The sequence below is a fragment of the Flavobacterium sp. 5 genome (assembly GCF_002813295.1).
In the GTDB taxonomy this organism is placed as follows: domain Bacteria; phylum Bacteroidota; class Bacteroidia; order Flavobacteriales; family Flavobacteriaceae; genus Flavobacterium.
Window position 1 is genome coordinate 4,786,731 of record NZ_PHUE01000001.1, and the last position, 115,343, is coordinate 4,902,073.

77 protein-coding genes, 1 tRNA gene, 1 other RNA gene and 1 pseudogene (1 of these 80 only partly in view) are annotated in these 115,343 nt (G+C 32.1%); 41 read left to right on the forward strand and 39 right to left on the reverse strand.

The genetic code is table 11. The features are described 5' to 3' along the window. Positions 1-61 precede the first annotated feature (61 nt). The 4 genes and pseudogenes from CLU82_RS20075 to CLU82_RS20905 all read left to right on the forward strand — a co-directional run bounded on the left by CLU82_RS20075 (position 62) and on the right by CLU82_RS20905 (position 1,706). On the forward strand, positions 62-817 hold the full coding sequence (locus CLU82_RS20075) for a DUF4369 domain-containing protein (RefSeq protein WP_100844775.1): 756 nt from the start codon (positions 62-64) through the stop codon (positions 815-817). Positions 818-835: 18 nt separating this feature from the next. Continuing rightward, positions 836-1,222 (forward strand): annotated as a pseudogene (locus CLU82_RS20080) (TlpA family protein disulfide reductase); the annotation flags it as partial. A gap of 172 nt (positions 1,223-1,394) precedes the next feature. Next, positions 1,395-1,475, forward strand: a tRNA-Tyr gene (locus CLU82_RS20085). Between the two features lie 114 nt (positions 1,476-1,589). Beyond that, entirely contained in the window at positions 1,590-1,706 is a 117-nt protein-coding gene (locus CLU82_RS20905) for an amino acid permease C-terminal domain-containing protein (protein WP_255409725.1), read from the forward strand. Between the two features lie 79 nt (positions 1,707-1,785). On the opposite strand, the gene CLU82_RS20090 is transcribed toward CLU82_RS20905, so the two are convergent. Beyond that, entirely contained in the window at positions 1,786-2,478 is a 693-nt protein-coding gene (locus CLU82_RS20090) for an SIMPL domain-containing protein (protein WP_100844776.1), read from the reverse strand. A 24-nt stretch (positions 2,479-2,502) separates the two neighbouring features. Beyond that, the gene (locus CLU82_RS20095) at positions 2,503-3,141 is read right to left on the reverse strand and encodes a rhomboid family intramembrane serine protease (protein WP_100844777.1); all 639 of its coding nucleotides are present in this window, start codon (positions 3,139-3,141) and stop codon (positions 2,503-2,505) included. A 186-nt stretch (positions 3,142-3,327) separates the two neighbouring features. Here CLU82_RS20095 and CLU82_RS20100 point away from each other — a divergent pair, with 186 nt between their 5' ends. From CLU82_RS20100 to CLU82_RS20110, 3 genes are all read left to right on the forward strand, one after another. Further along, positions 3,328-4,197 carry a lysophospholipid acyltransferase family protein gene (locus CLU82_RS20100; protein ID WP_100844778.1) on the forward strand — a complete coding sequence of 290 codons (870 nt, stop codon included), beginning with the start codon at positions 3,328-3,330 and terminating at the stop codon, positions 4,195-4,197. Between the two features lie 102 nt (positions 4,198-4,299). Further along, positions 4,300-5,169: a lysophospholipid acyltransferase family protein gene (locus CLU82_RS20105; RefSeq protein WP_100844779.1), complete on the forward strand. Its 870-nt coding sequence runs from the start codon at positions 4,300-4,302 to the stop codon at positions 5,167-5,169. 100 nt (positions 5,170-5,269) lie between these two features. Next, on the forward strand, positions 5,270-6,139 hold the full coding sequence (locus tag CLU82_RS20110; RefSeq protein ID WP_100844780.1) for a lysophospholipid acyltransferase family protein: 870 nt from the start codon (positions 5,270-5,272) through the stop codon (positions 6,137-6,139). Positions 6,140-6,224: 85 nt separating this feature from the next. On the opposite strand, the gene CLU82_RS20115 is transcribed toward CLU82_RS20110, so the two are convergent. Next, entirely contained in the window at positions 6,225-7,712 is a 1,488-nt protein-coding gene (locus CLU82_RS20115; protein WP_100844781.1) for an aminotransferase class V-fold PLP-dependent enzyme, read from the reverse strand. Between the two features lie 331 nt (positions 7,713-8,043). After that, positions 8,044-9,432 carry a phosphoglucosamine mutase gene (gene glmM / locus CLU82_RS20120; protein ID WP_100844782.1) on the reverse strand — a complete coding sequence of 463 codons (1,389 nt, stop codon included), beginning with the start codon at positions 9,430-9,432 and terminating at the stop codon, positions 8,044-8,046. A gap of 153 nt (positions 9,433-9,585) precedes the next feature. Between glmM and CLU82_RS20125 the strand changes: the two genes are divergently transcribed. The 20 genes from CLU82_RS20125 (at position 9,586) to CLU82_RS20215 (ending at position 35,353) form a co-directional block, all read left to right on the forward strand. Then, on the forward strand, positions 9,586-10,170 hold the full coding sequence (locus CLU82_RS20125) for an ACP phosphodiesterase (protein WP_100844783.1): 585 nt from the start codon (positions 9,586-9,588) through the stop codon (positions 10,168-10,170). Between the two features lie 85 nt (positions 10,171-10,255). Then, the gene (ggt, locus tag CLU82_RS20130) at positions 10,256-11,941 is read left to right on the forward strand and encodes a gamma-glutamyltransferase (protein ID WP_100844784.1); all 1,686 of its coding nucleotides are present in this window, start codon (positions 10,256-10,258) and stop codon (positions 11,939-11,941) included. 136 nt (positions 11,942-12,077) lie between these two features. Next, positions 12,078-13,241 (forward strand): serine protease, encoded by a 1,164-nt coding sequence (locus CLU82_RS20135; RefSeq protein WP_100844785.1) that lies wholly within the window; start codon positions 12,078-12,080, stop codon positions 13,239-13,241. 59 nt (positions 13,242-13,300) lie between these two features. Further along, complete coding sequence (locus CLU82_RS20140; RefSeq protein WP_100844786.1) at positions 13,301-15,094, forward strand: chloride channel protein; 1,794 nt, start codon at positions 13,301-13,303, stop codon at positions 15,092-15,094. Positions 15,095-15,269: 175 nt separating this feature from the next. Continuing rightward, entirely contained in the window at positions 15,270-18,101 is a 2,832-nt protein-coding gene (gene uvrA, locus CLU82_RS20145; RefSeq protein ID WP_100844787.1) for an excinuclease ABC subunit UvrA, read from the forward strand. Positions 18,102-18,237: 136 nt separating this feature from the next. After that, positions 18,238-18,966 (forward strand): TIGR00730 family Rossman fold protein, encoded by a 729-nt coding sequence (locus tag CLU82_RS20150; RefSeq protein WP_100844788.1) that lies wholly within the window; start codon positions 18,238-18,240, stop codon positions 18,964-18,966. A gap of 138 nt (positions 18,967-19,104) precedes the next feature. Further along, the gene (locus tag CLU82_RS20155) at positions 19,105-21,927 is read left to right on the forward strand and encodes an aminopeptidase (protein WP_369829041.1); all 2,823 of its coding nucleotides are present in this window, start codon (positions 19,105-19,107) and stop codon (positions 21,925-21,927) included. Positions 21,928-22,113: 186 nt separating this feature from the next. After that, the gene (locus tag CLU82_RS20160) at positions 22,114-24,522 is read left to right on the forward strand and encodes a thiamine pyrophosphate-dependent enzyme (protein WP_100844789.1); all 2,409 of its coding nucleotides are present in this window, start codon (positions 22,114-22,116) and stop codon (positions 24,520-24,522) included. Positions 24,523-24,604: 82 nt separating this feature from the next. Next, complete coding sequence (locus CLU82_RS20165) at positions 24,605-25,282, forward strand: peptidoglycan DD-metalloendopeptidase family protein (protein WP_100844790.1); 678 nt, start codon at positions 24,605-24,607, stop codon at positions 25,280-25,282. Positions 25,283-25,564: 282 nt separating this feature from the next. After that, on the forward strand, positions 25,565-26,638 hold the full coding sequence (locus CLU82_RS21130; RefSeq protein ID WP_198520250.1) for an OmpA family protein: 1,074 nt from the start codon (positions 25,565-25,567) through the stop codon (positions 26,636-26,638). A gap of 362 nt (positions 26,639-27,000) precedes the next feature. After that, the gene (locus CLU82_RS20175; protein WP_100844792.1) at positions 27,001-27,468 is read left to right on the forward strand and encodes a hypothetical protein; all 468 of its coding nucleotides are present in this window, start codon (positions 27,001-27,003) and stop codon (positions 27,466-27,468) included. Positions 27,469-27,627: 159 nt separating this feature from the next. Then, complete coding sequence (locus CLU82_RS20180; protein ID WP_100844793.1) at positions 27,628-28,017, forward strand: hypothetical protein; 390 nt, start codon at positions 27,628-27,630, stop codon at positions 28,015-28,017. A 112-nt stretch (positions 28,018-28,129) separates the two neighbouring features. Beyond that, entirely contained in the window at positions 28,130-28,564 is a 435-nt protein-coding gene (locus CLU82_RS20185; protein ID WP_100844794.1) for a low affinity iron permease family protein, read from the forward strand. Between the two features lie 228 nt (positions 28,565-28,792). Continuing rightward, positions 28,793-29,257, forward strand: coding sequence for a hypothetical protein (locus CLU82_RS20190; protein WP_157813409.1), 465 nt, complete (start codon positions 28,793-28,795; stop codon positions 29,255-29,257). A gap of 66 nt (positions 29,258-29,323) precedes the next feature. Then, positions 29,324-29,476, forward strand: a complete 153-nt coding sequence (locus CLU82_RS20790; protein WP_157813410.1) for a lmo0937 family membrane protein — start codon at positions 29,324-29,326, stop codon at positions 29,474-29,476. 200 nt (positions 29,477-29,676) lie between these two features. Beyond that, entirely contained in the window at positions 29,677-30,150 is a 474-nt protein-coding gene (locus tag CLU82_RS20195; protein ID WP_100844796.1) for a nuclear transport factor 2 family protein, read from the forward strand. After that, a complete protein-coding gene (locus tag CLU82_RS20200; protein WP_100844797.1) occupies positions 30,150-30,596 on the forward strand; it encodes a DinB family protein in 447 nt (148 codons plus the stop codon). Before CLU82_RS20195 ends, CLU82_RS20200 begins: the two co-directional genes overlap by 1 nt. Before the next feature lie 398 nt (positions 30,597-30,994). Further along, the gene (gene pflB, locus CLU82_RS20205) at positions 30,995-33,229 is read left to right on the forward strand and encodes a formate C-acetyltransferase (RefSeq protein WP_100844798.1); all 2,235 of its coding nucleotides are present in this window, start codon (positions 30,995-30,997) and stop codon (positions 33,227-33,229) included. Positions 33,230-33,329: 100 nt separating this feature from the next. Then, complete coding sequence (gene pflA, locus CLU82_RS20210) at positions 33,330-34,112, forward strand: pyruvate formate-lyase-activating protein (protein WP_100844799.1); 783 nt, start codon at positions 33,330-33,332, stop codon at positions 34,110-34,112. A gap of 38 nt (positions 34,113-34,150) precedes the next feature. Continuing rightward, the gene (locus CLU82_RS20215) at positions 34,151-35,353 is read left to right on the forward strand and encodes an OFA family MFS transporter (protein ID WP_100844800.1); all 1,203 of its coding nucleotides are present in this window, start codon (positions 34,151-34,153) and stop codon (positions 35,351-35,353) included. 27 nt (positions 35,354-35,380) lie between these two features. On the opposite strand, the gene CLU82_RS20220 is transcribed toward CLU82_RS20215, so the two are convergent. The 7 genes from CLU82_RS20220 to CLU82_RS20250 all read right to left on the reverse strand — a co-directional run bounded on the left by CLU82_RS20220 (position 35,381) and on the right by CLU82_RS20250 (position 45,004). After that, the gene (locus tag CLU82_RS20220; protein ID WP_100844801.1) at positions 35,381-39,106 is read right to left on the reverse strand and encodes a starch-binding protein; all 3,726 of its coding nucleotides are present in this window, start codon (positions 39,104-39,106) and stop codon (positions 35,381-35,383) included. A gap of 296 nt (positions 39,107-39,402) precedes the next feature. Beyond that, on the reverse strand, positions 39,403-39,981 hold the full coding sequence (locus CLU82_RS20225; protein ID WP_100844802.1) for an NAD(P)H-dependent oxidoreductase: 579 nt from the start codon (positions 39,979-39,981) through the stop codon (positions 39,403-39,405). Between the two features lie 57 nt (positions 39,982-40,038). After that, a complete protein-coding gene (locus tag CLU82_RS20230) occupies positions 40,039-40,602 on the reverse strand; it encodes a Crp/Fnr family transcriptional regulator (RefSeq protein ID WP_100844803.1) in 564 nt (187 codons plus the stop codon). A 33-nt stretch (positions 40,603-40,635) separates the two neighbouring features. Continuing rightward, positions 40,636-41,526, reverse strand: a complete 891-nt coding sequence (locus CLU82_RS20235) for a Ppx/GppA phosphatase family protein (RefSeq protein WP_100844804.1) — start codon at positions 41,524-41,526, stop codon at positions 40,636-40,638. Between the two features lie 55 nt (positions 41,527-41,581). Beyond that, on the reverse strand, positions 41,582-43,669 hold the full coding sequence (ppk1, locus tag CLU82_RS20240) for a polyphosphate kinase 1 (RefSeq protein ID WP_100844805.1): 2,088 nt from the start codon (positions 43,667-43,669) through the stop codon (positions 41,582-41,584). A gap of 8 nt (positions 43,670-43,677) precedes the next feature. Beyond that, the gene (locus tag CLU82_RS20245; protein WP_100844806.1) at positions 43,678-44,163 is read right to left on the reverse strand and encodes a histidine phosphatase family protein; all 486 of its coding nucleotides are present in this window, start codon (positions 44,161-44,163) and stop codon (positions 43,678-43,680) included. Positions 44,164-44,527: 364 nt separating this feature from the next. Continuing rightward, a complete protein-coding gene (locus tag CLU82_RS20250) occupies positions 44,528-45,004 on the reverse strand; it encodes a CAP domain-containing protein (RefSeq protein WP_369829042.1) in 477 nt (158 codons plus the stop codon). A 1,650-nt stretch (positions 45,005-46,654) separates the two neighbouring features. On the opposite strand from CLU82_RS20250, the gene CLU82_RS20260 reads away from it, so the two are divergent. The 4 genes from CLU82_RS20260 to CLU82_RS20275 all read left to right on the forward strand — a co-directional run bounded on the left by CLU82_RS20260 (position 46,655) and on the right by CLU82_RS20275 (position 63,798). Continuing rightward, on the forward strand, positions 46,655-59,965 hold the full coding sequence (locus CLU82_RS20260; protein ID WP_100844809.1) for a gliding motility-associated C-terminal domain-containing protein: 13,311 nt from the start codon (positions 46,655-46,657) through the stop codon (positions 59,963-59,965). Between the two features lie 139 nt (positions 59,966-60,104). Next, positions 60,105-61,016, forward strand: coding sequence for a type IX secretion system membrane protein PorP/SprF (locus tag CLU82_RS20265; RefSeq protein ID WP_100844810.1), 912 nt, complete (start codon positions 60,105-60,107; stop codon positions 61,014-61,016). A 94-nt stretch (positions 61,017-61,110) separates the two neighbouring features. Next, on the forward strand, positions 61,111-61,797 hold the full coding sequence (locus CLU82_RS20270; RefSeq protein ID WP_100844811.1) for a hypothetical protein: 687 nt from the start codon (positions 61,111-61,113) through the stop codon (positions 61,795-61,797). A gap of 51 nt (positions 61,798-61,848) precedes the next feature. Further along, a complete protein-coding gene (locus CLU82_RS20275; protein ID WP_100844812.1) occupies positions 61,849-63,798 on the forward strand; it encodes an OmpA family protein in 1,950 nt (649 codons plus the stop codon). A gap of 91 nt (positions 63,799-63,889) precedes the next feature. Here CLU82_RS20275 and CLU82_RS20280 read toward each other — a convergent pair whose 3' ends face one another. From CLU82_RS20280 to CLU82_RS20340, 13 genes are all read right to left on the reverse strand, one after another. Then, complete coding sequence (locus CLU82_RS20280; RefSeq protein WP_100844813.1) at positions 63,890-64,396, reverse strand: CAP domain-containing protein; 507 nt, start codon at positions 64,394-64,396, stop codon at positions 63,890-63,892. Between the two features lie 156 nt (positions 64,397-64,552). Further along, a complete protein-coding gene (pdxH, locus tag CLU82_RS20285) occupies positions 64,553-65,197 on the reverse strand; it encodes a pyridoxamine 5'-phosphate oxidase (protein WP_100844814.1) in 645 nt (214 codons plus the stop codon). Between the two features lie 30 nt (positions 65,198-65,227). Next, a complete protein-coding gene (locus tag CLU82_RS20290; RefSeq protein ID WP_100844815.1) occupies positions 65,228-66,133 on the reverse strand; it encodes a ribonuclease Z in 906 nt (301 codons plus the stop codon). A 60-nt stretch (positions 66,134-66,193) separates the two neighbouring features. Continuing rightward, positions 66,194-66,526: a ribonuclease Z gene (locus tag CLU82_RS20295; RefSeq protein WP_100844816.1), complete on the reverse strand. Its 333-nt coding sequence runs from the start codon at positions 66,524-66,526 to the stop codon at positions 66,194-66,196. Between the two features lie 9 nt (positions 66,527-66,535). After that, the gene (locus CLU82_RS20300) at positions 66,536-67,462 is read right to left on the reverse strand and encodes an aspartate carbamoyltransferase catalytic subunit (protein WP_100844817.1); all 927 of its coding nucleotides are present in this window, start codon (positions 67,460-67,462) and stop codon (positions 66,536-66,538) included. 71 nt (positions 67,463-67,533) lie between these two features. Next, positions 67,534-68,073 carry a bifunctional pyr operon transcriptional regulator/uracil phosphoribosyltransferase PyrR gene (gene pyrR, locus CLU82_RS20305; protein WP_100844818.1) on the reverse strand — a complete coding sequence of 180 codons (540 nt, stop codon included), beginning with the start codon at positions 68,071-68,073 and terminating at the stop codon, positions 67,534-67,536. A gap of 463 nt (positions 68,074-68,536) precedes the next feature. Beyond that, on the reverse strand, positions 68,537-70,156 hold the full coding sequence (locus CLU82_RS20310) for an ABC-F family ATP-binding cassette domain-containing protein (protein ID WP_100844819.1): 1,620 nt from the start codon (positions 70,154-70,156) through the stop codon (positions 68,537-68,539). A gap of 110 nt (positions 70,157-70,266) precedes the next feature. Further along, the gene (locus CLU82_RS20315) at positions 70,267-71,355 is read right to left on the reverse strand and encodes a glycoside hydrolase family 18 protein (RefSeq protein WP_100844820.1); all 1,089 of its coding nucleotides are present in this window, start codon (positions 71,353-71,355) and stop codon (positions 70,267-70,269) included. Between the two features lie 245 nt (positions 71,356-71,600). Beyond that, on the reverse strand, positions 71,601-77,102 hold the full coding sequence (locus tag CLU82_RS20320) for a glycosyl hydrolase family 18 protein (RefSeq protein WP_232735283.1): 5,502 nt from the start codon (positions 77,100-77,102) through the stop codon (positions 71,601-71,603). A gap of 486 nt (positions 77,103-77,588) precedes the next feature. Continuing rightward, a complete protein-coding gene (locus CLU82_RS20325; protein WP_100844821.1) occupies positions 77,589-79,655 on the reverse strand; it encodes a beta-N-acetylhexosaminidase in 2,067 nt (688 codons plus the stop codon). A 116-nt stretch (positions 79,656-79,771) separates the two neighbouring features. Continuing rightward, positions 79,772-81,709, reverse strand: a complete 1,938-nt coding sequence (nagB, locus tag CLU82_RS20330) for a glucosamine-6-phosphate deaminase (protein WP_100844822.1) — start codon at positions 81,707-81,709, stop codon at positions 79,772-79,774. Between the two features lie 596 nt (positions 81,710-82,305). Continuing rightward, positions 82,306-83,886 carry a SusD/RagB family nutrient-binding outer membrane lipoprotein gene (locus CLU82_RS20335; RefSeq protein ID WP_100845100.1) on the reverse strand — a complete coding sequence of 527 codons (1,581 nt, stop codon included), beginning with the start codon at positions 83,884-83,886 and terminating at the stop codon, positions 82,306-82,308. 148 nt (positions 83,887-84,034) lie between these two features. Beyond that, positions 84,035-87,076 carry a SusC/RagA family TonB-linked outer membrane protein gene (locus tag CLU82_RS20340; RefSeq protein ID WP_100844823.1) on the reverse strand — a complete coding sequence of 1,014 codons (3,042 nt, stop codon included), beginning with the start codon at positions 87,074-87,076 and terminating at the stop codon, positions 84,035-84,037. Between the two features lie 469 nt (positions 87,077-87,545). On the opposite strand from CLU82_RS20340, the gene CLU82_RS20345 reads away from it, so the two are divergent. The 3 genes from CLU82_RS20345 (at position 87,546) to CLU82_RS20355 (ending at position 90,901) form a co-directional block, all read left to right on the forward strand. Further along, positions 87,546-88,400, forward strand: coding sequence for a sensor histidine kinase (locus CLU82_RS20345; protein WP_232735284.1), 855 nt, complete (start codon positions 87,546-87,548; stop codon positions 88,398-88,400). Next, positions 88,390-89,091: a LytTR family DNA-binding domain-containing protein gene (locus CLU82_RS20350; protein WP_100844825.1), complete on the forward strand. Its 702-nt coding sequence runs from the start codon at positions 88,390-88,392 to the stop codon at positions 89,089-89,091. The genes CLU82_RS20345 and CLU82_RS20350 overlap by 11 nt, the downstream gene beginning before the upstream one ends. Positions 89,092-89,425: 334 nt before the next feature. Next, positions 89,426-90,901 carry an MFS transporter gene (locus CLU82_RS20355; protein ID WP_100844826.1) on the forward strand — a complete coding sequence of 492 codons (1,476 nt, stop codon included), beginning with the start codon at positions 89,426-89,428 and terminating at the stop codon, positions 90,899-90,901. A gap of 213 nt (positions 90,902-91,114) precedes the next feature. Here the strand turns inward: CLU82_RS20355 and fsa are convergent, their stop codons facing one another. From fsa to ffs, 3 genes are all read right to left on the reverse strand, one after another. Next, the gene (fsa, locus tag CLU82_RS20360; RefSeq protein WP_100844827.1) at positions 91,115-91,771 is read right to left on the reverse strand and encodes a fructose-6-phosphate aldolase; all 657 of its coding nucleotides are present in this window, start codon (positions 91,769-91,771) and stop codon (positions 91,115-91,117) included. A 100-nt stretch (positions 91,772-91,871) separates the two neighbouring features. Further along, entirely contained in the window at positions 91,872-92,675 is an 804-nt protein-coding gene (locus CLU82_RS20365; RefSeq protein WP_100844828.1) for an SDR family oxidoreductase, read from the reverse strand. Between the two features lie 99 nt (positions 92,676-92,774). After that, positions 92,775-92,872, reverse strand: an RNA gene (gene ffs, locus CLU82_RS20370) — signal recognition particle sRNA small type. A gap of 87 nt (positions 92,873-92,959) precedes the next feature. Between ffs and CLU82_RS20375 the strand changes: the two genes are divergently transcribed. Further along, complete coding sequence (locus tag CLU82_RS20375) at positions 92,960-94,009, forward strand: glutaminyl-peptide cyclotransferase (RefSeq protein WP_100844829.1); 1,050 nt, start codon at positions 92,960-92,962, stop codon at positions 94,007-94,009. Between the two features lie 7 nt (positions 94,010-94,016). Then, entirely contained in the window at positions 94,017-95,255 is a 1,239-nt protein-coding gene (gene hutI, locus CLU82_RS20380) for an imidazolonepropionase (protein WP_100844830.1), read from the forward strand. A gap of 76 nt (positions 95,256-95,331) precedes the next feature. Here hutI and CLU82_RS20385 read toward each other — a convergent pair whose 3' ends face one another. After that, positions 95,332-96,207 (reverse strand): hypothetical protein, encoded by an 876-nt coding sequence (locus tag CLU82_RS20385; protein ID WP_100844831.1) that lies wholly within the window; start codon positions 96,205-96,207, stop codon positions 95,332-95,334. Between the two features lie 87 nt (positions 96,208-96,294). On the opposite strand from CLU82_RS20385, the gene CLU82_RS20390 reads away from it, so the two are divergent. Together CLU82_RS20390 and CLU82_RS20395 are read left to right on the forward strand one after the other, a co-directional pair. Further along, positions 96,295-97,335 (forward strand): formimidoylglutamase, encoded by a 1,041-nt coding sequence (locus CLU82_RS20390; RefSeq protein WP_100844832.1) that lies wholly within the window; start codon positions 96,295-96,297, stop codon positions 97,333-97,335. A gap of 110 nt (positions 97,336-97,445) precedes the next feature. Beyond that, entirely contained in the window at positions 97,446-98,696 is a 1,251-nt protein-coding gene (locus CLU82_RS20395; protein WP_100844833.1) for a DEAD/DEAH box helicase, read from the forward strand. Between the two features lie 79 nt (positions 98,697-98,775). Here the strand turns inward: CLU82_RS20395 and CLU82_RS20400 are convergent, their stop codons facing one another. The 3 genes from CLU82_RS20400 to aroC all read right to left on the reverse strand — a co-directional run bounded on the left by CLU82_RS20400 (position 98,776) and on the right by aroC (position 103,632). After that, a complete protein-coding gene (locus CLU82_RS20400; RefSeq protein WP_232735285.1) occupies positions 98,776-100,677 on the reverse strand; it encodes a response regulator in 1,902 nt (633 codons plus the stop codon). 501 nt (positions 100,678-101,178) lie between these two features. Continuing rightward, entirely contained in the window at positions 101,179-102,444 is a 1,266-nt protein-coding gene (locus CLU82_RS20405; protein ID WP_100844835.1) for a dicarboxylate/amino acid:cation symporter, read from the reverse strand. Positions 102,445-102,570: 126 nt separating this feature from the next. Beyond that, complete coding sequence (gene aroC / locus CLU82_RS20410) at positions 102,571-103,632, reverse strand: chorismate synthase (RefSeq protein WP_100844836.1); 1,062 nt, start codon at positions 103,630-103,632, stop codon at positions 102,571-102,573. A 304-nt stretch (positions 103,633-103,936) separates the two neighbouring features. Between aroC and CLU82_RS20415 the strand changes: the two genes are divergently transcribed. Next, on the forward strand, positions 103,937-104,437 hold the full coding sequence (locus tag CLU82_RS20415) for a hypothetical protein (RefSeq protein WP_100844837.1): 501 nt from the start codon (positions 103,937-103,939) through the stop codon (positions 104,435-104,437). 62 nt (positions 104,438-104,499) lie between these two features. Here the strand turns inward: CLU82_RS20415 and bshA are convergent, their stop codons facing one another. The 7 genes from bshA to CLU82_RS20450 form a co-directional block, all read right to left on the reverse strand. Further along, positions 104,500-105,633 (reverse strand): N-acetyl-alpha-D-glucosaminyl L-malate synthase BshA, encoded by a 1,134-nt coding sequence (bshA, locus tag CLU82_RS20420; protein ID WP_100844838.1) that lies wholly within the window; start codon positions 105,631-105,633, stop codon positions 104,500-104,502. Between the two features lie 741 nt (positions 105,634-106,374). Then, positions 106,375-106,989 carry a phosphatase PAP2 family protein gene (locus CLU82_RS20425; RefSeq protein WP_100844839.1) on the reverse strand — a complete coding sequence of 205 codons (615 nt, stop codon included), beginning with the start codon at positions 106,987-106,989 and terminating at the stop codon, positions 106,375-106,377. Between the two features lie 18 nt (positions 106,990-107,007). Then, positions 107,008-107,490, reverse strand: coding sequence for an ABC transporter ATPase (locus tag CLU82_RS20430; RefSeq protein WP_100844840.1), 483 nt, complete (start codon positions 107,488-107,490; stop codon positions 107,008-107,010). A gap of 52 nt (positions 107,491-107,542) precedes the next feature. After that, a complete protein-coding gene (locus tag CLU82_RS20435) occupies positions 107,543-108,334 on the reverse strand; it encodes a (Fe-S)-binding protein (RefSeq protein WP_100844841.1) in 792 nt (263 codons plus the stop codon). A 73-nt stretch (positions 108,335-108,407) separates the two neighbouring features. Further along, positions 108,408-109,742 (reverse strand): (Fe-S)-binding protein, encoded by a 1,335-nt coding sequence (locus CLU82_RS20440; protein WP_100844842.1) that lies wholly within the window; start codon positions 109,740-109,742, stop codon positions 108,408-108,410. Positions 109,743-109,746: 4 nt separating this feature from the next. After that, positions 109,747-110,706 (reverse strand): MlaD family protein, encoded by a 960-nt coding sequence (locus CLU82_RS20445; protein WP_100844843.1) that lies wholly within the window; start codon positions 110,704-110,706, stop codon positions 109,747-109,749. A gap of 49 nt (positions 110,707-110,755) precedes the next feature. After that, positions 110,756-111,913, reverse strand: coding sequence for an N-acetylmuramoyl-L-alanine amidase (locus tag CLU82_RS20450; RefSeq protein WP_100844844.1), 1,158 nt, complete (start codon positions 111,911-111,913; stop codon positions 110,756-110,758). A gap of 206 nt (positions 111,914-112,119) precedes the next feature. Here CLU82_RS20450 and CLU82_RS20455 point away from each other — a divergent pair, with 206 nt between their 5' ends. Then, the gene (locus CLU82_RS20455) at positions 112,120-114,717 is read left to right on the forward strand and encodes a putative LPS assembly protein LptD (RefSeq protein ID WP_232735286.1); all 2,598 of its coding nucleotides are present in this window, start codon (positions 112,120-112,122) and stop codon (positions 114,715-114,717) included. 51 nt (positions 114,718-114,768) lie between these two features. Further along, positions 114,769-115,149 carry a RidA family protein gene (locus tag CLU82_RS20460; protein ID WP_100845101.1) on the forward strand — a complete coding sequence of 127 codons (381 nt, stop codon included), beginning with the start codon at positions 114,769-114,771 and terminating at the stop codon, positions 115,147-115,149. Here the strand turns inward: CLU82_RS20460 and CLU82_RS20465 are convergent. After that, positions 115,130-115,343, reverse strand: partial view of a methylglyoxal synthase gene (locus tag CLU82_RS20465; RefSeq protein WP_100844846.1) — the 3' portion only. 161 nt of this gene lie beyond the right edge of the window; the window shows 214 of its 375 coding nt (coding positions 162-375); its start codon lies off the right edge, out of view — the gene reads right to left on this strand; its stop codon occupies positions 115,130-115,132. The genes CLU82_RS20460 and CLU82_RS20465 overlap by 20 nt on opposite strands.

Consider the following 115,343-nt stretch of genomic DNA (forward strand, 5'->3'; position numbering starts at 1 on the left):
GTTATTGTTAATTTATAATTTTAAATACTTTTGTAATCTTAAAAACAATTAACTAATAAAAATGAAAAAAATTATTTTATTTCTTACCGCTACAGCTTTACTTACTTCTTGTAGCAAAGACAAATACACTATCTCAGGAACTGCTACTGGATTTGAAAATGGAAAAACTGTTATCCTAGAGACTCAAGACGAGAAAGGAATGGGATTGATTGCTGTTGATACAGTAAAAATTGAAAACGGAAAATTTGAAATCAAAGGAAAAGTAACTGAACCATCTTTCCATACTTTACAAATCGAAGGAGCACAAGGTAAAATTCCATTTATCTTAGAAAATGGAGATATTACAGTTCTTGTAAATAAAGATACTATTCAAAAATCTAAAATTTCTGGTACTTATAATAATGATGAGTATGTGAAATTTAATGAAGAAATAACTAAAATACAAAAACCTTTAATGGCTTTTCAAACAGCTAATATGCAAAAAATGCAAATGGCTCAACAAGCTAAGGATACAGCAACTATTAATGGTTTGATGAAAGAATATACTAAAATTCAAACTGAAATTGGTGCAACTTCAAAAGCTAAATATGTTGATTATGCAAATACACATCCTAAAGCTTTTATTAGTGTACTAATTATTGAAGGAATGAGTAATGACCCTGCTGTAGATTCTAAAAAAATTGAAACTATGTACAATAGCTTAGATGAGTCATTGAAAAACTCTAAACACGGTAAAGCTGTAAAAACAAAAATTGCTTCATTAAAAACGCCTTCAGTTGGTGCTACAGCAGCTCCAGTTGCTCCAGCAGCTAAATGAAGAACAGATTTTTCTGCTCCTAATCCAGAAGGCAAGACAATTAGCCTTAAAGAAAGTTTAGGAAAAGTTACGATCGTTGATTTTTGGGCCTCTTGGTGTGGTCCATGCCGAAAAGAAAATCCAAATGTAGTTGCTATTTATAATGAATTACATTCAAAAGGTCTTAATATAATTGGTGTTTCTTTAGATGAAGATCCAGTAAAATGGAAAGATGCTATCGCAAAAGACAAATTAATTTGGACACAGGTTTCAAATCTTAAAGGTTGGGAAGAACCAATTGCCAAGCAATACAAAGTAGAATCTATTCCAGCAACTTTTATTCTTGATCAATCAGGAAATGTAGTTGCACAAGATTTAAGAGGCGATGAACTTAAAACAAAAATCATAGAATTATTAGGTAAATAAACCAATTTAGTAGTTCAAAATAAAAAATCTCCCTCGTGGAGATTTTTTATTTTATTCAATACCAATACATTAAAAATAATACTAAAATAAAGTGCTAAAAAAGTTTGTAGAACTAAAAAGTGTGTCTATATTTGCACCCGGATAACGAAATAAACGTTACCAAATAAGGTCTGGGGAGATACTCAAGCGGCCAACGAGGGCAGACTGTAAATCTGCTGTGTGAACTTCGCAGGTTCGAATCCTGCTCTCCCCACAAAAACGTTTCAAGCAATTGAAACGTTTTTTTTTGCTTTAAATTCAAAAAAAAAAAAAAAAAAAAATCATCTCTTTTGGATCAAATTTAAAAGTTACAGACTATGTAAATAATTTGATTAACCTAAAGAGGACTTGGTTACGACTTTTTATGTGGTTGGCAATTGGCTTTATAATCTATTTCATTTATGGTAAAAAAAGAAGCAAACTTAGAAATGAAATTAAATCATAAAAAAAAGCGCTTGAAATTCAAGCACTTTTTTGTAAAATTGGATTATTTCAATTTTTGATTGATTCAAAAATACTAAACTCTACTCTAGTTTAAAACTAACACTTACATTAGCTACTATCTCAATCTCTCCCACAGCCATTGTTTCTCTTGGCGCAGCACTATCAGATTTCATTGCCATAGTTCTCATTTCGCCATACACAGGTTGTGGATAATAGTTTTGTGAGTTATCTGTAACAACAGTTGCTAAGCCAACTTTTTGCCCTAAAACAGACACATAGTCTTCAGCTTTCATTTTTGCGTCCTTCATAGCTTGTTTTCGTGCTTCAGATTGGTATTGGGCTAATTTTGAAGATTGAAAAGTAACATTATCAATTCTATTGATTCCTTGATCTACTAATCCTTCCATTAATTCATCATACTTTGACAAATCTTTCAATAGAATTTCGATAGTTTGTGTTGCATTATAAGTATGCTTCTTTTTCTCAGGATCATACTGCGGATTCAAAGAGACTCTTTTTGTTTTGTAATCAGCAGGAGCTAAATTCATAGTTTTAATCAATTTTATAACAGCTTCCATTTGCTGGTCATTTTGTTTTTTTACATCTTTAGCATTTGTTCCTTTAGTTTCTACTGTAGCTAATATCATAACTTGATCGGGAACTACTTTAATCTTTCCCTCTCCAGAAACATTTATTTGAGGAACCAGTTTTACTTCTTGACTATAAGCAAGCACAGTAAATAAACAAACTAAGAATACAATTGATTTTTTCATACTTTTTAAAATTTAAATTATTATTTATAGTTTACCCATCTTTGCCATTCCAAAGAGAATAACAATAGGGATTGCTAACAAAACGGTCATTAAGGTGTGTTCTTGTATTAATTCAGGATTTCTTAATAGCGTAATCATATATCCGCCTATCGCTCCTCCAAAATGAGCTGTATGCCCAATATTATCATTTTTTGCTCTCATACCATAAATTGAATATAATAAATACAAAATACCAAATAAATAGGCAGGAATTGGAATTACAAAATACAATCCCAACATCATATCTGGATTCAATAAAATTGCAGAATATAATACTCCAGTTACTGCACCCGAAGCTCCAACTGCCCTATAGCCATAATCATCCTTATGAAAAGACATAGTCAATAAACTTCCAAAGATTAGGCTTCCAAAATAAACGAGAACGAATGAAAAGCTTCCCAAAAAACTAAATACGACTGGTGCAAAAAAATAAAGTGTTAACATATTAAAAAATAAATGCCCTATATCTGCATGTAGAAATCCAGACGATAGCATTCGAATTTGCTCTCCGGCACGAATACTTCCAACATGAAATTCATATTTTCTAAAAAAATAAAGATCATTAAAGCCTTTATAACTAATTAATACATTGGCCACAATAATTACAATCAAAATGATATTCATAAATAAGCAGGTTTTTAAAAATTTACTGTAAAGCTAACTAATATTTAATTTACAAATAGTACTACTACGACTGAATTCAAAGTAATTCTTTTTTTTCAAAAGTATTTAAAATTGATTATAATTAAATAAATCTTAAAGCACATTCAAAAACAGATTAATATCCTATATTTGGCGAAAAACAAAAAAATGAAATTCATTATTTATCTAATTGTTTACCCCTTTTTATGGTGTATTTCAATACTTCCCTTTCCGATATTATATTTATTTTCTGATTTTGTATATTTTATTCTTTATCGAATTATTGGTTATAGAAAAAAAACGGTACGAACAAATCTAAAGTTGACTCTACCCCATTTATCGGATAAGGAACGTTTGATTATTGAGAAAAAATTCTATCATCATCTTTGTGATTTGTTTCTTGAAATGATTAAAACAATGTCTATTTCCAAAGAAGAAATATGTAAAAGATATGTCTTTAAAAATTTCGAATTATATGCCGAACTAGAAAAGCAGGATAAAAGTATTGCTATTATGTGCGCACATTATGCCAGTTACGAATGGGTTGTATCTATGAACTATTACACAAAATTTAAAGGATATGGTATTTACAAAAAAATTAAAAACCCATATTTTGATAAATTAGTTCATTCTATTCGTTCCAAATATAACGCAACCTTAATTACCACTAAAGAAACAATCCCAATAATTGCAAATAACTACCGAAATAAAAACTTATCAACGTATGGATTTGCAAGCGACCAGTCTCCAAAAGAGAACCCTTCCAACTATTTTGCAAAGTTCATGGGTATTGAAGTACCAGTATATACTGGTGCTGAAATGTTATCAAAAAAATACGATATGAACGTAATTTTCTTAAGAACAAAAAAAATAAAACGTGGTTATTATGAAGGAACTATGGAGATTATAACTGAAAATGCAAAAGAATTACCTAATTATCAAATAACAGATCAGTTCTTAAAACTTGTTGAACAACAAATTTATGAAGCTCCAGAGTATTATTTATGGACTCATAAAAGATGGAAACATAAAAAATAGCATTTTAAAACAATCCTTATGTTCTAGTAGTGACAGATTTCTTAGTCTTGAAAGAACATAAAAAAAGCTATTATTTATTTAGATTTACAAAATTTTGATTACATGCAATATCTCATATATTTGCTTGCTTATCCTCTAATTTGGGGAATATCAATGCTTCCTTTTCGTTTATTATATTTGTTTTCTGATTTAGTCTATTTCGTTGCTTACCGAATAATTGGGTATCGTAAAAAAACGGTTCGAGAGAACTTAACCTTGGCACTTCCTAATTTATCAAATAAAGAGCGTTTAATTATTGAAAAAAAGTTTTATCAGCACTTGTGTGATATATTTCTTGAAATGGTTAAAACAATGAATATTTCAAAAAAAGAAATTTGTAAAAGATATGTCATTAAAAATTTTGAAATCTTTGCTGAGTTAGAAAAACAAGATAAAAGCATTGCTTTAATGTGTGCTCATTACGCTAGTTACGAATGGGCTATATCAATGAATTATTATATAAAATTTAAAGGTTTTGGAATTTATAAGCAAATTAAAAATCCATATTTTGATAAATTAATACATTCTATTCGATCAAAATTTAATGCACATTTAATAACTACAAAAGAAACAATCCCTACAATAGAAGTGAATTGCAAAAACAAAAACCTATCCGTTTATGGATTTGCAAGCGACCAATCACCAAGAGAAAGTTGTGCCTACCATTGGGCAAAATTCATGGGTATTGAAGTTCCTGTGCATACCGGAGCCGAAATGTTATCAAAAAAATATGATATGAATGTTGTTTTTCTAAAAACAAAAAAGATAAAACGTGGTTATTATGAAGCTACTATTGAAATTCTTTCTAAAAACGCCACTGAAGTGCCTAACTATGAGATTACAGACAATTTTCTAAAGCTTGTAGAACAACAAATCCATGAAGCTCCAGAATACTATTTATGGACTCATAAAAGATGGAAACATAGACGATAATACTTCACAATAATCATTTATCATAACAGGAATAGCATTTCTGAATTTTCAAAGAATAAAGAAAATAATTATTTTTTATCTTTGCATAAATTTAGAATTAATGCAATATCTTATATATCTACTTGCCTACCCTTTTATTTGGGTGATATCGATGCTTCCTTTTCGATTATTATACATAACCTCAGATTTGGTTTATTTCGTCAGTTACAGAATAATTGGTTATCGTAAAAAAACAGTTCGTGACAATTTAGCCTTGGCCCTTCCAAAATTATCTAACAAAGAACGATTGATTATAGAAAAAAAATTCTATCATCATATGTGTGATATGTTTCTTGAAATGATTAAAACAATGAACATTTCAAAAGAAGAAATCTGTAAAAGATTTGTTTTTAAAAACATAGAAGTATATAAAGAAATCGAAAAACAAGGAAAAAGTGTCGCGATTATATGTTCGCACTATGCTAGTTATGAATGGATTATTTCTATGAACTATTATTCTGATTTTGTTGCTTATGGTATTTATAAACAAATTAAAAATCCATATTTTGATAAATTAGTGCATAAAATACGTTCAAGATTCAATGCCAAATTAATAACAACAAAACAAACTGTGCCAACAATAATTAATAATAACAAAAATCATGTTTTGGCATTGTATGGTTTTGCAAGTGATCAAACTCCTAAAGCAAAAGCTGCAGTACATTGGTCTACATTTATGGGAATTGAAGTGCCAGTTCATGTGGGTGCCGAAATGCTTTCAAAGAGGTATAATATGAATTTGCTTTATCTTAATACTAAGAAAGTAAAAAGAGGTTATTATGAAGCAACTCTAGAACTGCTTTCTGACAATCCAAAAGATGTTCCAGATTTTGAACTAACAAACCAATATTTACATCTTTTAGAAAAACAGATTTACGAAGCTCCGGAATTTTATTTGTGGACACATAAAAGATGGAAATATAAGAGATAGTTTTGCTTATATATTTTATATAAAAAACACCTTTTCAGAAATTATATTTTGAAAAGGTGTTTTTTTTGAATTAGCAAATTTACTCTTATAATGAAAACCAATTTTTAACTAATGTATCTTCTAAAGCTTTAGCATTTTTATGAACAAACTCATTGGTTTCTTTATTATAATCATAATCTAATGACCAATTTTTGTGATTTTTAGCTAACGATTTTATACTCTCGCATACAAACTCAATTTCGGCTGTTGTTGTAGTCGGATGTATTGACATTCTAATCCATCCTGGCTTTCTAATTAGATCCCCTAAGCTAATTTCATCAATTAATTTATTGGAAGCTTCTTGATCTACATGCAATAAAAAATGACCATAAGTTCCGGCGCAACTGCATCCACCACGTGTTTGTATACCAAACTTATCGTTCAGTAATTTTACACCTAAATTAAAATGCAAATCTTCGATAAAAAAAGAAATTACCCCCAAACGATCGTGATGCTGACTGGCAAGGATTTTTATATTTGAATTAGAATTAAAGGAATCAAAAACATATTCGACAATTTCGTGTTCACGATTAAGAATATTATCTATTCCCATTTGCTCTTTCAACTGAATAGCCAAAGCTGTTTTTATAACTTGCAGAAAACCCGGGGTACCTCCATCTTCCCTATCTTCTATATTATCTAAATATTTATGTTCACCCCATGGATTTGTCCAGGAAACAGTTCCACCACCAGGACAATCAGGAATCATATTATGGTATAATTTTTTATTAAAAACCAAAACACCAGAAGTCCCTGGACCTCCCAAAAATTTATGAGGAGAAAAGAAAATGGCATCTAAATAAGATTCAGGATCTTCGGGATGCATATCAATTTTGACATAAGGACCAGAGCAGGCAAAATCTACAAAACATACCCCGTTGTGTTGATGCATCAATTTTGCCACTTCATGATATGGTGTTTTAATGCCAGTGACATTTGAACAAGAAGTTATTGAAGCAATTTTATATGCTCTATCCTTATATTTTTCTAATAAAGCAGTAAAATTGTCAAGACTAAAAAGACCTTCTTCACAGGACGGAATCACTTCAACATCTGCAATAGTTTCCAGCCAGGACGTTTGATTAGAATGATGTTCCATATGTGAAATAAAAACAATTGGTTTCTTTTCGGATGGAACATTGAAATATTCTTTTAGGTTCTCAGGAACTTTTAAGCCCAGAATACGTTGAAATTTATTTACAACACCTGTCATTCCGGTTCCATCAGTTATTAAAACATCATCGGAACTAGCATTAACATGATGCTTAATAATATGGCGAGCCTGATGATAGGATTTAGTCATAGCCGTTCCTGAAACAGTAGTCTCGGTATGGGTATTGGCTACAAAAGGGCCAAACTCATTCATCAATTTTTCTTCTATGGGGCGATACAAACGACCACTCGCTGTCCAGTCTGTATATATGATTTTTTGAAAGCCATAAGGCGACTCAAATTCTTGGTTAATTCCTATGATATTATTACGAAATTGTTCAAAATATTGCTCTAATGATGTGGGAACTTTTGTTGTAGACATAGCATTTAAATTTGACTTCAAATATATTGTTTTTTGATTAAATTAAATTGTCAGTCTTTGCGTTTTTATAAATTTAACCATTAAAAACAATAATTATCCTCAAATTAAGCCTTTTAATATTTATATTTCTGATAAAATACTCAACAAAAAGCAATTAATTCAATTCTCTATTTAACCCATTTAATCTATAGATTATAAATGAAAAATTTTAGATTCTCAAATTGTTTAAATGTTCGATTTTGGTCTTGTCTGCAGTAACACTAAAATTACAATACTTGTATTTCAAAAACACTAAACATAAAAAAAACCGACTCTCGTCGGTTTCTTTTTTTTAAATTCCTGCTACTGCTTTTATTTCATCAATGATTCGAAGAGCTAAATCATCTGCCAATTTTTGAGAAGAGGCTTCTGTATAAATTCTAATAATTGGCTCCGTATTTGATTTTCTTAAATGTACCCAATTTTCAGCAAAGTCAATTTTTACTCCATCAATTGTAGTGATATTTTCATTTTTATACTTTTCGGTCATAGCCACAAGAATCGCATCAACATCAATTTGTGGTGTCAATTCAATTTTATTTTTACTCATATAATATTCAGGATACGAAGCACGTAAAGCCGAAACTGAGATTTTTTTATTTGCCAAATGTGTCAAAAATAAAGCTATCCCTACCATACTATCACGACCATAATGTGATTCTGGGTAAATAATTCCGCCATTTCCTTCGCCACCAATGATCGCGTTATTCTTTTTCATCAATTCAACAACATTTACTTCACCTACAGCACTCGCTTCATAAGTTCCGTTATGGCTATTTGTTACATCACGCAGCGCACGAGATGATGACATATTGGACACTGTATTTCCAGAAGTTTTACTTAAAACATAGTCAGCGCAAGCCACCAAAGTATATTCTTCGCCAAACATTTCTCCATCTTCACTAATAAAAGCTAAACGATCTACGTCTGGATCAACTACAATTCCTAAATGTGCTTTTTCTTTAACAACTAACTCAGAAATATCAGTTAAATGTTCTTTTAAAGGTTCTGGATTATGAGGGAAATGACCGTTTGGTTCGCAGTATAATTTAACCACTTCAACGCCCATCAATTCTAATAATCTTGGAACAATAATTCCTCCCGATGAATTTACACCATCAACAACAACTTTAAATTTAGCTGCTTTTACTGCATCAACATCTACCAATGATAAGTTCAACACTTCATCAATATGGATATCCATATAAGCATCATTTTGAGTAATAGTACCCAAATTATCTACATCAGAAAAATCAAAAGCTTCGTCTTCGGCAATTTGAAGAATTTTTTCACCTTCAGCTCCATTTAAAAATTCCCCTTTTTCATTCAGCAATTTCAATGCATTCCATTGTTTTGGATTGTGAGAAGCAGTCAAAATGATTCCACCATCTGCTTTTTCCAAAGGAACAGCAACTTCAACAGTTGGAGTCGTTGACAGCCCTAAATCAATTACGTCAATTCCTAAACCGATAAGAGTATTGATAACTAAGTTATGAATCATAGGTCCTGAAATACGTGCATCACGACCCACTACTACAGTCAATTTATCTTTTTTTGAATAGTTTTTCAGCCAAGTTCCATACGCCGAAGCAAATTTTACTGCATCTACAGGAGTTAAATTATCTCCCACTTTACCTCCTATCGTTCCTCGGATTCCGGATATTGATTTTATTAAAGTCATTTTTTATTATTAAATGGTTATTTGTTACAAATATAAAAAAGTTGCTGAGTAACTAAGTGACTATGTAGCTAAGTTTTTGAATAAAGTTTCTTATTTTTACTAAATACAATGCCTTGGAAACTTATAAGCTTATTAACTTAGTTACTAAAAAAAATGAATTTTCTAGCCCATATTTATTTATCTGAAGACCATGAGTTGGTGAAAATTGGGAATTTTATGGCCGATGGAATTCGTGGTAAACAATTTGAAAATTATCACTCAGAAATCCAAAAAGGAATTATTTTACATCGATTCATAGATACTTATACAGATGCTCATACTATTTTTAGAAACAGCACCAAGCGTTTACATACCGAATATCATCATTATGCAGGAGTTATTGTTGATATTTTTTATGACCATTTTTTAGCCAAAAATTGGAATCAATATTCAGACGAAAAATTAGAACTTTATGTTGCTCGCTTTTATAATTCCTTAAAAGATAATTACGATTTACTTTCGGAAAGAGCCAGAGGGATGATGCCCTATATGATTGAACAAAATTGGTTAGTAAGCTATCAAACAATTGAAGGTATCCATCAAATTCTCACTCAGATGGATCGTCGCACCAAAAATGAATCAAAAATGCGATTTGCTTCCAATCAACTCAAAGAACATTACGCAGATTTTGAAGTAGAATTCACAACTTTTTTTGAAGAATTGAGGATGCAATCTCATCAAAAATTACTTTCAATATGAAATAAGTACTTCCGTAAATTGCTAGTAATAACAGATAACCTATACCAATTCCATGTCATGTTAAAAAAATAAACATTATCTACGTATGAAAAAAATAATATTCCTATTTATTGCAATATCTATAAACTGTTTTGCTCAAAATGAAACTAAATCTAGTACTGGACTCATTGTAAGCAAAGCAATGGTAGTTTCGGCACGTGAAGAAGCTTCTAAAGTTGGAGTGGAAATTATGCAAAAAGGTGGAAATGCATTTGATGCCATGGTTGCCACAGAATTAGCTTTGGCGGTTGCTTATCCATTTGCAGGAAATATTGGCGGAGGTGGATTCATGGTATTTCGCAAAGCAAATGGCGAAGTTGGATGTCTTGATTATAGAGAAAAAGCTCCTCTGGCTGCTTCCAAAAATATGTTTTTAGACAAAGATGGAAAAGTTATTAAAGGAAAAAGTACCGATACTCCACTTGCCATTGGTATACCAGGAACTATTGCTGGTATGTTTGCTGTTAATAAAAAATATGGTTCTATGCCTATGTCAGAGATTTTGAAACCTGTAATTGCATTAGCAGAGAAAGGAGTTATAGTTACCAAAAAACAAGAACGCACTCTCGCCAATTACAAAGATGCAATCATTAAAATCAACGGGGAAAATTCTAAATTTAACACTAATTATAAAGAAAACGATAGTGTTAAGTATCCAGTTTTGGCAGAGACTTTTAAACGCATTGCTAAAAATGGGAAAGATGAATTTTACAAAGGACAAACAGCTAAAAGTTTAGTAAAATATCTTCAAGAAAAAGGAGCTATTATCAGCATGAAAGATTTAGCCAAATATGAAGCAAAATGGAGAACTCCTCTTTCTTTTAATTATAAAGATTTAAAAGTAATTTCAATGTCACCTCCAAGCAGTGGCGGTATTTGCTTAGCACAAATTCTAAAAATGATTGCTCCTTATGATCTATCTAAAATGGGACATAACTCAGCAGAAGTAATACAGGTAATTGTAGAAGCTGAACGTAGAGCTTACGCCGATAGAAGTTATTTTTTGGGAGATCCAGATTTTGTAAAAATACCTTTAAAAGGACTTTTAGCAGACGATTATCTAACACAAAGAATGTCTAGTTTTAATTTAGATAAAGCCACATTATCATCTGAAATTAAAGAAGGTAAAGTTATTTATAATGAAAGTACTGAAACTACTCATTATTCCATAGTAGATCAATTTGGGAATGCGATAGCAGCGACAACAACTTTAAACGATGGCTATGGCTCAAAATATTATTGCGAAGAATTAGGCTTTTTCCTCAATAATGAAATGGACGATTTTAGCGTAAAACCTGGAGAACCCAATATGTTTGGTTTAGTAGGTAATGAAGCTAATAGTATCGCCCCACAAAAAAGAATGCTAAGTTCTATGACTCCTACAATAGTAGAAAAAAATGGAAAGCTTTTTATGGTTGTAGGATCTCCAGGGGGATCTACGATTATTACTTCTGTATTGCAAACAATACTGAATGTTTATGAATATAATTTAAGCATGCAAGAAGCTGTAAATGCCCCAAGATTTCACCATCAATGGCTACCTGATATAATTACATTTGAACCAGGTACTTTTGATACTCAGACATTCGATAAATTAAAATCTAAAGGCTACATTATCAATGAAAAAACGACTCCGGTTATTGGAAAAGTCGATGCGATATTGGCACTCCCTGATGGAAAATTAGAAGGTGGAGCTGATTTTAGAGGAGATGATAAGGCATCAGGGTTTTGATATTTATATTTTTAAATATTTAAACAACTACAAATCAGCTAATTATTTATTTATAATAAAAAAATTCAATTAAAATATAACTCTTTAAAATAAGTACGTTTTGTTTTACTAAATTTGCTTTCAAAATTTAGTAAAAATGACTGATAGCAACACTCCAGAAGAAAAAAATAACACAAACTCTTTAGCAGCCAATACGAAAGCCAGGAATAAAAAAATAGCATTGATAGTTGGAGTGGTAATTGTTTTAGGTGTAATTGTAGTTCCTCGTGTTTGGGCAAAATTTCATAAAAAAGAAACCATTTGCCTAAATAACCAAACTCAGATTTACGAAAAATACAAAGATGCTGTCGTACTTGTTAAACATACTTACGCTCTACAAATTTCAATTAAGGGTTCTGAACCTTTTCAAATAAAAGTTGACGATAGTTCATTTGATGAAAAAACTATTTCAGGAACTGGTTTTTTTGTTTCTGAAGATGGAAAAATTGTAACCAACCATCATGTTGCGGAGCCATGGAAATATATGGACCCAAAAACTGATGATTTCAGTGAGTTAAAAAGCCATATTGCAGCTATACTACCCGATTCAATTGATAAAAAAGAATATAAAACCTATCTTGAGTCACATTGGAATGATTATTATAGTGAAGGAGAAGAAGAAGGAGATTATTCTGAAGAAGAAGCTGCTACAGAAAACAAGGTAGCCGTCGCTAATGTTGATTCATCTATTGTAAACAGTGAAGTGAATGAATTAATATCCGACAATAAATCTGAAGAAACTGCAGTTACAAGCCAAATTATTTACACCAATTTAGATGATATTAATATTGTTCCCAATACAGTTGAAATTTGTGTAGCCTTACACGGTTCAAAAGATGATTGGTTGCAATGTAAAGTTTTTAAAATCGCAGATGGAGATGAAGTTGATGTAGCAATTTTGCAACTTAACAGTGAAAAATTACCAGCATCTGTAAATGATATAGTGGATTTGGACAATGCTGTAAAAGATGATTCTAGTTTAAAACCAGGGACTAATGCTATTTTAATTGGTTACCCTATGGGAATGCAGCTAGCAAATACTCGTAAAGGCATAAAAGTTCAAGTATATGAAGGACAAATAAATAAAGAATCTGATGGTGTAAGTGTTCAATATAATGTTACTTCTACACATGGTGCCAGTGGTTCACCAGTGTTTAATGAATGCGGTCAATTAATAGCAATTAATTATGCAGGATATGATCAGGCACAAGGTTATAATTTTGGAATTGTGGCTAAACATGCCATGTTATTAATGGAATAGTTTGCCATGTTTTTGAATTTAAAGTCATATTTTTGTCATAAATCAAGTAATAAGATATAATGTTGAAAGCTTTTTTTTCTAGACTCGAACAAATAATTGCTTTAGCACAATCGGCTTTAAGTCCAAAGAATTTTATTTTTTTATCAAGTGTATTAGTTGGAATTTCTTCTGCTTTAGCAGTAATTGTTCTAAAAACATTTGCTCACTGGGTTTTTAGGTTCGCAACTTATGTGACTGTTCATACCAATTTATTTAACGTAGGACTCATTAAGATAATGTTACCAGTTATTGGTATTATGCTTACTGTGTTTGTAATTAATCGATTTTTAGGAGGTTCCATAGAAAAAGGAACCTCACAAATTTTATATGCTGTTGCAAAAAAAGCAAGTATCATACCAAAAAAGCAAATGTATGCACAGATTGCTACCAGCTCGCTTACTGTAGGCTTAGGAGGTTCGGCTGGATTGGAAAGTCCAATCGTTATTACGGGAGCTGCATTTGGTTCCAACTATGCTCAAAAGTATAAATTACAATACAAAGACAGAACATTGCTTATTGGTTGTGGAGTTGCAGCAGGAATTGCCGCCGCTTTTAACGCTCCAATCGCAGGAGTTTTGTTTGCTGTCGAAGTTTTATTAGTAGATGTTAGTATTTCTGCATTTACACCTATAATGATTGCGGCAGCAACTGGAGCTTTGGTTTCTGCTGTCGCATTAGACGAAAGTATTTTATTGAATTTTCCAACAAGACAAACTTTCAATTTTCACAATATTCCCTACTATATACTTTTAGGAGTATGTACTGGTTTCATCGGAGTATATTATGCCCGTAATTTTCAAAAAGCGGAACATTATTTTGCTCATTTGCGCCTTTCTCCATATAAAAAAGCTTTTTTTGGAGCCTCCATTTTAGCACTTTTAATATTCGTTTTTCCAACTCTTTTTGGCGAAGGATATGAAAGTATCAGAACATTAGCAGAAAGCGATCCGGGTCAATTATTAGAAAACACTCTTTTTAAAGATTTTCGAGATAATAATTGGGCATTATTAGTTTTTGTAGGCTGCTCTTTTATGTTAAAAGCTTTTGCCACCGGAATAACTTTAGGAAGCGGTGGAAACGGTGGTAGCTTTGCTCCTGCCCTTTTCTTAGGTTCATATGTTGGTTTTTTCTTTTCAAAACTTTTGAATATGACAGGTCTGACTAATTTACCTGTTAGCAATTTTACAATGGTTGGAATGTCGGGAATCTTGAGTGGTTTATTCCATGCTCCCCTGACAGGGATATTCCTAATTGCAGAAATTACTGGAGGCTATGGCTTAATGATTCCTCTTATGATAGTTGCTTCTATCAGCTTTGCCATTTCTAAGCGTTTTGAAATTCATTCATTAGATGTTAAAAATCTAGCCAAAAAAGGTCATGCATTTACTAGTAATAAAGATTCGAATGTACTTTCTACTTTGGAAACAAATTCTATTATTCAGACCGATTATTTAACCGTTTCTCCAGATGAAAACCTTGAAAAATTAGTTGATTTAATCTCTCATTCCAATCAAGTAATTTTTGCTGTGGTTTCTAAAGAGAATAATCTATTAGGAATTGTGCATTTTAATGATATTCGAGAAATTATTTTCAATACGTACCGAGTAAAATACACACTAATCAAAGAAGTAATGGTTCAGCCGGTTGCTATTATTCATCCTAGCAATAGCATGGAAATTGTAATGAATAAATTTGAGTCAAGCCAAAAAACTTATCTTCCGGTAATCAGGGATGATAAATATTATGGTTTTATATCAAAATATGCAGCACTTGAAGCTTATAGAACCAAGTTAAAATCCATGATAATAGAATAATTGGTATCAATATTGAAGCTATGAACTAGCTTATTTATAAAAAATATCTTCAAGCAAGAAAGTGAAAACGCTAACTTCGGTTGGCGTTTTTTATTTCCCTTTTTAACACAATCTTCTAGACTGTTACAGTAAAAGAATCAATCAAAATGGTAACTTTGCTTTTTTCCAAAAAATTATGTTAGACACAGACAATACGATAGAAGTTCAAGGTGCGCGCGTACACAACCTAAAAAACATAGACGTTTCCATCCCTCGTGAAAAATTGGTGGTTATTACAGGGCTTTCGGGTTCTGGTAAATCCTCATTGGCTTTTGACACAATCTATGCCGAAGGTCAGCGCCGTTATGTAGAAACTTTTTCGGCTTATGCAAGACAATTTTTAGGTGGTTTAGAGCGTCCTGATGTTGATAAAATTGATGGGCTTTCGCCAGTAATTGCTATCGAACAAAAAACAACCAGCAAAAGCCCCCGTTCTACTGTGGGAACTATAACTGAGATTTATGATTTCCTGCGTTTGCTTTATGCTCGTGGTGCTGATGCATATAGTTATAACACTGGAGAAAAAATGGTTTCTTATTCGGATGACCAGATCAAGGAACTAATCATTCAGAATTTTACTGGAAAGAGAATTAACATTTTGGCTCCCGTAATTCGTGCTAGAAAAGGGCATTATGCAGAATTATTTCAACAAATAACTAAACAAGGTTTTTTGAAGGTTCGCGTAAATGGTGACATCTTAGATTTAGTTTCGGGAATGAAATTAGATCGCTATAAAACCCATGATATTGAAATTATTGTAGATCGAATGGTGATCGAAGATAATCCTGAGAATGATAAACGTTTATCCGAAAGTATAAACACAGCTATGCATCATGGTGAAAATGTTTTGATGGTTTTGGATCAAGATACGAATGAAGTACGTTATTTCAGTAGAAATTTAATGTGTCCTACAACTGGAATATCCTATCAAAATCCTGAGCCTAATTTATTCTCTTTCAACTCACCAAAAGGTGCTTGTGCGCATTGTAACGGATTGGGAACAGTTAATGAAATTAATGTTGGGAAAATCATTCCGAACTCTAAATTATCTATTAAAGCTGGAGGATTTGCTCCTTTAGGCGAATATAAATCATCTTGGATTTTCAAACAATTGGAAATCATCGGTGAAAAATATGGTTTTAAATTGACGGATGCTGTTGAAACCATTTCTGAAGAAGCAATGGAAATGATTCTGAATGGTGGAAAAGAAAAATTTTCAATCGAATCAAAAGTTTTGGGTATAACCAAAGAATATAAAATTGAGTTTGAGGGTATTTCACATTTCATTAAAAACCAACACGATGAAAGCGGTTCTACAACGATAAAACGTTGGGCAAAGGAATTCATGGACGAAATAAAATGTCCTGTTTGCGAAGGTTCCCGTTTGAAAAAAGAAGCTAATTATTTTAAAATATACGAGAAAAACATATCCGAGTTATGTGATATGGACATTTCGGATTTGACTACCTGGTTTTTGGATTTGGACAATCATTTATCAGATAAACAAAAACTAATTGCAACTGAAGTTATTAAGGAAATAAAAGACCGATTGGCTTTTTTGATGAATGTAGGTTTGAATTATTTGGCTCTAAGCCGAAGTTCCAAATCGCTGTCGGGAGGCGAAGCTCAACGTATTCGCTTGGCAACGCAAATTGGTTCACAGTTGGTCGGAGTTTTATATATTTTGGATGAGCCAAGTATTGGTTTACACCAAAGAGATAATGAAAAGCTGATTCATTCTTTGGAGCAGTTACGTGATATTGGAAACTCAGTTATTGTTGTAGAACACGACAAAGATATGATTGAACAAGCCGATTATGTTATTGATATTGGTCCAAAAGCCGGAAAATATGGTGGTAAAATTATTAGCATTGGAACTCCAGCAGAAACTTTAGCTTCAGATACTATCACAGCACAGTATTTGAATGGAAAAATGAAACTGAATATTCCTGAAAAGCGCAGAGAAGGAAATGGAAAATTCTTGAAGCTGACTGGTGCAACAGGTAATAATTTAAAAAATGTTACAATTGATTTGCCGTTAGGAAAAATGATTTGTGTTACAGGGGTTTCAGGGAGTGGAAAATCAACATTGATTAATGAAACCCTCTACCCTATTTTGAATGCATATTATTTTAATGGAGTTAAAATACCGAAGCCATATAAAAAAATAGAAGGTTTAGAACATATTGATAAAGTAATTGATATTGACCAAAGTCCAATTGGTAGAACACCACGTTCTAATCCTGCCACATATACCGAAGTTTTTACTGAAATTAGAAATTTATACACCATGACATCCGAAAGTATGATTCGTGGCTATAAAGCTGGACGTTTTAGTTTTAATGTCAAAGGTGGGCGCTGTGAAACATGCGAAGGTTCTGGTGTTCGTACTATTGAAATGAACTTTTTACCTGATGTTTATGTTGAATGTGAAACATGTCAGGGGAAACGTTTTAACAGAGAAACATTGGAGATTCGATACAAAGGAAAATCTATTTCGGATGTATTGAATATGACGGTTGATGAAGCGGTTCCTTTCTTTGAAAATATTCCTAAAATTTATCGAAAAATAAAAACGATTCAGGATGTTGGTTTGGGTTACATTACGCTCGGACAACAAAGTACCACACTTTCGGGTGGTGAAGCACAACGTATTAAACTGGCTGGTGAATTATCTAAAAAAGATACTGGAAATACCTTTTATATTCTGGACGAACCTACAACAGGATTGCATTTCGAAGACATTAGAGTATTAATGGATGTAATTAATAAATTGGTAGACAAAGGAAATACGATTTTGATTATCGAACATAATATGGATGTAATTAAACTAGCTGATTATATCATAGATATTGGCCCTGAAGGTGGAAAAGGTGGAGGAGAATTGGTAGCCAAAGGAACTCCAGAAGAAATTATAAAAAATAAGAAAAGCTATACAGCTCAATTTTTGAAAAAAGAATTATCTTAGTTTTAGAAATAACTCCTTTTGAAAACAGATGCCCTAGCCCCGATAGAAGTGAAAATCCTTTTATTTTGTTCCTTTAACAAAATAAAAGATTGTAACGAATAGCGGGAATAGCTTCTAAAAATTAACACTAAAACATATGAAACTAGAAGATTTTGATAATGACGAAGACAAAGTAATTCAAGATAGTTTTAAACAAAAAACTTGGAATGAGATTAGATCCAATGATAGTTGGGGAATTTTCAAAATCATGTCGGAGTTTGTAAATGGTTATGATACAATGGGTCGTATTGGTCCTTGTGTTACTATTTTTGGTTCGGCAAGAATAAAACCAGAAGATCATTACTATTTATTAGCTGAAAAAATTGCTTTTAAAATCAGTAAAGCTGGTTATGGCGTAATTACTGGTGGTGGCCCTGGTATTATGGAAGCTGGGAATAAAGGAGCACATTTAGGTGGCGGAACTTCGGTTGGACTGAATATTGAATTGCCTTTTGAACAACATTTTAATCCCTATATTGACAGAGATAAAAATTTGAATTTTGATTATTTCTTTGTTAGAAAAGTAATGTTTGTAAAATATTCGCAAGGATTTGTAGTGATGCCGGGCGGATTTGGAACTCTTGACGAATTATTTGAAGCTATTACTTTAATTCAGACCAAAAAGATTGGTAAATTTCCAATTATATTGGTTGGAACAAAATTTTGGGCCGGTTTAATTGATTGGATAAAAACGGTATTAGTTGAACAAGAACATACGATAAGTCCTGATGATTTGAATTTATTTAAGATTGTAGACACTGAAGATGAAGTAGTTGAAGTTTTGAATAAGTTCTATAAAAAATACGATTTGAGTCCTAATTTCTAATATAAAGAGCCGTTTTTAAAACGGCTCTTTTATTTCAACGTATTTAAATGCATTTTATAGCATTTAATACTGAACTTTTCTTAATATTTTGTAACTTGGATTAGCTTTATACGATTAGTAAACTAATACATCCCCAAATTGAAATCTATCGGTAAAATTATCCTGTTACTTATTGTTTTGTTGGTAACTCAAAAACAATATGCTCAGCATCAATCAAAGATGACTGCAGTTGTGAATATGGGTTCTAAAACGGTTGCTATTGATCAAGAAATTACTTTTTACAATCAATCCAATGACACTTTAACCTCGATTGTATTAAATGATTGGAATAATGCTTTTTCGGATAAAGAAAGTCCAATGGGAAAACGATTTTCTGATGAATTTTATAATAAGTTTCACATGGCATCTACAGAAGAGCTTGGTGGGACTATCAATTTAAAAATTGAAGATGCTCAAAAGTTTTTTACTTGGGAAAGAACTAAAAAAGATCCTGATTACATCACAATTACACTAAATAAAACGTTGCTTCCCAACCAAAAAGTAAAACTCCATCTCACATACACAGAAAAAATACCTAGCAATAAATTTACTGAATATGGTTATTTTGAAAAATATGGTATGCATCTTAAAAATTGGTTTCTAACGCCAGCGCGATATGAAAACAAAGAATTTATAAAATATAATAACGAGAATCTTGATGACATTGCAAATGCAATTTCTGATTTTTATATTGATTTAAAAATTACTGGCAAAAATGCAATTACTACCAACCTGACAATTGATCAATTAACACAAGCTGATCAAGAAACTAATGTCAATTTAATTGGAAAGAATAGAAATGATGTTGACCTTATTATAGAAAAGGAATCTAGCTATACCAGTTACAAAGTTAATAACTTAGAAATCTTTACAAATATTAGATCAGGGAGATTTAATGACTCTTTAAAAACTGAAATAATAAAAAGAGTTGTTGATTATAGTAAAAATCAAATTGGTGAATATCCATTTGAAAAAATAGTCATATCTGAGGCTGATTATGAAAAAAATCCTTTTTATGGTTTGAATCAATTACCTAAATTCATGCGCCCTTTCCATGAAGATTTTCTATTTGAAATAAAATTTTTAAAAACCTATTTGAATAATTATCTTAAAAGCAGCATGCAATTGGATTCCAGAAAAGATAATTGGATTTATGATGGAATTCAAATCTATACTATGATGGACTATATAGATGAATATCATCCGGGTAGTAAAATGCTGGGGTCTGCTTCAAAATTTTATCTACTTCGAAATTTTAAAATGGCTCAAACTGATTTCAATGAGCAGTATAGCTACTATTATATGCTGATGGCCAGAAAAAATTTAGATCAACCGCTAAATGCTCCTAAAAATGCATTGATAAAATACAACGTTCAAATTGCTAACAAATACAAAGCTGGATTGAGTTTACATTATCTTGATGATTATCTTGGAAATGAAATAGTTTTGGCTGGAATTAAGCAATTTTATGATCTAAACAAGCAAAAACAAACTAATCGAAGTGATTTTGAAGAGCTTTTGAAATTAAAAGCTCCTAAAAATATTGATTGGTTTTTTAATTATATTATTGATAGCCGGGAAACGATTGACTATAAATTTGATGCTGTTTCTAAAACAAAAGACAGCGTAACATTTATAGTGAAAAATAAAGGAGTCCCATTAGTTCCAATGCCTGTCTTTGGAATTAGAGAGAAACAAGTTGTTTTTAAAAAATGGCTAGAAACTAATGAAATTGATAAGGAACTTACATTTGAAAGAAAAAGTATAGACAAATTGACCTTAAATTATGCAAATGAAGTTCCAGAATTCAATTTAAGAAACAATTCAAAATCACTGCGCCCTTTTTCATTAAATCGTCCCTTAAAGATGACTTTTTTCGAAGATTTAGAAGACCCACATTATTCTCAATTATTTTATGTACCTACTCTATTTTTTAACAAATATGATGGTTTTTCACCTGGAATAAATTTTTATAATTACAGTTTTTTTAATAAACCATTCACGTTCTCTTTAAATCCAATGTATTCTATCAATACTAAATCAGTGGTAGGTAGTTACAACTTGGCATACAATCAGTTTTTAAGAGAAGGCAGATTATATAATATTAGATACGCATTAAATGGTTCTTATTACCATTATGCCCCGGATGCTGCCTATTTAAAATTATATCCTAGTGTATCTTTATCATTAAGAGAACCTAATTACAGAGATAATAGAAGACAATCTATAACTTTAAAATATAATATTATAAACAAAGAACCTTCGGCAATTGTTATTGATAGTACCGATAACTATTCTATCTTAAATCTTAAATATTTCAATATTAAAACTGAAGTAACAAGTCATGTCAAATTCTTGACAGATGTCCAATTTTCGGGTTATTTTGGTAAAGTATCAGCTGAAATGGAATACCGTAAGTTATTCAAAGATAACCGTTATTTTAACGCGAGAGTTTTTATAGGTACGTTTTTATATAATAGTAATAATACTCAAAACTATAATTTTGGAGTTTCTCGAGTGAATGATTATTTGTTTGATTATGCCGTTTATGCTCGATCAGATACTACAGGAATCTTAAGTCAGCAATATTTCTTTGCACAAGGAGGTTTTAAATCTTTTGTAAATCCTGAAGACTCAAATAGATGGTTAGCAACAACTAATTTAAGTTATTCTTTACTTTGGAATTGGTTCGATGCTTATGCAGATTTTGGTTTAGTTAAAAACAAAGGCTTTCAAAATTCGTTTATTTATGATAGTGGTTTACGGTTAAATTTAGTTCAAGATTACTTCGAATTGTACTTTCCTGTATATTCTTCAAATGGATTTGAGCCGTCAGAAAAAAATTATGGAGAAAAAATTCGTTTTATCTTCGTTTTTAGCCCAAAATCATTAATTAATCTTTTTACCCGAAAATGGTTTTAATTCAAAACAAAAACTTTAAAATATTGAGTTATTGTTATAAAAATTTAAACAAAATTATTTATTTGATAAAAATACATTCGTTTTACTAGAAATTATTTCATAAAAAATTATAAAAATACAGAATTGCATAATGTTATATAGATAGTTTTAATTAAATTTGCAGCATTAAAGCTATACTTTTAAATTATGATTAAAGAGAAAGTCAATACTGGTTTAACATTCGAAGATTTCAAAACTGAAGTTTTAAATGATTACAAAATCGCCATAATAAGCCGAGAATGTAGCTTATTAGGCCGTAAAGAAGTATTAACTGGAAAAGCCAAATTTGGTATTTTTGGAGATGGTAAAGAAGTTCCTCAGCTTGCCATGGCCAAATGCTTTAAAAACGGAGACTTTCGTTCAGGTTACTATCGCGATCAAACTTTTATGATGGCTATTGGTGAATTAACCATTCAACAATTTTTTGCAGGTTTGTATGGTCATACAGACATTGATTTAGAACCAATGTCAGCAGGAAGGCAAATGGGCGGTCATTTCGTAACTCATAGTCTGAATGAAGATGGATCATGGAAAAACCTGACACAACAAAAAAATTCTAGTGCAGATATTTCTCCAACTGCTGGTCAAATGCCAAGATTACTTGGATTAGCTCAAGCATCAAAAATATACAGAAACGTTACAGATATCCCAAATTCAGAACAATTTTCTATTGAGGGTAATGAAATTGCTTGGGGAACTATTGGTAATGCCAGTACCTCTGAAGGATTATTTTTTGAAACTATGAATGCTGCGGGAGTTTTACAAGTCCCGATGGTAATGAGTGTCTGGGATGATGAATATGGTATTTCTGTACATGCGAGACATCAAACAACCAAAGAAAACATTTCTGAAATATTAAAAGGATACCAAAGAGAAGAAGGCACTAATGGTTTTGAAATATTAAAAGTAAAAGGTTGGGATTATGTTGATTTGATTGCAACTTATGAAAAAGCTGCTGAAATAGCGCGTGAAAACCACACTCCTGTTTTAATTCATGTAAATCAATTAACACAACCTCAAGGGCATTCTAGTTCAGGTTCGCACGAAAGATATAAAAATGCAGCTCGATTAGCTTGGGAAAAAGAATTTGATTGTATTCGTCAAATGAAATTATGGATGATTGCTATCAATATTGCTTCTCCTGAAGAAATTGAAACAATAGATTTGGATGCCAAAAAAGAAGTTTTTGAAGGTAAAAAAGCGGCATGGAATGCTTTTATCAACCCTATCGTTGAGGAACAAAATGAATTAATTGCCATTTTAGAAAGAATTGCAGTTTCTAGTACTAAAAAAGAAGAAATTCTAAAAAATATTTCTAGTTTAAAAAGCATTAAATCTCCTTTGAAGAAGGAAATAATGGTAGTTGCTAGAAAATCACTTCGTTTAATTATAAATGAAATTGACAAAGTAGAATTATCTGCTTGGATTACTAATTATATTAAAAAAACGCAACCAAAGTTTAGCAGTAATTTATTTTCTGAATCAGATAAAAATGTATTTTCGGTTAAAGAGGTTTTGCCAGAATATCCAAGTAATGCTATAGCAGATACTGATGGGAGAATGATTCTGAGAGATAATTTTGACGCTATTTTTTCAAAATATCCTGAAACTTTAATATTTGGTGAAGATGCAGGTAATATTGGTGATGTAAACCAAGGTCTTGAAGGAATGCAGGAAAAATACGGAGAGTTGCGTGTTGCCGATGTAGGAATTCGTGAAGCTACCATATTAGGACAAGGAATTGGAATGGCATTAAGAGGATTACGTCCAATTGCTGAAATACAATATTTGGATTATCTATTGTATGCTATTCAAATCATGAGTGATGATTTAGCAACGTTGCAATATAGAACAGTTGGAAAACAAAAAGCTCCACTAATAATTCGTACTCGTGGACATCGTTTGGAAGGTATTTGGCATTCTGGTTCTCCAATGGGAATGATTATTAATGCCATTCGAGGAATTCATGTATTAGTTCCAAGAAACATGACACAAGCTGCTGGTTTCTATAATTCTCTATTAGAATGTGACGAACCAGCTTTAGTTATTGAGTGTCTGAATGGTTACCGATTAAAAGAAAAAATGCCTTTGAATTATGGCGAGTTCAAAACACCAATAGGTGTTGTTGAGACATTGAGAAAAGGAACTGATATAACACTTGTCTCTTATGGTTCAACCTTGAGATTAGTTGAACAAGCTGCCAAAGAATTATTTGAAATTGGCATTGATTGTGAAATTATTGATTTACAATCCTTACTTCCATTTGATATTCGCCAAGACATTGTAAAAAGTATTGAAAAAACCAATAGATTATTAGTAATTGATGAGGATCTTCCTGGTGGTGCTTCGGCTTATATTTTACAGCAAATTGTAGAACAACAAAATGCTTACATTCATCTGGACAGTAAACCACAAACTCTGTCTGCTAAAGCCCACAGACCTGCATACGGGACAGACGGTGATTATTTCTCAAAACCATCTGCAGAAGATATTTATGAAAAAATATACGAAATGATGCATGAGGTGAATCCATCAAAATTCCCTTCTTTGTATTAGTCAGATAAAACAATACCTAAAATCCCAATTTAAAAATTGGGATTTTTTTTATATTTATACCAACTCTTAATCTTGATTCTCAATGATATCCTTAGAAACTTTATTTTTAAACTTAAAAGACATCAAAGTTATTGACAATACTATCCCTTATTCACAATATACTCCTTTTGATTTATCTGTTGCTAATCTGGAATTAAGTCAACTAAACATTTCAAATGCTACTGAATTTGAAACTTATATTGAACAATTTTTAGCTAAGAATAAATCATCAGTGGCATATGGAGGTTATAATGAAGTTCGTAACTTATATAAAAGAAGTACTGTTTTTAATGATCTGAATACCGAAGAGCGTAATATTCATATTGGTTTGGACTTATGGATTAAATCTGGTACACCTGTTTTGGCTGCATTGGATGGAATAGTCCATAGTTTTCAATACAACAATAGCCTTGGTGATTATGGACCAACAATTATACTAAAACATCAATTAGAGAATCATACTTTTTATACTTTATACGGTCACTTATCGTTGCAGAGTATTACTACAATCAAAATAGGTGATTTTTTTTCCAAAGGGCAACAATTGGCTACATTAGGAAATGCAGCTGTAAATGGTGATTACTCTCCTCATTTACATTTTCAAATTATAAAAAATATAGAAAATAACTTTGGAGATTATCCAGGGGTATGTAGCAAAAATAAACTGCCCTATTATTTACAGAACTGCCCTGATCCAAATTTTTTATTAAAAATTTATTGATCAATCTTAAATTTTATTCTCACTAAGATTGAGATACAATAATCTTTTTTAAAAATCTTTACAATATCCATCTAGTATTAACTAATAACAAGTTCAATATCTTAAAAGAGACTGTGTAACTAATATTCTTAGGCACTCAGTCTCTTTTTTGTTTGATAATCCAAAATATAATTGATGTTCAAATTAAAAAGGTGTGAATAATGCAATTATGAGCAAAAGTTATGTAACAAATAAAATCAGCTTATGAATGAACTTTGTATAAACAAATTAAAAAAACATAAAATGAAAAAATTACTATTGTTATGTACGTGCTTAGCATTTGCATGTATAGTCACTGCAGCATCAAAAAACAGTGAAAGGAATATTAGAATGTATGAGGATAACTTAAACCATAGTGTAGATTTAAGAAATGAAGTTTACAAAACCGATGTGAAGATTTATCGAGTTGAAAATTTAATAGCTCCTTTCTTTGATAAAAAAGATTCGGATAATGATGGTGTTGCTGATAAAGATGATAAGTGCCCGGATACTCCAGTTGGTGTAGCTGTTAACAAAACGGGTTGCCCCCTTGATAAAGATATTGATGGTGTTGCCGACTATTTAGACAAATGCCCAGATTTAGCAGGGTTATCAGCTTTGAATGGTTGTCCTGATAGAGATATTGATGGTGTTTCAGATGCTGAAGACCGTTGTCCCGATGTAGCTGGCTTATTAATATTGAAAGGTTGTCCTGATGTGGATAAAGATGGCGTAGCAGATATCGATGATAAATGTGCAAATACAATCGTTGGCTACAAAGTAGATGCATCTGGATGTCCTTTGGATAACGATAAAGATGGTGTGGCCAACGAAGTTGATCTTTGCCCTGATGCAGCTGGCCCTTTAGCACTAAAAGGTTGTCCAGATACTGATGGAGATGGTGTCACTGATAATATTGACCGTTGTCCTACTGAAAAAGGTAATATTATTGACAAAGGTTGCCCTAAAATAGCTCCAGCAGATGTTAAAAAAATTGCGGATATAGGTGGTAAAATTTTCTTTGAAAATGCAAGTGCTGAACTAAAAGTATCTTCTTTTACACAACTTGATTATTTAGTTGAAATATTAAAACATTATAATGCTACAGATTTACAAATTGGTGGACATACAGATAATGTAGGTGGAGATAAATACAATATAGATTTATCTCAACAACGTGCGGAATCCGTAAAAATCTATTTAATAAGTAAAGGTATACCAGATACAAGACTGACTGCTTTAGGATTTGGAGATGGTAAACCTATTGCCAGTAACACTACATCTTCAGGAAGAGCAAAAAACCGAAGAGTTGAATTGATTACGTATTATAAGGAATAATTAATTGAATTTTTGAATTTTAAAAAACGAGATTGTTGCAAAACAGTCTCGTTTTTTTTGTTATCAACCGAACAATCATGTTACTAAATATATTATTGTTAATAGCTTTTTTTAATATCTCGTTTTTTTTAATTGTAGAATTTATTTTAACAGTTATTAAAATGCAGAAAGAGTAACAATTAACAAGACGCAATCAAATTATTTATAGAGATCAAAAAAACCGTGAATTATGAAATCTTTACAGTAAATAGTGTAATATAATAGAGCAGTTAACTTTTGATCTTTGTAATATAAAAGGTAGAGGATAATATATACTCCTTTTATTTTATAATAAAGAAAATTGAAACATTAAAACAAAAAAAATGAAAACAGTAAAACTAATTGCCGTCGCCCTATTCTTGTTTGCATCAACTGCAAATCACGCACAAGTTTCTATAAATGTGAATTTTGGAACACCTCCACAATGGGGACCTGTTGGCTATTCTCAGGTATCTTATTATTATTTACCAGATGTACAATCCTACTATGACATAAGTGCTCAACAGTTTATTTTTCTAAACAATGGAGTATGGATTAGATCTCGCAGTTTACCTAATCGCTATAGAAATTATGATTTATATGGCGGGTATAAAGTAGTACTAAATGATTACCATGGTTCAAGACCTTATACACATTATAACGAGCACAAAGTAAAATATTACAAAGGATATAACAAAGGTCATCAGCAAAATTATAAAATGGCAGCTAATCACGACAATGGACACCATGACAATGGGAATCATGATAATGGAAATCATGGAAATAAAGGCCATAAAAATGGTAAACATTAATATTCCTAATTAAATAAAAACTCTAAAAGAACTGAATGCACTAATCTTGAAGAATAACAATATTAATCTAAAAAAACATCAGAATTCCTTAAAATGAATTTTAGATAAATACATCCCAAATCATAAGGATTGACATTCTAAAAACTTAAAAGAAAGAAAATGAAAAATGAAAAAAAATTAGGTATTTGGATGGATCATTCAATAGCATATATCATAGAGTTTTCTGATCAATGGAATGAATTAAAAATAATAGAATCTAATTTCAAACATCTAGACAAAGTTATCAGTCTTGCAAAAATCAAATCTTTATTAAATAATAAAGAACAACAGATACAAGCTGAATTCTATAAAAAACTGGAAATTATTATTTTCAATTATGATACTGTATTACTCTTTGGTCCTACGAATGCAAAAAAAGAATTATTGAATAAAATGAAAATAAATCATCGATTTTCTGATATAAAATTAGAGGTAAAAGAGGCTGATAAAATGAATAAAATTGAAAAAATACATTTTCTTTTAAAGCATTTTGACGCAGTAAAAGTTTGAAATTCTTATTTAATAATCTAATCATAAGACAGCTTAATTGCTTGTTAAAATTTATAATAAGCTCTGCTATTAGATTGGCAGGGCTTTTATAATTGTTTCTAAATAAAATATCATGAATAAAATATATAACCATACCGAAAATCTTTTCGAAAAACTGGTCTCTATTGGAACCACAATTTTAGGTAATTCTATTTCATTTCTTATAGCATTATGTTTGGTACTATTTTGGTGGATCAACAGTTTATTCATAAACAATGACATACACCTTATTATTGGTGACATCATTTTTGGAATTACTTTCTTGAGTTTATTTATTATCCAAAAATCATTCAATCGATTCTCGGCTTCTTTACATCTAAAAATAAACGAATTGATTTCATCACATGAACATGCCAGCAATACTGTATTGAATGCTGAAATTAAAACAGAAAGAGAAATCACAGAGCTGTCCAAAGAGTATTCTGAACTGGCTGAACAAATTAAAGATTTAAATGAAGATGTAAAAGAAGAACTCACTAAAGAACTTAAAAAAACTTTGGCTGATTAAAAAAATCATATCGAAAAGTGATTTTATTTATATTCAAATATTTACTTTTTATAAGTCGTAAATAATGTAATTCTTTACTAAAATTTTATAACACCTTTTTGCACTATTACTCCCATCTTTGTATTGTTGTAGAAATAAATTTACAATTAATTTTAAAAATAAATGAACACAACAACAGAAATAAACGAAAACTTGGAAATCCAAAATATAACTTTAAATATAATCAATATGAAAAAATTAAATTTCGCCCTTGCAATAGTCACTATCATGACTGGATTGATGCTTACTAGTTGTAAGCCAAACACAGAAAAAGTGCAAGATGCTCAAGAAAATGTTGATAGTACAAAAACAGCCTTAACAAAAGCTGAAGACAATTTAAATCAAGCCAAAAGAGCTGCTACAACAGAAGAATGGCAACAATTTAAAGAGGATACTAACGCTAAAATTGAAGAGAACAATGCTAAAATAGCGGAGTTAAAATTGAAAATTAAAAATGCGGGTAAGGATATTGATAAAGCATATCAAAGAAATATTGATACAATAGAACAAAAAAACAAAGATCTTAAAATCAAAATTGACTCATATAAAAATGATGTCAATAGCGATTGGAATTCTTTTAAAAGAGAATTAAACCATGATGTAGATGAACTTGGAAAAAGCTTAAAAGACTTTACGGTCGATAACAAAAAATAAACACTCTATATTGTTGTAATAGTCAATGATTACAACAAATTATTAATTTTTAATAAAACAGAAATCATGAGCAATCTACTTTACACAGTCGCAGTAATACTTGTCCTTTTTTGGGCAATTGGATTCTTTGCCTACAGTGCTGGATCAATAATACATATACTACTTGTAATTGCATTAATTGCAGTAATTTTAAGAATAATACAAGGCAGAAAAATATAGTAATTAAATCAAATAAGAAGTTTTAGATGGAGTTACAACTGAGCTGTTTTAGGAATAGTATTATTATATCTAAGGCTTAACAATTTATAGATTTAAAATCTTGTAGTTATAAAGTAACACTGAATACTAAAAGATAGGCATTTTAATTGCCTATCTTTTTTTGTAAAAAAATCACTATTTTTACTTTCAAACTTTATAAAATGAATGAGAACGAACAATTAATACATAAATTCTACACTGCTTTCGCTAAAGCTGATGCAAAAACGATGTGCGAATGTTATCACAATGCGATTCAATTTCAAGATCCTGCCTTTGGAAAGCTCAATGGAAACGATGCTTGTCAGATGTGGAATATGTTGATGGAAAAAAGTAAAGGAAACATCAAAATTGAATTTTCTGACATCACAGCTGATAATTTTTCAGGTTCAGCCAAATGGATTGCTACATATAATTTTAGTAAAACTAATAGAAAAGTTATCAATGAAATTCATGCTCAATTTCAGTTTCGAGATGGTTTAATTGTAAATCATATTGATTATTTTGATATTTGGAAGTGGTCTAAACAAGCATTAGGTTTTAAAGGTTTGCTATTAGGATGGACTGGTTTTATGCAAAAGCAAATTCAGAAACAAGCTATGACTTCATTACAAAATTATATTAAAACTCACTCTTAATGTCTTTAGAAGTTTTAAAAGTCTTATTTAATAGAGATTTAAATAAGTTAAAATTAGAAATTGAATCCTACCACAATGAAAGTACGATTTGGTGCATAGAAAAATCAATAGTAAATTCAGCTGGAAATTTATGTTTACATTTAATAGGTAACCTAAACACCTATATAGGAGCACAAATTGGAAATACAAATTATATAAGAAATCGACAACTTGAGTTTTCGAATAAATTTGTTCCAAGAGCTCTACTTATTGCTGACATAGAAGCTACAATACTAATGATTAACAGTACTCTCGATCAACTTATAGATGAAGATTTAAAACAAGAACACTCCTATTTAGTTTTTGAGAGTAAAACTTCCTTAGAATATTTATTGATGCATCTCACAACACATTTGACTTATCATTTGGGTCAAATTAATTATCATAGGAGATTGTTAGATAATTAGCATTACTTAATCAATCTCATCTATAATCAGCAGATTTGCTTTTTATTATTTACAAATTGGATTGTGCAGCTTAATTAAATAGCCATATACTCTTCAACAAAGGATATTTTTTTGCTAGAAACACTACATATTACAATAAATTATTTTAAAATATAAATTTTTAACACAATTAAACTGATTAAAATAAATAACTATAAGTTTTACCTATAACGTAATAGATATAAAAAATAATCATCAAAACAAAGAAAAGATCAAATAAACAACTACTTAATTATAAATACTTTAATTATTATTTAAAAATAAATAGCAACATCAATCAAGCCTTTAAATTCCTTAAATTTACTAGTATAAATTAGTTTTTATTAAAGAAAACATGTTAACTAAATAATTTTATTAAAATGAAAAGTACGACAGAAATATTATATTTTAAAACAGGGAATTGGAATAATGCAATTGATGTTTATGATTTTGTATTGCAGAATATATCTCCTTATGAAGGTGATCAAAGTTTTTTAGCAGGTCCATCAGAGAAAACAAATAAACTATGGAATGTTTGCAAAGAAAATTTACTTGAAGAAAGAAAGAAAAATGGTTGCTTAGCAATAGATACGACTACCATATCAAATCTTACCTCATTTGGACCAGGCTATATTGATAGAGAAAATGAAGTTATTGTAGGTTTACAAACCGATATGCTCTTAAAAAGAGCGATGAAGCCATTCGGAGGTATCAAATTGGTAGAATCTGCTGTAGCAGAAAGAGGATTGAAAGTTTCGGATGAAGTAGTAAAAATATTTAATTACGCTAAAGATCACAATCAAGCCGTTTTTAGTGCTTATGATAGTGAGATTAGAGCCTATCGCTCTAAACATCTGCTAACTGGTTTACCAGACAATTATGCAAGAGGAAGAATCATAGGTGACTTTAGAAGAGTTGCACTTTATGGAATAGACAAACTTATAGAAGCAAAAAAAGAAGATTTTGCTTCTATTTCTGGTGAAATGACTGATCACAAAGTACGTCTTAGAGAAGAAATTTCAGAACAGATCAAAGCTTTACAGGATATGAAAATCATGGCCAATTCTTATGGCATTGATATTTCTGTTCCTGCAACCAATGCAAAAGAAGCTGTTCAGTTTACTTATTTAGCTTATTTAAGTGCCGTAAAAGAACAAGATGGAGCTGCAATGTCTCTAGGGAATGTTTCGTCATTTTTGGATATTTATATTGAAAATGATTTAAAATCAGGTTTAATAAACGAATCAGAAGCACAAGAATTTATTGATCAATTTGTTATGAAACTTCGTTTGGTACGTCATTTACGCCCAGGTGCTTATGATGAAATTTTTGGAGGAGACCCAACTTGGGTGACCGAAGCTATTGGAGGACAGCTTAACGACGGAAGAACTAAAGTGACTAAAACTTCATTTAGATTTTTACAGACATTATACAATTTAGGAGCTTCTCCGGAACCAAACTTGACTATTCTATGGTCACAAAGTTTGCCTCAAGGATTTAAAGATTTCTGTGCAAAAGTTTCTATTGATACTTCTTCGCTTCAGTATGAAAATGATGATTTAATGCGTATAAACAGAGGATCTGATGATTACGGAATCGCTTGCTGTGTTTCTTATCAAAAAATTGGTAAAACTATTCAGCACTTTGGAGCTCGTGCTAATTTGCCTAAAGCTTTATTGATGGCTTTAAATGGCGGTCGTGAAGAAGACAAAGGATCTGTTGTTATTAAAAACATTCCTCAGATGGCTGATGGTACTTTGGATTATGATTCAGTAATGAATATCTTCAAAACTACTTTAGCTGAAGTTGCAAGAGTGTATGCAAAATCAATGTATATTATTCATTACATGCATGACAAATACTATTATGAAAGAGCTCAAATGTCTCTGATTGATAGTGATCCAAATATTGATATTGCTTATGGTGCAGCAGGGATTTCAATTATTGCCGATTCATTATCAGCAATAAAATACGCAAAAGTTACACCAGTTAGAAATGACATTGGATTAACCGTAGATTTCAATATAGAAGGAGAATTTCCAAAATTCGGAAATGACGATGACAGAGTAGATAGTATCGCTCAGGAAATCACTACTATATTTATTGATGAGTTAAGAAAACACAAAGCATATAAAAATGCTACTCCTACTCTATCTTTATTAACCATTACTTCAAATGTAATGTACGGTTCTAACACAGGTTCAACACCTGATGGACGCAAAGGTGGTGAAGCTTTTGCACCTGGAGCAAATCCTATGCACGGCAGAGATACACATGGAGCTATTGCTTCTTTAAATTCTGTTAGTAAATTGAAATATGAAGATGCTCAGGATGGTATATCCTATACTTTTACGATGGTACCAAAATCGTTAGGATCTGATAAGGAAGAGCAAGTTTCAAATTTAATAACTATTTTGGATAGTTACTTTGGAAGAAATGCACACCACTTAAATGTGAATGTTTTGGATAAAGAAACACTATTAGATGCTTATAATCATCCTGAAAATTATCCTCAGTTAACGATAAGAGTTTCAGGATATGCTGTAAATTTTGTTCGATTGTCTAAAGCACATCAGCTTGAAGTTATCAACAGAACTTTCCATGAAAATTTGTAAACTAACACAACTAATAAATTTTGAATTAAACCACATTAACCTGTCTAGAAAAAACAAATCAAGTTTAATTTAGACAGGTTTTTTTAAATCTTTTTATTGAATGTATTTTCCACAGCAACACTATACAGATGATTCGATAGACTCTCACAACACTGATTTATTACGAATCCATTCTATTGAAACATTAGGAACTCATGATGGTCCGGGAATCAGAATGGTAATCTTTGCTCAGGGATGCCAATTTCGATGTTTGTACTGTCAAAATCCCGATACTTTAGATATTCATGGCGGAACATTTATACCTATTGAAGAACTTTTAGAAAAGGCATTACATCAAAAATCTTATTTTGGTAAAAATGGAGGTATTACTGTTTCTGGTGGTGAACCTTTATTGCAACGAGAAAAGTTAATTCATTTTTTTGATCGTTTACACGAAAATGGCATTCATACTTGTTTGGATTCAAATGGAAGAGTATTAGATTCTAAAACTGAACAATTACTAGAAAGAACCGATTTATTGTTATTGGATGTCAAACACATCAATAAAGAGTGGCATAAAAAGCTTACTGGTGTTAAAAACAAAACAACGCTTCGATTAGCTGAATATAGAGAAAGTACTGGCAAACCAATGTGGTTGCGATATGTGCTAGTACCTGGCTGGAGTGATCAAGAAGAATATCTTCATGAGTGGGGGAAATATTTCACTTTCTATAAAACAATAGAGAGAGTTGAAATTATTCCTTTCCATCAAATGGGGAAACACAAATGGGAAATGTTAGGCTTAGAATATCAATTGGCTGATACCATTCCGCACACAGCTGAAGAAGTAAATAAAGCTGCTGAGATATTCAAGTTATACTTCAAAAATGTAAAAATCAAATAAAATACATTTTAAAATATTTTATTACAATAATTATAATTATGTCAAAAAACAAGTATTTGATAGTAGTGGCCGGAATGGTCATGCAGCTATCAATAGGATCTATTTATGCTTATAGCAAATGGATTGAACCTTTATCCAAAGAATTAAACTGGGATGCTCATGATACCAAAACTGGATTTAGTTTAGCCATTTGCTTCCTAGGACTAACAGCTGCTTTTATGGGGAAATTTGCTCAAAAAATTGGACCTACAAAAGGAGGACTTATTGCAGCTGCATTTTTAACAATAGGATTATTAGGCAGCGCTTTGTCTGTCAAATTAAATTCAATGTATTTATTCTATTTAACTTTTGGGGTAATACAAGGTATTGGCTTAGGATTTGGATATATTGTCCCCGTCTATACCGTTGTGAAGTGGTTTCCTGATCGTCCAGGACTAGCGTCTGGCATCATTATCATGTCATTTGCCTTAGGCTCTTTATTAACATCATTTTTAATTGGCCCATTATATACATCTATAGGACTAACTGGTGCATTTACTGCTTTAGGAATTGTTTATGGATTTTGTATGCTATTAAGTTCATTATATTTGGCTAATCCAATTAGTACTTCTGAAGTTCACCATACACATATAGATTTGACTCCAAAAGAAATTATAACTGACAAACGTTTTATCGCGTTATGGATATTATTATTTTTAAATGTATGCGGAGGTATCGCCATAATCTCAAAAGCAGCAGTTCTTGGAGAAGAAGTTGTTGGAATGAATTCTGTTCAAGCCACCATGTTCGTAGCAATCATTGGTTTATTTAACGGAATTGGACGTTTGTTTTGGTCCAGTATTTCAGATAAAATTGGCTGTTGGACTACTTTTATGATTTTTATAGGAATCAACGCAGCTTGTTTTGCACTAATCCCTACATTTTCAACAAATCAAATTTCATTTCAAGTTTTAACTTTTATTATAATTGCTGGTTATGGCGCAGGATTTGCTACAATGCCTTCGTTTGTAAAAGAAATTTTTGGAATCGAAAAATATGGTCCTGTACTTGGCTACACTTTGACAGCATGGTCAGCCGCTGCATTTGTTGGCCCACTATTATTAGGTCTAACCACTGATATTACTATTTTCTATTTATTTGCCATATTATTACTCATTGCCTTGTTTGTTGGTTTATGGCTCAAAACATTGTTGCTAAAACCAGTTATGGATAATAAAAAAAAGGCTCAAACTAAAGTTTGAGCCTTTTAAATTTAAAAACTATATCGATTATTTTTTAATAATCTTTTTCAAACATTCTTGACCATTTTCAAAATGAATCTTAACAAAATAAATCCCCGAAGGCAAACTATCTACGTCAATAGTATTATTATTTACTTTACCAGATTGAACTGCGACTCCATTGATTGATAGAATTTGATAATCCAAAACTGTTAGATCAGAACTAATTTGCAATAAGCTACTAACTGGATTTGGATATAAAGCCACTGAAGTGCCAGTAGTAACTTCTTCTTTTACTCCAAGTTTTGCAGTACTTGCTCCCCAAGAATATGAATATCCATTGGTTTTATTCAATAAATCAGCAGTTTGATTTGCAGTTCCAGTCGAACCATTATTAAAAATTAAATTAACAGATGTTGGTCCAGTTATGGTATATTTATAAAAACCATTAGTATCTGCAACCATAGCTACACCTGGCCAAGTAGTACTAGCAACACTTCCTGTTGGGACAGCATTCCAATAATGTACTTTTGGCGTACCTGTCCATGTAGTCGGCGGTTTAAAATAAACAGTCAAGGTTGGAACTGTAACAAAAGTATACACCTCAGTTTTTATTGAAGATAAAGTACCCGCTGTATTTTTAACCAATGTTTTTACTGTTGTGTTAGCAGTAATAGAAAGTGTTTTTGTACCAACCGCTGATGTAGAAGCTGTAGTTGGAGTTGTTCCATCTAATGTATAATAAATCGTTGATGTATTTACATTAGCAGTCAAAACTACACTAACTGTTGCTCCTGTAGTAAACGTTCCTCCAGCTGATAATATTGTCAAATCAGGAGCAACTACAGGACATCTGTTTGTTGGTTCTGCAGCTAACCAAGCCGAATCATAATATTTAATTCCTGCTGTAGCCGTTAAATCAACTGTTTTTAAAGTACCATCATTAAAAATAATATTAGATGCACTAACAGTTGATGGGAAGGTAAATGCATACCAATCTCCACAATCCTGTGTCATAGCAACTCCTGGCCACGTTACTACTGGAGCAGTTCCTGTAGTTCCCCAATAATATACTTTTACTGTAGAAGCCCATGTTGACGGTTTTTTGAAATAAACTGTAAATGTTGTTGGAGTAACAAAATTATAAACCTCAGTTTTTACTACAGATGAAGTACCTGCGGTATTTTTTACAAATGCTTTTACCGTTGTATTAGCTGTAATAGATAGTGCTTTTGCTCCAACCGCTGATGTTGATGCCGTTGTTGGAGTTGTACCATCTAATGTGTAATAAATCGTTGACGTATTTACATTGGCTGTTAAAGCTACACTAACAGTTGTTCCTGTTGTAAAAGTTCCTCCAGCTTGAAGTATTGTTAAATCAGGAGCAACGACAGGACATCTATTAGTTGGTTCAGCACTTAACCAAGCCGAATCATAATATTTAATTCCTGCCGAAGCTGTTAAATCAACTGTTTTTAAAGTACCGTCAGTAAAAACTAGATTAGAAGTACTAACTGTAGATGGGAATGTATAGGAATACCAATCCCCACAATCTTGTGTCATGGCAACTCCAGGCCAAGTTAATGTTGGTGCAGTTCCTGTAGTTCCCCAATAATAAACTTTCATTGTAGAAGCCCATGTTGTTGGTTTCTTAAAATAAACAGTAAATGTTGTTGGAGTAACAAGATTATAGACTTCCGTTTTTATTGCTGATGAAGTACCAGCTGTATTTTTTACAAAAGCTTTTACTGTTGTATTTGCAGTAATAGAAATTACTTTTGTTCCAACAGCTGATGCTGATGCCGTTGTTGGTGTTGTCCCGTCTAGCGTATAATAGATTGTTGATGTATTTACATTGGCAGTCAATGTTGTACTAACTGTTGTTCCAGCTGTAAACGTTCCTCCAATTTGCGAAAATGTAAAATCAGGAGTAACAACAGGACATCTATTGGTTGGTTCTGCACTTAACCAAGTAGTATCATAATATTTAATTCCTGCTGTAGCTGTTAAATCAACTGTTTTTAACGTTCCGTCAGTGAAAACTAAATTAGAAGCACTAACCGTTGATGGGAAGGTATAAGCATACCAATCACCACAGTCTTGTGTCATAGCAACACCAGGCCAAGTTAATACTGGAGCAGTTCCTGTAGTTCCCCAGTAATATACTTTCATTGTAGAAGCCCATGTTGATGGCTTTTTGAAATAAACTGTAAAGGTTGGAATAGCAGCAAAATTATAGATTTCACTATATATAGTAGAACTAACATTGGCAGTATTTTTAACTAAAGCTTTCAAAGTTGTATTTGAAGAAATAGAAAGTATTTTTGTTCCAACGGCAGAAGGCGAAGTTGAATTTGGTGCTGTTCCGTCTAAAGTATAATAAATAATTGAGGAAGGATTATTAGCAGTCAATACTGCACTAACAGTTGTACCTATACCAAATGTCCCACCAGCTGGTGCTATTGTCAGACTAGGTACATCAACGACTACTCCTTTATCCCAAATAGCAAAACCAGTTCCTGATAATTTTAAAGTCCAACCAGTTCCAGATGGAGACCAACTATCAGAACCTAATTTCATTGCAACTTTATCATCAATAATAGCTGCGTATAAATTATTTGTAGCAGCTACTATATTTAATGTTGATGTACTACTTAGACCATTATCTTTTCTAATTTTAATCATTGCATCAATTTCATTTTTGATACCCCAATTAAAATAATGTGGCCACCAAACCATTGGTGTTCCAGGATGAGTCAACAAATATGCATATCCTTTTAATACTTGATCTCCAGGGAAAACCCATAAGTCTTGTCCGTAAGGACTTGGTCCTGTATCATGGTTATCCAACATCGTTACTGCATTTGAAGGCCATACTCCTATCAATCCAGATGCTTTTCCAGACCCATCTTTTAAATAACTCAAATTGTTATCTTTAAAAGCATTTTGTAGAGCACTTTTAGTAGCAAAATCAAAAGCGGTTGAAGCGGCAGTTGTAGTACCTCCTTTAGTATAATCTAACCATTTTACAATTTTGCTTCTATCTCCTTCTAACAATTCACCTACCGAAAAATATGGATTAGTTGCATCATTATATTCCTTGATATATTTACCATCATATCCATGCACAAAATCATAGCGCCATCCATCAAAACCAATATCGTTTTTCAACCAATTCATCCATGTTTTGATACCTTCTCTAACCAATGCGTTGGAATGATCTAAATCTCTTGCTGCGGCAAATGAACCAGATTCTCCTGCAGATTTTAAACCAGCTGCTACTGGATCATAATCAGGGGCACCGGTCCCTTTTTGTCCACTAGCACTAATATTAGAAGTGTTGCAAATAGACCAAGTCTCAGTTGGTGTATTCCAAGAAGGAGTAGAGAAATCATACCACCCTAAGGTTCCTCCTCTATGATTAATTACTATATCTGCAATTACTTTGATATTTTTTGAATGCAAATCGGTAATTAAAGACACTAATTGTGCTTGAGTTCCTTGTGCATTATTCAAGTCATACCATACTGTAGGGATATAGCCCATTCCTCCTGTAGATTTACTTGGAGGCGGAAGCCAAATAGCGTCAAAACCAGCCGTTTGTAAAGCTGAAGAGTTGCTTTTGATTACTTCGTACCATTTTGTTGCAGATACATCAGTAGTCCAGTGAAACCCTTGGATCATTACTTCTTTTCCAGTAGCTTTTGTTTGTGAAAAAACAAATGAATGTAAAAGAAAAAACACGAACAATAAAAAATAGTTTTTTAATTTCATAGGTTATTTTTTAATTTAAATTTGGTTAATATTATGTGAAATTAATAATAAATCACCTTGTTTTTTATATATTTTATTTTACTTTCTTAAATTATAAAGAATAACTAACACTCTAACGTTGTAGTAATCATTCTTGTTAATAAAAAGTTAAGCGCTAAAACAACCAAATGAATTTCAGCCACTTAAAAAGTGGTGATTAACAAGAAATATAAAATAAAAAAAGACTCAAAAACTAAGATAAGTTTTGAGCCTTTTGATTTTATATTTTTGAATTTTAAAAAATATTGTCTAAAAAATTATTTAAGTAGAGTTCCTAATTGAAAAACTTTGTCTAACCATTTTTTTCGTTGTTTTTCATCAGAAGTTTTAATTATTCCAACATAGGTTACTCTTACAGGTTTCACCCCACAAAATTCTAATGTTGACTTTTTTAATTGGTTAATACTAGGTCGCGAAAAAAACAACTTATAATACCAACTGGGCTGATCTAAAGTAGTAATAATATGAGCCGTTTTTCCTTTTAATAATTTATCCCACCAAACTGAATTTTCACGGTATTGAAAAGCCATTCCCGGCAAAAACAATCTATCAATAAATCCTTTAGTTATTGCAGGTAAACCACCCCACCAGACCGGATGAATCCATACTAAATGATCAGCTTTTTTAATTTTTTCCCACGCTTCAACCAAATCAGGTTCTAAATCAATTCTTTTTTGATAACCATATATCAAATTAGGATTAAACTTTAAATTAGCGATGGTAATTGTTTCTACATTTGCTTTAGCTTCCAAAGCTCCTTTTTTATAAAATTCTGCTAAGGCAAAATTAAAACTAGAAGGATTGGGATGTCCATTTATTATTAAGATATTTTTCATAAGATTAATTTTTAACAAAAATATCCTATCCTCCCGTTTTAAAACAGGACAAATGTCTTAAAAAACAACAACTTGTCTAATGCGGCTCAAATGTCTTGTGGAAATTCCTAAATAAGAAGCTAAATAAATCAAAGGAATATGTTTAATATATTTCTCATGATTTATAAATAAGGTTTCATACCTTTCAATAGCAGATTTTTTTTGCAAACAGGCAATACGATAATGTAAATTAACCACTTCATTTTCGGCAATCCTTCTACCGATATCTGCCCATCTAAAACTAGAATTAAAAAGCCTTTCAATAGCTAATTTATCGATGATTTCAAGTTCACAATCTGTTATTGCTTGAATATTTTCATCAGTTGGTTTCTGGGTAATAAAACTAGAAAATGCAGTCATGAATTCATTTTCGAAAGTAAAACAATTGGTTATCTCTTCTTCTTTTGAATTCAAAAAAAAGGAACGTAAAATTCCAGATTTTACAAATGAAATTTCATTACAAACCTGATTTTCAAAAATCAAAAAGCTTCCTTTTTTTAATTTCCTAAAAGTAATCAAACTACTTAAAAGCTGACATTCTTCTGAAGTTAATTGAAATAAATACTGAAAAACTTTTATCATTTTTGATTATTTATACCTGGTTTTTTAGCAAAATTAAATTTTACCGTAGTACATAGCTTTTACAATACCATCTGAAAGTCCAATTTTAGGAACATAAATCTGTCTAGCTCCACTCCATTTCATAGCATTAAGATAAATACGAGTTGCTGGTACAATAACATCAGCTCTATCAGGGTTCAATCCTAATTGAGAAATTCTTTGCTCATATGTGAGAGAATTCAAATAAGCATATTGAGAATTTATATAAATGTAAGACAAAGGTTTTTCCTGAACTTTTCCTGACATTTTAAACAGCTTATTGATATTACCTCCAGAACCTATTAAGGTAACCTCTTCATAATCGGCAGTATTTTGTTTAATCCATTTCTCTATTTCTTCCCAAACAACATCGCAAACCATTTCATTTAGCAAACGCACTGTTCCCGCTTTAAACGATCTTGAATTCACCATTTTTCCATTAGAAAACAATGTAAATTCTGTACTACCACCACCAACATCTACAAATAAATAGGCTTCATCTGTTTTTAATAAATGATGTAAATCTGTTGAAGCTATTATCGCTGCTTCCTTTTTACCATCAATAATTTCTATTTTGATATCCGCTTTCTTTTTTATTAAGGCGACTACCTCTTTGGCATTGTATGCTTCACGCATCGCCGATGTTGCAAATGCCATGTATCGCTCTACTTTATGTACTTTCATTAATAAATTAAAAGCCTTCATAGCATCAGCCATGCGATCAATATTTTCAGGTGAAATTTCACCTACAGTAAAAGCATCCTGTCCTAAACGAATAGGAACACGAACTAATGAACTTTTATTAAATTGAGGTTCTTTATCATCTTCTTCTACAATATTGGTAATCAATAAACGCATAGCATTCGACCCAATATCAATAGCAGCATATTTTTTAATTTTAATCATATTCTCAAGGATGCGATTTATGTTTTAGAATTTAATTCTATAGGTTAGCGTAGTTTTACTCTTCTTTCAATTCTTCTTTCAGTTCTTCAATCATCTCCACTTTTCGCTGGTAATATTTATAGGTTTCCCATTGTGCTCTAAATATTGGATTATCATTTCTAACTCTATATTTATTATCCAATTTAAAAGAATGATATCTGGCTTTTACATTTCCTTTCCAACCAATATCAAAATTATCAATCAATTCATTTTTTATTTCTTGATCATAAATAGGACAGGTTACTTCTACTCTAGCATCAATATTTCGAGTCATTATATCTGCAGAAGAAATATATACTTCTGTAAATCCTGCATTTCCAAAAATATAAACTCTTGAATGTTCTAAGTAATTATCTACTATGCTAATAGCTTCAATATTTTCACTCAATCCTTTAACTCCTGGAATTAAGGAACAAATACCTCTCACCTCTAATTGAATTTTCACTCCTGCATTACTTGCTTCATACAATTTATCAATCATAGCTAAGTCAGACAAACTGTTCATTTTTAACTTCATAGACGTTTTTCTACCAGCAGTAGCATGTGCAATTTCTCTATCAATCAATTTAGTAAAACGATTTCTAGTGTACTGTGGTGAAACAATGAGATGTTTATAACGCTGTACCTTATAATTTGCATCAAAAAAATCAAAAATTTTAGATATATCTTTCAAAATTTGAGGATGACATGTAAAAAGTGTCACATCTGTATAAATTTTGGCCGTAGATTCATTAAAATTTCCAGTGGAAATAAAACCATATCTTTTAATTTTATTTTTTTCATGTCTTTCAATAACACAAACTTTGCTATGAACTTTTAATCCCTTTATACCAAATATCAGTTCAATTCCTTCGGTTTGCATTTGCTCTGCATAGGAAATATTAGAAGCTTCATCAAAACGAGCTTGTAATTCAATTTGAACAGTTACTTTCTTTCCATTTTTAGCAGCATTAATTAATGAACTAATAATTTGAGAATTTTTAGCTAAACGATATAATGTAATTTTAATCGAACTCACCTTAGGATCTAAAGCCGCTTCACGCAAAAATTTAATTAAATAGGAGAACGATTGATAAGGCGCATTTAATAAATAATCTTTCTCAGCAATTTTTCCTAAAATGCTACCTTCAAGACTTAATCCAGGTATTGGAAGTGGGTCATTTTTTTCATATAATAAATCAAATCTGCCAAGATTAGGAAAATCCATGTAATCTCTCCTATTATGATACCTTCCTCCAGGAATAATACTATCCGTAGAATCAATGTTCATTTTATCAAGAAAAAATTTAAGCGTATCCTTACTGATTTCCTGATCATATATAAAACGTACTGGCTCCCCTATTCTTCTATCTTTAACACTTGAAGATATTTTCTCAAGCATACTTTTACTTAAATCACTATCAATGTCTAATTGTGCATCTCTTGTTATTTTTATCATATGTGCCGAAACACTTTCATAACTAAAAATATTAAAAATGCTACTCAAATGCATTCTGATAACATCATCAATTAAAATGACATATTGTTTTTCATTACTTTGAGGTAATACAACAAAGCGATTTACCATTTTAGGAATTTCAATAATAGCATAGCGTACTTCTTGATTTTTTTTCATCACAAGTTTTACCGCTAAGTATCCTAATGAATCTTTTAAAACGGGAAATTCTGCTAAATCATTTAAAATAATAGTAACTAGCTCTGGGCTTAACTTTTGTATAAAAAATTCTTTTAAAAAAATCTCTTGCTCTTTATTTATATCATTTTCATGAATAATAAAAATATTTTCAGTCTCTAATCGCTCTTCGATATTATTAAGTATTCGTAAACTTTCGGACTGCTGTTGTATAACGATCTTCGTTATATCTTTAATCAGCTGTTGAGCTGTTACACCTCCAAAATATTTTTCACCTGAAATACCGCTCAAGCTTAATCGTCTTATGGCAGCAAATCGAACTCTAAAAAATTCATCTAAATTATTGGAAAAAATTCCTAAAAATCGTAATCTATCTAGTAATGGAACTGAATCATCAGCAGCTTCTTGTAGTACTCGAGCATTAAAAGCTAACCAGCTTTTTTCTCTATCTATATATTTTTGTTCAAACACTTTTTTATCTATTTTAAATCTCTGGGGAATACTGTTTTTTTTGTTTTACCATTACTAATTGAATCCCAAGTTTCACTATCGAATTCTATATGAACAAATCCGGCTGTAGGTACATTATCAATGTAAACATCCCCAAATTTATTAACAAAATTTGTAATAGCCTCGTTATGTCCAAATATAATTATGTTATCATAACCATTACTATATAATTTAATAACATTTTCTAATTTTTTTTCATCAAAAGTATATAGCTCATCTTTGTATACAATACTTTCTAAAGGGTAATTTATATTCTGAGCAAAAATCAAAGCCGTTTCAACTGCTCTTTCTGCTGTACTACTCCAAATACTAAATATTTTAGGCAAATTTTTAATGATATTGGAGGAAACCAAATGAGCACTTTGCATTCCTTGTGAAGTTAACGGTCTGTCTTTATCGTGTAAAGGAGCTTCCCAACTAGACTTTGCATGCCGAATTAAAATTAGATTTTTCATACATCACAACTATTAATTTTTATTACAATAAAAACATTACTATCCGCAACCAACATAATAAAATGAATTATGGAAATTAGATGATTTCGATTAAGTCAAATTTGATTAAGCAAAAGATTACTAATAAATCAACTCATAAAATCTTTAGGGACTTACAATTTACAAAAAAGTTTAGAATATTGATCTTAATTTGTATTTGAAATTTTATTATTTGCATACTATCTTATTAAATAAATCAATTAAGATTATTTAAAGTCATAGAAATAAAAGAATTATATCAATTACTATTTATCAAAAGTTTTTTTATAAAACAAAAAAACTGCCACATTATGACAGTTTCTAATTATAAAATTATTTTTATTAATTACATTTTGACAAAAATATTAGTATAATATTTTCTTTTATTCACAGGATTTTCTCTGACAGCTATACCAAAATGGGTAAAGTCACCTTCAATATTTTCTTTATGACTTTCACTTTTCATCCAAGCATCAAAAGCTCCTTTAGCACTATTATAGTTATAAGCAATATTTTCGCTAACCTTTATTGCACCTAATGCTTTAATAATGTTTTCTGAACGGGATTCAAAATCATCATGATTTACAACATTGTTAGTAATCATGTATTCATCATGTTCTTCTGATTTATAAGACACATGATTTATTTTTTCTAATGCATTTAATCCAATACTAACTCTATAATTGTTAATTAAAGACATAGTCTCTAATTCTATATCATTATAATTATAAACTGCTACTATCGGTAATTTTTCCTCCGTTTCAATCGAATTATCATCAGATGTACAAGAGGTATTAAATACAAATATGAACGCAATAGCCAACTTAAATAGTAGTTTTGATTTCATAACGATTCAAAATTATGTTTACAGTAAACTTGGGGAAAATCTTTAATTATTAATTATTCATGACTTAGAATACTTATAACAAAAGTAACCATAAATTCGATTAAAACACAAATTTTATCGATAAAATACATTAAAATGTATTTTTTACATATAAAAAACTTACATTATTATTTACTTATTCTTGCTTAATTTTTAAAATAAAATGGAAAACACAAATATTACTATATACAATCATGAATTCAAATTAAACATAGTTTTATATCATCTAATACTCCTTTATAATTAGGGGAATTAATTAGTATTAGTTTTATGGAAATTTATCAGGGGAAAAACTCAAACTGGAGTAAAGATTAATTGATATGCTTTTATAAAACAAAAGATTAGTTGTTAATTTTATCAAAAATCAGGAAAAAATATAATTATTATAATTTTATTAATTTTTATAAAAAAACAAGATAATTGAATTATTCATACTAATAAACTCTTTTTATTATATCAAACAAAAATAATTAACAATTAATCAATTCAAATTAGTTAAAAATTATAAAAGTTTTTAAAAAATAAGTTTTTTTTTAAATACAAATTCTTACACCGTAAACTCTTCAACGAGTATTTAGGTTTTTCAAAGAGAAACATATCGTATTATAAACATTCTTTCTAAATTTGATCTATAAATAACAAATAATAGTTATGTATTAGTTTTTTACCCAAATAAAAACTAATCTTTTTAAAACTGCTCCGGTTTAATGTTAGTCATTTAATAACTAACAAATTAGAATAATAATTTTGATTTTATTCCCAAATGTAAATCAAAATAGAAATAAGCCTACTTTAGTTTGTATTGATTTAATAGTTAATAAAATTTTGATTTAGTTACCAAATCTGAATCAAAAAGCCAATCTAAGTTTGATGATACTTGAAAATCATCCTAACTCATTTTAGATATTAAAAAAATTTGATTTTAAAACCAAACTAAATCAATTTTTTAAAGCAAAAACTATTTCAGCCGAATAAAAAACTGATTCAAATAATCAGTTTTCAATTTAGACAAAACAAAATTTTAATTTGATTTTTTTTCCCAAATCTTAATCAATCTAAAAGTTGTCTATTAAGACCTAATTGCAAATAATTATTAAGATACAATATTTAAATCATCGATTTAAAACAATCTATAGACTCAATTTAATTATTCTAAAAAACTAAGCTATGATGCCTAAAACTACTCAAAACCTATCGAAAGATTATTTTTCGAATATCATTCAAAAAACAATCCTGTTTTTGCCTTCTTTTTTTGAAAAAAAAGTTTGGTTGCTCCCTTTTAAAATTTCTCATATATTCTTACCAGTCTTTAATTCTTCAAACTCTTTTACAAAATCTGTTATAAGTATACATCAAGTAGAAAAAAACAGAAAAATTAAAAGCGCACCTCCTGAAGAAAAATACTATATCCTGTACATTTCAATTTATTGAATTCATACAAGTAAAATCTATCTTTTTGTGATCATTATTGTAAATACTTTAAAGTAATTACGCATTTCGTATGCTTTAGTTTTTGACCCCATATAGAATAATTGCTAAGAATCTTTTCTCATAATATTTAGGTTATTCACCTTAAAATAATCAAAAATGAAAACAATTTTTACTCATTCCGCTAAATTAGCAACAATTTTAATTTTAAGTTATTTTAGTATTTTAACAGCCGTTTCTCAAACAACACCTGTCATTTTCCCTTATAATGGTTTTGGTATTGATGGTGACCTTAAAGCGAATACTCCAACTTCTAATATCGGAGACTGGATACCTGGCACTGGTGGTGCTGGCGAGTATGTATTCCAACTTAATGGTACAGCAGTAAATACAGCTACAACTTATAAATTTACTGAAACATATAATTCCAATGGCGATAACATTTTTACTGGTGGAGGAAAATTTAATGATAACCCCAATACACAGTGGAGCTGGACAAACAACAAGGCAGGAGGTAAAGGTGATATAAACAACGTTTTAATCCATCTAGGAACTGATTCTAGCAATAATCAATGGTTAATTATTGCAAGTGATAGATTAGTAACAACTGGAACAAGTTATATTGATTTTGAATTTTTTCAAAATACACTAACAGCAAATGCTGGGGGTAGTTTTACCCTAGCTGGAGGAAGAACTATAGGAGACATTTTACTTTCAGTAGAATACTCTAATGGAGGTAGTACTGCAACCGTAAAATTTTATAAATGGGATGGAACAGATTATGCATTAGTCAATGATCCTGCTGCTAATGCTTTTGGAAAAACAAATACAAATGTTGTAGATACAATGACAGGAGGAGCATTTGGATCAAGCCAATATTCTGCTTATCAATTTGTTGAAGCCGCAATAAATATAAGTGCTTTTTTTGCAGTAAGCAATCCTTGTGCAGGAGCTGAATTTGGTTCTGTTTTAATTAAAACAAAATCTTCAAATTCTCCAACAGCAGCATTAGATGATTTTGCAGGTCCATATCCTGTAAAACTAATTTTAGGAACTGCAACTATTAGTTATGGTGATGGTGATTTTTGTAAAAATGAAGGTATTATACCTGCTACCCTCGGAGGAATCACGGGTGGAACTTTTTCTGCTCCTGCTGGTTTAAGTATTAATCCGGTTAGTGGATCAATTGATATTACAAATAGTACGGCTGGCTCTTACACTGTAACTTATTCATTTACAACTGGTGGTTGCCCAAAAACAGCAACTACACAAGTAACCGTTAATGCTTTACCTGTTGCTACTATTAACACTTCTACTAATGTGTCTTGCTTTGGTGGAAATAATGGTCAAGCTACTACTTCTGTAACTGGAGGGACTGCTGCTTATACTTATAGCTGGAATACTACCCCTGTTCAAAATACAGCCATGGCAACTGGACTCGTTGCAGGCACTTATACCGTAACAGTAACAGATGCGAAAGGATGTACCGATACAGAACAAATTACTATCTCTGAACCACAAAATGCTCTTCTTGCTGCTATTGGTTCTGTTGTTGATGTAAATTGTAAAGGCGATGCTTCTGGCTCTGCTACTGCTTCTGCCACTGGTGGAACTGCTGATTATTCTTATAGCTGGAATACTACCCCTGTTCAAAATACAGCCATGGCAACTGGACTCGTTGCAGGTACTTATACCGTAACAGTAACAGATGCGAAAGGATGTACCGATACAGAACAAATTACTATCTCTGAACCACAAAATGCTCTTCTTGCTGCTATTGGTTCTGTTGTTGATGTAAATTGTAAAGGCGATGCTTCTGGCTCTGCAACAGCTTCTGCCACTGGTGGAACTGCTGATTATACTTATAGCTGGAATACTACCCCTGTTCAAAATACAGCCATGGCAACTGGACTCGTTGCAGGCACTTATACCGTAACAGTAACAGATGCGAAAGGATGTACCGATACAGAACAAATTACTATCTCTGAACCACAAAATGCTCTTCTTGCTGCTATTGGTTCTGTTGTTGATGTAAATTGTAAAGGCGATGCTTCTGGCTCTGCAACAGCTTCTGCCACTGGTGGAACTGCTGATTATACTTATAGCTGGAATACTACCCCTATTCAAAACACAGCCATAGCAACTGGACTCGTTGCAGGTACTTATACCGTAACAGTAACAGATGCGAAAGGATGTACCGATACAGAACAAATTACCATCAACGAACCACAAAATGCTCTTCTTGCTGCTATTGGTTCTGTTGTTGATGTAAATTGTAAAGGCGATGCTTCTGGCTCTGCTACTGCTTCTGCCACTGGTGGAACTGCTGATTATTCTTATAGCTGGAATACTACCCCTGTTCAAAATACAGCCATGGCAACTGGACTCGTTGCAGGTACTTATACCGTAACAGTAACAGATGCGAAAGGATGTACCGATACAGAACAAATTACTATCTCTGAACCACAAAATGCTCTTCTTGCTGCTATTGGTTCTGTTGTTGATGTAAATTGTAAAGGCGATGCTTCTGGCTCTGCAACAGCTTCTGCCACTGGTGGAACTGCTGATTATACTTATAGCTGGAATACTACCCCTATTCAAAATACAGCCATGGCAACTGGACTCGTTGCAGGCACTTATACCGTAACAGTAACAGATGCGAAAGGATGTACCGATACAGAACAAATTACTATCTCTGAACCACAAAATGCTCTTCTTGCTGCTATTGGTTCTGTTGTTGATGTAAATTGTAAAGGCGATGCTTCTGGCTCTGCAACAGCTTCTGCCACTGGTGGAACTGCTGATTATACTTATAGCTGGAATACTACCCCTGTTCAAAATACAGCCATAGCAACTGGACTCGTTGCAGGTACTTATACCGTAACAGTAACAGATGCGAAAGGATGTACCGATACAGAACAAATTACCATCAACGAACCACAAAATGCTCTTCTTGCTGCTATTGGTTCTGTTGTTGATGTAAATTGTAAAGGCGATGCTTCTGGCTCTGCTACTGCTTCTGCCACTGGTGGAACTGCTGATTATTCTTATAGCTGGAATACTACCCCTGTTCAAAATACAGCCATGGCAACTGGACTCGTTGCAGGCACTTATACCGTAACAGTAACAGATGCGAAAGGATGTACCGATACAGAACAAATTACTATCTCTGAACCACAAAATGCTCTTCTTGCTGCTATTGGTTCTGTTGTTGATGTAAATTGTAAAGGCGATGCTTCTGGCTCTGCAACAGCTTCTGCCACTGGTGGAACTGCTGATTATTCTTATAGCTGGAATACTACCCCTGTTCAAAATACAGCCATGGCAACTGGACTCGTTGCAGGTACTTATACCGTAACAGTAACAGATGCGAAAGGATGTACCGATACAGAACAAATTACTATCTCTGAACCACAAAATGCTCTTCTTGCTGCTATTGGTTCTGTTGTTGATGTAAATTGTAAAGGCGATGCTTCTGGCTCTGCAACAGCTTCTGCCACTGGTGGAACTGCTGATTATACTTATAGCTGGAATACTACCCCTATTCAAAATACAGCCATGGCAACTGGACTCGTTGCAGGCACTTATACCGTAACAGTAACAGATGCGAAAGGATGTACCGATACAGAACAAATTACTATCTCTGAACCACAAAATGCTCTTCTTGCTGCTATTGGTTCTGTTGTTGATGTAAATTGTAAAGGCGATGCTTCTGGCTCTGCTACTGCTTCTGCCACTGGTGGAACTGCTGATTATACTTATAGCTGGAATACTACCCCTATTCAAAACACAGCCATAGCAACTGGACTCGTTGCAGGTACTTATACCGTAACAGTAACAGATGCGAAAGGATGTACCGATACAGAACAAATTACTATCTCTGAACCACAAAATGCTCTTCTTGCTGCTATTGGTTCTGTTGTTGATGTAAATTGTAAAGGCGATGCTTCTGGCTCTGCAACAGCTTCTGCCACTGGTGGAACTGCTGATTATACTTATAGCTGGAATACTACCCCTATTCAAAACACAGCCATAGCAACTGGACTCGTTGCAGGTACTTATACCGTAACAGTAACAGATGCGAAAGGATGTACCGATACAGAACAAATTACCATCAACGAACCACAAAATGCTCTTCTTGCTGCTATTGGTTCTGTTGTTGATGTAAATTGTAAAGGCGATGCTTCTGGCTCTGCTACTGCTTCTGCCACTGGTGGAACTGCTGATTATTCTTATAGCTGGAATACTACCCCTGTTCAAAATACAGCCATGGCAACTGGACTCGTTGCAGGTACTTATACCGTAACAGTAACAGATGCGAAAGGATGTACCGATACAGAACAAATTACTATCTCTGAACCACAAAATGCTCTTCTTGCTGCTATTGGTTCTGTTGTTGATGTAAATTGTAAAGGCGATGCTTCTGGCTCTGCAACAGCTTCTGCCACTGGTGGAACTGCTGATTATACTTATAGCTGGAATACTACCCCTATTCAAAATACAGCCATGGCAACTGGACTCGTTGCAGGTACTTATACCGTAACAGTAACAGATGCGAAAGGATGTACCGATACAGAACAAATTACTATCTCTGAACCACAAAATGCTCTTCTTGCTGCTATTGGTTCTGTTGTTGATGTAAATTGTAAAGGCGATGCTTCTGGCTCTGCAACAGCTTCTGCCACTGGTGGAACTGCTGATTATACTTATAGCTGGAATACTACCCCTATTCAAAATACAGCCATGGCAACTGGACTCGTTGCAGGCACTTATACCGTAACAGTAACAGATGCGAAAGGATGTACCGATACAGAACAAATTACTATCTCTGAACCACAAAATGCTCTTCTTGCTGCTATTGGTTCTGTTGTTGATGTAAATTGTAAAGGCGATGCTTCTGGCTCTGCAACAGCTTCTGCCACTGGTGGAACTGCTGATTATACTTATAGCTGGAATACTACCCCTATTCAAAACACAGCCATAGCAACTGGACTCGTTGCAGGTACTTATACCGTAACAGTAACAGATGCGAAAGGATGTACCGATACAGAACAAATTACCATCAACGAACCACAAAATGCTCTTCTTGCTGCTATTGGTTCTGTTGTTGATGTAAATTGTAAAGGCGATGCTTCTGGCTCTGCTACTGCTTCTGCCACTGGTGGAACTGCTGATTATACTTATAGCTGGAATACTACCCCTGTTCAAAATACAGCCATGGCAACTGGACTCGTTGCAGGCACTTATACCGTAACAGTAACAGATGCGAAAGGATGTACCGATACAGAACAAATTACTATCTCTGAACCACAAAATGCTCTTCTTGCTGCTATTGGTTCTGTTGTTGATGTAAATTGTAAAGGCGATGCTTCTGGCTCTGCAACAGCTTCTGCCACTGGTGGAACTGCTGATTATACTTATAGCTGGAATACTACCCCTATTCAAAACACAGCCATAGCAACTGGACTCGTTGCAGGTACTTATACCGTAACAGTAACAGATGCGAAAGGATGTACCGATACAGAACAAATTACCATCAACGAACCACAAAATGCTCTTCTTGCTGCTATTGGTTCTGTTGTTGATGTAAATTGTAAAGGCGATGCTTCTGGCTCTGCTACTGCTTCTGCCACTGGTGGAACTGCTGATTATTCTTATAGCTGGAATACTACCCCTGTTCAAAATACAGCCATGGCAACTGGACTCGTTGCAGGTACTTATACCGTAACAGTAACAGATGCGAAAGGATGTACCGATACAGAACAAATTACTATCTCTGAACCACAAAATGCTCTTCTTGCTGCTATTGGTTCTGTTGTTGATGTAAATTGTAAAGGCGATGCTTCTGGCTCTGCAACAGCTTCTGCCACTGGTGGAACTGCTGATTATACTTATAGCTGGAATACTACCCCTATTCAAAACACAGCCATAGCAACTGGACTCGTTGCAGGTACTTATACCGTAACAGTAACAGATGCGAAAGGATGTACCGATACAGAACAAATTACCATCAACGAACCACAAAATGCTCTTCTTGCTGCTATTGGTTCTGTTGTTGATGTAAATTGTAAAGGCGATGCTTCTGGCTCTGCTACTGCTTCTGCCACTGGTGGAACTGCTGATTATTCTTATAGCTGGAATACTACCCCTGTTCAAAATACAGCCATGGCAACTGGACTCGTTGCAGGTACTTATACCGTAACAGTAACAGATGCGAAAGGATGTACCGATACAGAACAAATTACTATCTCTGAACCACAAAATGCTCTTCTTGCTGCTATTGGTTCTGTTGTTGATGTAAATTGTAAAGGCGATGCTTCTGGCTCTGCAACAGCTTCTGCCACTGGTGGAACTGCTGATTATACTTATAGCTGGAATACTACCCCTATTCAAAACACAGCCATAGCAACTGGACTCGTTGCAGGTACTTATACCGTAACAGTAACAGATGCGAAAGGATGTACCGATACAGAACAAATTACCATCAACGAACCACAAAATGCTCTTCTTGCTGCTATTGGTTCTGTTGTTGATGTAAATTGTAAAGGCGATGCTTCTGGCTCTGCTACTGCTTCTGCCACTGGTGGAACTGCTGATTATTCTTATAGCTGGAATACTACCCCTGTTCAAAATACAGCCATGGCAACTGGACTCGTTGCAGGTACTTATACCGTAACAGTAACAGATGCGAAAGGATGTACCGATACAGAACAAATTACTATCTCTGAACCACAAAATGCTCTTCTTGCTGCTATTGGTTCTGTTGTTGATGTAAATTGTAAAGGCAATGCTTCTGGCTCTGCAACAGCTTCTGCCACTGGTGGAACTGCAGATTATACTTATAGCTGGAATACTACCCCTGTTCAAAATACAGCTATGGCAACTGGACTCGTTGCAGGTACTTATACCCTAACAGTAACAGATGCTAAAGGATGTACCGATACAGAACAAATTACCATTAACGAACCACAAAATGCTCTTCTTGCTGCTATTGGTTCTGTTGTTGATGTAAATTGTAAAGGCGATGCTTCTGGCTCTGCTACTGCTTCTGCCACTGGTGGAACTGCTGATTATACTTATAGCTGGAATACTACCCCTACTCAAAATACAGCTATGGCAACTGGACTCGTTGCAGGTACTTATACCGTAACAGTAACAGATGCGAAAGGATGTACCGATACAGAACAAATTACCATCAACGAACCACAAAATGCTCTTCTTGCTGCTATTGGTTCTGTTGTTGATGTAAATTGTAAAGGCGATGCTTCTGGCTCTGCAACAGCTTCTGCCACTGGTGGAACTGCTGATTATACTTATAGCTGGAATACTACCCCTGTTCAAAATACAGCTATGGCAACTGGACTCGTTGCAGGTACTTATACCGTAACAGTAACAGATGCGAAAGGATGTACCGATACAGAACAAATTACTATCTCTGAACCACAAAATGCTCTTCTTGCTGCTATTGGTTCTGTTGTTGATGTAAATTGTAAAGGCGATGCTTCTGGCTCTGCAACAGCTTCTGCCACTGGTGGAACTGCTGATTATTCTTATAGCTGGAATACTACCCCTGTTCAAAATACAGCCATGGCAACTGGACTCGTTGCAGGTACTTATACCGTAACAGTAACAGATGCGAAAGGATGTACCGATACAGAACAAATTACTATCTCTGAACCACAAAATGCTCTTCTTGCTGCTATTGGTTCTGTTGTTGATGTAAATTGTAAAGGCGATGCTTCTGGCTCTGCAACAGCTTCTGCCACTGGTGGAACTGCTGATTATACTTATAGCTGGAATACTACCCCTATTCAAAATACAGCCATGGCAACTGGACTCGTTGCAGGCACTTATACCGTAACAGTAACAGATGCGAAAGGATGTACCGATACAGAACAAATTACTATCTCTGAACCACAAAATGCTCTTCTTGCTGCTATTGGTTCTGTTGTTGATGTAAATTGTAAAGGCGATGCTTCTGGCTCTGCTACTGCTTCTGCCACTGGTGGAACTGCTGATTATACTTATAGCTGGAATACTACCCCTATTCAAAACACAGCCATAGCAACTGGACTCGTTGCAGGTACTTATACCGTAACAGTAACAGATGCGAAAGGATGTACCGATACAGAACAAATTACCATTAACGAACCACAAAATGCTCTTCTTGCTGCTATTGGTTCTGTTGTTGATGTAAATTGTAAAGGCGATGCTTCTGGCTCTGCTACTGCTTCTGCCACTGGTGGAACTGCTGATTATACTTATAGCTGGAATACTACCCCTGTTCAAAATACAGCCATGGCAACTGGACTCGTTGCAGGCACTTATACCGTAACAGTAACAGATGCGAAAGGATGTACCGATACAGAACAAATTACTATCTCTGAACCACAAAATGCTCTTCTTGCTGCTATTGGTTCTGTTGTTGATGTAAATTGTAAAGGCGATGCTTCTGGCTCTGCAACAGCTTCTGCCACTGGTGGAACTGCTGATTATACTTATAGCTGGAATACTACCCCTATTCAAAACACAGCCATAGCAACTGGACTCGTTGCAGGTACTTATACCGTAACAGTAACAGATGCGAAAGGATGTACCGATACAGAACAAATTACCATCAACGAACCACAAAATGCTCTTCTTGCTGCTATTGGTTCTGTTGTTGATGTAAATTGTAAAGGCGATGCTTCTGGCTCTGCTACTGCTTCTGCCACTGGTGGAACTGCTGATTATTCTTATAGCTGGAATACTACCCCTGTTCAAAATACAGCCATGGCAACTGGACTCGTTGCAGGTACTTATACCGTAACAGTAACAGATGCGAAAGGATGTACCGATACAGAACAAATTACTATCTCTGAACCACAAAATGCTCTTCTTGCTGCTATTGGTTCTGTTGTTGATGTAAATTGTAAAGGCGATGCTTCTGGCTCTGCAACAGCTTCTGCCACTGGTGGAACTGCTGATTATACTTATAGCTGGAATACTACCCCTATTCAAAATACAGCCATGGCAACTGGACTCGTTGCAGGCACTTATACCGTAACAGTAACAGATGCGAAAGGATGTACCGATACAGAACAAATTACTATCTCTGAACCACAAAATGCTCTTCTTGCTGCTATTGGTTCTGTTGTTGATGTAAATTGTAAAGGCGATGCTTCTGGCTCTGCAACAGCTTCTGCCACTGGTGGAACTGCTGATTATACTTATAGCTGGAATACTACCCCTATTCAAAACACAGCCATAGCAACTGGACTCGTTGCAGGTACTTATACCGTAACAGTAACAGATGCGAAAGGATGTACCGATACAGAACAAATTACCATCAACGAACCACAAAATGCTCTTCTTGCTGCTATTGGTTCTGTTGTTGATGTAAATTGTAAAGGCGATGCTTCTGGCTCTGCTACTGCTTCTGCCACTGGTGGAACTGCTGATTATTCTTATAGCTGGAATACTACCCCTGTTCAAAATACAGCCATGGCAACTGGACTCGTTGCAGGTACTTATACCGTAACAGTAACAGATGCGAAAGGATGTACCGATACAGAACAAATTACTATCTCTGAACCACAAAATGCTCTTCTTGCTGCTATTGGTTCTGTTGTTGATGTAAATTGTAAAGGCGATGCTTCTGGCTCTGCAACAGCTTCTGCCACTGGTGGAACTGCTGATTATACTTATAGCTGGAATACTACCCCTGCTCAAAATACAGCCATGGCAACTGGACTCGTTGCAGGCACTTATACCGTAACAGTAACAGATGCGAAAGGATGTACCGATACAGAACAAATTACCATCTCTGAACCACAAAATGTTTTAAGTGCAACATCTGTAATTATAAACAACAACAATTGTACAAACTGTAGTAATGGATCTATCAATCTTACTGTAACTGGAGGCACAGAGCCTTATACTTTCTTATGGACAAATGGAGCCGCAACTGAAGATATATCAAGCTTAGTAAAAGGCACATACAGTGTTGAAATTAAAGATCTAAATGGTTGTATTGTAAATTATACTTTCATAATTTCAGAATCAAGTATTAATATAACTAAAGATGGAAACTACGTTGACAGCAATCAAGATGGAATTACAAACGTAGGAGATACTGTTAAATACAATTTTGTAGTTACAAATACAGGAACTGTAGATCTTACTAATGTAATTGTTACTGATAACAATGCAGCAATTACAGGAGGACCAATTCCTACTTTACCCGTAGGTGCATCAGACTCAACAACATTCTCAGGCTCATATGTCATCACTCAAGGAGACATCAATACTGGATATGTATATAATTTGGCAACTGTAATAGCCAAAGACCCTGAAGAAAAACCTGTAACAGATACTTCTTCCGACCCTACTCCTTGTACAATCTGTACAATAAATCCAGATTGTACTGATTGTACTATTACAGAATTAGAGCAAACCCCAAGATTGGTAGTAATAAAAACTGCAACTACTGCAAGTTATAGTAAAGTTGGAGACATAATAAACTATACTATAATTATCAAAAACATGGGTAATCAAACTTTGCATCAAATAATAGTAAAAGATCCACTTACAGGATTAGATACTACTATTGCAATATTAGAGCCAGGTGCTAGTTCAGAGTATTCACAAAGTCATACGGTAATTCAAAATGATTTGGATATAGGTTCAGTAACTAATGTTGCAAGAGCAGATGGATTTACACCTAATGAGACTCCTATTGGTGCTTCAGATGATGAAATAGTTAACGAAAAAACAAATCCAATTGATGCTGTTGATGATAATGCGGGAACAATTGTGGGAGTAAACCAAATTACACCAAACGTTATCAACGTTCTTACTAATGATGTTTTGAATGCGTTAGCCGTAAATCTAGCTGATGTATTTTTAACAACTGTAACATCAAATCCTTTCTTACAATTGAATCCTGATGGATCTATAGACGTATTGCCTGATGCTCCTGTAGGTACCCAAACAATGACATATCAAATTTGTGAAAAATTAAACAACACCAATTGTGATACAGCCGTTGTAACTGTTACCATAGAAGCTCCAACTATGACAATAACTGGAGAAGCTATTTGTATCAATGATGTTCCTTACTTAAGCTATACAGCAACTGCAAATAATTTCACTCCAGTAAATGGTTTGACATTAACTTGGACTGATAGTAATAATAATGTAATTGCAACAATGAATAATTTACCATTAAATGGTAAAGTACCATGGCCAGGTGCTGTAGTTGATGAAAATGGTAATGGAATTGATTGGCCTGGTTGGGTTTTAGAAAATGGTAAATGGATTGAAAGTGCTGATGGTTTTGAAGGTCTTAAACCAACTGCTTCTGTAACTTTTACATTAAATCCAAGTCAAACAATTATAGTTAATTATCCACCTTCAGATCCAAGATGTACCTCTAGACCAACATTCAAAATTGATGCAGTTGATGATACAGCTGGACCAATAGATGGAATAAATGGTGCTACTAATGTACTTAATGTCTTTACTAATGATACTTTAAATACTGTTGCTGTTAATCCAAACGATGTAACATTGACTTTAGTAACACCTGATCCAACAGGTTATATGACAATGAATCTTGACGGTTCAATAGATCTAAAAGACGGTACACCTGCAGGTATTTACACCTTAGTATATCGAATTTGTGAAAATGCAGATTTTGGAAATTGTGATACAGCCACTGTGACTATAAATGTAATTTGTAACAATACTACAAAAATGGCTGGTATTGTTTTTAATGCAGCAACAAACACACCTTTGGCAAATGTCCCTGTAACCTTAATTCCACAAGGAACTACAACTGGGCCAATTCTTATCAGAATTACAAATGCACAAGGGTATTATAATTTCACAGGAATGCCAGCTGGAGATTACTTACTACAAGTACAAGATGCTAATTTAGGTAGTGCCTATGAATTGTTCCCTGTAGATTCTAGTTTATTCTTTACAACCTTAGAAATTTGTGTCTATCAATTCCATGACTTTGGATATGACAAGTCAAAAACACCTGTTCTAGGAGATTTTGTTTGGTATGACAAAAATGAAAATGGAATTCAAGATGAGTGGTTCGATGCTAATAATGATGGCTTAATTACTCAAAATATTCCTGATGCCAATGGATCTTTCGATTACAGTAAATGGGAATGGATTGATCTTAATGGTGATGGAAGTTACACAGGCAAACTGAATGTTGGCGAATTAAATGCTGCTGGTTTTGGTAATGCAAAATCGCCAAATTTATTTGTAACTGGTCCTAATAATTATTCTGAAACTGTCATTATTGGTATACAAGGCTATTGGAGAAACAGACCAAGCGAAGGTGCCTATGGTGACTATACTGTAGAATTAAAAATGGATAGTAATTTAGAAACCCAATCATCAGCAATGAATGCCACAGGATTGGTAAAAATTCTACCAAATAGTAACAAAATTGCAAATTCACCAAAAACCAGTAAACCAGCAAGCTTTGAAGTATGTGGACCTACAAATGAAAATCCTCAAACTGCTGATGTTACCGCTACTGATCAAATTCATTTAGATTTAGATTTTGGTATTAGCTGTAGAATGTTTGCCAATATCCAAGCTGTAAATGATGTTTATAATGTGACCCAATGCTCTATTCTTGGTGAACTTGATAATCCGCTAAGCAATGATTTACTTGATGGAATAAAAGTAAATATCAGTGCTCTTAAATTCAAATTATTATCTGAATTATTGATAGATCATATAGCTTTTAATAACACTGGACAAATAACAATAACAAACGGTGTAGCTGTAGGCGAATACAACTTTGACTATCAAGTTTGTGAAGCTATAAATCCAACAAATTGTGCAACAGCAACAATTACAATAAATGTTACAGGAATAGAACCAATTACCATTTCTGGTCTAGCTGCTTGTAATGGAGACACTACTCCTATAGACCTATCTAAATCACTTCCTACAGGTGTTCCTATAAATGGTACTTGGATAGACACTGAAAGCACTGGAGGATTGGTTGGTAATATTTTGAGTTCGATAGGAATACCTGTTGGTAAATATAAATATGAGTATAGAATAGAAGGAGATTGTCCAAGAAGCATCTTTTTAACAATCGATATCGACGATGATTGTATAGCTCTCCCTTGTAAAACTATAATTATTCATAATGCACTCTCTATAAATGAAGATGGTAAAAATGATTATTTCCAAATTGAAAACATAGAAGATAACGATTGCTATAAAAATTTCAAAGTCGAAATCTTTAATCGTTGGGGAGTTTTAGTTTTTGAAAGAGAGAATTATAACAACGAAGGTAATGCATTTAGAGGACGATCAGAAGGTAGAACTACCATCAGCAAAAATGAAGGCTTACCAACTGGAACATACTTCTACATAATAAGTTATGATACTGTTGACGGAGGTAAAACTCAAAATATCAAAAAAGATGGTTATTTATATTTAGTAAAATAAATAGTAATGTATACTCTGGGTATTTGCAAAACCCAGAGTATTATATACCCTCAATTAAGAACATATAGATCTAAAATATAATCCCTCAAAACTAAGCTATTATAAAAAATAGCCAATTTTAACCAACAAATCGCTAACTATGAAAACAAAACTATTTTCAATCGTTATGATGTTTACAGCCATTGCATGTTTTGCGCAACAAGATGCTCAATATACTCAATATATGTATAACACAGTAAATGTAAATCCAGCATACGCGGGTTCTAGAGGAGCATTAAGCTTTTTTGCATTGCATCGTACACAATGGGTAGGCCTTGATGGTGCTCCGATTACAAATACGGTGTCTGTAAATACTCCCTTTAATAATACTAAATTAGGAGCGGGTCTTTCAATTGTAAATGATGAAATAGGACCATCAACTTCTAATTCTATATCAGCAGATATATCCTATACTATTCCAGTATCTGAATCATTTAAACTCTCTTTTGGGATTAAAGGAACTGCTAATATCTTTAGTATAGATGTTAATAAATTAAACCCTAGTGATCAAACTGATCCTCAATTTCAAAATATTAGTAGTGAGTTTAATCCTAACATAGGTGCTGGTCTTTATTTACATTCAGACAAAGCCTATATTGGGTTTTCAATTCCAAATTTCATAGAAGCAGATAAATATAATGACAATGATGTTGCCATTTATAAAGAGAAAATGAATTATTATTTAATTGGAGGATATGTTTTTGATTTATCTCCCACCATAAAATTCAAACCAGCTTTTATGACTAAACTGGTAGAAGGTTCTCCTTTACAAGTTGATGTTTCTGCTAATTTTATGTTTATTGATAAATTAACTGTCGGAGTAGCCTACAGATGGAGCGCTGCGATGAGTGCTATGGTTGGATTTCAAGTTTCTGATGCTTTTTACGTTGGATACTCTTATGATTTTGAAACTACCGAACTAGATAATTATAACTCTGGTTCACATGAGTTGTTCTTACGCTATGAAATATTCCAAAAAAATAGTAAAATGACAACTCCTAGGTTCTTCTAAACACTAAAAACAATTTGTTTTCCTAAAGAAATAAGGAGAATTAACATGGGTTAGGTATTAAATAAATGACTGTCCATTTTTATAAACAGATATCATGAAAAATAAAATACTCCTTTATGTATTAATAATAGGTTTATCGTCATTCAACTGTTGGTCACTGCAAAGTCAAATTTCACTTAATGAAAAAAAACTACAAGCGTCAAAAAACAGTTCATCAACAACGAATGCTCAAGGTAAACCTCCTACCAAAAAGATAAAATATTATCATGTAGAAGAAACCGTTACATTAAAATTTGGTGGTTACAAAACGGTATATGATGTTATTAATCCAAATATAATAAATACATACGATCTGGGACCTAATGGTTCAAGAACTATAACTCCTGTTTATGAGGATGAAGTACAAATTCAACATGAAGAGCCCACTATTAAATCAGATACTGTAATGAATATTAAAAAGCCAGCTTCAATATCAATCTCTGATGCTCCAAAAAAGAAAGATTCGTATGCTTATATTGATGTAATAAAAACCTATGAGAGAGTTGCTGACAAAGGATATGAATCTGTAGATATGTTAAAAAAAGTTGGAAATTCATATTTTTTTAATGACGAATTTGAAAAAGCTGAAAAATGTTATAGCAAATTATTTAGTATTACTACTGATGTAGAACCTGAATATTACTATAGATATTCAATCACTTTGAAATCAATGGGTAACATTCAAAAATCCGATGAATTCTTAAAAAAATTCAATCAATTATCTAGTGTTAAACCTAGATAATAATGCTAAAATGATCCAAAATAAAATTTATAGATTTTAAAAATAAATATTATGAAAAACATTACAGTACTTTACCTAACTATACTTAATCTTTTTGCATTATGTTCTTATGCTCAAAAAGGTAAAATAGCGAGTGCAGATAAAAAATACGATAACTATGCCTACATCGATGCCATAAAAACGTATGAAAGGATAGCTCAAAAAGGCTATCAATCTCCAGATATGTATCAAAAAATTGGTAATGCTTATTTCTTTAACTCTGAGTTAGATGAAGCCAATAAATGGTATGAAAAATTATTTGCATTAACAACTGATGTAGATCCAGAATATTATTATCGATATGCCTATTGTTTGAAATCTGTTGGACAAAATGATAAAGCAAATGAGATGCTTAAAATTTATAATGACAAAACAGGAAACAAAGGTAAAGGAGAATACTATGCCAAGGAAGTCAATTATCTAGATAAAATAAAAGCAAATTCAGGAAGATATAAAATAAAAGATCCTGGAATCAATACTAAATATTCCGATTATGGAAGTTCATTTTATAATGAGAATAAACTAGTTTTTACCTCCTCAAGAGACACAGGAAGTTTAGGTCAAAGAAAACACACTTGGACAGATCAATACTTTACCAATTTGTATCAAACTAACTTAGCTGGAGATTCATTAACTCCTGAAAAAACAGCAAAATTTTCAAGAAGTGTGAGATCAAAATTTCACGAGGCAAGTGCTATTTTTTCTAAAGATGGCAAAACAATGTATTTTACCAGAAATAATTATTTGGAAGGAAAAAAAGGGAAAGATGAAAACAAAATTACTTTAATTAAAATATACAAAGCTAGTTTTGAAAAAAATGATTGGGCAAATATAACAGAACTGCCTTTCAATAGTAATAGTTATAGCACTGCTCATCCAGCACTAAGTCCTGATGAAAAAACTCTATATTTTGTTTCGAATATGCCTGGAAGCCTCGGTGAATCTGATATTTTTAAAGTAAGCATCAACGATGATGGATCATACGGTAATCCCGTAAATTTAGGTGATATTATTAACACTCCTGGAAAAGAAACATTCCCTTTTGTAAGCGATGAAAATGAACTTTATTTTTCATCAGACACACATCCAGGACTTGGCGGTTTAGATGTATTTGTTTCCCGAATAAATCCTGATGGAACATTTGATGAAGTTCAAAATGTAGGTGCAGATGTAAATGGACCTAAAGATGATTTCGCTTATTTAATCAATACAAAAAACCGAATTGGATTTTTCTCGTCTAATAGGGATGGTGGAAAAGGATTTGATGACATCTATCAATTTTTAGAAACTAAAAGGCTTACTCCTAAATGTAAACCAGAATTAAATGGAACAATTACAGAATTAACTTCAGGTCAAACGCTCTCTAATGCCAAAATAACTCTTTATGATGATCTTCATAAAGCAATAAGCACAACAGAATCTGATGATAAAGGGTACTATTCCTTTACTGTAGAAAGTCAAAAAACATTTAGCGTAAGAGCCGAAAAAGAAGATTATACTACTACCGAAAAAACTACTACAATAAAAACTGATGAGTGTAAAACTCAATTAGATTTAGCTTTTGAAAAAGCTTTATGTAAAGTAGCTGTTGGTGATGATTTAGGTAAATGTTTTGGTATAAAATGGATTTACTTTGACTTAGATAAATCAGATATTAGACCTGAAGCCGCATTAGATTTAGCCAAAATATTAGATGTAATGGGACAATATCCAAACATGAAAATAGATATTCGTTCTCATACTGATAGTCGAGCTTCATTTAAATATAATCAAGGTCTTTCTGAAAGAAGAGCAAAATCAACCAAAGACTGGTTAATCAAAAATGGTGTTAATCCAGATAGACTAAGCTTCAAAGGTTACGGTGAAACTCAATTAGTCAACAAATGTTCTGATGGTGTAAAATGTACTGAAGAAGAACATCAACAAAATAGACGTAGTGAATTCATAATAACAGCTTTATAAATTTCCTAACCCTTATAATTTTTCTAATTCTAAAAACAAAAAAACTACCATTAGGTAGTTTTTTTGTTTATTTATTAAATATCTAATATGCCTAAATTTTTATAAAAATATTAGTATAATATTTTTTACCCGTAGCTGGATTTTCTCTGATTGAAATTCCAAAATGAGTAAAATTACCTTCTATATTTTCTCTATGACCATCACTTTTTAACCATGCATCAAAAGCGCCTTGAGCACTATTATAATTATATGCAATATTTTCACTTACATCTTTTGCTCCTAAAACTTTCATCAAATTTGATGAGCGAGCTTCAAAATCATCATGATTTACAACATTGTTAGCAATCATATATTCATCATGCTCTTCCGATTTATACGAAATATAATTGATTTTTTCTAAAGTCTTTAATCCAATACTTACTCTGTAATTGTTTATCAAAGTCATCGTTTCTAATTCAACGGCACTATAGTTATAATCTAACGCGACAGTTGTAGGATTGGCAATTTCTGTAGCTGGAGGAATATCCTCAGATGAGCAAGAAACCATAAAACACAAAATAGTAACAAAAAACGAAAAACGAAGACATTTCAATTCCATAGTATCGGTTAGTTTAAATTTAAAGCAGATTGTGGGGCAAACTCCTTTAACATTAGGACATTAATTCGTTTCCAAATAAAGTCACAATTCTTTAAAGCACAAAATAAAACCGATGAACTACATACAAATAAATAAACAAAATGTATTTTTCTTATATTAAGGAGCTAAACGAGAAATTTTCCACGAATAATCATCCTCTAATTTATATCGAATACGATCATGCAAACGATTAGGTCTTCCTTGCCAAAACTCAACTTCTAATGGAGTTACCAAAAAACCACCCCAATGTTCAGGTCGGAGTATTTCTTTACCTTCAAAATCTTTTTCTAATTGTTTCAAATTCTCTTCAAGATAAGTTCTAGAAGGAACAACCTCACTTTGATTTGAAACTATTGCTCCTAGTTTACTACCATCTGGTCTGGAATCAAAGTAACCATCAGAATTATTTTCAGAAGTTTTCTGGGCAACACCTTTTATAATTACCTGACGTTCTAGACTTTCCCAAAAAAAAGAAAGACAAACATTTGGATTATTACCAATAGCTCTCCCCTTTTCAGAATTATAATTAGTATAAAAAGTAAATCCTTCTTCATTAAATTTTTTCAATAAAACAACTCGTGATTTAGGAAAACCATCCAATCCAATTGTAGAAACTGTCATAGCATTAACTTCACCACTTCCTTCAAAATTTTCGACCTCATGAAACCATCTATTGAAAAGATTTATTGGATCTTCTGGGATTGAAGATTCTAATAATTCACTTTTTTCATATGATTTTCTATAATTGCTTAAATCACTCATTTCAATTCGTTTTATTTAAAAATAAATATTCTAAAACTCAAAACTTTTACCATCCTCCGCTAATAATACTTCTTTAAAAATAGTTTCCGCTTCCTTTTTAAAAAAATTAATACTATCATAACGAGTAGAATAATGCCCTAAAATTAATTGCTGTACATTCGCTTTCAAAGCAATTCTTGCAGCTTCTTTAGCAGTAGAATGCATTGTTTTTAAAGCCAAATTTTCTTCAGAATCTAAAAATGTAGATTCATGATACAATACAGAAACATTTTCGATTATTGGAATTATATCTTCATTGTATTTGGTGTCTGAACAAAAAGCATAACTCAAAGGGGGATCAGGATCAAAACTTAATTTACTATTCTCAATAACCCTACCATCTTCAAGAGTGATGTCTTTTCCATTTTTGATATTCTGATAATAACAGGATTCTATTTCAAAATTTTGAACTGCATTCAAATCTAGCTTGCGCTCTCCAATTTTTTCCTGAAATAAAAACCCATTGGTATAAACACGATGTTTTAATGGAATTGTCTTTACAACTACTTTATTGTCTTCAAAAACAATTTCACTTTCCTTAGATTCTAATTCATGAAAAAACAATTGATAATTAGTCCATGAATTAGACAATTTTAATTGCAGATCGATTATTTCTTTTATTCCTTTTGGACCATAAATATGCAAATCATTTGTTCTTCCCAAAAGGGCAAAAGTAGATATTAAACCTATTAAGCCAAAAAAATGATCACCATGCAAATGAGAAATAAACACATGATTAATCTTAGAAAATTTTAATTTGTTTTTACGCAACTGAACTTGAGTCCCTTCGCCACAATCAATTAAAAAAAGTCTATTCTTAATTTCTAAAACCTGAGAAGTAGGATTCGTTAAAGTACGCGGAGTAGCGGCATAACAGCCTAGAATGGTGAGTTTCAATTTTTAGTTTATTTTGTTAATCATTAAAGGTTAAATCATCAGAAAAACAATTAACCAATCTTAAAATCCTAAATCTCTTTCAATTTCATCCATTTCAATTAAATCCTGAGCTTCCAATTGAGTAGGCACAACAATGATAGATTGAGGAATTTTATTAAAATCAATATCCTCAACAACCAAGACTAATGATTTTTTTGCTTTTTTATGTTTTTTAGATAAATCTGAAAAAATTTTAATAGACTTCACATCAACTGATGTATCATGTGAAATATCTAAAATAAGATTATGTTCTTTAAAGCTGCTGTATTGATTGTTTATCTTTTCCAAAAACTCTACAACATCCCCCTCAGTATCTTTAATTATGATGGTATGACCTTTAGTAGTAACTTTCATAGTCGATGTTTATTGAATTTTTGAAGCCAAAAGATAGATAACTGCCATTCTAATAGCAACACCATTCTCCACTTGATTTAAAATTACCGATTGTTGAGAGTCGGCTACGTCACTCGTAATTTCAACACCACGATTTATTGGTCCTGGATGCATAATTACAATTTCTTTATCTAAAGAATCCAATAATGCTTTATCTACTCCATACTGCTGAGCATACTCTCTGGTTGATGGAAAAAAATTAACATCCATTCTTTCATTTTGAACCCTTAACATATTGGCTACATCACACCATTCAAGTGCTTTACGTAAATTAGGCTCAACTGTTACTCCAAGTGATTCGATATGTCTTGGAATAAGTGTTTTAGGACCACAAACTTTAACTTCGGCACCTTGCATTTGCAAAGCATATATATTAGAAAGTGCAACTCTTGAATGTAATATGTCTCCAACAATCACTACTTTTTTTCCTGCTACATCTCCTAATTTTTCTCTAATAGAATAACTATCTAACAAAGCTTGAGTTGGATGTTCATGAGCACCATCTCCTGCATTAACAATACTTGCTTTAACATTTTTAGACAAAAAATATGCTGCTCCCGGATTTGAATGTCGCATTACAACCATGTCAACTTTCATCGAAAGAATATTATTTACAGTATCAATTAATGTTTCTCCTTTTTTTACAGAAGACTGTGCTGCTGAAAAACTAATAACATCAGCTGATAGTCTTTTTTGAGCTAATTCGAATGATAACTTGGTACGGGTACTGTTTTCAAAAAAAATATTAGCAATTGTAATATCGCGTAATGAAGGTACTTTCTTTATAGGTCGATTAATAACTTCCTTAAAATGATCGGCAGTTTCAAAAATCAGGTTGATATCATTTTCATTAATATATTTAATACCTAATAAATGATTTACACTTAATTCGCTCATTATAATTTATTTTTTTAGCTTTTTATAATTATTAATAGGGGCAATTTGGGTCTTCTTATTGATGCTAAAATCTAATTGGTTACTAAATAGACACCGTCTTCTCCATCTTGCTCAACCCAACAAACTTTTACTTTTTCACCATTTATAGCATCTACCTGACGGCCACGGAAATCGGGTTGAATAGGCAAATCTCTACTAAATCGCCTATCGATTAATGTCAGTAATTCTATTCCGGAAGGCCTTCCAAAAGATTGAATTGCTGTTAAAGCCGCACGTATACTTCGTCCAGTGTACAGTACATCATCAATAAAAATGACTTTTTTATCTTCTACCAAAAAATCAATTTGTGTTTTATTTGCTTCCAAAGGTTTATTAGTTCTGCGGAAATCGTCTCTAAAAAAAGTAATATCTAAATATCCTAAAGCAATATTGGGTATCTGATATTCGTTTTCCAATAACTCTTTCAATCGTTCTGCTAAAAATGTCCCTCTGGGTTGGATTCCAATTAATACTGTATCTGAAAAGTCAAGATGTTTTTCAATTAATTGACAAGCCAAACGGTTCAAAATAATATTGACTTCCTTTGAATTGAGTAACACTTTTTGATTCATACGTAGTAATTATTTGTTTTTAAAAGATTACGGCAATAGTATCATTTTAAAAATGCCCTATTTGATTATACATTTTTAAAACATCCGTAGGTTTGGTTAAGCAAATATACAAATCCGTTTTAGGATTTATTCATTAATAGTCTTTAAAAAATTGAAATGATACAATAATTTTATTTAATTCTATAAATCTCTAACAAGGTTAACCAACTAATTTTGGTATAAATAAACTAAATCAAATACAATGAAAAATATAATAAACAGAATTTTGGTACTTTGCTTAGTACTATTTTCATTTACGAGTTGCGAAGCTATTGGAGACATCTTTAAAGCTGGTATGGGCTTCGGAATTTTTATCGTCATCACTATTATTGCTGTAATTATTTATGTCATTAGCAAGATGCTTGGCAAAAAATAAACATAAAAAAATCCCGCTATTTTCATAACGGGATTTTTTATATTTCAATTATAGATTGTACATCTTCTTTCTTTGTTCCTGAATTTTTTCATCATCCAAATATTCATCAAAAGTCATGTAACGGTCAATAACTCCATTTGGTGTTAACTCTACTACTCTATTACCAACAGTTTGTGCAAACTCGTGGTCATGTGTTGTAAAAATAATAGATCCTTTATAGTTTTTTAATGAATTATTAAAAGCCGTAATAGACTCCAAATCCAAGTGGTTAGTTGGCTCATCCAACATCAAAATATTAGCACGTTCCATCATCATTCTTGACAACATACAACGAACTTTCTCTCCTCCAGACAACACTCTACTTGTTTTTAAAGCCTCTTCTCCTGAGAAAATCATTTTTCCAAGGAAACCTCTAATAAAAACTTCATCACGTTCTTCTTCAGTTTTTGCCCATTGGCGTAACCAATCCACCAATGTTAAATCATTTTCAAAAAAGGAATGATTTTCTGCTGGCAAATAGGCTTGATTTGTTGTAATTCCCCAATCAAATTCTCCAGAGTCAGCTTTTTGATTATTATTTAAAATTTCATAAAAAGCAGTTGTAGCACGTGAATCTTTTGAAAAAAGAACGATTTTATCGCCTTTCGCCATATTCAAATCAACTCCTTTAAATAAAACCTCTCCATCAATAGAAGCGCTTAAGTTTTGAACATTCAGAATTTGATCTCCCGCTTCGCGATCCTGATCAAAAATGATAGCAGGATAACGACGGCTAGAAGGCTTAATTTCTGAAATATTTAATTTAGAAATCATTTTTTTACGAGAAGTAGCTTGCTTAGACTTCGCCACATTCGCAGAAAAACGACGAATAAATTCTTCTAATTCCTGTTTCTTTTCTTCAGCTTTTTTGTTTTGTTGCGCACGTTGTTTCGCAGCTAATTGGCTTGATTCATACCAAAAAGTATAATTTCCTGAATAATGGTTAATTTTACTAAAATCAATATCCGAGATATGTGTACAAACAGCATCTAAAAAGTGACGGTCATGAGATACTACTATTACTGTATTTTCATAGTTAGCTAAGAAATTTTCTAACCAAGAAATAGTTTCAAAATCCAAATCATTCGTAGGCTCATCCATTATTAAAACATCAGGATTTCCAAATAAAGCTTGCGCTAAAAGCACACGAACTTTAATTTTTCCTTCCAAATCCCCCATCAAAGTATAATGATCACTTTCGTTGATTCCTAAATTGGATAACATTGAAGCAGCGTCAGAATCTGCATTCCACCCATTCATTTCTTCAAATTGCACTTGAAGCTCCCCTATTCTATCCGCATTTTTATCATTATAATCAAGGTAAAGCGCATCCATTTCTGCCTTAACAGCGTATAGAACTTTATTTCCCATCAATACGGTTTCCAAAACAGTATGCTCATCAAACATATTGTGATTTTGGTTTAAAACCGACATACGTTTACCTGGTTCCAAATGAATATGTCCCGAAGTAGGATCCATATCACCTGCTATTATTTTAAGAAAAGTAGATTTTCCAGCACCATTGGCTCCAATAACTCCGTAAATATTTCCGTGTGTGAAAGTTGTATTTACTTCGTCGAACAAAATTCGCTTGCCAAATTGTACTGATAAATTATTGACTGTTAACATGAATGTCTTTTTATTAAAATTTTGTGCAAAAGTACAAAAAATAATGGTATTTATTATTCAAAAAAAAAACCTGATAAAATTATCAGGTTCAAAATATTTCAAAAAAGTATTTACTTAGATTTCTTTATTTCATCAATTGTATCAAGCATTCCGTTTTGTTTTTTGTCTAAAGTAAGCTCCCAAAACATAATACCTCCTAATTTCTTTTTTATGAGATAATTTGTTTTCTCTTTTACAGAAGCAATATCATCTCCTGTTGCAAATAACTTTTCTTTTTCATTGTACCAATAAGGAGCTTTAGCTTTTTCATCCCAATAATAACTCCATCCTTTTTCTTTTACAAAAGTAGTTTCATAATCTTTAAAATCAATCCCGTTTGTAGCCACACCAGACTGATACAATCCATTATTTACATTAGCAACCTCTTTCCAAACTCGGGTATAAAAAGCGGCACCAATAACAAGTTTTTTAGCTGGAATACCTAGCTTTAATAAATATTCTACGGCACGATTTGTTGATTCTTCTGAAGTATTTGTACTAAATAAAGGAGTATGGTGCCCTGTAACTTTAGAATATCCATTTACCAAATCGTAACTCATAATATTTACACGATTTACCAATGGCATCACTTTTTCCCACTCGATTGATTCATCTAAATATTTCTGAAAACCTCCTGCAGCAAAACTGAGTTCGTTTTTCGTTCCTAATTCTTTACGTAGTGAAATTACAAGTTCAGTGAAATTTTTCTTATCAGCCATTTGATATAAATGACCCGGATACCCTTCGATTGCTGGATATTCCCAATCTAAATCTAAGCCATCACATTTAAAATAAGCATTAATATCTTTAACTGACTTCGCAAAAATCGCTCTTTTTTCTGCAACAGCGAAAACGGCTGAACAGGGTTCACATCCACTCCATCCACCTAGAGATAACATAATTTTTAACTTAGGATTCTTATCTTTTAAAGATACAAGATGCTTAATCGCTGTCGAATCTTTAGCATTTTCAACATTTAATTTTCCGTCTTTCAGATGACAAAAACTAAAAATAATATGTGTTAATTTTGAAACATCAAATTCATCTATTTGCTTATCATCACCCATATAATAAGCGATAACCGATAAATCCTTTTTATTTTGCCCAGAAATAAATAAAGGAATTAGAAAAAATAAAAAATATAATTTAAAGCTTTTCATTTAATTATAATTAAAAGATTAATACTCAATACAAATATCATAAAATTAAAATTGCATTAAAAAAAACCTGGTAACGAATTACCAGGTTCATAATACTCCATTTTAGGTAAAAACCAATTTACAAATTACCTAAACTCTCAGCATTTATTCGAAATAAAAAACTAGATTAAAATACAAATAACCAAACTCAATTTTAACCGTTCTATTTTTCTATTTCTAAATTATCCATTCATTGTTATTAAAACTTAATTTAAAAAGTTCATTACTTTGAATGATTTTTTGCTTCCCATTTTATCAGTTACTACAACAATAAATAATTGTTTCGTTAAGAAATTTTGGTTTTGAAGCACTACTTCTTTATTATTTTGAATATTCTTATAGCTTACTAAAGATTGTCCAATTGTATTGAATACATCAACCTGAGCAATATCTACTATTTCATTGGTAACTGATAAAGCGTCATTTTTAAAGTAAACTACTGTACTATTACTCTTCGCTTCAATTTTGTCAAGCGACACTACTTTGGACGTTCCTTGAGTTGCAAAATAATTAGCATACGCTTTAGATAATTCAGATGAATTACCACAAGAAGATGCATCCCAGTTTACAGACCAAGTCATTAAACCTCTTAAAGAAGGATATGGTCCGCCTGGCTGCATAGTATATGTTCTTCCTGAAAAAGTGTTTCCGTTTCTTAAGTAATCCATAGCACTAATTCCTTCTGCCGGCGTTAAATAACCGCTACCTGCTGCACTTGGGCAAGCGGGTAATGCAATAAGAACTTTTGAGGCCGGTAAACCATCAAAATGCATTCCTGTTGTACCAATGTTATACCCTTTTATCACCATATCCGTTAGGGCAGTTACCATGTTTGCTTTCTTAGCTGAACCATAATATTGACCATCCAATCCGTTTTCTCCTCCTGTATTATACAATTGTACGGCTAACAAATCCAAATCATTACGTAAGTTTTGAATAATTGGCAGGAATGAACCGAAGGTATCAGTATAGGTTGAATATCCTCCTTGTACATATTGTGTTTCCGGAGCAGCAGTTAATAAAAATCCTGGGCCATAGTACGCTTTTAATTCTTTGCAGGCATCTACTATGTTTTTTAATCTTGGATAAGCAGAAATACCTGTATAAGAAATATCTCTTAAACCTCCTGCATTAAAATTCATCGATCCACCTTCAAAATCCAAATCAACTCCATCAAATTGATACTCGTCAATAATTGCTTTCAGACCATTAACAAAAGTATTTTTTTGAGCTACATTGTCTAAAACAACATGACCATTTTGACCTCCAATAGAAACAATAACAGGAACGCCGCTATCTCTTAAGGATTTAATATCATTTTTCAACAATTGCTTATTGAAAACGCCATTGGTTAGATATCTTGTGTCATTTGTAGTTAATACTGGTGTATAACCATCGCGATTAACGGTTTCTACGAAAGAATAATCAACTACGTTAAACTTACTTCCCACCATTTGATTAAAATATAAAAATGGAGCACCAGCGTTTTCCCAAGAGTGTGCATATCCTAAAATAATTTTAGATGGAAGCGCGATGAATCTATTGGTGCTCGGCGGAGCAATTTTAATTGTATTGTTTAATGTAGTTACAGCAGATTTATTATCGGTTGCTTTGATTACAACCGGATAATCCTGATAAGCAGATGGTGTAAAATTATACGTATAGGTATTATTTGCACCTGCTGTCATATTGAATGTACCTCCATTTATTGTAATACTAACACCCGAAACCGTTCCGTCACTATCAACAGCTGTAACCGAAATTGGCACAACTTGAAAAGAACTTTGATTTACAGTAGTATTTGACGGTGAATTCCAAGTAATTACAGGCAATTGATTTGGACAGTTTGCACCTGAACAATTTAATGTAAAACTATATGTTTTTGCATCTGTCGTTCCGTTTGAAGCAGTAGCCGTAACAGTTAATGTATGACTAAGCGAAAACTGATTTGCAACTGGTGTCCAAATCGCTGTATAAGTTCCTGATGAATTGGTAGCGCTCAAATTTTGTCCATCTAAACTAAATACAACAGATGAGATTGTAGTGGCATCAGTAGCACTTAATCCAACACTTGCAACAAAATTAATTGCTGATCCTAAATTTATAGCAATCGCCGAAGCTGTTGGCGCTGTAATGGCAACCACTGGTTTAGTCACAACAGCCGTTTGTGTATTAAAATTATAAACTTGTGGCGTTGTTGGCACTGCAAAGTTTGCCAAATTTGATGGTAAATAAGTTACGTCACCGTTTTCCCAAGCATTCAATTTTAAACTTGTAACGATAGAATAACCTAGTACAACTGAATTATCATAACTAAAATTTCCTTGTGCATCTGTTGTTGCAAAAACACTTTTCCATCCATGAGTACTATCAACCCAAGGTAAAATCAATTCTACTTTTGCACCAGAAACTGGAGTTGTCCCATTTTTAACAGTTCCGCTAATTAAATTTCCGCTCACAACATTCTGAGTAAAGTTTAAAGTTTTATTAGAATTAATTGCAGAATAGGTTGTAGAAGCAGGACTAAAATTTAATCCTGTTTTAGCAGCACTAACAACATAGTCTGATCCAGCAACTAAATTTGCAACCGTATAATTTCCTGAAGCATCTGATGTAGCTGTTAAAGTTGTTGTTCCTGAACTTGCTGAAACTGTTACACCTGAAACTGTATTTGTTCCATTTTTAGTTGTCCCACTTACCGTATAATAAACAGGATTAACAACTGTTTGTGTAAAATTCAATGTTTTATTTGAACTAATAGCAGTACAAACTGTTGAAGCCGGGGTAAATGTCACGCCAGTTTTAGCAGCTGTTACTGTATAATTAGAACCTGCAATCAAATTTGCAACGCTATAATTTCCTGAAGCATCTGAGGTAGATGTCAATGTTGTAGTTCCTGAAACCGCCGAAACTGTTACACCCGAAACTGGAGTTGTTCCGTTTAGAACTGTTCCGCTTACTGTATAATATGTAGGATTAACAACAGTTTGACTAAAATTCAATGTTTTGTTTGAACTTATCGCATTATAAACTGTTGATACCGGAGTAAAAGTAACTCCTGTTTTTGCAACAATTACCGTATAATTTGATCCCGAAACTAAATTTACAACACTATAATTACCACTTGCATCTGAAGTCGCTGTTAATGTTGTAGCTCCACTAACTGCCGAAATTGTTGCTCCTGAAACTGGAGTTGCTCCGTTTAAAACTGTCCCGTTTACCGTATAATATACTGGAGTAACAACACTTGTATTAAAATCATAAACTGTTGAATTTGTAGGAACTGCAAAGTTTGCCAGATTTGATGGTAAATAAACCACATCTCCATTTTCCCAAGCATTTAATTTTAAACTTGCAATAGTAGTATATCCAGCTGTAAGAGCATTTTCAAAGCTGTATTTTCCTTGTGCATCAGTAATAGCAATCTTGCTTACGTATGGATGTGTATTATCCATCCAATTTAAAATCAATTCTACTTTTGCACCAGCAACAGGATTAGCACCGTTCTTAACTGTTCCGCTAATTTTACTTGATGGAGGCACAACGACATCCTGAGTAAAGTTGAGTGTTTTATTGGCTATAAGATTGGTATACACGGTTGAAATCGGTGTAAACGACTTTCCTGCCGAAGCAGCAGTAACTGTATAATTTCCGCCTGACGGTACACTAATTGAGTAAGCTCCGCTGGCATTTGTAACTCCTGTTAAATTTCCTCCTGTAGCAGCCGCTGTAACGGTAACTCCTGCAACTGGAGTTGTGCTGTTTAAAACAGTTCCTGTAATTGTATAGTAAACAATTGGCGCAGTTTGAGTGAAATTAAGTGTTTTATTCGAGCTTATCGCGTTATAAACTGTTGAAACCGGTAAATAAGAAAAACCAGATTTTGCAGCTGTTACTGTAAAGTTTAGTCCCGCTGTTAAACCAGCAACGCTATAAACACCACTTGCATTAGAAACTCCTGTCAAAGTTGTTGTTCCTGTGGTAGCCGAAACTGTTACGCCAACCACTGGTATAGTTCCGTCCAAAATAGTTCCGCTTACTGTATATAAAGGTTGTGTTCCCTGAATAACAACAGCTGTTTGGTTAACCGTAACATTGGTTAGATTTACCGGAATAAAAGTATACCCTCCTTTTAGAGCTGTAAGAGAATAATTTTGTCCTGAAGGCAAATTATTAAAAGTAAAACTACCCGTAGTAGAAACAACAGTTGCTAAAACATTATTACTTCCGTCTCTTAATTCTACTGTAACATCTGGAACCAAAGCTGCTCCGTTTTTTACAGATCCTGCGATCGTTACAGATCCTGGTAAAACGCTTCCGAAAGAAGTATCAACCTGATTTAATAAAGCATTTGGAATAGAACCTCTAGTATCTTGAGATAATTCCCAAACCATACCTCCGGCAAGATTTCTTGATTTGATATACTGTACTTTTAAATCCATCGATTGTTTATCCTCATAACTTATAAACTGTTTTAAAGTAGCATTGTATAAATAAGGAACTTTAGTTGTATTATCAAAATATCTAACCCATCCTGCAGCTGCTGCAGTTGGAGTAACTAACATTGTATTTGGATCTAAATAAGGATGTGAATTTGTAACTGGATTTCCAACTAAATCACAAATTTCGATACTTCCAGATTTTTCGCATGCAGCAGAACCATCCCAAGTTCCTGTAGGATTTTGTGGATTGGTACATCCTGAAACTACATCTCTTGGTGCAGAAACAAATAATCCATTAGTTGAATTGGTAGTAACATGATCGAACTTTTTTCCATAAAAAGGCAATCCCATGATTAATTTATTCGCAGGAAAACCAACAACATTCAAATATTGATTGGTTAATTCATCAAGTGATTCTGATTGAGTTACACCATATAAAGGATCGTTTGAATTACCACTTGCATATAAAGGGGCATTATAGCATGTTTTATCATACCAATTACCACCAAAATCATATCCAAAGTAAGTGATGTAATCACAATAAGTAGAAATGTCTTCTGTCATTCCGTATTGTGATCTATTGCTTGGGCCTAAATATTGTGAGGCTACTTTTCTAACGTTGTTTCCAGCCGCAATAGAGATTAATTTATTTGGCATTGCCTGACGCATTGCTTTTAATAAATACACTAAATTTTTATTATCATCAGGGCTGTACTTTTGTGGAGGAATTGGTGATCCATTAATAACTTCTGTACCATCTGTTCCTCCAGAAAGAGGATATTCCCAGTCAATATCAAATCCATCAATAAACGGATAAGTAGTAATGAACTTTGCCATATCTGCAGCTAAAGCAGCTCTTGCTACAGAACTTGCAGCAATTGGAGATAAATCTTGACCTTTTGTCCATCCTCCAACAGAAATTAAAACTTTTAAATGAGGATACTTTTCTTTTAACTTCATCAAGTCATAAAAGTTTCCTTTTACTGGAGCATCCCAAGGAATTCCTCCTTCCATGTGCTCAAAATCAGCATAGGAATCTAAGCATAGTAACTTTGTATTCTCAGGATGAGCAGGATCGAAAGTCGTCCCATAAAAAGAATAATTTAAATGCGTCAATTTACTTCCATCTATCTTAGGAATGTTAAAGTCCCGGGCATAAATGGACCATTGCGCATAATACCCTACTACTTTCTTACCGTGAGCTGGTTGGGCTACCACTAGTAATGGAAAGAGTACCATAATCAGTAATCTGAAATAATTTTTCATAGTTAATAAATATTTGATTAAAAAAATAAATATTCTAATTACAACACCTTACATACTAAAAGAAGCATATAAATACTATAATCAGGATTCAACAAATTGCAAATAGAAAACATTGAATTCGCTGGAAATTAAATTGTTTAACATCTATAAATATTACTATTACTGATTTCCGCCATAATCATTAGCTAATAGCATGATTTATGTATAATTTTTTAAAAATTAGCATTAAACACAAGAAGATAAATTTGGGGACAATTCATCACTCTAAAAATTCGCTTTTTTGTTTCTGTTTCTTATTAAAATTGGTTTTTAAAATGTTATTAAATATTTATGTTGTTTATTCTCACTATCAAACACAAGTCTGAAAAACTGTGTTAATTTTTTTAATTTTGCAAAAATTTATCTCTACCAGATTTTTGGTAGAGATATTTTTTTAAACAACTAAACCAAATTCAGTTTAGTAAATACTAATTCAAAAACAAAACTTTATAATAATCTCTTTAAGCCAGCATAAACTGCTAACTCAACATCTGCATATTCTTTTGTATTGCAATCCTCAATTAATTTTTTTAAATCATCTGATTTTAAAGTTGATTTATTATCCAAAACAAGTAATAATTCCTGTGATACATCATTTAATCTTTTTGATAATGGCAAAAGTGGTTGAACAAGTGGAGCATTATTACTCAAAACATTTAATTCTGAATTCATTTTAATCCATTTATTTAAATAACTAAATACAACTAATTTATTTACAAGTGATTTATTAGATAAATAATTAGAAACTGCTTGATTAAATAGTATCGCATCTGAAGCATCTGGAGTACACACATCAGCAAATAATGTCAATGGAGAATACATTTTATATTCAGTGCCTTCACTATTTCTTGAATAGCCCTTTAATGGTTCGCAAACATTAGATAAATCGAGTAAAGCCTCACTTCTTTGATTATTACTAATGTTTCTCAACAGGCCTTCTTTACTTTTTAAATGTGTCAACCCTAATTCTTCCAATCTAAAAGAAATTGTATTTAATCTTTTGCGTAAACTAGTCAAATCCGTAACACTTTCATTAGACCATAACCTTTCAGCAATAGCTGCAGTTCTTGGCCAAATCCGAGAATCAATTGTCGCAGGAGTTGCCAATTCAGTCCACATAGGAGCTTCTCCACCTAATATTCTTGCTTTTTCCTCATCAGTCAATGCTATATTTTTTGGCATTGGATCTACAGTATAATGATTTTCAACTCCATAAACTAAATCAATATAATACCCATTAGACAAAACGGTTTTATATCCGCCTTTTACAGCATTAACTAATGATTGACCAGCTGGAACACCTTCATTAGCACCTTTCCAAGAATGTATTATGGCATCTTTGGACATGTTTTTAGTCATAATTTCTTCCCAACCCATTAAGACTTTATTATGCTTTTTAAGCATTGGAACCAATTGCATCGTAAAATAAGTTTGCAATTCATGGTTATTAGCTAAATTATGCTTCTTTTTGAATTCTTGTATTTTAGGATTTGAATCCCAGTCTTTCCCTTCATTTTCATCACCCCCTATATGAAAAAATTTCCCAGGAAAGAGTGGACAAACTTCATCAAAAATAGAACTTAACAACTCGTATGTTTTAGGATTCGAAGGATCAAGTGTAGGTGTAAAAATCCCAGCGTTTCTTTCTACATCATACTTTTGTATTTGTTTGAATTGCTGCCCTTTTTCACCATTCCCAACATTCAAAATTTCAACTTTACTGCCAATTTCTGGATAAGCAGTCAAAATAGCAGACGCATGACCAGGAACGTCAATTTCTGGAACTACTAAAATTCCTCTATCAGCTGCATATTTTATAATATTTTTAATTTCTTCTTGTGTATAATAGTTTCCATCAGACGCCATTTCAATTAACTTCGAATGCTTTTTCATTTCGATTCTCCAACCTTGATCATCTACCAAGTGCCAGTGAAAAACATTCATTTTTACAGCTGCCATTCCATCTAAATTGCGTTTAATAACATCAACAGGCATAAAATGTCTAGCACCATCAATCATTAAACCTCTCCAAGTGAATCTTGGAAAATCTGAAATTTTTGAAACTGGAAAATAAAAAGAACTACTATTGTTTTGTAAAAGTTGTAACAGCGTTTCCAAACCATGCAAAGCACCAATATCGGTAGTAGCATTTATAGTAATCTTGCTTGTTGTCACATCCAGTAAATAACTTTCATCCTCATATAGTTCAATTTTACCACTGCGTACACAATTAATTTGCAATTGAGCATCAGGAACTTCATTTAAACCAGTTATAAATCCTTGGTTAAAAAACTTCCCAGTTCTTCCATCTAATCTTCTCAAAAAATTAGTCGCACCTACAAATATTCTTGCGTTTGGAGTTCCAGTAATATTTACTTTAAAATCCTTACTCACAATAAAATAACCTTCACTGAGGTTGATATTTTGAGGCCAAGGCATAATATCCAATTGCTCTTTAGTAACTTGAGCTGAAGAAATAATAGAAACGAATAAAAAAAACAGAATGTATTTCATTTTAATAGAAGAAAGTATATTAATAAAAGAAATGTGAATTAGTGCTAAACCCAAGTTTTAAAGTCATAAAAAACTAAAAGTCTAGCACCTATTAACACAAAACAAAAAATATGGTATTAGTACTCAAAACGTTTAAAAGCTTCTATAGCTTCATATTCGGCCAAACCTAAGTCATCGTATAATTTGGCAGTATTTTTATTTCTATCCTCTGCTCTTACCCAAAATTCTCTAGAGTCATTACCTTGAAACATTACTCTATCTTTTTGAGACTGATGATACAGAATAGCTTGTCTTTTCAATAACACTTCATCTGGACTTAATGGAACCGCCATATCAATTTCATGAATGTCCCATTCGTGCCAAGCGCCTCTGTATAACCACAACCAACAATCATTCATAAATGGTTTAGATTTTAATGCTTTCATGGCTGCAAAAATGGCATTCAAACATACTTCATGAGTACCATGTGGATCAGCAAGATCTCCAGCTGCAAATACCTGATGTGGCTTAATTTTCTCTATAATTTCTTTAACTATAGCGATATCTTCTGGCCCTAATGGTTTCTTTTGAACCATTCCTGTTTCATAAAAAGGCATATCCAAAAAATGAGTATTTTCATCCTTTAACCCGATATATCTTGTAGCAGCATACGATTCACGTCTTCTTATCAAGCCTTTTAATTTACGAACCTCTAAAGTGTCACTTTGCCCAATTGGTTTTGAATTAATGGAATCAATTACTGATTGAAAATTAATTCCTGATTTATTATTTTCAACAAAATCATTACATACTTCAGCAAATTTTAACGCCTCATCATCAGTAACTGCAATATTCCCAGAAGTTTGATATACTACATGTACATCGTGACCCTGCTTAATTAACTTTGCAAAAGTTCCCCCCATAGAAATGACATCATCATCAGGATGTGGACTAAAAAGAATTATTCTTTTTTTAGATGGATTAGCTCTTTCTGGTCGGAAAGAATCATCTGTATTTGGTTTTCCCCCTGGCCATCCAGTTATAGTATGTTGCAATACATTGAACATATTAATATTCAGATCATAAGATGAACTACCTGCTGCTAATAAATCAGACATTCCATTATTATTGTAATCTCTATCAGTTAATTTTAAAATCGACTGATTAGTATGCTGACAAAGCCAAACAATAGCTTTACTTTTTAATTCAGGTGTCCAAATACACTCCCCTACTAACCAAGGTGTTTCTAAACGAGTCAATTCTGAAGCAGCTCCTTGGTCTAAAATAAAAGTAGTGTTATTATGATTTTGCAAAAAAGTAGCAGGTACTTCAGAGCTAATATCACCTTGAATAGTTCTTTTTATAATAGAGGCTTTATTTTGCCCCCAAGCCATCAAAACAATTCTTTTGGATCTAAGAATTGTTGAAACTCCCATAGTGATTGCCTTTTTAGGAACATTACCGATTCCATTAAAATCACCTGAAGCATCTACTTTGGTAATATGATCCAAGGTAATAATTCTAGTACCTGAGTTTATGTGTGATCCTGGCTCATTAAAACCTACATGCCCAGTACGACCAATTCCTAGTAATTGAAAATCTAATCCACCAGCATTTTTAATATTCATTTCATAATCAACACAAAATTGATTTAAGTCTTCTAATTCAACAGTTCCGTCAGGAATATTAACATTTTCGGGTCTGATATCAACATGATTAAAAAGATGCTGATGCATGAAATAATGATAACTCTGATTGCTTTCCTTTGGCATCGGATAGTATTCATCTAAGTTAAAAGTAACAACATTGTCAAAACTTAAACCTTCTTCTTTGTGCATACGCACCAATTCTTGATATACTTTTATAGGAGATGAGCCTGTTGCTAAACCTAACACACATTTTTTATTCTTTTCTTGTTTAGAACGAATTAAATCCGCAATCTCTTGAGCAACGATAATTGAAGCATCTATCGAATTTTTAAAAATTACGTTGTGAATCTTTTCAAAACGGGTGTCTTCAAACTGACCTGCTTTTTTGAAGCTTATGTCATTACCTAAGTTTGATGTAGTTCTCATGTTGTTTGTATTATATATTTTATGTTGTATAATAAGTTTTGCTATTAAACTTATATTTAATGATTTAATTTAAATACAGATATACATATTCTTCCGTTTTAAATTAAATTCTGCTTTTGCATTCGTAACAAAACTATATGCGTTTTGCTTATATATAAATTTTATTTTCTAAAAAAATAAAAGAAATTTCGATAGTAATAGACTCTTTAAACAAAGTATAAATACTTTACAAATCAGAGTGATTGTTTTTTTTAGTCTTCAAGTCAATTTAAAAAGTCTTGTAAACTATAGTGTAAAAATATAAGGAATATACTCCTCAAAAAAATAAATTAAACCAACAACTCTGTTTTTTAAACCAACTACATCTTTCAATCAATAATGTGGTTTTTAAATAAAAAAAGAAACTGTTATTTAAAGTAAAAAGAACTTTAGCTGGTAATAAATAATCTTTTACAAACAAAGTAGAAATAATTTTATAAATCGGAGCGATTAGCTATATAGCTTTTAATTAAAAAATCTTGCAGCATTTTTTAATTCTTTTTTTATATCCAGACAGGTGAAAACCTGTCTGGAATAAAAAATAACAATTTGTATTCTTAGAATTTATTAACTCCAGTATCCCACCAAAGTCTACTTCCTCCATCGTCATCATCTCCTAAAAGTTTAACCCCTTGGGCATAACCTGCTGGATTAGAAGTTTTCTCATTTACTGGGAAATTCACTCTTTTAACAAAAGCTCCAGCTTCAATTTTTCCTGCAGAAAAATTGTTTACAGGTAAAAATAATTTAGGATATCCTGTTCTTCTAGTCTCAGCCCAAGCTTCTTGACCATCAGGGAAACCTGCAATCCATTTTTGAGTAATAATTTTTTGCAATTTAACTTCGTTACCAGCACCTTCAGACCACTTAACAGATACTAAATTTTTAGCAGTAATATTATTACCAGCATTTAATGGATCAGAGAAATCATCAGGCATTGAAGTATCATCATTAATATAAGTAGAAGCGCTTCCTGCATTCAATTGCGCAAAAGAAGTTGCAATACCAGACTCATAAAATGATTGAGCAGTTCCTCCAACATTCCATCCTTTTAAAGCTCCTTCAGCTTTTAAGAAATGTGACTCCGCAGCACAAAACCAAGGAATCATATTTTGTCTAACAATTTTACCTACTATAGAAAATTGATCCGCTTTTGCAAATCTATAATCATCATTAACCAAAGAACCCATTCTGATACCTTGATAAGTACCATTTTTTGCAGCTTCGAAGAACGTAGCTCTTCTTGGATCATTATAACCATTCATGATTGTAGTAAGAGCTCCTCCAGCAACAATATCCGCCCATGGTCCACTATAAGTTGCAACAGGATGATCAGCTAAATAGAATACGTTATCGTCATTTGAAGTAATAACACCATATCCTTTTAAAGCCTCTTCTCCTTCAATTTTTGCTTTTGCTGGATTAACATTCGAAATACGCATTGCTAAACGCAAACGCAAAGAATTAGCAAATTTTATCCATTTTACAATATCTCCTTTTGCAGTAGTTCCATCAGTAGGATCAGCTGCATCCGGGAAAAAGGTTTTAGTACCACTAGCTACTTTTGCATTCAAAATATCTGTAGCTGTTTTTAACTCTGCAAAAAATTGATTATAAACTGCTTCTTGTGAATCATAAGGAGTTGTTCCATCTGGATTTCCAAAACCAGAATATACGATTGGCCCATAATAATCCGTAGTTTTATGCATAGCATAAACTTTCAAAATCAAAGACCATGCATAAAATTGTGGGTACTTACCTTTTGTTGCTTTTTCAAGATTATATGCATACACCATTTCATTTTGATACTTTTGAACCCATTCCGCTTGATTCCAACCGTCAGAAAGAGCATAAGTAGAGTTATTATTATTACCAGCAAAATCATGAGGAGTAGCCATATATCCAGAGAAAATATCAGCACTTAAATTGAACTGAATATCTCCTTGCCAATCATCAGCAACAAGAATATACATTCCGCGCTCCATTTTTTTAATTGGAGCTTTTACGTGATTAAAGTCTTGTTCTAATTGTGTGTTACTAAAATTAGAATCACTATTATTTATATCCTCAAAGTCACCTGTACAGCTACCTAACGAAAACGCTAAAACTGTACCTAACATTAATAATTTATTTTTCATTTGTGAATTTTTATTGTTAATTAAAATCATTTTTATTGCATTATAAGCCACTCCTTTCGAGTTAATCAGTTATCCTAAACCATTATAGTTTTCAAGAAACTTATATCTTATAATAACCAAAAGGTTTAGTCCTTATTTAATAGTAATATTAGAAAGTTAAATTTAAATTAACACCAATACTTCTTGTAGATGGCATTCCAAAAATATCTACTCCTTGTAAACCTTCTCCTGAACTTAAAGTTACGTTTGGATCAAACGGAGCATCTTTATAGAAGAAAAATAAGTTTTTACCAACAAGTGAAACATTCACAGTCTTAAAAATAGTTGTTTTACTGAAATCAAAAGAATATCCTAATGAAAGCTCACCTAACTTAACGTTTGTAGCTTTGTACATATACTCACCTGTAGCACCACTTCTATCTCCAACTTGATTGTAGTAATCTTTAGCAGACATTGTAGTTACAGCATTTCCATTTGTATCAACTGCATTTATAGCAACTCCTCCAGCATCTCTTGCATCAGCTGTTACTTGAGACACACCATAAAAATCTAACATTGCTTGAGTCATACTCATTACATGTCCACCAAATCTTCCATCAACAAGTACATTTAAGAAAGCTTTTTTGTATTTGAATGTATTAGAAAAACCTAACATAAAATCAGGATTTGAGCTTCCTAAATCTTGAAATGCAGTTTTTTGAATACGACCATCAGCATCTAATAAAATTTGACCTTGGTCATTTCTTACAATATTTTTACCTTGAATTTGTCCAAATGGTTTTCCAACCTCTAAAACATATCTATAACTATTAGGGTCTCCGTTAGTTAAAACAACTGTATTAACACCACCATTAACACCAGGTCCTAAATCTAAAACTGTATTTTTGTTTGAAGCATAATTTAAATTTAAGTCCCAAGAGAAATCACCTGCAATAACTGGCTTAGCAGATAATGTTATCTCAAATCCTTTATTTTGAATACTACCTGCATTAAATGCATAATTAGCATATCCTATAGTATTCGGAACTGGAGCTGGAGCTTGTATTAATTGATTTTTTGTTTCGTTTTGGTAATATGTAAAATCAAATCCAATTCTGTTTTGAGCAAATCTCCATTCTGTACCAAGCTCAAATGAATTTTGTTTTTCTGGTTTTAAAGATGAAGTTGGACTTTGACCAACTTGAGGAACACTAAATTGACCTCCAACTATAGTATTTAAAGGTGTAGTTAAAAAAGCACCAACATCATTACCTACCTGAGCATAAGAAGCTCTAACTTTTCCAAAAGTAATTGCCTCAGGCAATTTAACCATTTCACTAATAATCGCTGTAAGACCTACTGAAGGATAAAAGAAACCTAAATTATCAGTATTAACCAATGTAGACGACCAATCATTTCTTCCTGTTACATCAAGAAATAACATTTCTTGATATCCAAAAGTAGCACTAGCAAAAACAGATTGCACTTCTTTATTAGCTCCAACAAGTTGATTATTTTTTCCAACAGAATCAAAGTTTCCTATATTAAACCAGTTTGCATAAACCAATCCACCTTTTGTTGTACCCGAATCATTTATAATCGCATCATTAACTGTTGATTTAGTTAAACTTGTACCTACAACAGCATTGAAAGAAAAAGCATCATTGAATTTTGTATTAATAGTAGCAATTAAATCACCATACAACTGAGAACTTTCACTATCAGAATAAATATACCTTCCATTAGCTCCAGATAATGTTAAATTTGTACCAGCATACATTCTTTTGTCAAATGTATTACTTAATTTATTATAACCTCCTCTAGCCTTAACACTTAACCAATTATTAGCTTTATAACTAATTGCTGCAGAAGAAATTAAAGATTGATTTTTATCAATTGATTGATTTCTGTTTAAAATCCAATAAGGATTTTGAATAATATCACTAGTACCTGTTGGCCAGTTTTGTGTCATTAAGTTTCTAGCCGGGTCAAAAACTTCAAAATTGTTTTTATAATAATCAAAATCATTTCCTCTTGGGAATAAATAAACACCAGTTAATGGATTAAAATACAATGCATTTACTGGTTTGTTTACGATTTTTTGCTCAGCATAAGATAACGAAGCATCAACTGTTACTCTATCATCAAACATCTTGATACTTTGACGAAGAGCAATATTGTTTTTCTTAAATTCATTTGTTGGTATAATACCATCAACTTTAGTATTAGCAAAAGTAAGACTTGTTGACATTTTATCTGTACCCCCGTTAATTCCAACAGAATTAATATAAGTCATACCTGTATTGTAAAAATCTTTTACATGATCAGGAGAATTTTTCTTAGCTCCCCAAGTAGTTGTAGCACCAGCCTCAGCACCGTAAGAAGTTTGAAATTCTGGCAATGAAACTACATTATCCGCAAAAACACTTGAATTGAAATTAGCTGTTACTTTACCTTCTTTACCTTTTTTAGTTGTTACTAAGATAACACCATTAGCTCCTTGAGAACCGTATAAAGCCGATGCAGAAGCTCCTTTAAGAACTGTCATAGACTCAATATCATCAGGATTCATCATAGAAATAGCATCTCCACCATCTCTATTACCTCCTGCTGTATCTCCAAAAACTTGATTTGATTGAGTAGAAGAGCTATTCAACATAGGAATACCATCAATCACATACAAAGGCTGATTGCTTGTTGCTGAAGAATTACCACGAATAGTTACTTTTACTGACCCACCTGCACCAGCTGAACTTTTACCAACAATTAGACCAGCAACCTTTCCAGATAAACTGTTCATCATGTTAGCATCTTTTACCCTGGTAACTTCTTCTCCTTTTAATTCTTGAGCTGAGTAAGTTAACGATTTTTTAGATTTTTTGATACCTAATGAAGTTACTACTACTTCTGTCAAAGCTGTAGAACCTGCCTCGTTTAATTTTACATTAATAGTATTAGACTCTCCTACTGTTACACTTTTGGTTTCATATCCTAAATATGAAATTTCTAGAGTAGCACCAGTTTTAGCCTCAATAGTAAAACTACCATCAAAATCTGTAGAGGTACTATTTGATTCTCCTTTCACACTAATGTTTGCAGAAGGTAAAGGAATACCCTTTGCATCAGAAACCAAACCCTTGATTGTTTTTACCTGCGCAAGGGTAACTTGCGTAGTAAAAATAACCATTACGATTAAAAAAATTTTTCTCATTTTTAAATTATTTTTGTTAGTTATAAAACAAATTTATTCTTAACGTCTTGTTAAAAAAAATAAATTAAACCAACAACATTATTTTTTAAACCAACGACATAATTTAATCAATAATGCGTTTTTCGAAAACGTTTTCTTGAATATATTTTTCACCTTAATTAGTTTTTTATAGTTTTTTATTCATCAAAATGGCTTTTTTAATAACAAAATGATTATTGTTGCAAAATAAAACAGATGTTTTAATTCTTTGTCCCACTTATTAATATTGCCACTTAGAAACAAAATGAAAAAAATAAAATTCCAAATAAAATTCAAAAACCATGTTTGGTTCTGGGCTATCTATTTCATTCTTAATTTTTTGAGATGGGGTGCATACTTTAATAATTATAGTTATTCTTTCAAATCGAATTTAATTGAATTTGCGCTTCACATACCGTTAGTATATTTCAATTTATTAATACTCATTCCTATGTTTGTATTAAAATCGAAATACGTTAAATACACATTTTCATTAATAGCAAGTTTGGGTGTTGTTTATTTATTAAAAACAGGATTAACTTATTATATTATTTCTAAAAATATTTGGCCAGAAGCTAATAGAGATTATAGTCCTTTTGAAATCAATCATATTGTAGCAGTTTGCATTGGAGAACTTTATGTACTTGCAATTGCTTCTTCTATTTACTTGATGCTAACATGGCTCAAAGAGAGAGATCGCAACAAAGCAATAATGGAAAATCAAAATAAAATAAAATTGAAGTATTTGAAAAATCAGATTCAACCTCATTTTTTTTTTAATACGCTAAATAATCTGTATGCCCTTTCATTAGAATCATCAAACAAAGTTCCAGATGTCATTATTAAACTTTCCAATCTAATGGAATATGTTTTATATGATATTGATGATGACAAATTTGTGCCTTTAATAAAAGAAATTGATTATATTCAAAATTATATAGAAATTGAAAAACTACGTTTTCAAAATGTTGAAGTTAGAATTAACCTCGAATCTGATATTGATGCCATAAAAGTTCCTCCTTTGCTATTTATTTCACTCATAGAAAACGCATTTAAACACGGTGGTGTAAATAACGAAAAACTCAAAATTAAAATCAACTTCAGAATCATAAAATCTAAACTTGAATTTGAAATAATAAATAATTTTGTATTTTCACACCCAATAAAGAGCAAAAAAGGAATAGGTTTATCAAATACAAAAAAAAGATTAAAGCTTATTTACAAAAATAATTTCAACATAAACCAAATTATAAAATTCAATTTTTATATTATAAAAATACAAATACCTTTATCTAATGAAGATTAAATGTGTAATAATTGACGACGAGCCTTTAGCTATAAAAGTATTACTCAATTATTTTGTGAATTTTTCAGATTTTGAAGTAATTGCAACATTTAATAATTCATTAGAAGGGCTTGAATTTATTAATTCTAATACTGTAGACGCCATTTTTTTAGACATTAACATGCCTATGATGACAGGATTTGAATTAATAAGTCTACTTGAAAATAAGCCTCGAATTGTTATTACAACAGCTTTTAGAGAATTTGCAGCAGAAAGTTATGATCTCGAAGTATTGGATTACTTAGTAAAACCAATCCCGTTACCTCGTTTTATAAAATGTATTCACAAAATTGAAGCTGAACACAATTTAAAAAATAATATTAAAATTGAAAACCATCGTGTAGAACCACACCTTTTTATCAAAGTTGATAAAAAAATGGTAAAAATTAATATTGACGAAATTCTTTTTATTGAAGGAATGAAAGAATACATTAAAGTTGTCACTGCAGAAAAGACATACATAACTCATAAATCACTAACCTCACTAACAGATGAATTACCATCTGATCGTTTTGTCCGCATTCATAAATCATATACGATTGCATTAAACAAAGTAAAATCTATAGAGGGTAATAGAATTCAGATTTTATCCTACACAATTCCTATAGGTAGAAATTACAGTAAGGAAGTTAAAAGTAAAATTTTAGAGTAAAAACTCTCTAAGAATTATACTTTGTTAAAATAACAAAATCAAATCACCACAAAGCCACTTTTAATAAATTATTTGTGTATTTATTACACTTAATTTATGATCGGAATTATTCGTTTTTTTAATCAGATCGTTACAAAAAAAACTATTCTATATCGTTATATTACTTAGTAAATAGTAATAAAAATACCATTTGTTGACAAAATAATGTCGTTTATTTAAAAGTGAAAAACTTTACCTCCTAAAATTTTTTTTTAAAATTCTTAACAAATATATTTACAGTCTTGCAGCATCAAAAAAATTAATAATAACCAAAAAAAAATTAAATTTTTAAATTATGAGTTCAGAAAATGTGCAAACCAAATGGGGACAGTTTATCTCTTTGATAATCGTCTTCTTTTTTTGGGGTTTTGTTGGTTCGGCCAATGATATCTTAATCCCAGTTTTTAAAAAAGTTTTTACTTTATCACAAGTCCAATCACAATTAGTTGCTTGGGCATTTTATGCTGCTTATTTTGTAGGATCAATAATATTCTTCCTAGTTTCTTTAAAATCTGATGTTTTACAAAAATTTGGATATAAAAAAACCCTTTCAGCAGGATTGATTCTTTCTGCAATTGGATCATTTTTATTCGTTCCAGCTGCCACAATGGAAAGTTTTCCTTTCTTTTTGACAGCACTATTTACTGTAGGTTTAGGATTCTCTATTCAACAGATTGTAGCAAATCCATTAGCAATTAAAATGGGAAGTCCACAAACAGGAGCACATCGTTTGACATTAGCAGGAGGTGTTAACTCTTTTGGAACCACTATTGGTGCAATCTTATTAGGAATAGCTCTTTTTGGAATGGGTGATAACAAAAAAACAAACCTTTCTTTAGAAGATATCAAATTACCATTTATAATTTTAGGACTTGCCTTTATCCTAGTTGCGATTTTTATGAACTTTTCTAAAATCGAAGATCCTGCTAAAGCAGATGAAGAAGAAGCTATAATTGAACACAAACATGCTAAATTTAGCATTTTAGACTACCCTCAATTATATTTAGGAATGTTAGGTATCTTTATTTATGTTGGTACAGAAGTTACGATCATTAGTAACTTACCTGCTTTATTAAAAACCCATGAATTTGGCGGTATCTTAGAAGATGCTATTGCTCCTTTCATTGCGCTATACTGGGGAAGTTTAATGATCGGTCGTTGGAATGGTGGTGTTAATGTTTTCAACACTTCCAATTTAGTAAATATTGCTCTTAAATTTATTGTACCTGCTTTAGGATTTGGAGTTATTATTGGAGCTAACATTTTTGCTGCTCATGACGTTTCTTCATTCTATATTTACCCAATCTGGATTTTACTTTTTATTGCAGTAAGTTTTGTTGGTGGTAAAAATGCTGGAAAAACATTAATGCTTTTTGGAATATCAGGTTTATTAATGATGGTAGCTGGATTAATTTGTCCAGACCCAAGTATTGCTAAATTCTTCTTTATATCTGGTGGATTATTTTTATCAATTATGTGGCCATCTATTTTCGATTTAGCCATTGCTGGTTTAGGAAAAAACACTGGAAAAGCATCTTCTTTCTTAATCATGATGATTCTTGGTGGTGGTGTAGTTCCACTTGTACAAGGAAGTATTTGTGATTTAGATTTAACTAATCCAAACGGAATATGCGGTATTAGTTATACACACTTTTCATATATTGTACCACTTATTGGTTTTGCCTATTTAGCATTTTACGGTTTTTATTGCCCTAAAATATTGAAAAAACAAGGAGTAAGTCATGTTCAAAGCGAAGGCGGAGGTCATTAAAAATTTCTAAAAAAGAACAAAAATATTAAAGCCCCATTAAAAAATGGGGCTTTTTTTTATCCTTTTCCAAATCGCTGAGAATCGCATAAAAAAAAACATTTTGAACTCAGTTTCAAATATCGTAAAATCCATACTTACAAAATCTACACGTGAATCCACAAAAAAACCTCATTGTTACATGAGGTTTTTAAAATAGATAAAATTCTAAAAATCTTATTTATTTCCTTTTTCAAAATCAGCAACAAACTGTGCCAATCCAATATCAGTTAAAGGGTGTTTCAATAAACCATAAATAGCAGAAAGAGGTCCAGTCATTACATCAGCACCAAGTTTCGCGCAATTTACAATATGCATAGTATGACGCACAGAAGCAGCCAAAATTTCAGTTTCATAACCGTAGTTATCATATATCAAACGAATTTCTTCAATAAGTCCTAAACCATCTGTAGAAATATCATCTAAACGTCCAATAAAAGGAGAAACATAAGTTGCACCCGCTTTAGCAGCCAATAAAGCTTGACCAGCTGAGAATACAAGAGTTACGTTTGTTTTAATTCCTTTATCAGAAAAATATTTAGCAGCCATTACACCTTCTTTTGTCATTGGCAATTTAACAACGATTTGCTCGTGTAAATCTGCCAACTCCTCACCTTCTTTGATCATTCCATCGTAATCCAAAGCATTTACTTCAGCACTTACATCACCATCAACCAAATTACAGATATCAACATAATGTTTCAAAATATTGTTTTTTCCTGTAATTCCTTCTTTAGCCATCAAGGATGGATTTGTCGTTACACCATCTAAAACACCTAATGCTTGTGCTTCTTTAATTTGAGCTAAATTAGCTGTATCAATAAAAAATTTCATAATATATATTTATTTAATTGTGTTCTTATCTTAATGAGGTCGCGCTATCTATACTACTTCAGTAGTTTACTTTTCTACCTCACACAAATTCGGTGCAAAATTACAATTTATAATGATTCATCAACATTTTTTCATATACTTTATCTGGAAGTATTCTTTTCAATACAATAGAAAATTTTTGCATAAAAGCACCAACCTTATAATGAACTTTGGGACTTGGGTTTTCAATAATTGTAAATACAGCTTCAGCCATTTCATTTGGATTACTTCCCGAATCCACATGTTCATCCATAGTTTTTAGGTTATTCCCATATGATAATTCATAAGCAGAACCCTTAATTACAGGTGCATGAAAACGACCAGCAGCTATGTTTGTTGCAAAATCACCCGGAGCTATATTTGTAATTTGAATTCCAAATGACTTTACTTCCATACGCAATGCTTCAGTAATTAATTCCAAAGCTCCTTTTGAAGCTGAATAAATACTTCTATATGGCAAGCCCATATACCCTGCAATTGAAGTAATATTAATAATCAGTCCCGATTGTTGCGAACGCATTTGCGGCAATGCAGCTTTTATTACTTCTATAGGACCAAAAAAATTGGTTTCAAAATTGTTTTTAATTTCTTCCATCGGAATTTCTTCCAAAGGTCCAGTAATACCAACTCCAGCATTATTAATTACAACATCCAATCTTCCTGAAACTGCTATTACTTTAGCCACAGCGGTCTGAATTGAATCTACATTTCTAACATCCAAAGCAATTAATGGAAAAATAGAATTTACAATTCGTTCTGGATTTCTACTTGTTCCATACACCACAAATCCTTTATGATGCAAAAATTCCCCAATAGATTTCCCAATTCCCGAAGAACCTCCTGTAATTAAAACAACTTTACTCATGGTTTAATTTATAAATTCATATTACTTTAGAAATGCCTAAAAATAAAAAAATCCTCCCGAAGGAAGACTACTTTTGTATAATTCTTGTAAAAATAAAAAAAATGGCAAGCGATCTACATCGCACCGCTCAACCACGTACCCTTGCTATGTTCCCATCCTGGGGGAGTCTGCAGGAGCTGGTCGTGTAGGACTTGCCAGTGCAAATATACAACCTTTTTATATTTTTGCAAGCGCTTTGCTCTAATAAAATAACGTTGTATATTGGTCTTTTTAAATTATAAACCATGAAAAAACATAACTTCTTAATTGCCATTTTATTAGGAATCACATTAATTGGATGTGGAGACACAAAAAAAGGTGAAAATTCTTTGTTCACTATTGATGATTCAGCTTTTCCAGTTCATTTTACCTCTCCAGAATCAGTTTCTATTGGTATTTTAAATCCAAATTCGAAAGAAATTGACAGTATTGCTTACTTTGTAAACGACAAAAAAGTGGGAAGTACAAAAGGGTCTGAAAAACTCAAATTTGAATTAAAAGATCAAAAATTAGGATATCAATACTTAAAAGCTACTGCTTATTTTGGATCAGATTCATCTGATGCTACTAAAAGAATTGAATTGGTTTCAAACATTACCCCAAAATTATTGAAATATAAAATCATTAATACCTATCCTCACGATACAACATCCTTTACCGAGGGTCTGGAGTTTCATGACGATGTTTTATTTGAAAGTACTGGACAAAAAGGAGATTCTTATTTAAGAAAATACGATTATAAAACAGGGAAAATCATTAAACAAATTGATTTAGATTCTATGTATTTTGGAGAAGGAATTACTTTCATCAACGGTAAATTATTTCAACTAACTTGGCAAGAAAAAACAGGTTTTATCTATGATGCAAAAACTTTAAAGCTTGAAAAAACTTTTAAATTTGATAAAAATATTGAAGGTTGGGGAATGACAAATGACGGAAAATATATTTATCAGTCAGACGGAACTGAAAAAATATGGAAAATGGATCCAGCTACTCAAAAACTAATTGATTACATCAATGTATACTCAGGTGATTCAAAAATAAAAGCTGTTAATGAACTTGAATTAATTGAAGGGAAATTCTACACTAATGTTTTCGAAAAAGACGCCATTGCTGTTGTAAATCCTAATACTGGAGCTGTAGAAGGAATTTTAGATATGTCTGGTTTACGTAAATTTTTAAATGTTAAACCTACAGATGTTTTAAACGGAATTGCTTACAATCCTAAAACTAAAACAATTTTTGTAACAGGGAAAAACTGGAACAAAATGTTCGAGATAACAGTTTTTGAATAAATAGAAAATGACAACCCTAATTACCAATATAAAAGAGCTACTTCAGGTTCGGGAAAATTCTACACTAAAAGTTGCTGGAGCAGAAATGGCTGTTTTACCAACGATTAAAAATGCCTTTTTATTACTTGAAGACGACCTAATTGCAGATTTTGGAGAAATGAAAAATTTATCTAAAATTAAAGCTGATAAAGTTATTGATGCTACTGGGAAAATAATTTTGCCCTCTTGGTGTGACAGTCATACACACATTGTGTACGCTGGCAATCGTGAACAAGAATTCGTGGATCGTATTAACGGAATGACCTATGAAGAAATTGCAAATCGCGGTGGAGGAATATTAAACTCTGCTAAGAAACTAAACGAGACCTCGGAAAAAGAAATCTATAATCAATCGAAAGTACGATTGGAAGAAGTAATGCGATTAGGAACCGGTGCAGTCGAAATTAAATCAGGTTACGGACTAACCGTTGAAGGAGAACTTAAAATACTTCGCGTGATTCAACAATTAGCACAAAACTATCCTATAACAATAAAAGCTACTTTTCTTGGTGCTCACGCATTTCCTAGCGCTTTCAAAGATAATAAAAGAGGATATCTTGATTGTATAATCAATGAAATGCTCCCAGAAATAGCCCAAAATAAATTAGCTGATTTCATCGATGTTTTTTGTGAAACTGGATATTTTTCAGTTGAAAATACTGAAGAAATAATGCAAGCTGGAATTCGATTTGGTTTAAAACCAAAAATTCACGTCAATCAATTCAATTCAATTGGGGGTATTCAAGCTGGTGTAAAATATAATGCTCTTTCAGTAGACCATTTGGAAATCATGAAGCCCGAAGATATTGAAGTTTTAAAAAATACTGAAACAATGCCAGTAGCATTGCCTTCTTGCTCCTATTTTTTAAGCATTCCTTATACTCCTGCCCGTGAAATGATTACTGCTGGACTTCCAATTGCGCTTGCAACTGATTACAATCCTGGTTCTACTCCATCAGGAAATATGAATTTTGTAGTTGCCACAGCCTGTATTAAAATGAAAATGACACCCGAAGAAGCTATAAATGCAGCAACCCTTAACGGCGCTTATGCTATGGGAATTTCTAAATCACATGGCAGTATTACAAAAGGTAAAAAAGCCAATTTAATCATCACAAAAAAAATCTCTTCATATTATCAATTGCCGTATGCTTTTGGTAGTAATTTAATCGAAAGCGTAATTCTAAATGGTCAAATATATCAATAGTTTTTTATTAAATTTAAAACAAAAAAAAAGAGCAATATTAATTTAAATATTGCTCTTTTCTAGTTTTATATACTAACTATTTCAAAGTAAAATTAGTTGAAGAAACCAATTGATCTTTATCAAATACATTCACAGCATATACTCCTTTAGCAAAATCTTTACCTGGTAAATCTTGAGAAACTTGTACAGTTTTATTTTCATATTTTACACTTGAAACAAAACTGTAAGACAATACTTTTTCACCAAAAGTGATAGTTTTTGACTGACCCAAAACATTGTTTTTACTATCAATTACCTGTACATAATAATCTTTATCACCAGATTTCGCAATTGAATTTTCAGCAATAGTAAAACTTATCTTTAAAACATCTGCTCTACTTGCTTTATCTGTAGCAATTTCTTTTCCTGAACTTTTTAATTTATAAGCCGCAGTTTGCAAATTTAAAATAGATAATTTAGCTCCTTTTTCAACAGTTTTAGATAATTCTTCATTTTGACCAACTAAAACTTCATTGAATTTTTTAGATTCTCCCAAAACTACAACAGTACTATCACGTTGACTAGTTAAAGTGACATTTTGTTTTTTCAAACCTTCATTTTCTTGCATCAATTCTTTCATATGCCCTTGCATAGATTTAACTTGATTTTTGTATTTTGACATATCCCCATTTGACTTTTTAAGCTCGTCCATCAAGTTTACCACTTTATCTCTTTCTTGCAACAATTCTTCAGACATTGATGTGTTTTCTGCAATTGCAGCATCATAAGTAGCTTTAAGGTCTTGTAAATCTTTCATAACAGATTCTTTCTCAGAACCAGTTTTTACAATTTCACTGTGAACTGCATCAACTTCTGAAGACATCTTAAAAATATAAACTAAACTTCCAACTAATAAAATAGCCAAAACAGCTATGACAGCTTTTAGACTTGAATTGTTTTTTTGATTTTCCATGTTAAAATATTATTGTTTTTTACAAATTTAATAATATATATAACGCAACTTAGCCCAATTATATTATTTTTGAAAAATATTTTTTTTATGGAAAAGCTTATCATATTCAGTATTAACGACCTAGCTAAAATCACCAATCATAGAAGTGGTGAAATTAAATTTGGCGAGAAAATACTTGTTGTTCCCAAAGATACCGACCCATTCGATTTTATAAAAAACAGTGAAGCAAAATTCGTTTTATTTGGAATCCCAGAAGACATCGGAGTTCGAGCCAATTACGGGAGACCTGGAGCGGCATCAGCATGGCAAAGTGCTATAAAAAGTATAGCTAATATTCAACACAATCGTTTTTCAAAAGGGAATCAAATCATTGTTTTAGGACATCTTAATGTTCAACAAGAAATGAAAGAAGTAGAACATCTCGATTTTAATGATATCGATGATCGTTCTAAACTAAGCCAATTAGTTGAAAAAATTGATAAAGAAGTATCTCATATTATATGCAAAATCATTCAATCGGGTAAAATCCCAATAGTTATTGGTGGTGGACATAACAACTCTTATGGAAACATAAAAGGAGCAGCTTTAGCAAAAGGAAAAGCCATAAATGCTATCAATTTTGATGCTCATTCAGATTTTAGAATCTTAGAAGGTCGCCACAGTGGAAATGGCTTTTCATATGCTTTCGAAGAAGGTTTTCTGAAAAAATATTTCATTTTTGGTCTTCATGAAAATTACACTTCAAAAAGTGTATTGGATATTATAAAAAAAATTGAAGATCGTGTACGATACAATACTTATGACAGCGTTAATATTAGAAAAGAAAAAGTTTTTTCTGAAGAAATGCTCGCTGCTCTAGATTTTATCAAAAATGATCCTTATGGAATCGAAATTGATTTAGATGCCATTCCAAATATAGCAAGTAGTGCGATGACTTTAAGCGGATTTTCAATCGAAGAGCTTCGTCAATTTGTTTCTTTTTTTGCTAAAAATAAGAATGCAGCCTATTTACATATTTGTGAAGGAGCTCCAGATTTAGGAGAAGATAAAAACAATCATTTAATTGGTAAACTCATTGGTTATTTAGTAACTGATTTTATGAAATCACATAACTCTATTGCAACATAAATTGCGAAACATTACTTACTTAAATTCAAAATAATTTTCATCCAAAATAATAACACTATCTTTGCGGCCTTATCTATGTACTAAATACAAGATATTTTAATATCAAAAATATGTTATTCGAAGATTTATCACTTTCAAAAAGTATACAAAGAGCCGTATTTGAAGAAGGCTATACACAAGCAACACCTATTCAGGAACAATCGATACCAATTGTGTTGGCTGGAAAAGATTTGATTGGTTGTGCTCAAACAGGAACTGGAAAAACCGCAGCTTTTGCAATCCCAATTATTCATCAATTGCATCGAATAGTAGGTTCAACAAAAAAAGCAAAAGTCATTCGCGCACTTGTTGTCACTCCTACAAGAGAATTAGCGGTTCAAATTGGACAAAGTTTTGACACTTATGGCAAATACACCAATTTGACTCAATTGACACTTTTTGGTGGTGTTTCTCAAAATCCACAAGTTGACGCTTTAAAAAACGGTGTAGATATTGTAATAGCAACACCAGGGCGATTATTAGACTTACACAAGCAAGGTTTTATAGATTTAAACCATTTACATACTTTAGTATTAGATGAGGCAGATCAGATGCTTGATATGGGTTTTGTTAATGATGTCAAAAAAATTGTTAAACTGACTCCAAAAAATAGACAAACACTTTTCTTCTCTGCAACTATGCCAATAGCTATAAGAGAATTAGCCGAAATGTTTCTTACCGATCCAGAAACTGTAACTGTTTCCCCTGTTTCTTCTACAGCAGAAAATGTTGAGCAACGTGTTTATTTTGTTGAAAAAACCGAAAAAAGAAACCTGCTTTATCATCTGATAAAAAATGAAAATTTATCAAATGTTCTAGTATTTTCGAGAACAAAACATGGAGCAGATAATGTGGTAAAAGCGTTAAGAAAGAAAGATATTCCTGCCGAAGCAATTCACGGTGATAAATCACAAAATGCAAGACAGCGTGTTTTAGACGCGTTTAAAAACAAAGAAGTTGGAGTCCTTGTAGCTACTGATATTGCTGCCCGTGGTATAGACATCGACCAACTGCCTTTCGTCATTAATTTTGATTTGCCTAATATTCCAGAAACATACGTGCATCGTATTGGAAGAACTGGTCGTGCTGGAAATGGCGGAATTGCAATTTCATTTTGCAGTAAAGATGAAAAGGATTATTGGAAAGACATTCAAAAACTTATAAAAGTGAATGTTGAAACCATAGATAATCATCCTTATCCATGGCATTCTGGCAATCCAACTTCAGATAGTAATCCTCCAAAAAATTCAAATAGAAGCGGAGGCGCACATAAATCTAGAAAATCGGATGCATCAAAGCAAAATAAAAAACGCTGGTATTAAAAAAATCAGTTAAGCATCTAAATTTATAAAACCATCTTTTAAACCTATTTTAAAAGATGGTTCTTTTTTAGGATCATAATTAAACAACTACTTTAGTTTTTAAAATAAGACAATTAATAATTTTAAATAGCTGTACTGACTCAAATGGTTTTACAATAATATCGTTTATCCCTACCATTATTGCCTCATCTGTTATTTCGTTTTTATCAAAAGCTGTTAATGCAATAATTGGAGTGTCAATTCCTTCCATCCTTATCCTTCTTGATGTTTCAAATCCATTGATTAGAGGCATATTGATATCCATTAAAATAATATCAAATACTTCATTTTTTAAAATTTCTAAAGCCTTAAATCCATCATCTACTACAATGCAAGAATAATTGTTTTTTTCAATAATTTTTTTGGTTATCAATTGATTGATGTGATTATCTTCAACCACAAGGACTTTAAATATTTGACTAGAAGTTAAATCCACTTGTATGTTATTTATAATTTCATTTATTTTTAAATTATTACACTCAAAATCAATACAAAAAGTAAAAACAGTGCCTTTTCCTAATTCACTTTCGACTACAATATCACTACCAAAAAGTTCCAATAATCTTTTTACTATAGACAATCCCAAACCAGTACCTTGGTAATCGAGTTCTTTCCTTCCTACTTGAACAAATTTATCAAAAATTTTATCTTGATCTAAAGATGCTATACCTATTCCGTTATCTTGTATTTTAATTTCAATAGAATGAACTTCCTCTTTCAAAGTTATTTGTCTAGCTATTATATCAACCTTCCCATTTTTTGTAAACTTCAAAGCATTACTAACCAAATTCATTAAAACTTGAGCAAATCGAAGTTTATCACCGATTAAACTTTCAGGGATTAATGGATCAACATCAATATATATTTTGTTATTATTTTTTTTAGCAATGAACGATAATGAATTTTTTATCATATTAAATTCATCTGTCAAATTAAATGTCATTCTATCTAAAATGATTTTATTCTCCTCAATTTTATTGATTTGCAAAATATCATTCACTAATGATAACAAATAACGAGCAGAAAATTTTAAAGAATTTAAATGTGGGCTTTTAGCGAGTTCTTTATGTTCTTCTAACAGTAGATCAGCAATACCAACAACTCCGTACAGCGGCGTCCTTAATTCATGGCTTATTGTAGAAACAAATTGTGTTTTCAATAATGCTGATTCTTCTGCTTTTTTATTAGCAACAATCAACTCTTCATTGGCAACCAATAAATCTGCATTTGATTTTAATCTAAATCTATTATTCTTAATTAATGAGTTAAGAAAAAGTAACAAAACAAAAATAGCAATAATGAAAAGTAAAACTATTATCCTAGTTTTTTTTAAGCTTTGATATTGCAAATCTCTTTCAGTTTCAATTTTATCAACAGTACGCTTATATTCGTCCAGCTCAATATTAATACCTTCAATATTTGCTTTTTCTAATTTTTCTTCGGCATAAATTTCATCATTAAGTCGTGTGTAAATTTCTAAATTTTCATAAGCTTTTTTATAATCTTTCTGTTTTAGTAACAATTTAGAATATTCCAAATGCGAATAAGAAAGATCCGATTTTTCATTTAGCTTATTTCCTAGTCGAATAGCTTCTTTAAAATAAAAATCAGCTTTTGCATCTTCATTTTTAAAATTATAGTACATACCATTAAGCATATCAAGTACAACTATAACAAAATCATTTTTATTCTTTTTATAATATGAATTAATAATTTTTAAACTTTCTTCTCCTTCTTTATAATTACCAATGTCAAAAAGTGCCCAAGTTAAATTGAGATTCGTAAAAGCAATTTGGGAAGAATCGGAAATTTTTTTGCTGTATTCAATCGCTTTTCTATAATACTGAATTCCTTCATCGTACTTCTTTTTTTCAAAACAAAACATATTCCCCAGGTTGTTATTCACCCTTTGCTTTATAGTATCGTTTTGAGTTAAATTCACATAAACTAAAGCTTTTTCGTAGTAAAAAATAGCTTTATCAAACTCTGCCAAAGCATTAAAATTTGCAGCAACATTATTATAATTTTCTGCAATAAGAACATTATTTTTTATAGATATTGCTTTACGTAAAGCCAATCTTGAAATCAATAATGATTTTTCAAAATCTCCAGATTCTCTAAGTTTTGTAGCTGATCCTATTAATTTATTAATTTCCTTTTTAGTTGGCAATTGAGTTTGCCCAATTATACTTGTTCCTAAAAAATTAAACCAAAACACAATTAATAAAACTATCCTTATTTGGGGCATAATAGACATTGTTTTTTCAAATGTACATCAAAATATATCATTTTATAACATTTTTATTAGGAATATTCAAAACTTAAACAATTATTTTAAAAACAAAAAAGCAGTCACTTAAAAAAAGTAACTGCTATCTATTTTGTATTCTTAAACTTCAATTTTTAGGATGTTTACCTAAATTAAAAAATTTTTATTCGATATTTAAATGTTTTCTTTTTCATCTTCCCATTTACCCACTACAGATGTTGCTAAGGCATTTCCTAAAACGTTTGTCGCACTTCTAAACATATCACAAAAATGATCTATAGGCAATATTAAAGCAATACCTTCAATAGGAATTTTAAACATACCACATGTTGCGGCTACAACCACCAAACTAGCCCTGGGAACTCCCGCAATACCTTTACTAGTTAACATTAAAACAAAAAGCATTGTAAATTGGGTTGGATAATCCAGATGGATTCCATAAGCTTGTGCAATAAAAATACCTGCAAAAGTCATATACATCATACTTCCGTCAAGATTAAACGAATATCCTAATGGCAACATAAAAGAAACTATTTTATCTTTTACTCCAAATCGCTCCAATTCTTCAGTAAGTTTTGGAAAAACTGCTTCAGAACTTGTAGTTCCAAAAGCTATAATCAATGGACTTACTATATGTCTTAACAATGTTTTCATTCTATTTCCTAGGAAAAGGAACCCAATAGCAATCAATACAATCCAAAGTGTACTAATACCAATAAGAAACGAACCGAAAAATTTGAAATAGGTGATAGCTAATTCTTGAAAGTCACGAACAGCAAATACTCCTGCAATTGCACCAAAAACACCAATTGGCGCAAATTTCATGACGTAGTTCACCATTTTTAAAACGATATGTGAAGTTCTGTCTAAAAAATCAATAACAGGTTTCGCGTTATCTCCCATTGAAGCTGCCGCCAATCCAAAAAATATGGAAAAAATAACAATTTGCAAAATTTCGTTGGTAGCCATTGCCTCAAAAATACTTTTGGGTACAATATGCTCTATAAAATTTTCAAAAGATAAACTTTGAGTTTTTGCAGTTACATCTGAAGCAGTAGCTAAATCAACATGAGACAAATTTAACCCAATACCTGGCTGCAATAAATTCACATATAACATTCCAATTAATAATGAGACAAAAGAAGCAGTAAAAAACCAAGCTAAAGCTTTCCCCCCTATCCTACCAACTGCTTTTATATCACCTAATTTTGCAATTCCAACTACCAAAGTAGTAAAAACCAAAGGTGCAATAATCATTTGCACAAGTCTAATAAAAATAGTAGCTAACATTTTTATTTTGGCACTAAATTCTTGAGTAATTTCTACAGCTACTGAGTTGTGAATGATAACACCTAATACGGCTCCTAAGAGCATTGCAACAAGAATCTGACCAGTTAGTCCTTTAAAAAAAGGTGTTTTTTTGGTTTCAATTGTAGTCATTTAATTAATTTCAAGGTTAATTTTCAATATTTAGCTCGTCAAAATACTGAATATATTCTTCTTCAAAAAAACATTATTTTCATAACGTTATCAGAAGCAATATTTGTTTTTTGAAATTATTTTCAATTACAAATATGTTTTATTTAAAAGAAAGAAATCGGCCAAAACAATAGCTGCCATAGCTTCTACAATAGGAACTGCACGAGGAACAACACATGGATCGTGACGTCCTTTTCCAACCATTTCGGTGATATTTCCTTTATTATCTAAAGACTCTTGTTTTTGCATTATAGTAGCTACTGGTTTGAAAGCTACTCTAAAATAAATATCCATTCCATTACTTATACCTCCTTGAATTCCTCCAGAAAGATTGGTTTGAGTAGTTCCATCAGAATTATATAAATCATTGTGTTCACTACCTTTCATTTTTACACCTTCAAATCCGCTTCCAAATTCAAAACCTTTTACAGCATTAATAGACAACATTGCTTTTCCTAATTCAGCATGTAATTTATCGAATACAGGTTCACCTAATCCGATTGGCACATTTTGGATTACACAAGTAACTGTCCCTCCAACAGTATCACCTTCTTTACGAATTTGACGAATATATTCTTCCATGATTATGGCAGATTCTTCATCTGGGCAACGTACTGGATTACTTTCTATTTTAGAAAAGTCTAATTCCTGATAAGGCTTTTCAAGAAAAATAGGTCCAACTGAAGAAACATATGCATTGAACTTTATTTCAGGAAGCATTTGTTTTGCAATAGCACCAGCTACTACTCTACTTGCTGTTTCACGTGCTGAACTTCGTCCACCACCTCTATAATCACGAAAACCATATTTTTTGTCATACACATAATCGGCATGACTTGGTCTGTAATTATCTTTAATATGTGAATAATCATCTGATTTTTGATTGGTATTTGGAATAATAAAACCAATTGGCGTACCTGTAGTTTTACCTTCAAAAATTCCAGATAAAAACTGTACATCATCTGGTTCTTTACGTTGGGTAACTATTGCAGATTGACCTGGTTTTCTTCGCGACATTTCAAATTGAATTGCATCCAAATCTAGTTGAATTCCTGATGGACAACCATCAATAATTCCACCCAATGCTTCTCCATGCGATTCTCCAAAAGTGGTTACTCTATATAGTGTTCCGTAGCTATTTCCTGCCATTGTATAAAAATTTTACGCAAATGTAAGTTTTATGCATTAAACTAAAAATTATAAATTAGTAATATTTCACATTAATTACATTCAATATCTTTATAAATCCAATGGTTTTCAGAGGTAGTTTATAGTAAACTCTTAAATTAACAAATATTCCTTTATATCAAATAATTTCAATTTTTAAAGCAAATCAATTATTTATTTTATCAAACAAAAAAATCAACCAATTGATTTAAAAATAATTAACATTGTTTTTCTATTTTTTGTAACTTTAAAAATCCAATATGGATAACCCCTTTAGAATAGGCATATGAAAAAAAACTACTATTGCTTATATTTATTATTTGGTATCATCTTTTCTAGTCAAGCACAGGAAAACACTTTAAAAAATGCGATTGGGCTTCGATTTGGAAACAATCATGGCCTTGGCATTGAAGTTTCGTATCAGAACAAACTATCTCTAAAAAACAGATTAGAACTTGATTTTGGTTGGACAAATGATAACCATACTGATGCTTTAAAAATATCTGGAATTTACCAATGGTATTGGAATTTTGAAAAGGAAGTAGATTGGTATGCAGGTTTTGGTGGAGGATTAGGATCTTGGAATACCGATAACAATTATATGAACAGCTATGGAAATGATAATGGTATTTTTTATGTAATCAACGGTGATGTTGGTATTGAATATAACTTTAAAGAAATTCCTATTCAATTAGCTATAGATCTAAGACCTGAATATGTCTTTAATAATTATGAGAGAAATGATTTTGGAATTAACTTTGGTTTAAGCATTCGGTACAAATTCTAAAATAAAAAATCCATCTCTATCAATAAAATAGGATGGATTTTTTATTAATTATATTGAATTACTTATTTGTATTTATTAATCGCTTTATGATATAAATCCTCATAGATTGGTAAAATATTTTTTATATCAAATTGTTCAGCAACATGCAACGCATTCTTTTTAAACTCATTAAGAACGCTGTCTTCTTTTAAAATTTTCAATGCATTTTCAGCCATTTCATTTACGTTACCAACATCACTCAAATAACCTGAAACGCCATCACTATTTACTTCAGGTAAACCTCCCGAATTACTTGATATTACGGGAACTCCACATGCCATAGCTTCGAGTGCTGCCAAACCAAAACTTTCGGTTTCTGAAGGCAAAAGAAACAAATCGGTAAGACACAAAATTCGGTCAATTTCATTGCTATTACCAAAGAATATTACCTTGTCCTGAATACCATATTTTCTGCACAACTTCTCTGCTTTCTCTTTTTCAGGTCCATCTCCTACCATCATTAATTTGGCTGGAATTTCTTTTTGAATCTTATAAAAAATCTTAATAATATCTGGAATTCGCTTTACTTTTCGAAAATTACTAATATGCGTAATTATTCTTTCATTATCGTTGGCCATTACTGAACGTCTACAAGGAACAGTCGGATCATAATCATTTTTATTTAATTCAATAAAATTAGGAATAACCTGAATTTGATTTTTTATATTGAATAATTTCAACGTATCATCTTTTAGACTTTGAGAAACTGAAGTCACATAATCTGATTTGTTTATACTAAATGTCACCGCTGGTTTATAAAAAGGATGATTCCCTACCAAAGTAATATCTGTCCCATGCAGAGTTGTCACCATTGGAATATCAATTCCTTCATCTTTTAGCATTTGTTTCGCCATATAACCTGCATATGCGTGTGGGATAGCATAATGTACGTGCAAAACTTCAATTTTGTACAATTTAACCATATCCACCAATTTACTGGACAAAGCCAATTCGTAAGGCTGAAAATGAAAAAGAGGGTATTCAGGAACTATTACTTCGTGATAATGAACATTTGGATTAAGTAATGCCAAACGTACTGGTTGACTATAGGTAATAAAATGAATTTCATGGCCTCTTCTAGCTAACTCCAAACCTAATTCTGTTGCAACTACTCCACTTCCGCCAAAAGTAGGATAACAAACAATTGCTATTTTCATATATATATTTGATTGTTTTTATTGATCATATTTAATTTGCAAATCACTATAAATATTACTACTATATTTAGGTTATGCACTTTTTATATATGATTTTAAAGTCTAACGAAAGTAAGGAGATTAGCTGGGGTTTATTATGAAAAAAAAGTTAAATTTTAACATTTTTAAGGTTAGGTCAAATGTTGTGTAATATGGTTCAATTGTATCGGACTATTTTCAAATTTAATTGACTGCATGCGTTATCACTTCGGACTAGAATGCAATTTAGTGATAGAATTCTACGAATAACCCCAAATTTGACGTTCCAGACGTCAAGTTTGGGGTCATTAACGCCAACTATGGGGTTCCAGACGCCATATTTGACGTTCCTGACATCAAATTTGGGGTTATACAACGTCAATTATGGGGTTCCAGGCGTCAAATTTAGGGTTCCGAACGCCATATTTGACGTCTGCAGCGTCAACTATGGGGTCCTGAGGGCATACGTATCATTATTGGGAATAAATACTATTGATGCAGCCTTAAAAATCTATTTATTTTAAAACATACATCGTTTACTTCCTAATCTTTTTTTTGCGTGTGGGATTGAAGTAGAGCTCTTTTTATATTTGTCGATTTTTCTTCGCCGAATATAAAAAAGCAGGAACGGAAAGCCCGACCCGACCTTTTTGGGAGGGTCACGCCTAAATAAACTTTTTAAAACTAATGAAGTGAATTGAAATTGATGAAGTTAAAAATAATTTATTCCCAAAGCTTTTTTTGATGTGGTGCTCTTTTTTTATTAATCCATTTATTCAATTTGTAGCATAAAAAAGCAGATCCACTACCTACGATCGCACCTGCCAAAACATCGGTAGGATAATGAACTCCGAGATACATTCGGGAATACCCTACTGCACCTGCCCACAAAAAAGAAGGTGCAATAACATACCATTTAGGATATGCCATGCTTAATGATGTAGCCGTTGCAAAAGCTGCAGAAGTATGTCCGGAAGGAAAGGAATAACTCGACTCATTAGTAACATTATCAATTTCTGGATAGGTTACATAGGGTCTATCTCGCTTAATACTGTTTTTTAATACAAGAGTAATAAATGCAGAAGCAGCCAATGTTTCTCCAACAAAGACTGCTTTTTTTTTGGTAGTACTGTCTTTTTCTATCAATCCGACAGCATATATAATAACTGGAGTTCCGATACTAATAGCAAAAGTACTATTGGTCACCCCTTTCATAAGAGGTTCTATGTTTGTATTTCTATTGAGATTGATTTTTTCTAAAAGATCAATATCTGAATTTTGAGCATTTGAAATTGAAAAACAAAACAGGAATAAAAAAAGACAAATAATTTTAGACATCTTTTGTTTTTGATTCGGTTAAAAAAAACGACTATGCCAGCTATCTAAAGCAGGTACCTCCCAAGATTCATTAAATTCTTCGATATTGTTTACCAAATTATTGAAGACAATTGTGTTTTCGGTAACGGCTTTATCTTTGACCATTTTCTTGAAGTCAATCAATGGTTTGTGTGCAATGTGATCTCCAAGTTTGAAGGTTACATTCATTTTATCCAATAAATCTACATTGTATTTTTTTTCTAAGCTTTGGATAAATTCTACTGAAGAATCAATAGAACACCCCGTTGCTGCTTGAATTTCTTGGTTAACTGCTAAAATAATAAAACGATTGTATTTTAACAAATAAGAACATTCAAGGCTAGTTCCGTGTGCGGCCCATTCGTTAAGAAAGGATTGCAAATCTGTTTCGATTTCAGAAAACTCGGCATCCGAAAATTTTCTATTCGATTGATAAATCCAAATTTTAGATTCTCCGGGTAAATTTTCAAAAGGAACGTACATATTAATTATGAATTATGAGTTATTAATTATGAATTTAAAATTCGTAATTGATTTATATATCTTGGGCATTTGCTATTAATTCTGCTATATCCATTACTTTAACATCACCTTCTCTTTCTTTATTTTTAACACCGTCAGTCAACATGGTGTTACAAAAAGGACAACCTGCAGCAATAATATGTGGTTTTGTTTCTAGAGCATCTTCAGTTCTTTCTACATTGATTTCTTTGTTTCCAGGTTCAGCATCTTTAAACATCTGTGCTCCGCCAGCTCCACAACACAAACCATTTGCTTTTGAGCGTTTCATTTCAACCAATTCTGCATCCAATTTTTGAATTAAATCTCTTGGTGCTTCATAAACATTATTGGCTCTACCTAAATAACAAGGATCGTGAAAAGCAATTCTCTTTCCTTTAAACTGACCTCCTTCAATCGTTAATCTTCCTGAATCTAATAATGATTTAAGGAATTCTGTATGATGAACAACTTCATAATGACCACCCAATTCTGGATATTCATTTTTTAAAGTATTAAAGCAATGTGGACAAGCAGTAACTATTTTCTTTGCTTCGTAAGCGTTTAGCACTTCGATATTCATCATGGCTTGCATCTGAAACAAAAACTCATTTCCTGCTCTTTTAGCCGGATCTCCAGTACAACTTTCTTCGGTACCAAGAACAGCAAAAGATACATTAGCACGATTCAAGATTTGAACAAATGCTTTGGTTATTTTCTTAGCTCTATCGTCAAAACTTCCTGCACAACCTACCCAGAATAAAACTTCCGGTTGTTTTCCTTGAGCAAGCATCTCTGCCATTGTTGGCACTATTAAACTTTCTGACATATTCTTTATATTATTTTCTGCAAAAAGATTAAGTCCCTATTTGCAAGTATTTTATATTCTATTTTAAAACAGATTAATTTTCGTTTTTCCAATTTAAACGATCTTGTTGACTGTATTGCCAAGGAGCTCCATTGTTCTCAATATTAGTCATCATAGCATTTATAGGCATTGGAGCAGCGCTTTTCTCCATTACTAGATAACGTCTCATATCCATAATAATAGAAAGTGGACTAATATTTACAGGACATTCTTCAACACATGCATTACAAGAAGTACAAGCCCACAACTCCTCTGGAGTAATATAATCATTCAATAGGGTTTTGTTATCTGGAATAAAAACACCTTTGTTAGCGTCTATGTTTCTACCAACTTCTTCTATCCTATCTCTAGTATCCATCATAATTTTACGAGGAGACAATAATTTACCTGTTTGATTGGCTGGACAAGAAGAGGTACAACGACCACATTCTGTACAAGTATAAGCATTCAATAATTGAACCCAATTTAAATCCTGAATATCACTAGCGCCAAACTTACTTGGAGTTGCATTTTCCGAAACTGGTGCTGCCGCAAATGGATCAGCATTTGGATCCATCATTAATTTTACTTCAGCAGTCACAGAAGCTAAATTATCAAATTGTCCTTGCGGATTCAAATTAGCAAAATAAGTATTTGGGAAAGCTAATAAAATATGAAGGTGTTTTGAAAAATATAAATAATTCATAAAAACCAAGATTCCAACAATGTGTAACCACCAAAAACCTTCGTTAAGTAACATCACCAACTCATTTGACATTCCATTAAAAGCAGGAGCTATAAATTGACTTACTGGAAAAGAACCCGCTTTTATAAAATGAGAGAATCCTCCAGGAATATTTTGTAGATGTAAATCAGAAGCATTCATTAATAAAAACAGAGTCATCAGAAACATCTCAAAATACAAGATATAATTGGCATCACTTTTAGGAAAACCTTTTAAATCCGGGTTAAAAAAACGTTTTAATTTGACAATATTTCTTCTTATCCAAAAAACAGAAACTGCTACAAGAACCAAAAGTGCTAATATTTCAAAAGAACCGATAAGGACATCATAAATTACTCCAATAGGAGCAAAAATTCTATGAGTTCCAAATAAACCATCAATGATAATTTCTAATAATTCAATATTGATAATAATAAAACCAACATAAACTATAATATGGAGTATTCCGGCAACAGGACGTTTTACCATTTTCGATTGCCCAAGTGCAATCATAGCCATATTTCTCCATCTAGCTTTTGCATTATCAGTTCGATTTACAGCAATACCAAGATTAATATTTCTGATTATTTTTTTGATATTTAAATAAAAATATCCAAATCCAATAATCAATACAATGGCAAATAAAACATTACTAAGATAGGTCATGAAACTAGTTTTTTACGTTTGTTATAGAATCTTTTGGAGCAACGTATGGTTTGTTCTTTTTACCAAAAACAGAAACATTTACATATCTGGTTGGATTCAATCTCACATCTTGTAAAAGTAATTCTAACTCTCTTGAAGTTTTTGCTAAATTTTGATACAAAGCATCATCATTCATTAATTTCCCCATAGTTCCTTTACCAGATTCTATACCTTTCATTATACCATCAACTTTACTCAAAGTTGCATTTAAATTTTTGACTGTCTGACCTAAGTCAGCTTTATTTAATGAATCAGATATTTTTACAAAATTATCAGAAACTTTATTAAAATTAGTAACTACACCTTTCAGTTGTCCTTTATTTTCTTCTAAAATCACATTTGCATTCGCAGCTACTTTATGAAATTGTTCCATAGTAGCACTAAGTTCAGCTAAACTCTTTTTCAAATCAGCTTTTCCTTTGGCGTCTAGAACTTCATTAAAACTAACAACTAATTGATCTGCACTAGACATTAACTTTTCGACTTTAGCCATAGCTGGAGAAACTTTATCACCTAATGAGTCTACCAAACTTACTTCAATAACTCCTTTTAGATAATCTCCACTCTCCGCAATATTTTTATCAGCATAATTTGGATGAATTGCCAATTGCTTTCCTCCAATTAAACTTGCATCATAAATTACTGCTGTACTAGATTTAGAAATTGGAAAATCAGTATTAATTTGCAATTGAACCAAAAGAGTACCTTTCTCGGTTAGTGTTATAGATTTTACTTTACCAATAATTAGCCCGTTGATAGTTACAGGAGCTGAAGGAGCCAATCCTTCTACGTTTTCATATTCGGCGTAAAAAAATTTATAACTATTAAAAAGGTCGTTCCCTTTTAAATAACTGTATCCCCAAATGAATAATAAAATTGATGTTATAACTAAAATAGCTGTCTTTATTTCTCTTGTAATTTTCAAAATTTTGTTTTTTAATGGGTAAATTTAATATAAAATATTTGAACTAAAATTATTTGATGGCTTCTTGAATGCTTATTTTTTTACCATTTCTAAATGCGATCAAAAAAGCTGAATCATATCCTTTTGACTTTACATCTTTTAATTGATTTTTAGCTTCCTCATAGTCAGCGATTTCTCCGTATAGATATTTATAAATTTTATCTTCATATATTACAGACACATTTTTTAATCCTTTGAAATTTTGTGGTTTCAAGGCTAGTTTCTTTTTACTGGCAGAAAGTTGAATTTTATAAATAGAACCTAAAGTATCTTTTTTAATAATGGTCTTATTTGTTTCTGGAGTTTGAGAACTTTTTATGGGAGTTTCAGAATCTTTTACAGGATTTTCTTTAAGTATTTGTGAAGGTTTTTCTCCAAAAGTTTCTGCACCTCCATCTCCAAAATATTCATTTTTATAACTTATGATAGCATCAGCAATTGCTTTGGCAATATCATTTTGCCCTTGTTCTGAATTTAGTAATTCACCTTCAACAGTATTAGAAACAAATCCAGTTTCAATTAAAACCCTCGGCATATATGCTTTATGTAATACCATATAAGGAGCTTGTTTAACACCGCCATGACGCAATTTTTTTCCTAATAAAGCAAAAGCATCTTCTACTTTACTCGCTAATGAAATACTATTTTCCAAGTATTCCTCTTGCATCAAAGTCATACCAATCATTGTTTCGGGAGAATTAGGATCAAATCCTTCGTACTTTTGTTTATAATCTTTTTCTAAAGTAATTACTGCATTTTCTTTTTTTGCAGCCTCCAAATTTGAAGCCACTTTGGTCATCCCCATAACGTAGGTTTCAGTACCATCTGCAGCTAAATTTTTATTTGCATTACAATGTATAGATACAAAAACATGAGAATCTGCTCTATTGGCTATATTGGCTCGTTCCACTAAATCTATAAAAACATCAGTCTTTCTTGTATAAATAACATCTATTTTAGGATAAGATTCCAAAATTTTACCAACTTTCAATGCAATGGCTAAAGCGATATTTTTTTCGATCCTACCACTATAAACAGCCCCAAAATCATGAGCGCCATGACCTGCATCTAAAGTAACTTTAAAATTATTGGATTGTCCATAAGTATCGACCATCGACATCACTATTAAAAACGTGAATACAATTTTTATTTTTTTCGATATATGCATCTAATAGTTAATTTAATTAAAAGACTTCACTTATAAATTTATGATTTGATTATTTTTGCCAAAAAAATATAGTAATTTTGGCACACGAATACTTGAGTCTTCATTTTACAAAAATAGCATTTAAACCTTTGCATACAAACTTATTTAATATCGTTTTACTATCATTTTTCCTATCTATAGGTTGTTCTAATTTATATTCACAAGATATGAAAAAGAAACAAACGACTATTTCATCTAAGAAACAAGAAGTTAAGAAACCTGTCGAGGAAGCTAAGAATACTACACCTTCGACTGAATCACCTACTGACACTGTCAAATTAGACACGATTAAAGTTAAAAAAGTTTTTCTAAACGGGAAAGTAAATTACAAAGCCGCAAGCTATGCTAAAATTGAGCAAAAGAAAAAACTTATTACATTATACGATAAAGCGGAGTTATATTACCAAGATGTTGAGTTAAAATCGGGTATCATAGTCTTGGATTATGAAAAAAATGAAGTTTATGCTGGTCGAATAAAAGATTCACTAGGAAATTACACTCAATTTCCTAATTTCAAACAAGGCTCCAATGAAATTCAGCCAGATTCCATTCGTTTCAATTTTAAAACAAAAAAAGCTTTAATTTGGAATTCCAGAACTACTCAAGGCGAGTTTAACGTAAAAGCTGCTATAACTAAAAAAGAAAATGACTCTGTTTACTTTCTTAAAGGCGCAAGATTTACAACTGCAAAAGACGTAGACAATCCAGAATATTATTTTCAAACCAACAAAATAAAATTTATTCCAGGAAAAAAAATAGTTACTGGCTCCACTTATATGGTAATTGGAGGCGTACCAACACCAATATACCTACCATTTGCCTATTTTCCACTTTCAAAAGAAACTAGTGTCTCTGGTATTATTTTACCATCCTATAATGACTCTAATACCAAAGGTTTCTCACTTCAAAACGGAGGATATTATTTTGCTCTAAGTGATCATTATAATTTAACTGTTGTGGGAGATTATTATACTAATGGAAGTTATGCATTAGGAATGCAATCATCATATGCTAATAGATACCATTATCAAGGAAATGTAAATATTAGATTCGAAAATAATATTATTAGTGAAAGAGGATATCCTGATTATTCTAAGACAAGAATCTATAATATTCAATGGTCACATTCACAAGACTCAAAAGCGAACCCTAATTCAACTTTTTCTGCTTCAGTGAATTTAGGAAGTAGTGAATATTTCAAGCAAACTATCAATCAAGTCAACGTAGGATCTTCATTAAACAATACACTGAGTTCATCTGTATCATACAGTACCGTATTTCATTCGGTACCAGAAAGCAGAATTTCACTCACAGCAACACATTCACAAAACACAAACACAAAAGAAATCAATATGACCCTTCCTACGTTACAATTTAGCGTAGATAGAGTTTATCCTTTTGCAGTAAACGATGGAGCAAAAAAAGGTTTTATCAAAAACATCAACTTGCAATATAGCTTAAATGGGAAAAACAGCTTTGTAACAACTGATTCATTGTTTTTTAAACCCGAAATGTTTCGTAATGCAGATATTGGATTTCAACACGCCATCCCTTTAAGTACCAATTTTAAAGTTTTTAAATATTTTAGTGTTTCAACATCTTTAAACTACAATGAAGTTTGGGCTTTTAAAACGATAGAAAAACACTACGACAGCCAATTAGCGACGGTAGTTACAACCGATGTAAAAGGTTTCGATGCGTTTAGAACTTATTCTTCTTCAACAAGTATTGGTACTACAATTTATGGAACTTTTAATTTTGGTGATGACAAAAAAATAAAATCAATAAGACACGTAATGAGACCTGCAATTTCACATAGTTACACCCCTAGCTTTGAGAAATACTACGACACGTATGCCACCGATGGTAGTGGAGGTATGAGAAAAGATTACACCCGATTTGAAGGTGGTATGTATGGTGCTCCAGGATTGAATAGCTCAAACTCTATTGGCTTCAATATTAGCAATACTTTTGAAGCTAAAGTTGCGGATAAAGATACCACCAAAACGGAAGCAAAAAAAATAATGCTATTAAACAATTTAAACTTATCAACTAGTTATAATGCTGATGCAAAAACATTAGCTTGGGCTCCTCTAAGAATAAGCGGTGGAACACAGTTCTTTGATAATAAATTGAATGCAAATTTCGGAACCACTTTAGACCCATATGCGATTGATAATTCTGGAACTAGGATTAACACTTTCAACATCAATAATGGTGGTAGTCTTTTTAGAATGACGAGTGCCAATTTGACTATGAATTATTCTCTTTCTAGCAGAGGTGAAAAAGACAAAAAGAAAGATTCTCAAGCTACAAGGAATGGAGGTCGTGAAGATGATTTATTTGGCTCTGATATTGATACTGGTAGTTATCGAAAAAACAGTCAGTTTACTGATAATGACGAAGAAGGCGAAGACGTAGTTACAGAATTCTTTAAATCTAAATTACCTTGGGATATGACTTTTGCTTATTCCTTAACATACGGTAACAACAATAGAGAGAAAAAAATCACAGGAAATTCCATTATGATTTCTGCTAATACTGATTTAACTCCTAAATGGAAAGCTGGTATTTCTACTGGATATGATTTTGTTCAGAACGGAGTAACCTTTACTCAATTACGCTTCGAAAGAGATTTAATGAGCTGGAGAATGGATTTTAACTGGACACCATTTGGCACAAATGCAACTTGGAATTTTTACATTGGAATCAAATCTGGAGTACTTAGTGATATCAAATGGGAAAAAAGAAATCAATCCTTCTAATTTTTACAATTCTTGATATTGGATAGACAATAATAATAAAAAATGCAAATTATGAAAACAATAATCTATACTGAAAAAGCACCGGCACCAATTGGGCCATACAATCAAGCCGTTTTAACAGGGAACACATTATACACATCTGGCCAAATTGCACTAAATCCAGTAACAATGGAATTAGTTATAGATAATATTGAATCCGAAACTAAACAAGTGATGGAAAATATGAAAGCGGTTCTTGATGCTGCAGGAATGACTTTTGAAAACGTAGTCAAAACCACTATTTTCATAATGAACATGAATGATTTTGGAAGCATTAATTCTGTTTACGGATCTTATTTTAACGAAAAAACCGCTCCAGCTCGTGAAACGGTTCAAGTGGCTTGTTTGCCAAAAAATGTAAATGTAGAAATATCTATGATAGCGATCCTATAGCATTAATCAATAATTGTGCTGTTGCCTCATTTGTAGCCAACGGCACATTATGAACATCGCAAACACGAATAAGCATATTAACATCCGCTTCATGTGGATGACTTGAAAGAGGGTCTTTGAAAAACAAAACCATTTGAGTTTTACCTTCGGCAACTCTTCCTGCAATTTGCGCATCACCACCTAACGGTCCTGAC

Bases quoted from the DNA above. Each gene is read 5' to 3' on its own strand.
- CLU82_RS20075 (WP_100844775.1), top strand. From the start codon at position 62: ATGAAAAAAATTATTTTATTTCTTACCGCTACAGCTTTACTTACTTCT.
- CLU82_RS20090 (WP_100844776.1), bottom strand. From the start codon at position 2,478: ATGAAAAAATCAATTGTATTCTTAGTTTGTTTATTTACTGTGCTTGCT.
- CLU82_RS20095 (WP_100844777.1), bottom strand. From the start codon at position 3,141: ATGAATATCATTTTGATTGTAATTATTGTGGCCAATGTATTAATTAGT.
- CLU82_RS20100 (WP_100844778.1), top strand. From the start codon at position 3,328: ATGAAATTCATTATTTATCTAATTGTTTACCCCTTTTTATGGTGTATT.
- CLU82_RS20105 (WP_100844779.1), top strand. From the start codon at position 4,300: ATGCAATATCTCATATATTTGCTTGCTTATCCTCTAATTTGGGGAATA.
- CLU82_RS20110 (WP_100844780.1), top strand. From the start codon at position 5,270: ATGCAATATCTTATATATCTACTTGCCTACCCTTTTATTTGGGTGATA.
- CLU82_RS20115 (WP_100844781.1), bottom strand. From the start codon at position 7,712: ATGTCTACAACAAAAGTTCCCACATCATTAGAGCAATATTTTGAACAA.
- glmM (WP_100844782.1), bottom strand. From the start codon at position 9,432: ATGACTTTAATAAAATCAATATCCGGAATCCGAGGAACGATAGGAGGT.
- CLU82_RS20125 (WP_100844783.1), top strand. From the start codon at position 9,586: ATGAATTTTCTAGCCCATATTTATTTATCTGAAGACCATGAGTTGGTG.
- ggt (WP_100844784.1), top strand. From the start codon at position 10,256: ATGAAAAAAATAATATTCCTATTTATTGCAATATCTATAAACTGTTTT.
- CLU82_RS20135 (WP_100844785.1), top strand. From the start codon at position 12,078: ATGACTGATAGCAACACTCCAGAAGAAAAAAATAACACAAACTCTTTA.
- CLU82_RS20140 (WP_100844786.1), top strand. From the start codon at position 13,301: ATGTTGAAAGCTTTTTTTTCTAGACTCGAACAAATAATTGCTTTAGCA.
- uvrA (WP_100844787.1), top strand. From the start codon at position 15,270: ATGTTAGACACAGACAATACGATAGAAGTTCAAGGTGCGCGCGTACAC.
- CLU82_RS20150 (WP_100844788.1), top strand. From the start codon at position 18,238: ATGAAACTAGAAGATTTTGATAATGACGAAGACAAAGTAATTCAAGAT.
- CLU82_RS20160 (WP_100844789.1), top strand. From the start codon at position 22,114: ATGATTAAAGAGAAAGTCAATACTGGTTTAACATTCGAAGATTTCAAA.
- CLU82_RS20165 (WP_100844790.1), top strand. From the start codon at position 24,605: ATGATATCCTTAGAAACTTTATTTTTAAACTTAAAAGACATCAAAGTT.
- CLU82_RS21130 (WP_198520250.1), top strand. From the start codon at position 25,565: ATGAAAAAATTACTATTGTTATGTACGTGCTTAGCATTTGCATGTATA.
- CLU82_RS20175 (WP_100844792.1), top strand. From the start codon at position 27,001: ATGAAAACAGTAAAACTAATTGCCGTCGCCCTATTCTTGTTTGCATCA.
- CLU82_RS20180 (WP_100844793.1), top strand. From the start codon at position 27,628: ATGAAAAATGAAAAAAAATTAGGTATTTGGATGGATCATTCAATAGCA.
- CLU82_RS20185 (WP_100844794.1), top strand. From the start codon at position 28,130: ATGAATAAAATATATAACCATACCGAAAATCTTTTCGAAAAACTGGTC.
- CLU82_RS20190 (WP_157813409.1), top strand. From the start codon at position 28,793: ATGAAAAAATTAAATTTCGCCCTTGCAATAGTCACTATCATGACTGGA.
- CLU82_RS20790 (WP_157813410.1), top strand. From the start codon at position 29,324: ATGAGCAATCTACTTTACACAGTCGCAGTAATACTTGTCCTTTTTTGG.
- CLU82_RS20195 (WP_100844796.1), top strand. From the start codon at position 29,677: ATGAATGAGAACGAACAATTAATACATAAATTCTACACTGCTTTCGCT.
- CLU82_RS20200 (WP_100844797.1), top strand. From the start codon at position 30,150: ATGTCTTTAGAAGTTTTAAAAGTCTTATTTAATAGAGATTTAAATAAG.
- pflB (WP_100844798.1), top strand. From the start codon at position 30,995: ATGAAAAGTACGACAGAAATATTATATTTTAAAACAGGGAATTGGAAT.
- pflA (WP_100844799.1), top strand. From the start codon at position 33,330: ATGTATTTTCCACAGCAACACTATACAGATGATTCGATAGACTCTCAC.
- CLU82_RS20215 (WP_100844800.1), top strand. From the start codon at position 34,151: ATGTCAAAAAACAAGTATTTGATAGTAGTGGCCGGAATGGTCATGCAG.
- CLU82_RS20220 (WP_100844801.1), bottom strand. From the start codon at position 39,106: ATGAAATTAAAAAACTATTTTTTATTGTTCGTGTTTTTTCTTTTACAT.
- CLU82_RS20225 (WP_100844802.1), bottom strand. From the start codon at position 39,981: ATGAAAAATATCTTAATAATAAATGGACATCCCAATCCTTCTAGTTTT.
- CLU82_RS20230 (WP_100844803.1), bottom strand. From the start codon at position 40,602: ATGATAAAAGTTTTTCAGTATTTATTTCAATTAACTTCAGAAGAATGT.
- CLU82_RS20235 (WP_100844804.1), bottom strand. From the start codon at position 41,526: ATGATTAAAATTAAAAAATATGCTGCTATTGATATTGGGTCGAATGCT.
- CLU82_RS20245 (WP_100844806.1), bottom strand. From the start codon at position 44,163: ATGAAAAATCTAATTTTAATTCGGCATGCAAAGTCTAGTTGGGAAGCT.
- CLU82_RS20260 (WP_100844809.1), top strand. From the start codon at position 46,655: ATGAAAACAATTTTTACTCATTCCGCTAAATTAGCAACAATTTTAATT.
- CLU82_RS20265 (WP_100844810.1), top strand. From the start codon at position 60,105: ATGAAAACAAAACTATTTTCAATCGTTATGATGTTTACAGCCATTGCA.
- CLU82_RS20270 (WP_100844811.1), top strand. From the start codon at position 61,111: ATGAAAAATAAAATACTCCTTTATGTATTAATAATAGGTTTATCGTCA.
- CLU82_RS20275 (WP_100844812.1), top strand. From the start codon at position 61,849: ATGAAAAACATTACAGTACTTTACCTAACTATACTTAATCTTTTTGCA.
- CLU82_RS20280 (WP_100844813.1), bottom strand. From the start codon at position 64,396: ATGGAATTGAAATGTCTTCGTTTTTCGTTTTTTGTTACTATTTTGTGT.
- pdxH (WP_100844814.1), bottom strand. From the start codon at position 65,197: ATGAGTGATTTAAGCAATTATAGAAAATCATATGAAAAAAGTGAATTA.
- CLU82_RS20295 (WP_100844816.1), bottom strand. From the start codon at position 66,526: ATGAAAGTTACTACTAAAGGTCATACCATCATAATTAAAGATACTGAG.
- CLU82_RS20300 (WP_100844817.1), bottom strand. From the start codon at position 67,462: ATGAGCGAATTAAGTGTAAATCATTTATTAGGTATTAAATATATTAAT.
- pyrR (WP_100844818.1), bottom strand. From the start codon at position 68,073: ATGAATCAAAAAGTGTTACTCAATTCAAAGGAAGTCAATATTATTTTG.
- CLU82_RS20310 (WP_100844819.1), bottom strand. From the start codon at position 70,156: ATGTTAACAGTCAATAATTTATCAGTACAATTTGGCAAGCGAATTTTG.
- CLU82_RS20315 (WP_100844820.1), bottom strand. From the start codon at position 71,355: ATGAAAAGCTTTAAATTATATTTTTTATTTTTTCTAATTCCTTTATTT.
- CLU82_RS20320 (WP_232735283.1), bottom strand. From the start codon at position 77,102: ATGAAAAATTATTTCAGATTACTGATTATGGTACTCTTTCCATTACTA.
- CLU82_RS20325 (WP_100844821.1), bottom strand. From the start codon at position 79,655: ATGAAATACATTCTGTTTTTTTTATTCGTTTCTATTATTTCTTCAGCT.
- nagB (WP_100844822.1), bottom strand. From the start codon at position 81,709: ATGAGAACTACATCAAACTTAGGTAATGACATAAGCTTCAAAAAAGCA.
- CLU82_RS20335 (WP_100845100.1), bottom strand. From the start codon at position 83,886: ATGAAAAATAAATTATTAATGTTAGGTACAGTTTTAGCGTTTTCGTTA.
- CLU82_RS20340 (WP_100844823.1), bottom strand. From the start codon at position 87,076: ATGAGAAAAATTTTTTTAATCGTAATGGTTATTTTTACTACGCAAGTT.
- CLU82_RS20345 (WP_232735284.1), top strand. From the start codon at position 87,546: ATGTTTGTATTAAAATCGAAATACGTTAAATACACATTTTCATTAATA.
- CLU82_RS20350 (WP_100844825.1), top strand. From the start codon at position 88,390: ATGAAGATTAAATGTGTAATAATTGACGACGAGCCTTTAGCTATAAAA.
- CLU82_RS20355 (WP_100844826.1), top strand. From the start codon at position 89,426: ATGAGTTCAGAAAATGTGCAAACCAAATGGGGACAGTTTATCTCTTTG.
- fsa (WP_100844827.1), bottom strand. From the start codon at position 91,771: ATGAAATTTTTTATTGATACAGCTAATTTAGCTCAAATTAAAGAAGCA.
- CLU82_RS20365 (WP_100844828.1), bottom strand. From the start codon at position 92,675: ATGAGTAAAGTTGTTTTAATTACAGGAGGTTCTTCGGGAATTGGGAAA.
- CLU82_RS20375 (WP_100844829.1), top strand. From the start codon at position 92,960: ATGAAAAAACATAACTTCTTAATTGCCATTTTATTAGGAATCACATTA.
- hutI (WP_100844830.1), top strand. From the start codon at position 94,017: ATGACAACCCTAATTACCAATATAAAAGAGCTACTTCAGGTTCGGGAA.
- CLU82_RS20385 (WP_100844831.1), bottom strand. From the start codon at position 96,207: ATGGAAAATCAAAAAAACAATTCAAGTCTAAAAGCTGTCATAGCTGTT.
- CLU82_RS20390 (WP_100844832.1), top strand. From the start codon at position 96,295: ATGGAAAAGCTTATCATATTCAGTATTAACGACCTAGCTAAAATCACC.
- CLU82_RS20395 (WP_100844833.1), top strand. From the start codon at position 97,446: ATGTTATTCGAAGATTTATCACTTTCAAAAAGTATACAAAGAGCCGTA.
- CLU82_RS20405 (WP_100844835.1), bottom strand. From the start codon at position 102,444: ATGACTACAATTGAAACCAAAAAAACACCTTTTTTTAAAGGACTAACT.
- aroC (WP_100844836.1), bottom strand. From the start codon at position 103,632: ATGGCAGGAAATAGCTACGGAACACTATATAGAGTAACCACTTTTGGA.
- CLU82_RS20415 (WP_100844837.1), top strand. From the start codon at position 103,937: ATGAAAAAAAACTACTATTGCTTATATTTATTATTTGGTATCATCTTT.
- bshA (WP_100844838.1), bottom strand. From the start codon at position 105,633: ATGAAAATAGCAATTGTTTGTTATCCTACTTTTGGCGGAAGTGGAGTA.
- CLU82_RS20425 (WP_100844839.1), bottom strand. From the start codon at position 106,989: ATGTCTAAAATTATTTGTCTTTTTTTATTCCTGTTTTGTTTTTCAATT.
- CLU82_RS20430 (WP_100844840.1), bottom strand. From the start codon at position 107,490: ATGTACGTTCCTTTTGAAAATTTACCCGGAGAATCTAAAATTTGGATT.
- CLU82_RS20435 (WP_100844841.1), bottom strand. From the start codon at position 108,334: ATGTCAGAAAGTTTAATAGTGCCAACAATGGCAGAGATGCTTGCTCAA.
- CLU82_RS20440 (WP_100844842.1), bottom strand. From the start codon at position 109,742: ATGACCTATCTTAGTAATGTTTTATTTGCCATTGTATTGATTATTGGA.
- CLU82_RS20450 (WP_100844844.1), bottom strand. From the start codon at position 111,913: ATGCATATATCGAAAAAAATAAAAATTGTATTCACGTTTTTAATAGTG.
- CLU82_RS20455 (WP_232735286.1), top strand. From the start codon at position 112,120: ATGAAAAAGAAACAAACGACTATTTCATCTAAGAAACAAGAAGTTAAG.
- CLU82_RS20460 (WP_100845101.1), top strand. From the start codon at position 114,769: ATGAAAACAATAATCTATACTGAAAAAGCACCGGCACCAATTGGGCCA.